General features: G+C 59.3%; 114 protein-coding genes, 2 tRNA genes and 1 pseudogene (1 of these 117 running past the window's edge). 59 read left to right on the plus strand and 58 right to left on the minus strand.

Annotated elements, in window-relative coordinates; genetic code table 11:
- Window positions 1-501 precede the first annotated feature (501 nt).
- From FPL22_RS00005 to FPL22_RS00040, 8 genes are all read left to right on the plus strand, one after another.
- Window positions 502-1020 (plus strand): hypothetical protein, encoded by a 519-nt coding sequence (locus tag FPL22_RS00005; protein WP_144228070.1) that lies wholly within the window; start codon window positions 502-504, stop codon window positions 1018-1020.
- Between the two features lie 112 nt (window positions 1021-1132).
- Window positions 1133-1417 carry a hypothetical protein gene (locus FPL22_RS00010; protein WP_144228071.1) on the plus strand — a complete coding sequence of 95 codons (285 nt, stop codon included), beginning with the start codon at window positions 1133-1135 and terminating at the stop codon, window positions 1415-1417.
- Window positions 1418-1800: 383 nt separating this feature from the next.
- Entirely contained in the window at window positions 1801-2226 is a 426-nt protein-coding gene (locus tag FPL22_RS00015; RefSeq protein ID WP_144228072.1) for a hypothetical protein, read from the plus strand.
- A gap of 194 nt (window positions 2227-2420) precedes the next feature.
- Window positions 2421-2645, plus strand: coding sequence for a hypothetical protein (locus tag FPL22_RS00020; RefSeq protein WP_144228073.1), 225 nt, complete (start codon window positions 2421-2423; stop codon window positions 2643-2645).
- Between the two features lie 399 nt (window positions 2646-3044).
- Window positions 3045-3446: a hypothetical protein gene (locus tag FPL22_RS00025; RefSeq protein WP_144228074.1), complete on the plus strand. Its 402-nt coding sequence runs from the start codon at window positions 3045-3047 to the stop codon at window positions 3444-3446.
- Between the two features lie 551 nt (window positions 3447-3997).
- Window positions 3998-4732 (plus strand): hypothetical protein, encoded by a 735-nt coding sequence (locus tag FPL22_RS00030; protein WP_144228075.1) that lies wholly within the window; start codon window positions 3998-4000, stop codon window positions 4730-4732.
- An 83-nt stretch (window positions 4733-4815) separates the two neighbouring features.
- Window positions 4816-5277 (plus strand): hypothetical protein, encoded by a 462-nt coding sequence (locus FPL22_RS00035; RefSeq protein ID WP_144228076.1) that lies wholly within the window; start codon window positions 4816-4818, stop codon window positions 5275-5277.
- Between the two features lie 361 nt (window positions 5278-5638).
- Window positions 5639-6097, plus strand: coding sequence for a hypothetical protein (locus tag FPL22_RS00040; protein ID WP_144228077.1), 459 nt, complete (start codon window positions 5639-5641; stop codon window positions 6095-6097).
- Window positions 6098-6646: 549 nt separating this feature from the next.
- Here FPL22_RS00040 and FPL22_RS00045 read toward each other — a convergent pair.
- The 6 genes from FPL22_RS00045 to FPL22_RS00070 form a co-directional block, all read right to left on the minus strand.
- The gene (locus FPL22_RS00045; protein WP_144228078.1) at window positions 6647-6895 is read right to left on the minus strand and encodes a hypothetical protein; all 249 of its coding nucleotides are present in this window, start codon (window positions 6893-6895) and stop codon (window positions 6647-6649) included.
- A 314-nt stretch (window positions 6896-7209) separates the two neighbouring features.
- A complete protein-coding gene (locus FPL22_RS00050) occupies window positions 7210-7632 on the minus strand; it encodes a PAS domain-containing protein (protein ID WP_144228079.1) in 423 nt (140 codons plus the stop codon).
- Between the two features lie 158 nt (window positions 7633-7790).
- Window positions 7791-8339, minus strand: a complete 549-nt coding sequence (locus FPL22_RS00055) for a mechanosensitive ion channel family protein (protein WP_144228080.1) — start codon at window positions 8337-8339, stop codon at window positions 7791-7793.
- A gap of 84 nt (window positions 8340-8423) precedes the next feature.
- Complete coding sequence (gene rnk / locus FPL22_RS00060) at window positions 8424-8855, minus strand: nucleoside diphosphate kinase regulator (RefSeq protein WP_144228081.1); 432 nt, start codon at window positions 8853-8855, stop codon at window positions 8424-8426.
- 80 nt (window positions 8856-8935) lie between these two features.
- Window positions 8936-9682 carry a metallophosphoesterase family protein gene (locus FPL22_RS00065; RefSeq protein ID WP_144228082.1) on the minus strand — a complete coding sequence of 249 codons (747 nt, stop codon included), beginning with the start codon at window positions 9680-9682 and terminating at the stop codon, window positions 8936-8938.
- A gap of 402 nt (window positions 9683-10084) precedes the next feature.
- Complete coding sequence (locus FPL22_RS00070) at window positions 10085-11074, minus strand: magnesium transporter CorA family protein (RefSeq protein WP_144228083.1); 990 nt, start codon at window positions 11072-11074, stop codon at window positions 10085-10087.
- A 224-nt stretch (window positions 11075-11298) separates the two neighbouring features.
- On the opposite strand from FPL22_RS00070, the gene FPL22_RS00075 reads away from it, so the two are divergent.
- The gene (locus FPL22_RS00075) at window positions 11299-11760 is read left to right on the plus strand and encodes a hypothetical protein (RefSeq protein WP_144228084.1); all 462 of its coding nucleotides are present in this window, start codon (window positions 11299-11301) and stop codon (window positions 11758-11760) included.
- A gap of 22 nt (window positions 11761-11782) precedes the next feature.
- Window positions 11783-12193 (plus strand): DUF5069 domain-containing protein, encoded by a 411-nt coding sequence (locus FPL22_RS00080; protein ID WP_144228085.1) that lies wholly within the window; start codon window positions 11783-11785, stop codon window positions 12191-12193.
- A gap of 40 nt (window positions 12194-12233) precedes the next feature.
- Here the strand turns inward: FPL22_RS00080 and FPL22_RS00085 are convergent, their stop codons facing one another.
- The 9 genes from FPL22_RS00085 to FPL22_RS00125 all read right to left on the minus strand — a co-directional run bounded on the left by FPL22_RS00085 (window position 12234) and on the right by FPL22_RS00125 (window position 21997).
- On the minus strand, window positions 12234-14030 hold the full coding sequence (locus tag FPL22_RS00085) for an SLC13 family permease (protein WP_144228086.1): 1797 nt from the start codon (window positions 14028-14030) through the stop codon (window positions 12234-12236).
- Window positions 14027-14821, minus strand: a complete 795-nt coding sequence (locus tag FPL22_RS00090; protein ID WP_144228087.1) for a cytochrome c oxidase assembly protein — start codon at window positions 14819-14821, stop codon at window positions 14027-14029. The genes FPL22_RS00085 and FPL22_RS00090 overlap by 4 nt, the downstream gene beginning before the upstream one ends.
- A 78-nt stretch (window positions 14822-14899) precedes the next feature.
- Window positions 14900-15271, minus strand: coding sequence for a cytochrome C oxidase subunit IV family protein (locus FPL22_RS00095; RefSeq protein ID WP_144228088.1), 372 nt, complete (start codon window positions 15269-15271; stop codon window positions 14900-14902).
- A 10-nt stretch (window positions 15272-15281) separates the two neighbouring features.
- The gene (locus tag FPL22_RS00100) at window positions 15282-16130 is read right to left on the minus strand and encodes a cytochrome c oxidase subunit 3 (protein WP_144228089.1); all 849 of its coding nucleotides are present in this window, start codon (window positions 16128-16130) and stop codon (window positions 15282-15284) included.
- A gap of 72 nt (window positions 16131-16202) precedes the next feature.
- A complete protein-coding gene (gene ctaD / locus FPL22_RS00105) occupies window positions 16203-18119 on the minus strand; it encodes a cytochrome c oxidase subunit I (protein WP_144228090.1) in 1917 nt (638 codons plus the stop codon).
- Between the two features lie 36 nt (window positions 18120-18155).
- The gene (coxB, locus tag FPL22_RS00110; RefSeq protein WP_238991260.1) at window positions 18156-19385 is read right to left on the minus strand and encodes a cytochrome c oxidase subunit II; all 1230 of its coding nucleotides are present in this window, start codon (window positions 19383-19385) and stop codon (window positions 18156-18158) included.
- A gap of 227 nt (window positions 19386-19612) precedes the next feature.
- Window positions 19613-20068, minus strand: coding sequence for a DUF420 domain-containing protein (locus FPL22_RS00115; protein WP_144228092.1), 456 nt, complete (start codon window positions 20066-20068; stop codon window positions 19613-19615).
- A 28-nt stretch (window positions 20069-20096) separates the two neighbouring features.
- Complete coding sequence (gene cyoE / locus FPL22_RS00120; RefSeq protein WP_144228093.1) at window positions 20097-21002, minus strand: heme o synthase; 906 nt, start codon at window positions 21000-21002, stop codon at window positions 20097-20099.
- A complete protein-coding gene (locus FPL22_RS00125; protein ID WP_238991261.1) occupies window positions 20999-21997 on the minus strand; it encodes a COX15/CtaA family protein in 999 nt (332 codons plus the stop codon). Before FPL22_RS00125 ends, cyoE begins: the two co-directional genes overlap by 4 nt.
- A 98-nt stretch (window positions 21998-22095) precedes the next feature.
- Here FPL22_RS00125 and FPL22_RS00130 point away from each other — a divergent pair, with 98 nt between their 5' ends.
- Both FPL22_RS00130 and FPL22_RS00135 read left to right on the plus strand, forming a co-directional pair.
- Complete coding sequence (locus tag FPL22_RS00130; RefSeq protein WP_238991262.1) at window positions 22096-23013, plus strand: SCO family protein; 918 nt, start codon at window positions 22096-22098, stop codon at window positions 23011-23013.
- The gene (locus FPL22_RS00135; RefSeq protein ID WP_238991263.1) at window positions 23010-23900 is read left to right on the plus strand and encodes a hypothetical protein; all 891 of its coding nucleotides are present in this window, start codon (window positions 23010-23012) and stop codon (window positions 23898-23900) included. The genes FPL22_RS00130 and FPL22_RS00135 overlap by 4 nt, the downstream gene beginning before the upstream one ends.
- Before the next feature lie 76 nt (window positions 23901-23976).
- Here FPL22_RS00135 and FPL22_RS00140 read toward each other — a convergent pair whose 3' ends face one another.
- From FPL22_RS00140 to FPL22_RS00160, 5 genes are all read right to left on the minus strand, one after another.
- On the minus strand, window positions 23977-24438 hold the full coding sequence (locus FPL22_RS00140) for a cytochrome c oxidase assembly factor Coa1 family protein (RefSeq protein ID WP_144228096.1): 462 nt from the start codon (window positions 24436-24438) through the stop codon (window positions 23977-23979).
- 32 nt (window positions 24439-24470) lie between these two features.
- Entirely contained in the window at window positions 24471-25241 is a 771-nt protein-coding gene (locus FPL22_RS00145) for an AMP nucleosidase (RefSeq protein WP_144228097.1), read from the minus strand.
- Between the two features lie 81 nt (window positions 25242-25322).
- The gene (gene lipA / locus FPL22_RS00150) at window positions 25323-26219 is read right to left on the minus strand and encodes a lipoyl synthase (protein WP_144228098.1); all 897 of its coding nucleotides are present in this window, start codon (window positions 26217-26219) and stop codon (window positions 25323-25325) included.
- Window positions 26203-26892 carry a lipoyl(octanoyl) transferase LipB gene (gene lipB / locus FPL22_RS00155; RefSeq protein ID WP_144228099.1) on the minus strand — a complete coding sequence of 230 codons (690 nt, stop codon included), beginning with the start codon at window positions 26890-26892 and terminating at the stop codon, window positions 26203-26205. The genes lipA and lipB overlap by 17 nt, the downstream gene beginning before the upstream one ends.
- Window positions 26893-26941: 49 nt before the next feature.
- Entirely contained in the window at window positions 26942-28201 is a 1260-nt protein-coding gene (locus FPL22_RS00160; RefSeq protein ID WP_238991378.1) for an MgtC/SapB family protein, read from the minus strand.
- Between the two features lie 158 nt (window positions 28202-28359).
- Here FPL22_RS00160 and lysS point away from each other — a divergent pair, with 158 nt between their 5' ends.
- A complete protein-coding gene (gene lysS, locus FPL22_RS00165; protein ID WP_144228100.1) occupies window positions 28360-29841 on the plus strand; it encodes a lysine--tRNA ligase in 1482 nt (493 codons plus the stop codon).
- A 138-nt stretch (window positions 29842-29979) separates the two neighbouring features.
- On the opposite strand, the gene FPL22_RS00170 is transcribed toward lysS, so the two are convergent.
- On the minus strand, window positions 29980-30489 hold the full coding sequence (locus FPL22_RS00170; protein WP_144228101.1) for a hypothetical protein: 510 nt from the start codon (window positions 30487-30489) through the stop codon (window positions 29980-29982).
- Between the two features lie 155 nt (window positions 30490-30644).
- Between FPL22_RS00170 and FPL22_RS00175 the strand changes: the two genes are divergently transcribed.
- The 4 genes from FPL22_RS00175 to lpxB are packed head-to-tail and all read left to right on the plus strand — an operon-like array spanning window position 30645 to window position 34709.
- On the plus strand, window positions 30645-31880 hold the full coding sequence (locus tag FPL22_RS00175; RefSeq protein WP_144228102.1) for an ABC transporter permease: 1236 nt from the start codon (window positions 30645-30647) through the stop codon (window positions 31878-31880).
- Window positions 31873-32529 (plus strand): ABC transporter ATP-binding protein, encoded by a 657-nt coding sequence (locus FPL22_RS00180; RefSeq protein WP_144228103.1) that lies wholly within the window; start codon window positions 31873-31875, stop codon window positions 32527-32529. The genes FPL22_RS00175 and FPL22_RS00180 overlap by 8 nt, the downstream gene beginning before the upstream one ends.
- A gap of 24 nt (window positions 32530-32553) precedes the next feature.
- Entirely contained in the window at window positions 32554-33552 is a 999-nt protein-coding gene (locus FPL22_RS00185) for a Gfo/Idh/MocA family protein (protein ID WP_144228104.1), read from the plus strand.
- Window positions 33553-33566: 14 nt separating this feature from the next.
- Complete coding sequence (lpxB, locus tag FPL22_RS00190; RefSeq protein ID WP_144228105.1) at window positions 33567-34709, plus strand: lipid-A-disaccharide synthase; 1143 nt, start codon at window positions 33567-33569, stop codon at window positions 34707-34709.
- Between the two features lie 164 nt (window positions 34710-34873).
- Here lpxB and FPL22_RS00195 read toward each other — a convergent pair whose 3' ends face one another.
- The 5 genes from FPL22_RS00195 to FPL22_RS00215 all read right to left on the minus strand — a co-directional run bounded on the left by FPL22_RS00195 (window position 34874) and on the right by FPL22_RS00215 (window position 46794).
- Complete coding sequence (locus FPL22_RS00195; RefSeq protein WP_144228106.1) at window positions 34874-42484, minus strand: hypothetical protein; 7611 nt, start codon at window positions 42482-42484, stop codon at window positions 34874-34876.
- 421 nt (window positions 42485-42905) lie between these two features.
- Window positions 42906-43949, minus strand: coding sequence for a glutamyl-tRNA reductase (gene hemA, locus FPL22_RS00200; protein ID WP_144228107.1), 1044 nt, complete (start codon window positions 43947-43949; stop codon window positions 42906-42908).
- Window positions 43946-44761 (minus strand): cytochrome C assembly family protein, encoded by an 816-nt coding sequence (locus tag FPL22_RS00205; RefSeq protein ID WP_144228108.1) that lies wholly within the window; start codon window positions 44759-44761, stop codon window positions 43946-43948. The genes hemA and FPL22_RS00205 overlap by 4 nt, the downstream gene beginning before the upstream one ends.
- Before the next feature lie 67 nt (window positions 44762-44828).
- The gene (locus FPL22_RS00210) at window positions 44829-45599 is read right to left on the minus strand and encodes a class I SAM-dependent methyltransferase (protein WP_238991264.1); all 771 of its coding nucleotides are present in this window, start codon (window positions 45597-45599) and stop codon (window positions 44829-44831) included.
- A 64-nt stretch (window positions 45600-45663) separates the two neighbouring features.
- A complete protein-coding gene (locus FPL22_RS00215) occupies window positions 45664-46794 on the minus strand; it encodes an RsmB/NOP family class I SAM-dependent RNA methyltransferase (protein ID WP_144228110.1) in 1131 nt (376 codons plus the stop codon).
- A gap of 269 nt (window positions 46795-47063) precedes the next feature.
- On the opposite strand from FPL22_RS00215, the gene FPL22_RS00220 reads away from it, so the two are divergent.
- Complete coding sequence (locus tag FPL22_RS00220) at window positions 47064-47690, plus strand: hypothetical protein (RefSeq protein ID WP_144228111.1); 627 nt, start codon at window positions 47064-47066, stop codon at window positions 47688-47690.
- A gap of 7 nt (window positions 47691-47697) precedes the next feature.
- On the opposite strand, the gene dnaE is transcribed toward FPL22_RS00220, so the two are convergent.
- A complete protein-coding gene (gene dnaE / locus FPL22_RS00225) occupies window positions 47698-51369 on the minus strand; it encodes a DNA polymerase III subunit alpha (RefSeq protein ID WP_144228112.1) in 3672 nt (1223 codons plus the stop codon).
- A gap of 151 nt (window positions 51370-51520) precedes the next feature.
- Between dnaE and rpsU the strand changes: the two genes are divergently transcribed.
- Together rpsU and FPL22_RS00235 are read left to right on the plus strand one after the other, a co-directional pair.
- Window positions 51521-51718 carry a 30S ribosomal protein S21 gene (rpsU, locus tag FPL22_RS00230; RefSeq protein WP_144228113.1) on the plus strand — a complete coding sequence of 66 codons (198 nt, stop codon included), beginning with the start codon at window positions 51521-51523 and terminating at the stop codon, window positions 51716-51718.
- Window positions 51719-51845: 127 nt separating this feature from the next.
- Complete coding sequence (locus FPL22_RS00235) at window positions 51846-52802, plus strand: sugar phosphate isomerase/epimerase family protein (RefSeq protein ID WP_238991265.1); 957 nt, start codon at window positions 51846-51848, stop codon at window positions 52800-52802.
- A 57-nt stretch (window positions 52803-52859) separates the two neighbouring features.
- Here FPL22_RS00235 and FPL22_RS00240 read toward each other — a convergent pair whose 3' ends face one another.
- On the minus strand, window positions 52860-53906 hold the full coding sequence (locus tag FPL22_RS00240; protein WP_144228114.1) for an A/G-specific adenine glycosylase: 1047 nt from the start codon (window positions 53904-53906) through the stop codon (window positions 52860-52862).
- Window positions 53907-53991: 85 nt separating this feature from the next.
- Here FPL22_RS00240 and rnhC point away from each other — a divergent pair, with 85 nt between their 5' ends.
- Genes rnhC through FPL22_RS00255 form a run of 3 tightly spaced genes read left to right on the plus strand, consistent with a single transcriptional unit; the run spans window position 53992 to window position 56998 of the window.
- Window positions 53992-55008, plus strand: coding sequence for a ribonuclease HIII (rnhC, locus tag FPL22_RS00245; RefSeq protein ID WP_144228115.1), 1017 nt, complete (start codon window positions 53992-53994; stop codon window positions 55006-55008).
- A 17-nt stretch (window positions 55009-55025) separates the two neighbouring features.
- Window positions 55026-55805: a ribonuclease HII gene (locus FPL22_RS00250; protein ID WP_144228116.1), complete on the plus strand. Its 780-nt coding sequence runs from the start codon at window positions 55026-55028 to the stop codon at window positions 55803-55805.
- Between the two features lie 11 nt (window positions 55806-55816).
- Window positions 55817-56998 (plus strand): two-component system sensor histidine kinase NtrB, encoded by a 1182-nt coding sequence (locus FPL22_RS00255; RefSeq protein WP_144228117.1) that lies wholly within the window; start codon window positions 55817-55819, stop codon window positions 56996-56998.
- 23 nt (window positions 56999-57021) lie between these two features.
- Here FPL22_RS00255 and FPL22_RS00260 read toward each other — a convergent pair whose 3' ends face one another.
- Window positions 57022-57669, minus strand: a complete 648-nt coding sequence (locus FPL22_RS00260; protein ID WP_162525139.1) for a hypothetical protein — start codon at window positions 57667-57669, stop codon at window positions 57022-57024.
- Between the two features lie 92 nt (window positions 57670-57761).
- The gene (locus tag FPL22_RS00265; protein WP_144228119.1) at window positions 57762-58463 is read right to left on the minus strand and encodes a TVP38/TMEM64 family protein; all 702 of its coding nucleotides are present in this window, start codon (window positions 58461-58463) and stop codon (window positions 57762-57764) included.
- A gap of 15 nt (window positions 58464-58478) precedes the next feature.
- Between FPL22_RS00265 and FPL22_RS17635 the strand changes: the two genes are divergently transcribed.
- The 7 genes from FPL22_RS17635 to trpS all read left to right on the plus strand — a co-directional run bounded on the left by FPL22_RS17635 (window position 58479) and on the right by trpS (window position 64335).
- Window positions 58479-58799, plus strand: coding sequence for a hypothetical protein (locus tag FPL22_RS17635; protein WP_162525140.1), 321 nt, complete (start codon window positions 58479-58481; stop codon window positions 58797-58799).
- Entirely contained in the window at window positions 58780-59970 is a 1191-nt protein-coding gene (locus FPL22_RS00270; RefSeq protein WP_162525141.1) for a phospholipase D-like domain-containing protein, read from the plus strand. Before FPL22_RS17635 ends, FPL22_RS00270 begins: the two co-directional genes overlap by 20 nt.
- Before the next feature lie 73 nt (window positions 59971-60043).
- Entirely contained in the window at window positions 60044-61471 is a 1428-nt protein-coding gene (locus tag FPL22_RS00275) for a sigma-54-dependent transcriptional regulator (protein ID WP_144228121.1), read from the plus strand.
- 110 nt (window positions 61472-61581) lie between these two features.
- Window positions 61582-62448 (plus strand): PstS family phosphate ABC transporter substrate-binding protein, encoded by an 867-nt coding sequence (locus FPL22_RS00280; protein ID WP_144228122.1) that lies wholly within the window; start codon window positions 61582-61584, stop codon window positions 62446-62448.
- 70 nt (window positions 62449-62518) lie between these two features.
- Window positions 62519-62594: transfer RNA gene (locus tag FPL22_RS00285), tRNA-Gly, on the plus strand.
- A gap of 57 nt (window positions 62595-62651) precedes the next feature.
- Entirely contained in the window at window positions 62652-63329 is a 678-nt protein-coding gene (locus FPL22_RS00290; RefSeq protein WP_144228123.1) for an acyltransferase, read from the plus strand.
- 40 nt (window positions 63330-63369) lie between these two features.
- A complete protein-coding gene (gene trpS, locus FPL22_RS00295; RefSeq protein ID WP_144228124.1) occupies window positions 63370-64335 on the plus strand; it encodes a tryptophan--tRNA ligase in 966 nt (321 codons plus the stop codon).
- Window positions 64336-64510: 175 nt separating this feature from the next.
- Here the strand turns inward: trpS and FPL22_RS00300 are convergent, their stop codons facing one another.
- From FPL22_RS00300 to FPL22_RS00315, 4 genes are read right to left on the minus strand one after another with little or no spacing between them, the layout of a single operon-like run.
- The gene (locus tag FPL22_RS00300) at window positions 64511-65170 is read right to left on the minus strand and encodes a lysophospholipid acyltransferase family protein (RefSeq protein ID WP_238991266.1); all 660 of its coding nucleotides are present in this window, start codon (window positions 65168-65170) and stop codon (window positions 64511-64513) included.
- 13 nt (window positions 65171-65183) lie between these two features.
- Window positions 65184-65846, minus strand: a complete 663-nt coding sequence (gene cmk, locus FPL22_RS00305) for a (d)CMP kinase (protein WP_144228125.1) — start codon at window positions 65844-65846, stop codon at window positions 65184-65186.
- Entirely contained in the window at window positions 65846-67195 is a 1350-nt protein-coding gene (gene aroA, locus FPL22_RS00310; protein ID WP_144228126.1) for a 3-phosphoshikimate 1-carboxyvinyltransferase, read from the minus strand. The genes cmk and aroA overlap by 1 nt, the downstream gene beginning before the upstream one ends.
- A gap of 45 nt (window positions 67196-67240) precedes the next feature.
- The gene (locus FPL22_RS00315; protein ID WP_203235088.1) at window positions 67241-68089 is read right to left on the minus strand and encodes a prephenate dehydrogenase; all 849 of its coding nucleotides are present in this window, start codon (window positions 68087-68089) and stop codon (window positions 67241-67243) included.
- A gap of 112 nt (window positions 68090-68201) precedes the next feature.
- On the opposite strand from FPL22_RS00315, the gene FPL22_RS00320 reads away from it, so the two are divergent.
- Window positions 68202-69920 carry an SUMF1/EgtB/PvdO family nonheme iron enzyme gene (locus FPL22_RS00320; protein ID WP_144228128.1) on the plus strand — a complete coding sequence of 573 codons (1719 nt, stop codon included), beginning with the start codon at window positions 68202-68204 and terminating at the stop codon, window positions 69918-69920.
- A gap of 27 nt (window positions 69921-69947) precedes the next feature.
- Here the strand turns inward: FPL22_RS00320 and FPL22_RS00325 are convergent, their stop codons facing one another.
- A complete protein-coding gene (locus FPL22_RS00325) occupies window positions 69948-70361 on the minus strand; it encodes an EVE domain-containing protein (RefSeq protein WP_144228129.1) in 414 nt (137 codons plus the stop codon).
- Between the two features lie 161 nt (window positions 70362-70522).
- On the opposite strand from FPL22_RS00325, the gene FPL22_RS00330 reads away from it, so the two are divergent.
- Window positions 70523-71524: a PIN/TRAM domain-containing protein gene (locus tag FPL22_RS00330; RefSeq protein WP_144228130.1), complete on the plus strand. Its 1002-nt coding sequence runs from the start codon at window positions 70523-70525 to the stop codon at window positions 71522-71524.
- Between the two features lie 491 nt (window positions 71525-72015).
- Here the strand turns inward: FPL22_RS00330 and FPL22_RS00335 are convergent, their stop codons facing one another.
- From FPL22_RS00335 to FPL22_RS00355, 5 genes are all read right to left on the minus strand, one after another.
- Window positions 72016-72393: a hypothetical protein gene (locus FPL22_RS00335; RefSeq protein ID WP_144228131.1), complete on the minus strand. Its 378-nt coding sequence runs from the start codon at window positions 72391-72393 to the stop codon at window positions 72016-72018.
- Window positions 72394-72765, minus strand: coding sequence for a PLD nuclease N-terminal domain-containing protein (locus FPL22_RS00340; RefSeq protein ID WP_144228132.1), 372 nt, complete (start codon window positions 72763-72765; stop codon window positions 72394-72396).
- A complete protein-coding gene (locus FPL22_RS00345; protein ID WP_144228133.1) occupies window positions 72765-72923 on the minus strand; it encodes a ClpX C4-type zinc finger protein in 159 nt (52 codons plus the stop codon). The genes FPL22_RS00340 and FPL22_RS00345 overlap by 1 nt, the downstream gene beginning before the upstream one ends.
- A 38-nt stretch (window positions 72924-72961) precedes the next feature.
- Window positions 72962-73690, minus strand: a complete 729-nt coding sequence (locus FPL22_RS00350) for an abortive infection system antitoxin AbiGi family protein (protein WP_144228134.1) — start codon at window positions 73688-73690, stop codon at window positions 72962-72964.
- A gap of 354 nt (window positions 73691-74044) precedes the next feature.
- Window positions 74045-74263 carry a hypothetical protein gene (locus tag FPL22_RS00355; RefSeq protein ID WP_144228135.1) on the minus strand — a complete coding sequence of 73 codons (219 nt, stop codon included), beginning with the start codon at window positions 74261-74263 and terminating at the stop codon, window positions 74045-74047.
- Window positions 74264-74932: 669 nt separating this feature from the next.
- On the opposite strand from FPL22_RS00355, the pseudogene FPL22_RS18195 reads away from it, so the two are divergent.
- Window positions 74933-75382, plus strand: a pseudogene (locus tag FPL22_RS18195) (tyrosine-type recombinase/integrase); the annotation flags it as partial.
- Window positions 75383-75628: 246 nt separating this feature from the next.
- Here FPL22_RS18195 and FPL22_RS00365 read toward each other — a convergent pair.
- A tRNA-His gene (locus FPL22_RS00365) sits at window positions 75629-75705 on the minus strand.
- 104 nt (window positions 75706-75809) lie between these two features.
- Here FPL22_RS00365 and FPL22_RS00370 point away from each other — a divergent pair.
- The 16 genes from FPL22_RS00370 to FPL22_RS00445 all read left to right on the plus strand — a co-directional run bounded on the left by FPL22_RS00370 (window position 75810) and on the right by FPL22_RS00445 (window position 89578).
- Window positions 75810-76583 (plus strand): endonuclease/exonuclease/phosphatase family protein, encoded by a 774-nt coding sequence (locus FPL22_RS00370; RefSeq protein ID WP_144228136.1) that lies wholly within the window; start codon window positions 75810-75812, stop codon window positions 76581-76583.
- Window positions 76584-76633: 50 nt separating this feature from the next.
- Complete coding sequence (gene trpA / locus FPL22_RS00375) at window positions 76634-77449, plus strand: tryptophan synthase subunit alpha (protein ID WP_238991268.1); 816 nt, start codon at window positions 76634-76636, stop codon at window positions 77447-77449.
- A 318-nt stretch (window positions 77450-77767) separates the two neighbouring features.
- Window positions 77768-78613, plus strand: coding sequence for a DUF2470 domain-containing protein (locus FPL22_RS00380; protein WP_144228137.1), 846 nt, complete (start codon window positions 77768-77770; stop codon window positions 78611-78613).
- Between the two features lie 5 nt (window positions 78614-78618).
- A complete protein-coding gene (locus tag FPL22_RS00385) occupies window positions 78619-79452 on the plus strand; it encodes a heme/hemin ABC transporter substrate-binding protein (protein ID WP_144228138.1) in 834 nt (277 codons plus the stop codon).
- Window positions 79453-79473: 21 nt separating this feature from the next.
- On the plus strand, window positions 79474-80514 hold the full coding sequence (locus FPL22_RS00390) for a FecCD family ABC transporter permease (protein WP_144228139.1): 1041 nt from the start codon (window positions 79474-79476) through the stop codon (window positions 80512-80514).
- A gap of 3 nt (window positions 80515-80517) precedes the next feature.
- Window positions 80518-81360, plus strand: a complete 843-nt coding sequence (locus FPL22_RS00395) for a heme ABC transporter ATP-binding protein (protein WP_144228140.1) — start codon at window positions 80518-80520, stop codon at window positions 81358-81360.
- 235 nt (window positions 81361-81595) lie between these two features.
- Entirely contained in the window at window positions 81596-82453 is an 858-nt protein-coding gene (locus FPL22_RS00400; RefSeq protein WP_144228141.1) for a helix-turn-helix domain-containing protein, read from the plus strand.
- Window positions 82454-82626: 173 nt separating this feature from the next.
- A complete protein-coding gene (locus FPL22_RS00405) occupies window positions 82627-83490 on the plus strand; it encodes a type II secretion system protein (protein ID WP_144228142.1) in 864 nt (287 codons plus the stop codon).
- 68 nt (window positions 83491-83558) lie between these two features.
- Entirely contained in the window at window positions 83559-84293 is a 735-nt protein-coding gene (locus FPL22_RS00410) for a hypothetical protein (protein WP_144228143.1), read from the plus strand.
- A gap of 35 nt (window positions 84294-84328) precedes the next feature.
- Window positions 84329-85045: a PEP-CTERM sorting domain-containing protein gene (locus tag FPL22_RS00415; RefSeq protein ID WP_144228144.1), complete on the plus strand. Its 717-nt coding sequence runs from the start codon at window positions 84329-84331 to the stop codon at window positions 85043-85045.
- Window positions 85046-85175: 130 nt separating this feature from the next.
- Complete coding sequence (locus FPL22_RS00420) at window positions 85176-85508, plus strand: hypothetical protein (RefSeq protein ID WP_144228145.1); 333 nt, start codon at window positions 85176-85178, stop codon at window positions 85506-85508.
- 24 nt (window positions 85509-85532) lie between these two features.
- The gene (locus tag FPL22_RS00425; RefSeq protein ID WP_144228146.1) at window positions 85533-86414 is read left to right on the plus strand and encodes a hypothetical protein; all 882 of its coding nucleotides are present in this window, start codon (window positions 85533-85535) and stop codon (window positions 86412-86414) included.
- Between the two features lie 81 nt (window positions 86415-86495).
- Window positions 86496-87800 (plus strand): NAD(P)/FAD-dependent oxidoreductase, encoded by a 1305-nt coding sequence (locus FPL22_RS00430; RefSeq protein ID WP_144228147.1) that lies wholly within the window; start codon window positions 86496-86498, stop codon window positions 87798-87800.
- Between the two features lie 46 nt (window positions 87801-87846).
- The gene (locus FPL22_RS00435) at window positions 87847-88752 is read left to right on the plus strand and encodes a GGDEF domain-containing response regulator (protein WP_144228148.1); all 906 of its coding nucleotides are present in this window, start codon (window positions 87847-87849) and stop codon (window positions 88750-88752) included.
- A gap of 24 nt (window positions 88753-88776) precedes the next feature.
- A complete protein-coding gene (locus tag FPL22_RS00440; RefSeq protein ID WP_144228149.1) occupies window positions 88777-89148 on the plus strand; it encodes a nucleotide pyrophosphohydrolase in 372 nt (123 codons plus the stop codon).
- Between the two features lie 70 nt (window positions 89149-89218).
- Window positions 89219-89578 (plus strand): hypothetical protein, encoded by a 360-nt coding sequence (locus FPL22_RS00445; RefSeq protein WP_144228150.1) that lies wholly within the window; start codon window positions 89219-89221, stop codon window positions 89576-89578.
- 35 nt (window positions 89579-89613) lie between these two features.
- On the opposite strand, the gene gluQRS is transcribed toward FPL22_RS00445, so the two are convergent.
- Window positions 89614-90471 carry a tRNA glutamyl-Q(34) synthetase GluQRS gene (gene gluQRS / locus FPL22_RS00450; protein WP_144228151.1) on the minus strand — a complete coding sequence of 286 codons (858 nt, stop codon included), beginning with the start codon at window positions 90469-90471 and terminating at the stop codon, window positions 89614-89616.
- Between the two features lie 83 nt (window positions 90472-90554).
- On the opposite strand from gluQRS, the gene FPL22_RS00455 reads away from it, so the two are divergent.
- Window positions 90555-91127 carry an LOG family protein gene (locus tag FPL22_RS00455; RefSeq protein WP_144228152.1) on the plus strand — a complete coding sequence of 191 codons (573 nt, stop codon included), beginning with the start codon at window positions 90555-90557 and terminating at the stop codon, window positions 91125-91127.
- Here the strand turns inward: FPL22_RS00455 and FPL22_RS00460 are convergent.
- Window positions 91124-92644, minus strand: coding sequence for a creatininase family protein (locus FPL22_RS00460; protein WP_144228153.1), 1521 nt, complete (start codon window positions 92642-92644; stop codon window positions 91124-91126). The genes FPL22_RS00455 and FPL22_RS00460 overlap by 4 nt on opposite strands.
- Window positions 92645-92695: 51 nt before the next feature.
- Window positions 92696-93130 carry a hypothetical protein gene (locus FPL22_RS00465; RefSeq protein ID WP_144228154.1) on the minus strand — a complete coding sequence of 145 codons (435 nt, stop codon included), beginning with the start codon at window positions 93128-93130 and terminating at the stop codon, window positions 92696-92698.
- Window positions 93131-93215: 85 nt separating this feature from the next.
- Here FPL22_RS00465 and FPL22_RS00470 point away from each other — a divergent pair, with 85 nt between their 5' ends.
- The 5 genes from FPL22_RS00470 to FPL22_RS00490 are packed head-to-tail and all read left to right on the plus strand — an operon-like array spanning window position 93216 to window position 96242.
- Window positions 93216-94079: a CvfB family protein gene (locus FPL22_RS00470; protein ID WP_144228155.1), complete on the plus strand. Its 864-nt coding sequence runs from the start codon at window positions 93216-93218 to the stop codon at window positions 94077-94079.
- Between the two features lie 3 nt (window positions 94080-94082).
- On the plus strand, window positions 94083-94316 hold the full coding sequence (locus tag FPL22_RS00475) for an RNA-binding S4 domain-containing protein (protein ID WP_144228156.1): 234 nt from the start codon (window positions 94083-94085) through the stop codon (window positions 94314-94316).
- A 39-nt stretch (window positions 94317-94355) separates the two neighbouring features.
- On the plus strand, window positions 94356-94688 hold the full coding sequence (locus FPL22_RS00480) for an FKBP-type peptidyl-prolyl cis-trans isomerase (RefSeq protein WP_144228157.1): 333 nt from the start codon (window positions 94356-94358) through the stop codon (window positions 94686-94688).
- A 35-nt stretch (window positions 94689-94723) separates the two neighbouring features.
- Window positions 94724-95410, plus strand: coding sequence for an SDR family oxidoreductase (locus FPL22_RS00485; RefSeq protein WP_144228158.1), 687 nt, complete (start codon window positions 94724-94726; stop codon window positions 95408-95410).
- A 34-nt stretch (window positions 95411-95444) separates the two neighbouring features.
- Window positions 95445-96242: a DUF4337 family protein gene (locus tag FPL22_RS00490; RefSeq protein WP_162525142.1), complete on the plus strand. Its 798-nt coding sequence runs from the start codon at window positions 95445-95447 to the stop codon at window positions 96240-96242.
- Between the two features lie 69 nt (window positions 96243-96311).
- Here FPL22_RS00490 and FPL22_RS17770 read toward each other — a convergent pair whose 3' ends face one another.
- Both FPL22_RS17770 and FPL22_RS00495 read right to left on the minus strand, forming a co-directional pair.
- The gene (locus FPL22_RS17770; RefSeq protein ID WP_203235089.1) at window positions 96312-96467 is read right to left on the minus strand and encodes a hypothetical protein; all 156 of its coding nucleotides are present in this window, start codon (window positions 96465-96467) and stop codon (window positions 96312-96314) included.
- Between the two features lie 110 nt (window positions 96468-96577).
- Window positions 96578-96790, minus strand: a complete 213-nt coding sequence (locus FPL22_RS00495) for a VF530 family protein (protein WP_144228160.1) — start codon at window positions 96788-96790, stop codon at window positions 96578-96580.
- A 131-nt stretch (window positions 96791-96921) separates the two neighbouring features.
- Here FPL22_RS00495 and FPL22_RS00500 point away from each other — a divergent pair, with 131 nt between their 5' ends.
- The gene (locus FPL22_RS00500; RefSeq protein WP_144228161.1) at window positions 96922-97779 is read left to right on the plus strand and encodes a transglutaminase family protein; all 858 of its coding nucleotides are present in this window, start codon (window positions 96922-96924) and stop codon (window positions 97777-97779) included.
- 31 nt (window positions 97780-97810) lie between these two features.
- Here FPL22_RS00500 and FPL22_RS00505 read toward each other — a convergent pair whose 3' ends face one another.
- The 11 genes from FPL22_RS00505 to FPL22_RS00555 all read right to left on the minus strand — a co-directional run bounded on the left by FPL22_RS00505 (window position 97811) and on the right by FPL22_RS00555 (window position 107352).
- Window positions 97811-100093 carry a mechanosensitive ion channel domain-containing protein gene (locus FPL22_RS00505; protein WP_144228162.1) on the minus strand — a complete coding sequence of 761 codons (2283 nt, stop codon included), beginning with the start codon at window positions 100091-100093 and terminating at the stop codon, window positions 97811-97813.
- A 113-nt stretch (window positions 100094-100206) separates the two neighbouring features.
- Entirely contained in the window at window positions 100207-100464 is a 258-nt protein-coding gene (locus tag FPL22_RS00510; RefSeq protein ID WP_144228163.1) for a cysteine-rich CWC family protein, read from the minus strand.
- Between the two features lie 54 nt (window positions 100465-100518).
- On the minus strand, window positions 100519-101439 hold the full coding sequence (locus FPL22_RS00515; RefSeq protein ID WP_144228164.1) for a histone deacetylase family protein: 921 nt from the start codon (window positions 101437-101439) through the stop codon (window positions 100519-100521).
- A gap of 14 nt (window positions 101440-101453) precedes the next feature.
- Window positions 101454-101726, minus strand: coding sequence for a hypothetical protein (locus FPL22_RS00520; protein WP_144228165.1), 273 nt, complete (start codon window positions 101724-101726; stop codon window positions 101454-101456).
- Between the two features lies 1 nt (window position 101727).
- Window positions 101728-102039 carry a hypothetical protein gene (locus FPL22_RS00525; RefSeq protein WP_144228166.1) on the minus strand — a complete coding sequence of 104 codons (312 nt, stop codon included), beginning with the start codon at window positions 102037-102039 and terminating at the stop codon, window positions 101728-101730.
- 37 nt (window positions 102040-102076) lie between these two features.
- Window positions 102077-102607 (minus strand): hypothetical protein, encoded by a 531-nt coding sequence (locus FPL22_RS00530; RefSeq protein ID WP_144228167.1) that lies wholly within the window; start codon window positions 102605-102607, stop codon window positions 102077-102079.
- Window positions 102604-103191: a hypothetical protein gene (locus FPL22_RS00535; protein WP_144228168.1), complete on the minus strand. Its 588-nt coding sequence runs from the start codon at window positions 103189-103191 to the stop codon at window positions 102604-102606. The genes FPL22_RS00530 and FPL22_RS00535 overlap by 4 nt, the downstream gene beginning before the upstream one ends.
- A gap of 27 nt (window positions 103192-103218) precedes the next feature.
- Window positions 103219-103746: a type II and III secretion system protein gene (locus FPL22_RS00540; RefSeq protein ID WP_144228169.1), complete on the minus strand. Its 528-nt coding sequence runs from the start codon at window positions 103744-103746 to the stop codon at window positions 103219-103221.
- Between the two features lie 211 nt (window positions 103747-103957).
- Window positions 103958-105061: a sugar kinase gene (locus FPL22_RS00545; protein ID WP_144228170.1), complete on the minus strand. Its 1104-nt coding sequence runs from the start codon at window positions 105059-105061 to the stop codon at window positions 103958-103960.
- Between the two features lie 197 nt (window positions 105062-105258).
- On the minus strand, window positions 105259-106359 hold the full coding sequence (locus tag FPL22_RS00550) for an Ldh family oxidoreductase (protein WP_144228171.1): 1101 nt from the start codon (window positions 106357-106359) through the stop codon (window positions 105259-105261).
- Window positions 106360-106401: 42 nt separating this feature from the next.
- Window positions 106402-107352 carry a phosphoglycerate dehydrogenase gene (locus FPL22_RS00555; protein WP_144228172.1) on the minus strand — a complete coding sequence of 317 codons (951 nt, stop codon included), beginning with the start codon at window positions 107350-107352 and terminating at the stop codon, window positions 106402-106404.
- A 71-nt stretch (window positions 107353-107423) separates the two neighbouring features.
- On the opposite strand from FPL22_RS00555, the gene FPL22_RS00560 reads away from it, so the two are divergent.
- Window positions 107424-108857 carry an FAD-binding oxidoreductase gene (locus FPL22_RS00560; protein ID WP_144228173.1) on the plus strand — a complete coding sequence of 478 codons (1434 nt, stop codon included), beginning with the start codon at window positions 107424-107426 and terminating at the stop codon, window positions 108855-108857.
- 27 nt (window positions 108858-108884) lie between these two features.
- Complete coding sequence (locus tag FPL22_RS00565; protein ID WP_144228174.1) at window positions 108885-109883, plus strand: hypothetical protein; 999 nt, start codon at window positions 108885-108887, stop codon at window positions 109881-109883.
- A 19-nt stretch (window positions 109884-109902) separates the two neighbouring features.
- On the opposite strand, the gene FPL22_RS00570 is transcribed toward FPL22_RS00565, so the two are convergent.
- Window positions 109903-111378 carry a DHA2 family efflux MFS transporter permease subunit gene (locus FPL22_RS00570; protein ID WP_144228175.1) on the minus strand — a complete coding sequence of 492 codons (1476 nt, stop codon included), beginning with the start codon at window positions 111376-111378 and terminating at the stop codon, window positions 109903-109905.
- A 192-nt stretch (window positions 111379-111570) separates the two neighbouring features.
- Here FPL22_RS00570 and smc point away from each other — a divergent pair, with 192 nt between their 5' ends.
- On the plus strand, window positions 111571-113159 hold the 5' portion of the coding sequence (gene smc / locus FPL22_RS00575) for a chromosome segregation protein SMC (protein ID WP_144228176.1). Its footprint extends 2272 nt past the window's final position; the window shows 1589 of its 3861 coding nt (coding positions 1-1589); it begins with the start codon at window positions 111571-111573; its stop codon lies beyond the right edge, outside the window.

The raw sequence follows: 113159 nt of genomic DNA on the forward strand, positions 1-113159 counted from the left end.
ATATCTCTGGAGCCAGAAACAAAAACCACGGAGCCGAACCAGTCGTTACAGACAATTTCGTGCAGTGTCACAGTCGCGGCGGAGCCGCTTTGTGTGCCACCGCACGAAATGTCTGATCTAAAGCGTTCGGCAAAATCATTATGAACTTCTATGACTTACCCAAATCGGAAAAACGGATGCTCAAGCAACAGGCATTCAAAAGGAATCCCCGAATAAAGTGGCATTTAGCGTTCATCATAGCTTTTGCCATTTTTACCTCAACCGCGATTACTAGCGCACTATATCCCAGATACGAAGACCGGAACTCAGTTGGGAATATCGCCACGAAAGCGGTTCTTGGATTCGGATTTATGTATTGGGGCTATCTTTCGATTCTTCAGCCTCGAATCATGCAAGAAATCGAAAAAATACGAAAATCAAAATGAGCCGAACCAGTCGTTACAGACAGTTTCGTGCAGTGTCACAGTCGCGGCGAAGCCGCTTTGTGTGCCACCGCACAAAATGTCTGATCTAAAGCGTTCGGCAAAAAACAAAGATTACTACACCATGCACTTAGCGTTTACCAAATCTAAACCCTCACGGCTTTTCAGCCTATGGAATCTTACCATATTTACGGCATGCTTCACGGCTAGCACCCTGATTGCGGAAGAAAAACCAATCGAAACCATCACAGCAGATGGATCAAGGCACATCATAATTAAAAGGCCCGAGAAAAAAGAAGCGGAAGAGCAGTTTATTACAGCCAAAGGAGTCCTCAAAACCAGAATCATTCGACACCTGAATGATGCCGGAAATTTCATACAGAGCGACTACTACAATGAAGCTGGACGCCTATATGCGTATGAACTTCCAGAATTCAGCAAGGAGGGCCCCGCACGATCCATAAAATGGATGGATAAAAATAAGGCCTTGATTTACACAGTATATCTTTTCCCCAATTTTAAGATTATCGCACCCGACGGAGCGAGTCTTACGCAAGAGCAGGTCGACGCAATTAACACGAAACTTAGATCTGAGTAAAAAACGAATGAGCCGAACCATGCGCTACAGACAATGCGATTCGCTGTCACGTCGGCTGCTTCGCACCCGCCGCGCCATCGAAGCGCATGTCTGACCTAAGACGTTCGGCAAAATGAAAGACCCCGGATTACATTGCCCGGTTTGCGGAAGCGAAAAGCGCGAAAACAAGCGATACCCGCTCTATGTTTGCGCGACGTGTTCAGCGAATATCGAAGACGAGTCCGGCCGGCAATTGGCTATCACAAATACACATGAAGGAGATGGAATTGTTATTACCTATGCGGACACCGGAGAAGAAAGAAAATCGCGCGAATGTATAGTTCAGGGAATTCGTTGCTTCGCACGCCAAGCGCATTTTGGCGGAGTTGTCATTCAAGCCTTCGATGAAAAGAAATAAAACCATACCGCCGAACCAAGCGTTACAGACAACGACCCGCGCTGTCACGCCGGCTGCTTCGCACCCGTCGGGCCAGCGCGTGTCGCGCCTGATCTGAATCGTTCGGCAATATAAGACCGAGGTTGCGCGGTGAACCATCGGCCCGAAAAAATTAAAACCATGTCGCTGATATACGGAAGCGACGGGGCGAAGCTGTAGATACGAAAAAAAACATCAGCTTAAAGAAAATCGAACCCACGCGCATGAATATCTCTGGAGCCAGAAACAAAAACCACGGAGCCGAACCAGGCGTTACAGACAATTTCGTGCAGTGTCACAGTCGCGGCGGAGCCGCTTTGTGTGCCACCGCACGAAATGTCTGATCTAAAGCGTTCGGCAAAAATATGAAACCCTACATCGTCATTATCGCCCTTACGCTGGCGTGCCTGAAATCTTTTGGCGCAGACGCGCCAGCCCAGCAGCCGGACCAAGATCGCTCGATCAATGCCCCTATTGGTATATTAGGTTATTATATTGGTAGCCCGCTCACTATCGAAGGAATAAGTCAGAAACCCGGCAGAGGAGATCATGACCGCAAGGGCTTGTGGGTCGATACGATTGGTGAGCACAAGCTTGATAAGCCAGTGGGCATATTACTTGATAATTGCGTATTACCAAGTAACGAGCGATGCATCCTGAAAGGATATGAATCTGTAAGATGGGTTGGGCGTCCTGACGTGGACGGCAAAGTCTCCCAGATGCCATTTCAGCCTCAATTTTACTTTATAGTTACTTCGGTCATTCAGCCGCAGACCCTAAAAATCAAATGAAGCCGAACCAGTCGTTACAGACAATGACCACAGCTGTCACGTGTCGTGCTGCGCACGCCCCGCGCCAGCTGCGGTCATGTCTGATCTAAAGCGTTAGGCAAAACGAAATGTCGCCAGCAGAACAAAAGATTATCGCCTCCGCACGGCGGAAAATTAAACGGCCCCACCTAGGCGTAGTATTTATAATTCTATGGATGATTGCTTTGCTCGTATTACTACGATTAGGAAATGATGAAAAAAAGAAAATCGACAGACAGCCCCTGGTAGAACAAGGCCCATGCAAACAGCGAGTTGCATATTACATGATGGCAGCAAGTGGAGTTTTTCTGATAGGCGTCGTTTTTGGTCCGCACCTTTTCGCATCTCCTGCCGAGAGACTTTTGATTAAGCTATTAGATGAAAAAGAAAACGGAGCCTAACAAGTCGTTACAGACAATGCAGTTTGCTGTCACGCCGGCTGCTTCGCACCCCGTCGCGCCAGCAAACCGCATGTCTGATCTAAAACGTTCGGCAATAAAATTATGAGCTCTAACCCTTTCTTAATCGGATGGCTCGTTTGTGGTCTTCTTGGGCTTATCCTAGGAATCGCCAGATTCCCCGATGATATGAAAAAGAAGGATTCGTTTATGGTTCTATTCATGATTATTGCGTCTATCCTCATGGGGCTGCTATCACTTTACGCAGCATATACACACAAGCGCGAAGAATGAAAACGGAGCCGAACCAGTCACTACAGGCAATGACCTTCGCTGTCACGCCGGCTGCTTCGCACCCGTCGCGCCAGCGAAGGTCATGTCTGACTTAAAGCGTTCGGCAAAATGAAAAACCTCTTTCTCATATGTCTTTTAGTCGTAGCGGTCGCTTTATCAGGCTGTGGCGACCTAAGTCCGAAAGTCATCATTTCGCCTACGCCGCAAGACGTGAAAACCGCCCTTCGTGATACCACGCTAGACTTTCCTGCAAGTGTAAGAATATCACGGCTTGAGACTTTCCCGAGCCTAACAGGGAACGAAGTGAAGATAGAAATTTTGGGAGGCGAAAAAGAAAGAGCAGAAATAGCAGCCATTTTTTCCGAATCAAAAGAGGCTGTATTTCCGATCCAAAAAATTGTGTCATCGAAGCTTAATAAGGATTATCCCTGGCATTTTAAGATTGATTCAGCGGCACAGCCAGACGGCCACTATCTCATATCAATTTATGGCGCCCAGTATTATAATTAAAGCGGAGTCGAACCAAGCGCCACAGGCAACGATCTGCACTGTGACGGATCGTGCTCCGAGCCAGCGCAGATCGCGTCTGATCTAAAGCGTTGGGCAAATGCATGACGACAAAAGCTAAAATCGGACTTACGGCCATATTCGCATGCATCGCGTGTGCGATATGCATCGCTCTAGATGCTGCATTTAGGCAGTCGGGAGATTGGTTATTCTCAGTATTTTTATTCCCTGCCTGCTACTTTTTCTTGCTGTGGATCGTTTTGCTTATCGGCGACATAAAGGATCTATTTTATTTCGCATGGATTTTTCACGCCATCCAGTTCGCCGCTTATGGAGTAATCTACGCACGCTTTTGGATACGAAGCGCGCCGAAGAAAGGCGCGTTATTAGTGACCGTCATCCATTTATTGATGATTATTATATACATGGGATCAGCGCTACTTTGGGAGCGCTCACGAACATGAAAATCACGGAGCCCAACCAGTCACTACAGATAACGGACTGCACTGTCACGGAATGTGCTCCGAGCTGCACATTCCACGCCGGCGCGATTCGTGTCTGACCTCAAATATTCGTCAAAAATGAAGACTCGTAATTTGTTGATTATATCAACTGCGTTGATTTTCTGTAGCTATAGCCTTCTACGAAAATCTCCCGTCGAAGTTGCTGATACCGCTGTAATGTTAAACTACACAGTATACGGAATTAATTCCTATCGTGTGTGCGGAGTTCTTAAAAATACCTCTGATAAGACCCTAGTTTTTCCGGTTTTGAAAGTCTCTCTTCCTAGTGTAGCCAATAGCCTTATGCATACCGTTACTGGTTGCATAGTGCCTGCCGGGGAGAGCCGATATTTTTTAACAGGCGGCGAGGGCATAGATTCTTTTGTTCCGCCTATTGAAATCAGTTACCTCTACTCAGACAATCGTATCGAGAAGGCCTATGTTGCTCGCCAGCTTAAATATCTTCCAAAACTTAGTTGCACCGACGTTTACTTCGACTCTTCGGACACCGGGCGGGGGGGAAGTCTAAGGTATCGATTCGTAAATAATTCAGATTTAAGGATCGGAAGTATTCAAGCTACGGCAGTTTTCTTTGATGAGGAGGGGACTCTTATTGCGGCCTGGGCATTTCACTCGACCAAGCTGGATAATCCGGAGGGAAAGCATTATGTCATGGATATCGAAAATGGGCAGCGCGTGGTGCGAGCCGAAATACAAATAGACACTTTTATAGAAGAGGGCGACATGCCGAATCAAAGGGTTGCAGTGCCTCCCTCAGTGGAATAAGAAAACAACAGAGCCGAACTGGGCGCTAAGGGCAACGACCATAGCTGGCGCGGCTCACGTTTATCATTCGGAAAAAATAAATCATGCGCTATCTAGCAGTCTTTTTGTTCAGTTACGTCAGTTTGATGGCCGATAATTCAAAGTTCATTACCGGCCCATCGATACCAGACGTTAAGAGTCCGGTCCTATTTATTAAGGCACTGACGGACAAAATTTCGGAAGAACCGGAAAAGCCGGAAAGCTTAATGTATATTAATTATCTGGCGACATACTTGATCTTGCTCGCGGAAAAGAAGGATTTTAATCCAGAGGTGTTTATCACGCTGAATAGAGCTGCGCCCGCCATCGCTAAATTGCGTGTTAGCGCCCCAATTATTCCGAGCGGAAATGAAGCTTGGAAGGCTAGACTTATTGACGATCCATATGATGCGATGGCACACCGGCCATTTCTGTCTTTTTACTTCTATTATTATTTCGAGGAAGCCAAGAAATCAGAAGGAAAGAAGATACCGGATTACACCGGCCCTATTTTCGGAACATTATGAAAAGGGAGCCCAACCAGTCTTTACAGACAATGACCGCAGCTGTCACGTGTCGTGCTGCGCACGCCCCGCGCCAGCTGCGGTCATGTCTGATCTAAAGCGTTCGGCAAAATGAAAGCATGGCTCTCGAGTGTTTGGATCAAAGCGGGAGTTCTCACTATTTTGCTCCCGTCAGTGGGCGTTTGGATCTTTGGGTTGTGGTATCACACTCTTCATTGGGAGAAAGACTATGTTCAGCCTCTTTATTGGTCCTTTCCCATGCCGTTCGCATTGGGCCTAATCGGTAGCACACCAATACCCATTCTCTGGACCGCCATCAGACAAATACGGAAACAAAATAAATGCCGAATCGAAACCTCGGCAGATGAATCCCTCTAGTGTAAAAACCACTGAGTCGACCAGTCGTTACAAGCAACCACAGCTGCCATCACTGACTAAGGCGTTCAGTAAAAAAATGAAAAATCGTGTTTCTGTCGCCCTTTCTATCGCAGTAATCCTCTTCTGCGTGACCGGCTGTAATAGCCACACTTGGGTTGATGTGTGGCAGCCTATCTCGGTTCCGAAAGGATTGGCATGGCACAACGCCGCATATCAGCAGACTGCTTTCGATATCGATTCGGATGGGCGTATTGATCGCCTTCGCTTCTGGATTGGAAGTGGCCTCGCGGAAGAGTTGATGGATACCGATCTAGATGGATGGTTCGACAGTCATGTCGTTAGTGCTTATGGCAAGGATCGCGAACAGAAGCAGATTCACACCCAAGCCCCAGCAGTCCCTGTAGCAAATGCTGCTGGTGCTTTTGAGCGGCCCAGAGATCAATAAAATCCAGACCATAAGGCAGAACCATGTGCTGCAAATGGTTGTAGCTTTTGCGTCTGATCTAAAACATTTGGGGAATGAAACAGAAGTAAACAGGCGCTGGTCGGATTGGTTGTTCTTCTCCTTTTCTATTTATTTAGCTACCATTGCTTCACTCGATGCGAAATATAATCCGGATGTTTAATGAGGTTGAAGCGGGTGTATGGCTCTTGATAGCCATCGTCTTCTTGGTTTTTAGTTTCAAAGCCGTCGGCGAAAAACGGAAACTTGGAGTTGTTTGTTTCGTGGCATTTCTGATCTTTGGGATTTCAGATATCATCGAAAGCCGGACCGGAGCTTGGTGGAGGCCGTTATGGCTTTTGGCTGTGAAGATCCCGTGTGTGCTTACATTTATTTACTGTTATCTAAAATATAGGCGGATACAAAAAACGGAGCAGTCAAATTATTGATAATTAGCAACGATCATGCCGGTTGGGGCGCGTTTTTATCAGTATGGACGCATCGAACGAGTAAAGGGCCTGTCCGGATGGCGGACAGGCCCGGTTGGCCTGTTTAGTTGCTGGATCGCTCGGTTGGTTTCCAGCCGGCGAAGGCTTCGGGCCATTCTTTTTCGGTAATCGCAAAGACATCGGGCCAGTTCTTTTTGATCAGAAGGGCGAAGGTATCTTCATCTTGCTGCGACAGGTATTCGGCGACGACTGCGCAGCGGTCTTGCCAGTCATCGGGGTAAATGGCGCGAGCCCACCCATGCATGCGCCGGAGGTTATTGTTACTGAGGACGGATTTGGATTCTTGATTCATATTTATGGATTACGCGGTTTGGGGAGCTTGTTGGGTTGTAGAGGGAATTGGCGCTTGAACGGGTTGGGTTCGGATGAGCGCGCAGCAGCGCCACCGCACGGGAATTGCCGTGCGGGCGGTAAATACGCTTCCGGTCATCGCGCCTCTCGGGGGCTGGCCGTTCGGTGCTAGCCGAGTTGGCCCAAGAGGTAGGCGAGACCGGTCGCGCCAAGGAAGATGCGTGGGAGCTCGCTCATGGTTTTAATGAATACGGGCTGAAAATCGGGAATAGCTCGGCGAGCGGGAGTGGGGTGCGTGGCTCGGGTCCAAGGCGTTTAGATCTGCGCGTGGTCGATGACGCCTTCGATGGCGATGATGGCGCCGGAAGCGTCGTATACGCCAACGAGGCGATCTTCCACCGTCACGGCGGCGTGATGAGCAGCCATTATTCGATAGGTAACGGTGGTGCGTCGTCGCGCCATCAACGCGCTTTGGATTTGTGCCGCGACACCGGGAAGGTCTTCGGGGTGGATCAGGTGGGCGAACGAGAGGCTTTGGTTTTTAATGACGCGGTGTGCTTCGTATCCGGTGACACGATGGAACGCGTCGCTCACCCATTCCATCGTCCAGGTCCGATCATAACGACGGCGATAGGCGAAGCCGCGCAGGTTTGTGACCAGCCTTCGTAATAAGGCGGCCGCTTCGGACTGATTGATCGTTGCAATGAAGGGAGTTGGCTGAAGAGAGAGGGTGTTCATGGGGCTTGAAGTTGTTTGAGGGGCGGGAGGCTAAGCCATTGGGTTGCCCGCGCTGATTCGTTTGAGGGAAACCCTCGGTTCCTTTGGGCAATGGGGGCGTGCTGATGCTACGCTCCATGCCCATGTGCGGCGTTTAGTTTCATCGCCTTGTTGAGGAGTTACGCCGGCAAAAGGTTCTCCTTGGCCGGAGTTGAGGGCGCGTGACGCTTGAGCACCCGTTGGAAGAAAAGGTTGTTCGGAATCCGCAGTAGGCCTCCGTCGGAAGTGCGTAAGGTTGTGTAGATGAGGCTCAGTTCGACGACTTTTCCGAGGATGGGGTCGTCGCCGACAATCTCGATCTGGTCGTTCATCTCAAATGGCCGAAACGCCACGATCAACACCGAGGCGAGCATGTGGCTGAGGATGCTCCACATCGCCACAAAGCCGATGGCCAGGAGGCTGAGGACGGCACCGAGCAGGGATAACAACCCCTTTAGATCGATGCCCATCGCGAGAAGCACTCCGAGTGCCGCAATTCCGATGACCACCCAGCGTATGACACGAACCGTAACCCATGATTTGGCGGAAGCGGCTGTAAGACGAGATTCGGTGGGCGCGCGCGGGCCACGCGCGAATAAATACGTGGTCAGGATCGCGACGACCAGAATGGCCGCCGGGCCAAAATTCGAACCCTGAAAAAATGAAGTGAAATGACTGAGGGATTGCATGAGGAGGTCACGCAGACGATGCCGCGTTGTTGAGAATAGGCGCACAGGGCCGCAGCCCCTGTGCGCACGTGGACGACGCTGCGATTAGCGCCATGAAATAGCCGACAGGAGGGCGGGAGTCGCACTGGCTGGGGCCGGTGCCAGGACGCGGCGAATTTTCAACTCACGGGCTCCGCCCGGGGTATTCCAAGTGAGGATATCGCCTTCGCGGCAGCCGATGAGCGCGGTGCCGATCGGGGTGAGAATGGAGAGACGTTTCTCGTCGACGTTGGACCGTTCGGGAAAGGTGATCGTGTATTCTTCCACTTCGCCCGTCGAGAGGTCTTCGAATTCGACTAGAGATTCCATGGTGACGATGTCTGCCGGGATGGCGGCGGGATCGATGATCACCGCGCGGTCGAGCTCATCCCTGAGCTTTACCAGTGCGGCGCTGGCATTGGAATAGAGCGCGGCGGAAAGCAGCAGGCGTAGCTTGGCATTATCGTCGTGGGAAATGTAGATGGGGGTGTTGTTCATGGTGTTTTTTTGGGGGAAATAGGCGGCCGCTTTCCTGCGCCGAAGGGCGCAGGTCGTTGGGTGCAGGGGTGGGTGTTAAGCTAGGCGGCGACTGTCGACATGGAGTCGTTTTCGACGACTGCAGGCCTAGGTAAGAATTCCTGCTTTTTGGCGCTGATGAGCTGGCAGCTCATGTCTTCGGTCTGCAGGAGAATGTGATTTGGGAAGCGCGCATCGGTATCGCGGCCTGGATTGAGATAAAGCGTCGAATCCTTTTGTTCGTGCCAGTGAACGGGATTGTGCACGTGGCCAGAAAGGACGACCTGCGGGCTATAACGGCGGATAGGATCAACCAAATCGGGGTCGCCGGCATCACGGCTGTTCGTGCGGGTGGCGACCAACGTTTTGGTCGGTGGAGCGTGGACGACCCAAATGTCTGCGTTGCCTCCCTTCGGGCGGGTGGTGCAGCTGATGTTGAGTAGTGAAAGCCCGTCGAGGGTGACGCGCTGTCCGTCGACCCACACGTTGGCGCTCGCCAGGTTGCGAACCCAATATGCGGGGGTCCAGAGCTCGAGTTCTGAATCCCACTCGAGATCGTGATTGCCACTGCACACGCTGATCGGGCGAGGGTAATCGTTGATCCAGTCGGAGACCCAATCGATCTGTTTCTGATGCGGTGCGGCATCGGAAAGATTGAGCATGTCGCCCGACATCACGAGGAGATCGTGGGCCGGGGCGTTGTCAGGGAGCCAGTCGAACCAGCGCTTATTAAAATGGAAATCGGTAACGTGAAGAATGGTCATGATGTGAAGGTAGGCTGAGCCCACGACGTGGTCGTTTCTGGACACACCTCCGGGCGGGAGTTTGATCAGGAAGATCTGCGCAACGGCGCAGATCCGATTGCTCGCGAACGCGCCAAGATCTGACCGCGTCGAAGCTCGTTAATTTATCGTTTCGCCCGGTCCCCGCGCTTTCGGTCTGTTGACGCGATTTGCTCGCGCCGACCGGTTAGCCCGTGGTCCCGGGCTGAGCCGGGAAGATATAAAACGCCAAACCCGCCGCTTTTTGCAGGGGGGCACAGAAAGTATTATTCTGAGGCGTGTTCGGGTTCAAGATGAGGGCAGGGATGTTTCAATCGCCGGCTTTGTCAAGCGGTGTCGGGCCTTTTCCTGCAATGCGGTGATGATCGGTCCGCTTTTGGGGAAATTGAGATGCCCGGGCTTTGAATCCGCCGGGGTAACGAAAGGAAATCAAAGCCAGCGTTTGTATTTGAATACCAGATACGGAACCACGGCGGAGACCAGCATCAGCGCGAGCGACAGGGGGTATCCCCAGGTCCATTGCAGTTCCGGCATGTGTTTGAAATTCATGCCGTAAATGCTGGCGACCAAGGTCGGGGGCAACAGCACCACCGCGAGCACGGAGAATAATTTGATGATCTTGTTCTGCTGACTGTTGATCGTGTTCTGGTCGCTGTTTACCCGGCCCAAAGTCGCGTCCAGGATGAACGTCACTTTGCTCGATACGAAGTTGGCGTGATCGGCGAGCGCGATGACGTCCTTGCCGGTGATACGCCAGTGTTCGTCCACTTGTTCACCGCTAAGATTTCCGCATGTTTCGGTGAAGAATCCGTGCACGCGTTGAAGGCTGACCAAGCTCTCGCGTGCGTTGGCCGTTCGGGCGCCATTTTGACCGATACGCTTCAGTATTTCGGTGTAGTTGATGGCGCCCGGGTCGCGGCTCTCGCCCATGAATATCAAGGTGGACAGGTCGTTGAGGTCGGTGGCGACAAATTCAAGAATGTCTGCGATGCGATCAACCACTTCATCAAACAATCCGAGGAAAACTTTCTGGGGAGTTTGGAATAATTCGGGGCTACGCTCGTAGCGGACCGCAAAGCCTTTGAAGGGCATGGGATCGTCAAAGCGCAGGGTCACGAGCCGGTTGGGACGATATACGAACGTCACGGGAGTGGTCGTGGAATCTGGACTCGCTGCTCTGACCATGACCGTCGCCGTCATGAATAAGGTGCTGTTTTCGATGTATAGGCGGCTGGAGACTTCGATCTCTTGAGCTTCGTTTCGCGTGGGCAGCTCGATCTTCTCCATTTTTTCCACGGCCTTGATTTCGTCGGCCGTCGGATCCAGCAGATCGATCCAAAGGACGTGCTCCAGATCTTCGTTGGGCAGGTTGGAAACGGACAGAGTGCGAACCGTCTTTTTGGTGTAGATCTTGATCACGTATCAGGACCTCTATGTTCCTAGGAAGGTTGGCAAGTCAGACCTAGGCGCTGCGTCGGGTAGAAGCTCTTTGATACTGGTGCGGGGTGACTAATGGCGGTGGCGGGCGGGTGGCGTTGAGGAAGGAGCGTTTTGTGGGTTAAGTGAAAACATCCTAGACGCCATCTGCTTGAGAGTCAGGGTGGTGAACGCCTCAGTGCGTGTGTCGGCAATGAAACCCCTTTATGAAATCGTTACTTCTTTCCTTGGTTTTTTCTCTGTCTGCGGTCGCCGTTTCGGCGGCGGATATCGCGTCGGTTAATTTCGGCGCCATCAAGGAGGAGTTGCGCGGATACTATTTTGCGAAGCCGGAGAATGCGGAGGTGAAGGAGCGTTTTGATGCCGCGGTGAAAACGGAGAAGGCGTATCAGGACGAGCTGCAGAAGAAGCTGATGGATGGTAACAAGCCCATCGATCTGCGGGCGGCGATGCCGAAGGCGGGCGGTATGGATCGCTACCACTTGGAGCGTAAAATCGATGCTGCGTTGAAGGCCGAATTGTATCTGATCATCGGCGGGTTGGGCCTCAAGTATGAGCTGATTTACGACAGCTCCAGTGCGGATTCGATCATCTATGCCAAGAGTCAGGTGGATGATGTGACGACGCTGGTGAAGCAGGCGATCATCGATCTATCGAAGAAGAAATAAGGGCGGCCGGGCCCCTGACCTGATGAAGCTACCGGCGCCGCGCGAGCAATTGGCGGGTTGTGTGTGGTTGCCGCGTATTCTGGCGAAGGCACGACTTTTGAATGCGGGTGAACTGGCGCCGGATTATGCGGCGCGGTTTGGGCACGCATCGGGGGTGGATGGGCAGTTTCTGGCGTTTTTCGAGCTGACCGCGGACGAGGTGCGCGCGGTGGCGGCCGCGGGCGGGGATGATGAGACGGTGGCGGCGTGGTTTGCCGTGAGAACTCAGGCGGCACGCACGTCTGAATGGAACCGCGTGGCCGTAAATTTGGGGCGGGCTGGGTTTCCTATGGCGGAACGTCTGCCGGTGGCGTTGGCGACGACGTATGCGCACTTGAACGGGCGCGGGTTGGAGACGGTGTTCGCGGTGCTTGAAGCGGACGAGGCGCTGTGAGCGTGAAGGGTTGCGGGCGGGCGGTCCCGCGCCGGACACCTTAGAACGGCCAGATACGCGGGACCACGATCAGTGACGTGACGAAGCAAAGGCAGTTGAGCGGGACGCCGATCTTGACGAAGTCGGAGAAGCGGTAACCGCCGACGCCGTAAACGTAGGTGTTGGTCTGGTAGCCGATGGGAGTGGCGAAGGCGGCGGAGGCGGAGAACATGACGACCATCACGAAGGGCTGCATGTTGACGCCGAGCTGCGTGGCGATGCCGATGGCGATGGGCACCATGAGGGCGGCCACGGCGTTGTTAGACAGGAGCTCGGTGAGGATCGTCGTGACGAGGTAGAGCGCGCCGAGGACGAAGATGGCCTTGTGGTCGGGGGGCACGATGGCTTGCACGCCGTCGACGACGTGGCCGGCCAGCCAGAGCGCGGCACCGGTCTGCTCGAGGGCGAGGCCGGCGGCGAGCATGCCGTAGATGAGGAAAAGGATGTTCCACTCGATGGAGGCGTAGGCCTCGTTGGCCTTGAGGCAGCCGGTGAGGCAGACGATGACGCAACCGGCGAGGGCGCCGACCTCGATAGGCACCCAGTTGAACGACGCGGTGGTGACCACGGCGGCGATGACGCCGAGGACGATGGGCATCTTTTTGTTCTGCGACGTGGCGGGAACGCGCGCGCGATCGAAGAGCATGAGGTCGTCGCTCTGGCGGAGGGCGTCGATGGCCTGGTCGGTGCCCATCATGAGGACGATGTCGCCGGCTTCGAGCGGGAGGGTGTCGAGGCGCTCGCGGACGTTGCGGCCCTTGCGGTGCACGGCGAGGACGATCATGCGGAAACGCTGGCGGAAATTCACCTCACGCACGGAGTGGCCGACGATGCCGGAGTGGGGGTTGACCACGGCTTCGACCAACGAACCCTCGTGGGCGGCGATCTGTTCGATGCCGAGTTTGAGCTCGGAGATGAGGTCGATGCCGGCAAAACCGCGGGTGGCGGCGATGCCCTGCGGTCGGCACGCGAGGATGATGCGGTCGCCGGCTTTGAGGAGGACCTTTTCCGGCTCGATGTAGAGCGCGACGCCATTGCGGACGATTTCGATGATGCGGATGCCCTTGGCGCGGGTGAGGCCGGCGTCGATGAGGGTTTTGTCGATGGCGGGCGAGCCGGACTGCACGAAGGCCTCGGTGATATATTCGCGGCGCTCTTCGTCGGTGAGGATGGAGGTGAGCATCTCGCGGGTCGGGAGCAGGCGTTTGCCGCAGAAGGCGAGGTAAACGGCACCGATGAGGGTCGCGGGCACGCCGAGCCAGGCCAGCTCGAACATGCTGAAGGCGGGGAGGTTTTTGGAGATGAGGATGCCGTTGACGACGAGGTTGGTGCTCGTGCCGATGAGGGTGCAGGTGCCGCCCAGAACCGCCGCGTAGGAAAGCGGGATGAGCAGCTTGGACGGCGCGAGGTTCATCTTGCGCGCGAGTCCGAGGACAACCGGCAGGAAGACGACGACCACGGGCGTGTTGTTGATAAACGCCGAGGCGATCGCGACGATCATCACGAGGATGAACATCACCACGGGATAGGACCAGCGGGCGGATTTCTCCACGAAGCCCGAGAGCAGCTCGATGGCCCCGCAGCGGACGAGGGCGGCGCTGAGGACAAACATCGCGCCGACGGTGAAGGGGGCGGGGTTGGCGAAGACGGAGAAGGCCTTTACGGGGGAGAGTAGGCCGGTCGCGATGATCGCGACGAAGAGCATGAGAGCGGTGATATCAGGCGCGATTTTTTCGCGCATGAAGCTCACCATCGTGGCGGCGAGCAGGACGAAGATGATGGCAATTTCCCGAGTCATGCGTTGCCGGCGCGGCGCTCGGAGGCCTGATACCACTTATAGAAAGCGATGATGAAAACGATGAAGGTCACGCCCATGCCGCCGGCTTTCATGATGACGGAGCCGAGCAACTGATCCTCGGCCGGACCGAAACCGGCGAAGAGGCGCGGCGCGTATTCGTAAGTCGGATAAAGGATGTCGTTGGAGAAGGCGATGAAGGCGAAGACGGGGGTCATGCCGATGACCACGCCGATGAGGTAGAGCATCTGCGAAGCGTAGGGGCGGGCGGGGAATTCACGTGAAGGGCTGATGATCGGCCACCAGTAAAAGAGCGCGGCGCCAAAGAACATGACGTGCTCGGCGATGTGCACCCAGCGGTTTTGCAGGGCCCAGTCGTAGAGCGCTGGAGCGTGCCAGATCGAATAGACGAGCATGTAGAGGAGTCCGCAGATGAGCGGATGCGTGAGCAGGCCGATCACCGGTTTCAGGCGGGGGCGGCCGGTGACCGTGGAGACGAGCCACGAAGGCAGACCGAGCAGGAACAATACGGCGGCCACATACATGATGAGCTGGTGTTGCACCATGTGTCCGCTCAAGAGGAAGCGTTCGCCGATCTGGTCGAGGGGGGAACCGACCGCCAGGTAGAAGACGATAAGGGAAAGGTAGAACTGGATCGCTTTGCCGCGCGGGTAGGCGACGCCGGGGGCGATACGTTCGCGGAGGGGGCCGGTGAAAAGCGCGTAGAGCCAGCCCAGCAGGATGAGCCCGCCGATGAGGTGCGGTTCGTTATGCCAGTGGGTCCAGTCGATCATGGGACGGAGTCGGGGAACTATGCGGGCGCAAAAAAAGGCGGCTCGGGGAAACGAGCCGCCTTCGGATGGAGCGCGCGGTTATTGGGCGGCGGCGCGTTCGGCGTAGATTTCCTGGGCTTTGAGCGGGATGCTGTCCTTGGCGGAGAAGATCGCGATCAGGGCGCCGACGGTGCCGCCGGCGAGCACGAGGCCGATGAAAAACAGAATCGTGCAGAACAATTTGTCCCACTTCAGGTGCATGAAGATGAAGATCACCAGCATGAACTTCACGAGGGAGAGGACGACGAGGCTCGTGACGATGAGCCACTTGGCGAGCGGGATGTAGATCAGCACGATCTCAACGCCAGTGATGACGGCGAGAATCATGGCGAGCTGCACGAAGATGTGGAATTTGCTTTCCTCGTGGTGGCCGTGATCGGCCGGGGCGACGGTATGGGTGGAGGCGCTCATGGAATGTAGATCAGAGATATTCGAGCAGGTAGACGGCCGTGAAGATCACGATCCAGACGATGTCAACGAAGTGCCAGTAAAGGCCCATGCCCTCGACATCGATGGCGTTGGCTTCGCCGAACTCGACCGGTTTGGAGGAGCGGGCGAAGAAGTAGAGGGCGACAAAACTGGCGGCGGCGGCGAGCAGGGCGATGAGCTCGTGGTGAACAAAGGCGGAGACGGCCGTGGCGGTGGCGCCGTATTCGTGGATGGCGTGGACGCCACCGAGGACGGCTTTGATCGAGGCAACGGTGATGATACCGAAGACCGCCAGGTGGGCTATGGATTTGAGGATCCACGGGCTGCCGTCGGCGGGCTTGAAGGTGCGGATATACATGAGCACGAGCCAGAGAACACCGATGGCAACGTGACAGCCGTGGGTGCCGGTGAGCGTGTAGAACGTCGAGCCGAACATGCTGCTGGAGAGCGTGAGGCCCTTCTCATGGACGAAGTGGCTGAACTCATACACCTGGCACAGCAGGAAGATCAGACCGAAGACGATCGTGCCGAGGAGCATCTTGCGCGTGGCGGGGACGTGACCCTTTTGGCAGGCGTTGACCGCGAGCGCCATAAGGAGCGACGACATGAGCAGGATGAACGTCGAGAACGACGTGAGCTCGAGGGAGAACAGGCCGAGGATGTCGGGCTGGTTCGGCGTCTCGTGGAGACGGTAGATCAGGTGCGTCGAAATGAGCGCGCCGAAGAACATGCAGTCCGACGCGAGGAACGCCCACATGAAGAGTTTCTTGTTAGGAATACCCGTCGTCGTGGTGTGATCGTGGTGGTGGTCGATGGCCCCGGAGGCCGCGTGATTGCTCATTGCTGAGGGAAAAGTTGAGAGCTGAGAGTTGAGGGCTGAGAGATCGGATGCGGTGAAGCGGGTCCGGGTGGCTCAGTGTTTCTTGTGATCGTTTTTGTGATCGAGGTGGATGTGGTAGCCACCGGGGCCTTCGGCGGCCCAGAGGTAAACACCGAGGAACATGATCACGCCGCCGGCGATGGCGCCGATCATGATGTGGTTCACGAAGAAGAGGGCGCCGATGAACAGACCGACGGCGGCCACGAGCGGGAACCACGACTGGCTGGGCATGTGGATGCCGCCATGAGCTTCGTCTTCCTTGGCGTGCGCAGCTTTCTCCGCAGCGATCTCGGCCTGGTGGTTTTTCTCATACCAGTAGGCGTCACGGGCGTGCACGGTGGGCGTGACGTCGAAGTTGTGCTCGGGCGGGGGCGTGGAAGGAACGGCCCATTCCAGCGTGCGGGCATCCCACGTATCGGGGTTGGTCTTCTCACCTTTGAAGTAGGTGTAGATCATCACGCCGAAATAAATCGCGACGCCGATACCGAGGATGAAGGCGCCGACGGTGGCGATGAGGTTGGCGTCGTTCCAGCCCATGTTGCCATCATATACGGCGGTGCGGCGGGGCATGCCGTTCAGACCGAGGAAGTGCATCGGGAAGAACGTGGTGTTGAAGCCGACGAAAATGACCCAGAAGGACGTTTTGCCCCAGAACTCGGAGACCTTGCGGCCGAAGATGAGCGGGAACCAGTAGTGGATACCGGCGAGGAGCGCGAAGATCGAACCGCCGATGAGCACGTAGTGGAAGTGGGCGACGACGAAGTAGCTGTCCTGCTGCTGGGCGTCGGCCGGAGCGGCGGAGTGCATCACGCCGGAGAAACCGCCCATCATGAACATCCACATGAAGCCGAGTGCGAACAGCATCGGGGTGCGCATCTGGATGTGACCGCCCCAGATGGTGCCGATCCAGTTGAACATCTTGACGCCCGTGGGGACGGCGATGGCCATGGTCATGAGGGAGAACGCGGCGGTGGCGACGGTGCCCATGCCGGTGGTGAACATATGGTGGGACCACACGCCGAAACCGAGGAAGCCGATGGTCGCGCCGGAGAACACGATGATCGGGTAACCGAACAGGGGCTTCTTAGAGAAGGTCGGGAGGATTTCCGAGACGATGCCCATCGCCGGGAGGATCAAAATGTAAACCTCGGGGTGACCGAAGATCCAGAAAAGGTGCTGCCAGAGAATGGGCAGACCGCCGTTGGAAACATCGAAGAAGGAAGTGCCGAAGGAGCGGTCCATCATGAGCTCGACCAAGGCGATGGTGATCGCGGGGAAGGAGAGGATGATGAGGAAGGCGGTGACGAGCGTCATCCAGGTGAACACCGGCAGGCGCATCATGGTCATGCCGGGCGCGCGCATATTGATGATCGTGACGATGAAGTTCAGCGAGCCGACGACCGAGGAGACACCGAGGATCTGCAGGCCCATGACCCAGAGGTCGGTGGACATGTCGGTGGCGAATTGGTTGGAGTAGGCCTTCGAAGTGAGCGGGGCGTAGCCGAACCAGCCGGAGTCGGGCGCGCCGGATTTCACGAACCAGCCGATGTTGAGGATGATCGCGCCGGCGAGGAAGACCCAGAAGGCGAAGCCATTGAGTCGCGGGAAGGCGACGTCACGCGCGCCGATCTGGAGCGGCATCATGTAATTAAAGAACGCCGCCGAGAGGGGCATGACCGCGAGGAAGATCATCGTGGTCGCGTGCATCGTGAACAGCTCGTTGTAGAGCTGGTGCGAGATGAACGTGTTGTTCGGGATCGCGAGCTGCACGCGGATGAGCAGCGCCTCGAAACCTCCGACGAGGAAGAAGAACAAGGCGGACATGCCGTAAAGCAGGCCGATCTTCTTGTGGTCGACGGTGGTGAGCCAGCTGACGATGCCGGTCTTGGCAGTCGGGCGGGTGAGGAGCCAGGAGCGTTTCTCCGTGGCGGTGGTATCGTGGGCGGACATGGTGGCGGTCAGATAGGTCGGAAAGTGGCGGGAAAATTACTTGAGGCTGTGCAGGTAGGCGACGAGGGCGCGGGCCTCGGCGTCGTTCACCGTGATGTGTTCCTTGACGGTGGCACCGGTAGCTTTGTCGATCTCCAGGTAGCCGGTCATGATGGAAGGACCGGTGGGGACGCCGACATACATCTTGTTGCCGGGTTTGACCTCGTTCGGGTGGGCGATCCAGCGGTGAAGATTGGCCTTGGTGTTTTCCAAGAGACCGGCGGCAACGGTGGTGCGGGCGCCGAGGTGAGTGAGGTCGGGAGCGGTGGTGCCCACGCCTTCATGACCGCGGACAGTGTGGCAGCCGGCGCAGGACTTTTCCTGGAAGAGCTTGCGACCTTGGGCGATGAGAACGGGGTCTTCGCCGGCCTCGATCTTCTGCTGGTTCTGCCAGGCGACAAACGGGGCGCTGTCAAATTCCTTGGAGTAACCGGGGGCGTTGCGGCCGGGGTTCGAGAATTCGTAGGGGGCTGCGACGGGACCGTCGAGTTTGGCGTCGGCGGCGACGGTGCGGGCGGCGGACTTCTGGTGGGCAAGCCAGGCGGCGAAATCGGTTTCGTTGAGGGCGATCACGCGGAAACGCATGACAGCATGGGATTCGCCGCAATACTCGGCGCACTGGCCCCAGAAGTAGCCGGGCTGGTCGGCCTGCAACCAAAGGTGGTTGCCGCGGTTCGGCATCATATCGACCTTGCCGGCGAGTTTCGGAACCCAGAAGGCGTGGATGACGTCGGCGGTGCGGAGGTTGACGCGCACGGGACGGCCGGCGGGGATGATGAGTTCGTTGGCGGTGACGAGGTTGCCCGCGCCGTCGATCTGCTCCTTCGGGTATTCAAACTTGAACCACCACTGGAGACCGGTCGCGGTGACCTCGTAGGCGGTTTCCTTTTGGTCGGCGGGGACATCGTAGGTATACCAGATGGCCTTGAGCGTGGGGACGGCGATGAAGACGAGGGCGAGAACGGAGAGACCGATCAAGCTGAGTTCGATGAGAGGGTTGCCATGGCCCTGGTGAGGGATGGCGGCCTTGGGATCATCGGTCTTGCGGGCGCGGAACTTCAACATGGCGTAGGCCATGATGGCGGCGACGATGACGAAGGTGATGCCGGTGACCCAGAGCGTGACGTAGAAAACGTCGAGCTGCGACTTGGCCACGGGACCGTGGGTATCGAAGGTCGATTGGGGGCCGGTGAGCCAGTTGAACCAACCGCCCAGGAATAAAGGCATGGCAGCTACGGCCGCGCAGGAAAGGGCGCGGGGTTTAATCAGGTGGGAAAGAGACGGTAAGGTCATTTGTCCGAAAAGGCGGATAAGCCCGCTGGTCAAGCGGGTGGATAGGAGGAGAATAAGCGGTGAGAGCGTCGGGAAGCGGAGAGTCATTTCAAGCCATAAACGTCGGTGGGCGACGGCATAAGCACGGCGTGTGGCTTTAGTAGCGCAGGTGAAGGTCGTTTTCAGCGGGCGGAGGGCCACCACTGATAGAGGAAAAAATAAACCAGCACGCCGGTGATGCTCACGTAATACCAGATGGGAAACACCACGCGCGCCCAGGCTTTGTGGCGGATAAAATCGCCTTTGATAGCGAGCGAGAAGGTCTTGGGCACGAGGTAGGCGATGCTGATCGCGAGGATGACGTGGGTGATCAGCATCACATAATAAACGAGAGCGATGCCGCCGGTGCCGCCGAATTTGGTGTGAACCGCTTCGCCGGCGCCGGCGGCCATGCCCTTGAGGATCTTATGCGCGACATAGCCCACGAGGAACACGGCCGAGACGCCGCCGGCCGAGAGCATGCAGGCTCGATGGGCGGTTTTATTGCCCGATTTGATAAAAATGAACCCCGCCGTCATTAAGACGGTGGCGAGCGCGTTGAGCGCGGCGTTGAGGGGCGGGATGTCGTTAAGGGTCACGGGCGGTGGTCAGGTCGGATAGGTCGGGTCAATTGAAGATAAAGCGGTCCGCCACCAAGGCTCCGAGTTGGAGGGGCAGCCAGCCGATGGTCATAAAAAAGAGGGAGCGCGCGGTCTTGTCGCGGTTCGCAGGACGCAGGAACGCCGCTGCCTTGGCCAGAAACCAGAGCCCCAGTAATACGGTCACGATCGTATAATAGATGCTCGCGAGCTCGAGCCACTGCGGCAGCAGACACACGATGACGAGGGCGACGGCGTTGACGAAGGACCAGCGGGCGACCTTGCCGCCTTCGCCATCGCGCACGGGCAACATCGGGAAGTTCACCGAGCCGTAGTCTTTGCGGTAGGTCCAGGCGATGGCCATGAAGTGCGGAATCTGCCAGAGGAAGAGAATGGCGAACAAGATCCAGCCGAGCGCGGTCACGCCGCCGGTCGCCGCCGACCAGCCGATGAGCGGAGGAAATGCGCCGGCGATCGCGCCTATTTCCGTGGACCAGCGCGACCAGCGCTTCGACGGCGTGTAGATGGCCAGATAGGAAACAATGGTCAGCAACGCGAAGAACGCCGCCGAGCCATGCATATAAGTGAACAACGTGCCGAGTCCGCCCGCGCACAGGCCGATGCCGATGATGAACGCGGAGCCCGTGGCGACTTTGCCCGAGGGAATGGGCCGGTCGGCGGTGCGCGGCATGACGGCGTCGGTGTCGCTTTCCATCCACTGGTTGAGCGCGGCGACGCCACCGGCGCACGCGCACGTGCCGATGACCAGCGCCCAGAATTCCACCGGATGCCAGCCCGGCCGCGCCGCCGCGTAGCCGACCAGCGTGGTGAGGACCGAGAGAATGCTCAGCCGCGGTTTGGTGAGTTCGAGGTAATCACCGAAACGGGCCTTCGGCGTGACGGTGGCGGATTCCAGCGTGGCGTCGGTGGTCATGCGGCGAGGGGCGTTGAGGCGGTGCGTTCGATCACGTTGCGATGCGCCCACCACGTGACGGTGAAAACCGTCGCGAGGATCAACGCGCCGCCGATCACATGCGCCGTCGTGTAATACGGATTGCGGTAGGTGAGCACCGTGACGGCGCCGAGCACGATCTGCCCCGTGAGCAACGCCACGATCAGGCCGGCGGCATATTTAAAACCGCGACCGGCGGCGGGTGATTTCCAGAGCAAAATCGCCAGCCAGCAGAGCACGACGGTGAGCACGACCGCCATGCCGCGATGGGCGAAGTGAATCGCCACGCGGAAATCCCACATCGACGGAATAAGTCCGCCGTCGGGCGTGAGCGGAAAGGTCGGGATCGCGAGGCCGGCGTTGTTGTGACGCATCACCGCGGCGACGATCAACTGCACGAAGACCAGCAGGGTCGCGACCGATGAGAGAAAACGAATTTTGCAACCGATGTCGGGGCGCGTTGCGGCGGGGGCCGTGGTGGCTTCGATCCAGCCGCGCGAAAGGCCCGCGGCGATCGCGAAGAGCACGCACACATAAACCTGCGCGAGGATGCCGTGCGGAATGCGCAGCATCTGGCCGAGCGACATTTCGAAACCGGGCACCGCGATGGAATCCAGCAGCACGCGTTTGCCGCCGAGGATGCCTTGCACGATCACGATCGCGAGGGCGGTCCAGCCGAGTTTGCGCAACCAGCTGCGGTCTTCGCGCAGTTGCAACCACACGACGAGGCCGATGGCGAACAGGCCCATGACCATGCCAAAGAGACGGTGCGAATGCTCGGCGAATTTATCGATCTCGGTGAGCCAGCCCTCGGGATTGATCGAGCCGTTGGACAACGGCCAGTCGGGGAAGGCCATGCCGGCGTGAATACTGGTGGTGAACGCGCCGAGGGTGACGACGCCGAACACCCACGCGGCGCCCAGCGCGGCGAACCACGCGAGCGCAGGCTTGTAGGATGAGGTGCGGGAAGTGGTCATGGTCGAAGTCATCAGCACGCGTTGTGGCGCACGGAAGCTGATTCACTACTCTCCTCAAAGCCTTTGACAATTTTTTCCTCGGGGGAATCCGTAGGTATATGGTTTCTTCCCTGTCGCGCCCGCTCGTCCTAATGACGGTTCTCTCGCTTTGCGTTTTACTCCCTGCCTGCAAGCCCGGTGCTTCCGCTTCGAAATCCGACGCCACCGATGTCGCCAACTCGAAACGCCATCCGCTTACGGGTGAGATTATCAAGGCCGACGTCGAGCGTCTCACCTTGCTGGTCAAGCACGACGAGATCCCCGGATTCATGGCGCCGATGACCATGGAGTTTTCCGTGACAGCCGGCGACGTCGCCAACGCCCGCGAAGGCCAGCGCATCCGCGCGGAACTTGTTGTGCGCGAGGATGGGGAGTTTGCCCTCGAAAAAATCTGGACGATCAACCCCGTCGCCGACGCCCAAGTCGGCGCGGCCGGCGGTGCGCTGCGCCAGGACACCTCGATTCGCGGACGCCGCGCTTATCGCGAAGTGGGGGAGAACCTGCCTGATTTCGCGCTCTATGACCAGACGGGCAAGGTCGTTTCGGCCGCCAGGTTTCGCGGGAAGCAGGTCATGTTGAATTTCATTTTCACGCGCTGCCAAGTCGCGCAGATGTGCCCGCTCGCCACCGCCAACATGATGGTCGCGCAACGCAAAGCGAAAGAAGCCGGCGTGGCGGACATCGAGTTTGTATCGATCACGCTCGACCCCGAATACGACACGCCGGGTGTGTTGCTCACCTACGCGAAACAGCGCGGCATCGATACGACCAACTTCTCGTTCCTCACCGGGCCCGAAGGCGCCATTAAAGATTTGCTCACGCAGTTTGGTGTGCTGGCCGATTTCGATGGCAGCATCCTCAAGCACACTGTTTCGACGCTGCTCATTGATGCGCAGGGCAAAATCATCTGGCGCACCGATGGCAGCCAGTGGTCGCCCGAAGAGTTCGTGAAGAAAATGAAAAAATCCACCCCGTGAGCAGACAACGTTTACAGATCGTGTTACTGACCGTGGGAGCGATTGCGGTCTATGTGGGGTTTCGGGCGCTGCCGACCGGCACGAATCTCCACCAGGTGGATTTCGATACGCGCGGCAAGGGCATGGTTGAACTGTGCGATCCGTCGAATCCGCAATTTGTCGCCGTCACCACCGCGCGTTCACCGGTGACGATGACGTTGCAGGGCGAACTTCCCGCCGTGCCCGGACGTGAATCGAAGCTCACGCTTACGCTCGTCACGATGACGGGAAAAGCGGTGGGGCCGGCCGACGTGCTCGTGCAGCATACGCGCAAACTGCATCTGCTCGTGGTCGATCCGACGTTGCGCGATTACCAGCACATTCATCCCGAGCCGGCCGCGAAAGATGGCGACTGGTCGTTCTCGTTCACGCCGCGTCTCGCGGGAACCTACCGGGTGTTTGCCGACTTCGTGCCGGTGCCGACTGCGCGCAGTCTGTATGCCGGCGCGGATCTGCCGGTGACGGGTGAGGTTGCCGTCAACATGAACATCCTTTCGTGGGATGCCGAGGTGGAAGGCTATCAGTTCAAGCTCACGCCGGCCGCGCCGATTCATGCCGGAAAAGTGGCTGATCTCACATTCACGGTGACCCGTCCGGATGGTGGCGTTGTGCCGATGGAACCGGTGATGGATGCTTACGCGCACTTGGTGGCGTTTGATCAAGGGCACAGTGGTTTCGCGCATTTGCATCCGAACGAGATTTCGCTGACGCCGCCTCCGGATGAGAAGCATCCGAAGCTCACGTTCAAAATCACAATTCCGAATCCCGGCGTGTATGTGATCTGGGCGCAGGTGAAACTGGCCGGTCGCGAGGTGTTCGCGCCCTTCTGGTTCGAAGTGGCGCCGTGATTAATAACTGCGGTTGAATGCGCGGTGAAATTGTCCGTAACAAAACACCGGAGCGGCTCTTGAAGCTCCGACCAACCTACCTTTCCAACGGTTGGTCTAGTTTGGGTTTTTCCGGATCGGAAAGATCGATGCGCTGATCGGAGTCGTGAAGGACGACAATGATCTGGGTGAAATGCCACTGGCCGCGCGAGCGGTCGGCGATCACGTAGGCGGTGCCTTTGCTCCGGTTGCCTTTTACGCCGATCTGGAGATCAGCGTGTCCGGCTGAGTTGTTGAGGTGGATGCTGCCCGTGAAAAGCAGGTTGTCGGTGATGGGCGAACCGAGCGCTTCGATGGCGGTAGGCGAAGTTTGAATACGGGTGAGCGCGCCCTGGTAGGCATCCGAGCTTTTGAAAAGCCCCAGCAGCATGAACCCGAAACCACAGAGCGCGAGGATGCCGAACAGGATGATTGCCGGAATGAGCCAGAGCAGATTGCGATCAAACCAATCCTTCTGTCGGGGCGGCCGGGGAGGCAGCGGAAGTGGCGGGGTTTGCACGATAAAAATCCGTCCGGTCGTCCACGCCTCGGTTAGAACCGCAGGTGCTTCACGGTGAGGCCCTGATTGATCAGCTGTTTCAGCGAATCGATGCCGATCTTGAGGTGGTCATCGACGTAAACTTTGTCCACGGCGAGGTCGCTCTCGGCTGTTTTGACTCCGTCGGGAACCATCGGCTGGTCGCTCACGAGCAAGAGCGCGCCGGTGGGGGTTTCGTTGAAAAAGCCCGTCATGAAAATCGTGGCGGTCTCCATGTCGATGGCCATGGCGTGGATTTTCTTCAGGTATTTTTTGAACTCGGCGTCGTGTTCCCACACGCGGCGATTCGTGGTGTAAACGGTGCCCGTCCAGTAATCGCGGGCGTAGTCGCGGATGGTCGTCGAGATGGCTTTCTGCAGCGCGAACGACGGGAGCGCGGGAACCTCGGGAGGGAAATAATCGTTACTCGTGCCCTCGCCGCGAATGGCCGCGATCGGGAGGATCAAATCGCCGACCTCGGCGCGGTGTTTGATGCCACCGCATTTGCCGAGGAAAAGCACGGCCTTGGGTTTGATGGCACTGAGCAGGTCCATCACGGTGGCGGCGGTGGCGCTGCCCATGCCGAAGTTGATGATGGTGATGCGGCCGGCGGTCGCGCTGCTCATGGGCTTGTCGAGGCCCTGAACTTTCACGCGATTCCATTTCGCGAACTGCTTCACGTAATGCTGGAAATTCGTGAGGAGGATGTAGTCGCCAAACTTGTCGATGGGCACGCCGGTGTAGCGGGGCAACCAGTTCTCGACGATTTCGCGACGGGTCTTCATGGCCCGAAGTTAAGCACGTTGAATACCGAAGGGCACGGAGAAAACCGGAACCGTGCGGTTAATCCATCTGAGGCCGGGGTATCAGACCTCGGCGAGCGCGTTCACCGTGTTGAGGTGCTCGACTCCGGTGTATTTCTGGGACTGTTCGTCGGCGTGGTAGCTGGAGCGGATCATGGCACCGCTCTCGATGACGCCGATGCCGAGACCGAGACCGAATTCTTTCCAGCGGATGAATTCGTCTGGGTGCACCCAGCGGGCGACGGGCCAGTGCTGCGGGGTGGGCTGGAGGTATTGGCCGATGGTGACGATGTCGGTCTTGTCGGCCGCGATGTCGCGGAGGGTTTGCTCGATCTCCTCTTCGCGCTCGCCGAGACCGAGCATGATGCCGGTCTTGGTAGTGAAACCACGGGACTTGGCGTGCTGGAGAATGGAGCGCGAGCGGTCGTAGCGGGCCTGGACGCGGACGGGTTTTTGGAGGCGTTCGACGGTCTCGAGGTTGTGATTAAAAATGTCGGGCTTGGCGTCGAGGACGAGGTCGAGGAGGGCGGTGTTGCCCTTCCAGTCGGGGGTGAGGACCTCGATGGCGGTCGTGGGGTTGGCATGGCGGACGGCGCGGATGGTGGCGGCCCAGACGGAGGCGCCTCCGTCTTTCAACTCGTCGCGGGCGACGGAGGTGATGACGCAGTGCTTGAGATTCATCTTGGCCACGGCGTCGGCGACGCGGGCGGGCTCGCCGAGGTCGAGTTCGGTGGGGCGGCCGGTCTGGATCGCGCAAAAGTTGCAGGAGCGCGTGCAGATGTTGCCGAGGATCATCACGGTGGCGGTGCCGCGGGACCAGCATTCGCCGAGGTTGGGGCACTGCGCGCTCTGGCAGACGGTGTGGAGCTTGTGGTCGTCCACGAGCTTGCGCACGGCCTGGTAGCCGGGGCCGCTGGGCAGTTTGGCACGGAGCCAGGAAGGTTTACGCGTGGTGTCCATCGGAGGGAGCAAGGAACTTGGGTAACAGCTCGCGGAACTCAATCGCGAGCACGTTTTTCACGGCGGCCATATCCAGTTCGCGGCCTAATTCGGCCTGTAATGAAGTAACGGTGCCCTCGGTCGCGCTGATGCCGCAGGGGACGATGCCTTGGAAATGAGCGAGGTTGGCGTTCACGTTGAGGGCGAAGCCGTGGTAGGCGACCCAGCGGCGGATGGCGACGCCGATGGCGGCGACTTTGCGAGTGCCGACCCAGATGCCGGTCTTGCCCTCGCGGCGCGTGGCGGTGAGGCCGAAGGTGCCGACGGTGTTGATCATGACCTGTTCGAGGAGGCGCAGGTATTCGTGAAGGTCTTTATGTGGGGAGAGGTCGATGATCGGGTAGCCGACGATCTGGCCGGGGCCGTGGTAGGTGATGTCGCCGCCGCGGTTGGTTTTGACGACCTCGATGCCTTCGCGGGCGAGGTGTTCGGGATCCCACACGAGGTTATCCGCAGCGCCGCTGCGGAGGCCGACCGAGTAAACGGGTTCGTGTTCAGTGAAAACGAGGGTGTCGCCGATCTCGCGGGCGATGCGTTGCGCGACGAGAGCGTCTTGGGCTTTCCATGCGGCCTCGTAACGCGTGCGGCCCCAGTCGAGGACGGAGACGGGCGGTGTGGTCGTGAGAGAGGGCATGGGCGGAAGCCCCAAAGGAAGACACGGATGCAGCCGGCGCGCAATCGCCTTAGACGAAAAGCAGCGTGGCTGCGCCGGTTGCGGCGGTGAGGCCGAGAATGAGGGCGACCTGTGTTTTGAGGGCGGGCGAACCAAGACCGACCGCGAGCGCGGCTTTCAGAAGAGAGTTTGCGGCGGTTGCGATGATGACGGCCTTGGCGGCGAGCGACATGTCCAGCTCGCCGGCGTGTTGTCCGTCGGCCATCGAAAGCGAAATCGCTATCGTGTCGGTGAGGCCTGAGATGAAACTCAGCGGCAAGACGCCAGCCTGCCAGTCGAGCGCGGTCGCGGCTTTCACGAGGAAGGCCACCGCTGCGTAAAGCGCCGCGAACTTGATCGCGGTGAAAAGGCTCAGAGGGTTTTTCAGCGCGGGCGGTTCGCTGAGTTTATGCTTCGTGCGTTTCTGGAAACAATAATACCAGATCGCGTAGAGTCCGGCAGGCAATGCGGTCACCAGAAACGCGGGCACCAGTTTCCAGGCGAGTTGCGGATTCACGAGTCCGACCAAAATCACCACGCGCGGCAACATCACGGTGGAGGCGATGATCACCGCCAGCGCATATTCTGAGGACAACCGCGGCTGCGACTTGCTGCATTTGCTGAATGAAAGCGTGAGCGCGGTGCTGGAGGCCAGGCCGCCCAGCAAACTCGTTACCAAAATTCCCGCGCGCGAACCCAGCAGCCGCATCGCGACGTAGCCGCCGAAACCGAGTCCGGAAATCAATACGACCATCATCCAGGTCGAAAAGGGATTAAATCCGCCAAACGGTCCGTAGTCCTTGTCCGGCACCAAGGGCAGAATCACGCCGGTGATCGCGACGAATTGAAGCGTTCCGCGAATGTCCGCGGGGGTGAAGGCTTTGGTCCATTCGTGGATCGGTTGCTTGAGTCCGATCAACACCATCGTCAGCGCGCCGACAACGATCGCGACCTGCAGTTGATCCCATGCGACCAGCGCGCCGATGAACAAAGTGAGCAACGACGCGGCAAACGACGTGCTGCCCGGGCCGTTGGCTTGAGCCGTGTTCCAACCGGCTGCGATGAGGTGCGCGGCCACCGCCACGATCACCAAGGGAAACGCCAGCGGCAAAAAGTCACGGGACACTTCCGCCGAGATGCACCCGAGGATCGCCCAGAGCGTGTGCGTGCGCACGCCGCCGAAATCAGGCTTATTCTCTTTTTCAACCTGTTCGCTCCATTGGCGGATTAAACCGATTAACGCGCCAAGGCCGGCGCTGGCAAAAATGGGGCCGATAAGATCAGGCAGCACGGAATTCAAGATGAACCGGCTCTCGCTCGCGGCAAGTTCTTCCCCTGAGAAGACATCCGGTTTGCCTTATCAAGGAAATCCCCGATGAGCCGGCTTGGGGTGATCAGGGTTTTTGCATTTGCGCAGGTCTGCGGGGCGGGCCACGGTTTCCGATTCCCATGAGCGAGACTCCTTCGACTGATATTTCCCACGACCAACATGCGGTGCGCCGCGGCAAGTTGGCTGATATGCGTGCCGCCGGTTTCGATCCATTTCGCGCCAATGTCGCGACCACGCATTTCTCGCAGGACGCCAAGGCTCTCTATGTCGAGGGACAGGACAACGTCACGACCGTGACCGTCGCGGGACGCTTGGTGACATTCCGCGTGCAGGGCGGCAGCTCGTTTGTGAAGATTCAGGATCAACAGGGCATCATCCAACTTTACTTCCGCAAGGACGTGCTCGGCGAAGAGCGTTATCTGTTTTTCAAGAAGGGCCTCGATCTCGGCGACATTCTTGGTGTGACCGGCACGCTCTTCCTCACAAAGACCGGCGAAATCACCGTGCGCGTGGATGCTTTCACGCTCGTGTCGAAGGCACTGCGCCCGCTGCCGGATAACTGGAACGGTCTGACCGATTCCGAGCAGATTTACCGTCAGCGTTACCTCGATCTCATCGTCAACACCGAGTCGCGCAACCGCCTGATGACTCGCTCGAAGATCGTGTCGCACATCCGTCGTTTCCTCGAAGACCGCCAGTTCCTCGAAGTCGAGACGCCGGTGTTGCAGGCGGTCGCCGGCGGCGCGGCGGCGCGTCCGTTCCAGACGCATCACAACACGCTCAACACGGACTTCGTGCTGCGCATCTCGCTCGAACTTTATCTGAAGCGCATGCTCGTCGGCGGTTATGACCGCGTGTTCGAAATCGGTCGCAACTTCCGCAACGAAGGTGTTTCGCGCCGCCACAATCCCGAGTTCACCATGCTCGAGGTTTACCAGGCTTACAGTGACTATCGCGGCATGATGACGCTGGTGCAGGACTTGTTGCGCTCGCTGTGCGACAACGTGCTCAAGACCTCACAGATCACGCACGCGGCCAGCGGCGAGGTGATCGACTTCGGCGGCCAGTGGCGCGAGGTGAAGTATAAGGATCTCATCATTGAGAAGACCGGCGACGCCGATTGGTTCAGCCGCAGCAAGGAAGAGAAGGTTGCCGGCGTGCAAAAGCTCGGCCTCTACGCAGATCCGAAGTGGGAAGAGTTCGAACTCACCAACGAAATTTTCGGCAAGCTGATCGAACCGAAGCTGATTCAGCCGACGTTCGTCACGCATCTGCCCAAGGAGCTGTGCCCGCTCGCGAAGATCACCGAGAACGATTCGTCCACGATCGATGTGTTCGAGTTGATCATCGGCGGCATGGAAGTGGCGCCTGCTTATTCCGAGCAGAACGATCCTGATGTGCAGCGCGCGATGTTTGAGGCGCAGGCCGGTGGCGAGCAGCAGAACATCGACCAGGATTTCCTGCTCGCGCTCGAGCACGGCATGCCGCCCGCAGGTGGCATGGGCATCGGCATCGACCGCCTGTGTATTTTGCTCACGGGCGCGGAGAGCATCCGTGACGTGATTCTTTATCCGCAGCTGCGTCCGTCGGAAGCGAAGTAATGTAACCGCGGAAGACCCGACGTCTGTCAGGGCGAGCGGGTCTGTAAGGCCGGTCTTGAACTGAATCGCAACACAGCCAGACAGACATAAAAAAAGCGCACCGGTGAAGGTGCGCTTTTTATAAAGGAGGGATTAAAATTACGGTTGGCTGCTGGGGCTTTGCCGAACCGTATTATCGGGCATGTCTTGAGCAGGAGTGCTGGTTTGGGACGCTTGTTCGCCTTCCTCTTCAGTAATATCTTTCTCGAGAGGGCCATCGATATCTGCGTTATAGGTTTTTTTCTGAAATTCAGTATTATCGGAGACGATCGATTGATTGATCTTTGAGATTTCAGCTGCAATGAGACCGCTCTTCTTGACAATTTTAGTAACCCTTAACGCGAGTTGATTTGCGGCGATTTTGCTGGGAGGGGTGGCCGCTAGTTTACTGATTCCCGTTTTGTAATATGTCGCGGATTCTTTAGGCTCAAGTTTAGCGAGCTTGGTAACGATGCTACTTATTTTGTTGGGGCCCGAGTTTTTTGGCAGCTCACTCAGCTCATCTCTAAGTCTTTCAAAGTTCTTCACCTTAGTAGGCAAGGAAGCAAAACTGGCCGTGGTGAAGAAAGCGCTGACTGCGATCAAAATCAGGAAGGATAGTTTTTTCATCGATATCGGTAGATTTATTCAGGCTATCTTATCGTCAAGCCTTGACTGGCCATCCAAGGGCAGCGGTCACGGCCCGTTATCAAGGTTGTCGTTAAGCATGGTTTCTTGTCTTGCGCGATGACCGGCCGGGAAACTTGATCCCTGCGACTAACGACATGCCTTGGTATCTCTATCTCGCCTTGAAGCAGCTCTTCCCGACCGGGAAACGATTGTCGTTTTTCACGGCGATCTCGATCCTCGGTGTGGCGCTGGGCGTGGCGACCTTGGTTGTGACGAACAGCGTGATGGGCGGTTTCGGCTACGAAATCCGCCGCATGATCATTGATACCCAGGGCGATGTGCAGATTCGAGCCCGTGAGCTCATCGGTCAATCGGGGCCTGTCCTCGCCACGGTTTCCAAAGTCCCCGGCGTCGTTGGAGTGACGCCGTTTGCCGAGGGCGTGGGCATGCTCGAATACGGGCGCAAGCAGGCGTTCCCCGCGATCATGGGCGTCGATGTAAACCGCGTGAACGACGTGATTCCGCTCAACCGGTTCATCCGCGTCGGCTCGCTGGACGAACTGGATGACGACACCGTGATTCTCAGTTCGCAGCTCGCTTACACGCTTGGTGTGCAAATCGGCGGCAAGGTCACGATCTCGTCGCCCTTGCTCCTTGAGCGCCTGAAAAAGGACGAAGTGTTTCTGCCCCGCGAACTCGTGATCGTGGGCATCTTCGAGATCGGCCACCAGCAGCTCGACAGCAACACCGTCCTCGTGACGCTCCGCCGCATGCAGGATCTCTACGGCCTCGGCGAAGCGGTTCATGGTATTAACATCAAGATCGCCGACGGCCTCGATGCCGACCTGATGGCTAAACGCATCAACGCCGCGTTGCCCAAGCAGCCCGAGATGGTCGCCCGCTCATGGATGGATGCCAATGCGGAGTTCCTCTTCGTGCTCCAAATGGAGAAGCACCTCGTCTCGATTCTGCTGCTCTTCATCATCCTCGTGGCCTCGTTCTCGATCACGAGCTCGCTGCTCACGACGGTCGTCCGCAAGACTCGCGAGATCGGCTTGCTCGGGGCGTTGGGCGCGCGTCCACGTGAGATCGCCGCGTGTTTTTGCGTGCAAGGTTTCTTTATCGGCGTGCTCGGCACCGCGTGCGGACTCGTCGCGGGTTTCGTTTTCCTGAATCAACGTAACAACATTCTGGAGTTGTTCACGAAACTCACCGGCAGCCAGGAAACGCTGGAGCGCTTTTATCAGTTCAGCAAAGTTCCCGCTCACATCGAATCATCCGATCTCGTGGTGATCATTGTGGGAACGGTCGTGATTGCGACGCTGGCCGGTATTTTCCCCGCCTGGCGCGCGTCGCGTCTCAAACCTGTGGAGGCCTTGCGCAATGAGTGACATTATTCTTTCGGCCTCCGGCCTGCATAAAACCTACCTCAGCGGCGAACGCCGTCTGGAGGTGCTGCGCGACGTCACGCTCTCGGTGAATGACGGCGAGAGCGTATCGATCCGCGGTGAATCCGGCTCCGGCAAATCGACACTGCTTCATCTCCTCGCGGGCTTGGACGCGCCCGATCAGGGCGAGGTGCGCTGGGCCGGTTCGACAGACACCGGTGCCAGCCGTCGCGTCGCGTTTCTCGGCATGGTGTTCCAGTCGTTCTATCTCATTCCCGAGCTCGATGCGCAGGGCAACGTGCTCATGGCGGCCCGTATGCTCGGCAAAGTCGGCGCTGCCGAAAAGAAGCGCGCGCAAGACCTGCTCGCCCGCGTTGGCCTGGCGGATCGCGCGCATCATCTGCCGTCGCAGCTCTCCGGCGGCGAGCGCCAGCGCGTAGCCGTGGCGCGCGCCTTGATGAACTCTCCGCGACTGATCCTCGCCGATGAACCCACGGGTAATCTCGACGAGAAGACCGGTGACTCGATCATCGACCTGTTGCTCGGCTTGTGCGCCGAACAACGCATCGCGCTCGTTCTGGTGACCCACAATGCAGTCCACGCCGCCCGCGCCTCGCGCACGGTTTTTATGCGCGACGGCGTGCTGCAATAATCCTGTTTTTAACCCCGTTTACTCGTGAGCTTTTTTTCCTCTCCCAAACCCAAGGTGAAGTGCGGCGTGATCGGTGTCGGCTCGCTTGGCCAGCATCACGCGCGCATCTACGCGGCGCTGCCCAACGTCGAGTTCATGGGCATCTTCGAGGCGAACGACGAACGGGCGAAGGAGATTTGCGCGCGGCACAACTGTCATCGTTTCGCCACGATTGAAGAGCTCGGTGCGGCGTGTGATGCCGTCTCGGTCGTCGTTCCCACGGATAAACATGAACAGGTCGCGCTGCCGCTGCTCGCACAAAAGTGCCATCTGCTGATCGAAAAACCCATCACCGCCACGTTGGAGGAAGCCGAGCGCGTGCTCGCCGCCGCGCAGGCGAACAACTGCATCGTGCAGGTGGGGCACATCGAACACTTTAACCCGGTGATGAGTTTCATGGAGAAACACATCGACCGTCCCGGCTACATCACGGCGGAGCGTCTCGCGCCTTACACGCCACGTGGCACCGAGGTCGGCGTGGTCTTGGATTTGATGATCCATGACATCGGCATCGTGCTCGCCTTGGCAAAGTCCCCGATCCGTAAAATCGACAGCGTGGGCATTAGCGTGCTTTCGAAGACCGAGGACATCGCCAATGCGCGCATCGAATTTGAAAGCGGCTGCGTGGCGAATCTCAGCGCGAGCCGCATGAGCATTAAGAAGAATCGCGAGATCCGCATCTTCCAGGACAACGCCTACCTGTCGCTCGATTTCATGAACCAGAAGGGACATCTGGTGAAGAAGAACGATCTCATCGCCTACGGAGTGAAACTCAAAGTGGGTCTGGCGAAAGCCGGTGACTCCAGCTCGATTCCGGTGCAAGAAATTCCGATCGAGAAGGACGAGCCGCTAAAACTGGAGTTGCAGCATTTCACTGAAAGCGTCGCCGAATTGAAGCAGCCGAAGGTCGGCGCGGCGCTGGGCAAAACCGCGCTGGAAGTGGCCATTCAGATCACCGAACAGATCAAGGCCGCGCGTAAGTGAGCGACGTTTGAGCGATGAGCACTGCTGAACCATTCCATCTGCCGCCGCCTGCGAAGGGTCGTGTGGATTTGCTGGTGATCGCGGGTGAGCACTCGGGTGACCAACATGCCGCCACCATGGTGCGCGAGTTGCATGCGCAGAAGCCGGGACTTTCGGTCGTCGCGCTCGGCGGTCCCGAATTGGCCAAGGCCGGCGCGCAGGTGCTGCACGACATGACGGCCTCGTCCGTCGTTGGGTTTGTCGAGGTGTTGAAAAACTATCCGTTCTTCAAAGCACTCTTCGAAGAGATGCTGCGCTGGATCGCGGAGCACAAACCACGGGCGATCTGCTTCGTGGATTATCCCGGTTTGAACCTGCGTCTGGCGAAGGCCCTGCGTGAACGCGGTCTTTCGGTGAAGGGCGGCGGAACCATCAAGATTCTCTACTACATCTCGCCGCAAATCTGGGCATGGAAAGCGAAGCGTCGTTTCACGATGGCGCGCGATCTGGATGCGCTCGCGGTGATTTTCCCCTTCGAGGTCGAGTGTTATGGGGATACTTCGCTGCCGGTGGAATTCGTCGGACATCCGTTTCTCGATGACGATCACGAGGCTCCGGTTTGCTACGATCCGTCGGCTCCGATCCTTTTGCTGCCGGGCAGTCGCAAACAGGCGGTCGGGCGGATTTTTCCTCTGCTGCTCGCGGGCCATGCGGCCTACGGAAAACGCGACGCGGTCGTGCTGTATCCGAGTGAGCTCATCAAAGACGTGCTGCTCGCGGCGAATCCTCCGGCCAATGTGAAGCTGTTGCCCACGGGTTCGCCGGTGGCGGCCTCGGCCGTGCTCACTTCGAGCGGCACGATGTCGATGCATTGTTCGCTCGCGGCGATTCCGGGCGCGGTCGTGTATCGGGCCAATCCGCTCACTTACATCATGGGCCGCATGCTCGTAAAGGTGCCGTATCTGGGCATCGCGAACCTGCTGCTTAAAGAGCCGATGTATCCCGAGTATATTCAAGGCGCGGCCACACCGAAGGCACTCGCGGCGGAGTTGGACGCGTGCCTGCGCAACATTGACCGTCTCATCACCACGCAGGCTCAGGCGGAGAAACTCCGTGCACTCTTACGACGTCCGGCCGGCGGCACGGTGGCGGACTGGGTGTTGCGCAAAATGACCTGAGTAGCGCGGAGCGCGGTTCCGGCAAAGTTGAGCGAAACGGGAGAGAGAACCATCGCCGCAAGCAGACTCCTGCCTTTTGGATCTTCCAGTTGATGTCCTGATTATTGCACGAAAAGCCCCGCGTCTTTTCGGACCGCGGGGCTTTGGGTTTGATGGCGAAGGCTTTATTCGGTCAGCACAACACGGACTCGGGCGAAGCGGCGGGCGTTGGTTTCGGTAGCAGTCTGAGTGTCTTGGAAGCGAACGCGTTCCCAGATCGAATCGACCGCGGTCTGATCGAGAAGGGTGCCGCCGGCCTGCCAGTTCACGAGGTCGCTGGAGTATTCGACTTGGTAGGTGACGCTCGGGTTGGTGCTGGCTTTGCGGCGGAGGAATTCAACCTGGAGGCGACCATTTTCGGAATCCATCCAGATGGTCGGAACGCCGCCGTTGTCGGTGCCGATTTCGTGAGCCGGAGCTGCGGCAGCGATAGGCACGTTGAAGGCGAATTTCTCGAGGTTGGTGATGTGGCCTTCCTCTTTGTAAAGGCTGGCGGCGCGGCCTTCCTTGCTGATGGAGCCGAAGTTATTAAGGCGCCAGTATTCCATCTGCGCGTAAGTGCGCACCCACGCGAGCGAAGTCGGGGCGGAAGTGCCGGCTGCGTTCACGGATTTGACGCGATAGGCATACCAAGTCGAAGCGGAGAGGCCGGTGTCGGTGAAGTAAGCCGAACTTGCGAGCTGAGTGCCGGCGGTCGTCCAGTTCGTGCCATCGGAGGATCGTTCGATGAGGTAACTTGTCGCGCGTTGGGCCCCGAACCAGATGATTGCAACACGGGTGTCGGCGATCGTGGATGCAGAGATGAAGTCAGGCGCGACGGGCGGAGACATGGCGCTCTGAATGCGGACGTTGTCGAGGGCCCAGGCGTCAGTGCCGGCACCGCTGTTGATCGATTGACGCCAGCGGAAGGCCGTGGCCGGGGTGCGCGCGCCGACGGGTATGGCGATGCGGTAGATGGTCCAGTTGGATGCGAACGGATAGTAGGAGGGCGATGTCTGAAGCGGTGTCCAGGTCACTTCGTTTACCGAGTATTCGAGCACAACGTTTTCGCCGGGCTCGGAATTTTCCCAGTAAGTCGTTCCGTCGACGGAGGAGTTGCCTGCGCGGAATTTGAATTCGATCCAGCCGCCATCGCGCACGTCAACCGGTTTGGTGGCCGCGATGCGTGTGGTGGTGGGGCCGAACCAAAGCACCGAGGAGCCGTCGAAGCCTTGGCCACCATTGAGAACTAATCCACCGGTGATCGAGCGCCAGAGCGTGGGGCTGTAGCCGACGGTGAAGTCGTCGAAGAAGACGTCGGTGAACGAAGTTGCCACAGCGGAGACTTCCACGGATGGAGTCGCGGTGGCGAATTCGTTGTAGGCGGTGAGGCGGTAGTAATAGCGAACGCCGAGCGTGAGGTTGCTGTCGGTGAGGGAGGAGGTGGCAACCGGCAGGTTCGCGATTTGCGTCCAAGTGCTGCTGCCTTCAACGCGTCGCTCGACGATGTGGCCGGTGACACCGGTCAAGGAACTCCACGCCACCCGGACTTCGCCGGAGGCAGGGGTCACGACGGAGATGGACGTCGGTGAAACGGGTGCGGTGTAAGCAGTGGTCGTGACCGTGCGCGTGGCCGAAACCGTGGAGCGGCGGTCGCTCGTGGCGGTGACGATGCGATAGTAGTAGGTTGTCGACGGTTGCAGGCTGGTGTCGGTGTAGGAGCGGGCGCTGGCGGACAATTCCGTGAGCGTGGTCCAGCCGTCGACACCGTTGGCGGAGCGTTCAACGAGGATCTTGTCGTAACCGGTGCCGGAGATTGACCAGGCGAGGGTCGCGCTGGCTGCCGTGACGGACGAAGCAGTCGGCGTGGTGGGCACGGGCAACGGGATCTGCGGGATGGCGACGGTGACAACGTTACTCCATGGCGAGCTGACGTTGGTGGCCTGTGCTTTGAGGCGGAACTCATAGGTCGTCGCAGCGGTGAGGCCGGTCGCGGTGTAGGCGACGGCATTTTGCGCGATGGCGGAGGTGACGTCGGTCCAGTCGGTTTGCGTCGTCAGACGGCGTTGCAACGTGAAGCCGGTTTCGAGGGAGTTCTCGATCCAGGTAAAAGCAGCCGAGCTGGTGGTAATTGTGCCGGCGGAGAGCACCGGGGCGGGGAGGGTGGTGCCGTTGTTCAGCGGGTAAAAGCCGACCGCGCCAGTGAGCGGGACAACGAGTTTATCGCTCACCGTGTTGAACGCACTGACCTTGGTCGTGACCGGCATACCGAGGATAAGCTGCTTGGCGGTCGTGTCGTAGATTTTGGTCTCACCGAAGCCGAAGCGGCCCGTTTGGTTGGTGGCAAAAATCTCCGCCGTGATGGTCCAGAGCTCGGTCAGAGCGGGATCGAACACCGAACCGTTCCAGAAAACGCGTGAGCCATCTTCGGCCATGACGACGGTGCGCGAACCGTAGTAATTAACGCTGCTGACGCGGATCGACGTCATGGCGGTGAAAATGTCGCCGATAGTATCGAAGCGGCGGACCATGGAACCCGAGCTGTTGTCATCGCCATGGTAGTAATAACGGCCGGTGGAATCATGCGCGCCTCCGCCCTGACGTTGATAGGTCGTGCCTAGGGTTTTGCCTGTCTGAGTGTTGAAGATAGAAACCGTGACCCACTGGTTCATCGGCTCGACCACGAGGCGACCGGGGCCGCCGGCGGAGAGGCGATAAATGTCGCCCGTGCCGTAGCTGTCGTAGGCTGGAACGTCGTAAGTGCGGTCGACGGTGAAGCTGTTGAAGCCGACCGCGTAGAGTTTACCGATCGACCAGTTGGGGACGTAAACACGTTGGTCGCCCGGGTGGACTGCGAAGTCCAGCACGCCGGTGCCGACGCGAATGACGCGCGTGATCGTTTCCGTGTTGGAGTTGATCTCGAGCAAGTAGGCGCGTGATGCGCCGGTGGTGACGGCGGCCTCGCTGATCGCGTAGACCAACGGCGAGCCGGCGCGCGATTTCATTACCGTGATCGCCAGGGCATCGAGCTGCATCGTAACGGGAATTGTATACGAAGTGCTGCCGCTGGTGATGGTGATATCCGCGGTGTTCGCACCGGGCGTGAGCAGTGAGACATCGATCACGGCCTGCAACGTCGCGGGCGTGACGCCGGTGTTGGCCACAAATGTGAGCCATGGCTGGGAGGCGGTGGCATTCCATGGCTCGCCGTTAACGGCGGAAGTCAGGCCAATCGAAAGCGGATAGGTGGGGTTGCCCTGAACCGTGCCAAGGCTGAACGAACTCTGGCTCGGGGCCACGAGTTGAACGGCGAACGATTGGACGTCGCCAGCGCTGACGTCACTGCCGACAACGTAATCGATACGCCAGTAATACGTCACGCCGGGCGGCAGGATGTTGTTCAACGGGAACAGGGGCGAGGTCACCTGACCGAGGTATTCAGGGGAAGCGGTGGTGGCGTTGGTCACAGCGGCTTGGGAGGTGCCGAGGTAAACGCGGTAGCCGGTGGCGGCGGGCATCGCAGGCCATGCGAGCACCTCGGGGGAATGCACCAGGCTGTTGCGTTCGGGCGTGAGTCCGGAGCCGGTCAAGCCGGCGTTCGCGAGGCTGTAGAACTGGAGCGCATCGCCGTTCTGGATAATAAGGCGACCGGTCGCTGCATTGTAGGCGCTGACTGTCGTGGTGACGGGCATCAGCGCGACTTGCTGCTGCGTGGTGACGTCAAAAATCGCCGAGGCACCGAACGCAAAACGACCGTCGTCGCTGGAGCTGTAAATCGTCTTACCGATGGCCCACTCGACCTTAAGTGTCGGGTCGTAAACCGCGCCGTTATAAAAGATGCGCTGGCCGTTTTCGGAGAGGAAAAGATCACGCGCGCCATAACCGCTGACGGATTTGAAACCGTTGGACGCGAGTTCGGTGAAGACGTCGCCGATGGTGTCATATTTAATCAGCTCGGCGCCGGTGCTGTTGTTGTCGCCGTGGTAATAATAACGGCCGGTGGGATCGTAGGAACCGCCGCCTTCACGGGCGTGGATGGTGGATTTAACGACGCCGTTTTGGGTGTCGTAAATGCCGAGGTAAACCGACTGGTCTTCCGGCTCGTAAATGATGCGGCCCTGACCGCCGGGGGAAACGCGATAGATGTCGTTGTTGCTGTAGCCAACCCCGCCAAACGGAGGGAATGCGTAGGTGCGCTGGACCGTGAAATCGCTGATGCGAACCGCGAGGAGCGAACCAATTTTCCAGTTGTTTACGTAGATGCGCCCGTCGGCTTCGTGGATCGCAAAGTCCGTGACATCCGCGCCCACCGCGACCACGCGCGTGATGGTTTTGAAGAGCGTGTCGAGTTCGAGCAGGTAGGCGCGAGGAGTAGCGCCAGTAGCGGTAACTTCGCTGATGGCGTAGGCCTTGGTCGTGCCCGGGCGTGAGCGGAGACGCGTCACGGTGAGCGGATCAATTTCAAGTTCAACCGGGATGGAAGTGGTGCCTCCGGCGGAGCTGATCGAGATGCTCGAGCGATAAAGTCCGGCCTCGAGATTTGACGCATCGAAGCGAACTTGGAGCGTGGCCGGAGTCGTGCCGCTGTTGGCTACAAATGAGACCCACGGATCAGGCGACGAAGCGGTCCAGGATTGGCCTGTGGTGTTTGCCGCGAGGGAGATGGGCCTGATCAGATTGGCGTGACCGCGGACGGTGGCTGCCTGGAGTTTCGAGATGTTGGTGGAGATCGTCGAAACAGTGAAACTCATCACCTCACCCGGGCTGACCTCGGTTCCGATGACCGGATCGACGCGCCAGTAATAAGTGGTGCCTGGAGTGAATGCGAAATTCAGCGCCAAGGAAGTTCCAGTGACCTCGACCTGGTATGAAGGGGACGCCTGCGTGGCTGCGGCCAACATCGAGGCGGAGGACTTGTCGAGGTAAACGCGGTAACGATCTACGCCGGGAATCGGGGACCAAGTCAGCGATTGCGGAGCGAGAACGATGTCGCCGTCGCGAGGCGTGGTTTCGCGTCCGAGAATGGTTGCCCCGACCGTTTGTAGAAGATTGACGGAGCCGAGGCTCTTCAACGTTGGGTTGAAATAAATCAGGCGCGCGTAGTCCGAGGTGATTGCCTGCACGGTGGTCGTGACGGGCAACGTGTAGACTGAGTTGCCGGTCGCGTATTCGAAGATGCCGGTGGACGACGTGAAAATTTCCGCCTGCGGGCTGATCGCGTATACGTCCTTGGAGAATAATTTTAATGCGGTGGTCACCGTTGTCGGGGAAACGGCCAGCGTCTTGACGAAGAGCTTGGAGCCATCGGCGGGCATCAAGCATGGCGAGTCGTAAGGCTCGCGTTGGAAGGCGGGGTAAGCGGCCTCGTTTTTGCCCGCGTAAGTGAGCAGGCCGTTGGCGCCGATCGTGTGTTTGACGATGGCAGAGCCCGCCCAGCCGGCGTCCCAGCCGTATTGGACCCAGCCGTAGAGCGCAGTCTTGTCGGGGGAGACAACGATGTCGCCGAAGCCGTAGGTCGCGGAAACGCCCTCGGCCCGCATCGTTTGGATAACGGTGCCAGTGGTGCGATCAATCACGCGAAGTGACGGCGCCCAATCGCCATCGACGCAGTAAATCGCGTTACCCGGACCGTAGGCGATGTGGCCGTTTGAAATCGTTGATCTCGATTCGATATAGGCGGGGACGGTGATGCGCTGGGTGATGGCCAGCGTCGCGAGGTCGATCGCGTAAATGTCCTTGGTGTTGGCGCAGATCACGAGGAGCTCGGCCCCATCGGCGCGAACCACGAGGTCGGACGGTTTATTGCCGACCGTGATCGAGCCGATCGGGTTAAGCGTGAGCGGATCGATCACGACGATCGCACCCGGGTTGTTACCGTTTTGGTGAATCGCATACATGCGGGAACGCACGGGGTCGTCCTGCAGCGACACGATGTTGAGCGCCGCGAGCGTGCCGGTGACCGTGAGCGTCTCCGACTTACCGGCGTTGGAGATCGTGATGGTCGCGGTGTAGGACGAGTTGAGCAGCGCGGCGTTGGCGAAAGTGAGAACGAGTTCGCCGGTGGCTTGATCGATCGTCGGGGTGACCCACGACGCATCCGTGGACATTTGAAGCGAGGCGTAACTAAAGCCGGCCAGCGCGGGGTTCAGTTTAATGCGGAGGACATTCTGGTTGAAACCGGGGACCAGAGCGATGGCGGTCTGGTTGGTCGCGAGGGTGAAATCCAAGACCGTTGGATCGACGCGATCTTCAACCGTGATCGTGAACGTGCGTTCGAAACTGCCGCCGCCGGAATCCGTGGTGCGGACGCGGATCGTGTGGTTCGTGGCGGTCTCATAATCGAGCGACTGGGATGTCAACAGGTTCGCGCCGGAAATCGTGAAGCGGGCGTTGTCCGTGTCGCCGGTGCCAGCAACCAGGGAGTAGGTGAACGTGCCGCCCTCGGCATCGACGGTGGAAAGCACGCCGACTTGTGTGGAGGCAGCAAGATTCTCGGCAACGCTCGCAGCCGACAAATTAAGGGCGCTGGGCGGCGAGTTGATGAACGCAAAAGCACCCGCATCGATCGTGCTACCGGCAAAGCGTGCGACGCGGCGAAGGTCGTAGGGGACCAACTCGACGACGTTGCCGTTACCGTTGAGGTCGGTCGTGTCAGCGTCGGCTGCGTTGATATTTCCCGCTCCGATCACTGCGCTGGCGATTCCGGGCAAAGCGAGCAACACGTCGTCGTTGGTGCCCCAAAAGCCATCGACGCCGGCGGAGGGAAGCGTGCTGAGACCGTGGGCCGAAACGATTTTGTTACCGGTTGAAGCCGTTCCGATCACGAATTCTGAAACGTTGCCTAGCGCAGTGTAGTTGGTGCCGGGTCCGGAATAGCCGTTACCTGTTTCAACCGACTGCCAACCAGAAGAGGTCGCGGGGTTGGAATGGATCAGATTGTTCGCGTAGTAGCAGGTCATGCCGATGTTGGTGCCGATGGCGCTGCCGCGGGAGCTCGTGTTGCCAATAAACGTGGACCCGCTGACGCGGAAATTGCCCGCATTCGAATGGTTTTCCATGGCGCCACCTACGTAGAGCGCACTGTTGGAATAGAACGCGCAGTTGATGATGGAGAGCGACTGGGCCGCCGTGCCGACGTAGTAAAGTGCACCGCCGTAAACCGCGTAATTTCCAGCGAACACGCAGTGGCGAATAGTGACGGAACCGTTCCTGAAATGGATAGCGCCGCCGCTGCCGCCGACGATTCCTCCACCCAATTCAGCGGGGTCGTCCGAACGACCGCCGGCAAACACCAAACCCTCGATGACAACCCCGTTGGCAAACGCAGTGCCGTTGGTCGTCATGATTGTGCGGGTATTATCGGTAGCCACGCCGGCAACGCCGATGTCGCCGCTGAGAATAGTGCGATTTGCCACCCAATCACGCTGGGAACGCACGGTCTCGGTGCCGGCAAAGCCACCATAAATCCCCAATCCGGACTTCAACGTGTAACGCAGCGAACGATTGCCGGTGTGGGTGCCGGTCGACGTATCGTAGTCGGGTTTGTAGATCCCCTTGGCGATCCAGATCTCGTCGTTAACAGTGGCCGCGTTGAGCGCGACGGTCAGCTCGGGATAAGCGTTCGCCCATGAAGTCCCGTTAGCTGATCCCGTGGCGGCACCGTTGACGTAAATCACGGCCGCAGATGCGGCGGTAACCAACGACGAAAACAGGACCAACGCGGGCAACAGGGCGCGAAGAGGATTTTTAAAGATCACGGGGAAGCGGAAGCGGGAGAGGGCGGGGGGAAGGTGAAGGGGTATAGCAAAAAACGCAGACTGGAGGCCGAGCCTTTTACTGACTGGGAAAACGCAAGAAGCTTGTTTGAAGCGGGAAACCGCTGAGAACAAGCTATTAGCAATTCGTGGCAATAGTGTGGTTTGCGCTGCGAAGGCGAACTGATCTCAACCGCGTTACGCGGCGGCCTTTGTGGAGACCAATTGGAGCAGGGAATCTGGCTGAACGGACAGAACGGAAAAGGCGCTAAGATGCTGAAAACCGGAGGCGACTGCCGGAAATCTGACGTAAATTGCGGAAATGGCCCTCGCACTCGCGCCAATCTCGGGAATTCGGATTTCGTCTGGGTTAGCCTTTGCCGAACTTTGCCGCTTTGCATCTTAGCGACTCAAAATCGAAACCTCACTCCAAGCTGCCGCCGGCTTGGGACTCGATTTGCTTCCAGAGTGCCGCGGATTTTTCGGAGACAATCTTGCGGGCTTGCACGACTTCGCCGGTGCGGGCGGCGAGGTTGGCCTCGGCGATCTTGGCGAGGTCGTCGAGGTTGTAGAGGAAGACGTTGTCCAGTTTGGCGACGGCTGCATCGATGTCGCGCGGGAGGGCGAGATCGATGAAGAACAACGGGTCAGCCGGGCGTTTTTTAATGGCGGCCGCGGCATCGGCGAGCGTGACTACGACATCGGGCGCGGCGGTCGAACCTACGACAATCGAGTATTCGCCGAGGTGCGTCGTCATGTGTTCCCACGGCAGCGCGGTGGCGTTGAGTGTCGTGGCGAGTTCCATCGCGCGGCCGAGGGTGCGACTGGCAACTGTGAGCGAACCGGCGCAACTGCTCTGAAAGGCCTTGGCGGTTTTTTCACCAATGTCGCCCGCGCCGAGCAGCAGGATGCGGGTTGAAGCGAGGTCACCGAAGATCTTGAGCGCGAGATCGACCGCGACGTTGGCCACGCTGATGTGCCCGGCGTTGATTGCGGTGTGCGTGCGGACGTATTTGGCGTGCTGAAACGCCTTCTGGAAAACGCGGTTCAACACCGGACCGGTCGTGCCGCGCGTCTGGGCGTCGGCGTAGGCGTCCTTCACCTGACCGAGGATTTCGGTTTCGCCGAGCATCTGGGAATCGAGGCCCGAGGCCACGGTGAGCAGGTGTTCGATCGCGGGAAGTCCGCCGGCTTGATGACTGATGGTGGCGAAGGCGTCGGCCGGAAAATCCTGGAACGCGCAAAACGTCTCGCGCAGCCGGTGAACGGTGTCACCCGACTCGGCGGTGCCGTAAAACTCGACGCGATTGCAGGTGTTGAGCACGGCGATTTCACGCATGCCGGGGAGTGCCGCGGCGGCTTGGTGAAACGCGGGCAGGCGTTCCGGTGAGAGCGCGAGTTTTTCGCGCAATTCAAGCGGCGTCTTGTGATGACTCGCGCCAAGCAAAAAAAGCACGGGCGAACTCATGGGGCGACATGGCTGCCGCTGACGAGAGGCAGGGTGGCAAGCAGGGCGGCAAAAAGAATCAGCAACGTCCAGGAGAGGCGTTTTCCGATTAGACGGTTTCTGAGTCGCAGGATGAGCGTGATGGCGTAAGCGGCCCAGATCGCGACGGTCACGGCGAGCTTGGTGGTATTGACCGTGGACGTGTCGCCGAGCCAATAAACCGCGCCGACGCCGAGTGATGCGGTTAACAGCACGACACCCGCGGTGAGCAGGCGCAGGCAGATGTGATCGAGCTCGCGGATGGACGGAAGAAAGGAAAACAGACCGTGCAGGTGATGACGTTTCAGGCTGAACACCTGCAGCACATACATGAGCGCGGTAAGCGTGAGCAGGCAAAACACACCGTAGCTAAAAAGGGCGAGAGCGGCGTGGAATTCGATCCAGGCATTGCCGCCAAAAATGTTGACGCGGCGGGTCGCATCCCAAGCGGGAAAGGCGAGAGAGACCAACGTAAGCGCGGCGGCAAGGACGGACGTGAAATAACCGAGCAGGCTCAGCCGGAACGTGGCACCGATGACCAGATAGAGCGCGATGGCCGACCAGGCGATGAACTGAAAAAGTTCAAACGTGTTGCCCAGCGGGCAGCCTTTGACCTCAAGGCCGCGCTGATAGAGGCCGAAGGTTTGCAGCGTGAAACCGGCGGAGATGATGAAATACATCAACGCACGGGAGAGCTTGCGTTCACGGATGACCGCTACGGTGCCCAGCACAAACCCCGTGAGGTAACACGCGGCGGCAAACCAGAGCCAGGTGCGATCGGTGAAGTGAAGCATGGCGAAAGAGAGTCGGAGACTGTGCGTGATACGATCCCGTGGCGCAAGCCACCGGTGGTGTTGAAAACTAGGAACGCTGGGCGGCCCAAAAACGACACTCGTCGGAGAAGTCCACGACGGCGCGGGATTCGCGGACGAGGTCGCGGCGCATCGAATCGTAGTCGTGTGTCCACCCGGCCGCGGCTAGGTCTTCGAGAATTTCAGTGCGGTCGGGCAGATGCATGAAGGTGCGGCCAACATCGTCCTCGAAGTAGCGGTCGCCGAACTCGACGAGGCGCGGGTCCTGTTTCCCCTGTTCCCAGCGAAGGGTTTCTAGTTTCCACGAAGCGCGTTCGACGCGCGAGTGGTCGCGGTCGTGAGTGGTGAAGAGCAGCGGCGCGCCTGGAAGGCATACGGCGGCGATATTTTTCAACGCGAGCCGACGATTTGCACGGCCGGGAATCTGCATCAGGCCGTTGAACATGAAGAGGGCGCCTTCAAACGGTTTGTCACTTATTAAGTTACAGAGGGGGTGGGTGGCGTCGGCGTGGTGGATGGGGATCGCGGCGGAGCGTTCTTCGGCGAGGGCGCGGGCTTGGTCCACGAGTTCCTCGGCGAAGTCGAAAGCGACCAGGTTGTGATAGCCGAGTTCCCAGAGTCCGACCGTCACGCGACCGGCGCCGCAGCCGGCTTCGATGAGGCGCGCGGACTTATCGGTGAAGAAACGCTCGATGAGCAGCTTCTCGGATTTCCAGAGTCCGAGGCTGTGCGCGGCGCGGGCGTAGTGGACGACCGCGATGGGATCGTTGAAGTCCTCGCGGACGGTCGCGGCGGAGATTTTTTTTAACACAGAGGGCACGGAGCGCGCGGAGAACGAGGTGGCTTGGGTTCTCTGTGAACTCTGCGACCTCTGCGTTGAAAAATCAGGCCTTACGTTTCCACGCGGCGATGAACATGCCATTGGCGTTGAGCTCGTGCGGCCAGAGGTGGAGTTGCGGGCCTTGGCCGAGGACGGGATCGGGAATGAAGTCGGGGTGAGCGGCGCTGAAGGCGTTGGCGACTTTGGTCGTCTCGCTCTTGGTGAGCGTGCAGACGGCGTAAACCAAGCGGCCGCCGGGCTTCAAGGCGGGCGCGGCGTGGTTGAGAAGCTGAAGCTGAATCTCGGCGAGTTCCTTCACGTCGTTGGGCGTGGTCGTCCAGCGGGCGTGCGGGTTGCGCTGCCAGGTGCCGACTCCGCTGCACGGGGCGTCGATGAGGATGCCGTCGAACTTGGTTTTAGTCGGAAGGAACGGGCCGCCGTTCCAAGTGACGGCGCGGTAGTTGAAGGCTTGGGCGCGGCCGGCGCGCTTGCGGAGCGTGGCGAGGCGGCCGGTGTTGCGGTCGCTCGCCCAGATGAGGCCTTTGTTTTCCATCAGCTCGGAGAGGTGGAGCGTTTTGCCGCCTTCGCCGGCGCAGGTGTCCCACCAAGTCTCGGTGGACTTGGGGTTCGCGGCGTATCCAACAAGCTGTGACGCGAGGTCTTGGATTTCGAAAACACCTTGGTGGAATTCGGAGGTTTTGAAGAGATCGGTCTGGCCGGTGTAACGCAGCGTGGTGTCGCGACGGGCTTCCGGGACGAGCGGCGAGGGCGAAGGCGCGAGGTTGCCCAAGGAGCGGGGGAGGGCGGCGGCGAATTCTTTTTGGACGCGGATCCAGAGGGCGGAGTCCGACTGAAGGTGGCGGAGGTAGTCGGAGGTGAGATCGATCTCGGAGTGGACCCACTCGGGGACGGCACGGGCGGCGAGGGTCTCGGTTTTGAAGTAGGACGGGTCGGTGTCGAACTTGCGCTGGAGATCGAGGGCGGAGGCGACGCGGCTCTGGGTGGAGGCGGATTTATCGAGCCAGTTCAGCCAGCGGTAGTAGATGAAGACAGCGCGGGAGATGTCGCGTTTTTCGGAGGGGTGGAGGTCTTTGTCCGCGCCGAGCACGCCGCGCAGCACGTAGTCGGCGGGTTTTTCGGCCGAGACTTGGTCGATGATGAGGGTGGCGCGGCTGAGGAGGGCGGAGTCGGACATGGAAGGAATCAGGTGTTAACCACGAAACGGGCGAAATACACGAAAGAATCTGAGTAGGCGGAAAATCAGAAGGTCGGCACCAGAGGACTGTAGTAATCCATTTAAGGCTGAATGCCAGAAGTCATGAATTTAGCTTCCGCACGGCTTGGCTGTTGATCGCGACTGCGCGACATAATTTTTATCACAGGCATAATATCTGCATTTGGGCTTGGATGCTTACGGTGGGCACACGCACATATGAACTGGTTCGCGCGCACAGCGGTTTTTTCTTGGAACTCGATCCGCAGTTGTTCCTAGAGCCTACGCAACAATGGAGGTTGGAGACGCATTGGGTGACGAGTCCGGACAATGCTCCCGAGCAGGCTGACACCAGCCCGGAATACCTGCGGCTCACGGTAACGGCTGACGAATACCGGATCAGTGACTGGCGCGAGCTTACCGGCCTGGGGCTTGATGAGATAGAGGACGAGGGCGAGGGCGGTAAATTTTACGGACGGGGCACCTTGGAACATATGCTTGGGCCGGAACGGGAGCTGCATTGTGAGCCCGCATCGTTTGGGCTGATCTTGGGCGCCATGAAGGTGTGTCGAAAAGAGGGTTATCTGTTTTCGTGCGAGTTCGATGCGACGGTTAAACTCGACGATGGAAAGACTGAGGAGCTGGCCTTGAAAGCGGAACTGCCGTTTGCGGGCGTGTCGATGAATGTGCCGATAAACGGGAACGCAGTCGCTATCGGGCTAGCGCGGGCGCGGGAGGAGATCGGATCGCTGGAGATTGCGGCCGGTCAGATCACCCCGCACGACTGGCTACGTAAAGAGAGGTCTGATCCACAGGCACCGCTAGATGATACGCGGCGGGTGTTGTTGCACACACCGTGGCGGCAGCGACTGGCCTGACGGCCTGTTAGAACTTCTTCGACCACTTGCGGTCGTCGGCGATTTCGAGGTGTTTGGTTTCGAGTTGGACGCCGGCGACGCAGGGGTGCGTGCGGAGTTCTTGGAATTTGGCGGGCGTGAGTTTCCAGCCCAATGCGCCGCTGACGTCGGAGAAGGCGGTGATGCGGTCTTCGAAGAGAAAGCCGAGACTCGTGAGCGTGGAGCCGACGGATTTGTCGAGGGTTTGGCGGAGCGTGCGGAGGAAGTCGTTGAGCTCGGGGTGCGCGGGGTGGAGGAGCCAGGTCACGCGTTTGATGTGGCCCATTACGTAGGCTTCGAGGGGGCGGCATTCCTTCACGTTGATGCGCGGACCTTCTTGCCCGACGATGATGTTGCCGAGGATGACGACGGGGACGTTTTCAGCGAGGTTCATCGCCCACTTCGCGGTGGCGTCCGCAAACATGTTGAGAGGAAGCGACGCTTTGCGAGTCGCGAGCGTGAACATGAACCACGGACGGTTGTCCTTCTTCGCGAGTTTTTTAACGAGGTTGCTGGAGAGTCCGCAGAGGCGGAATTCGACGCGGTCGCCTTGATTGAGGAGTTCGTCGGGTGCGAAGGTATCGAGGGCGTCGGCGAGTCCGATGTAGGCGTTCATCGGGTGGCCGGTGACGTAGAAGCCGAGGAGTTCCTTTTCGAACTGGAGGCGCTCGGCCTGGGTGAAATCGTCGTCGGAGTCAGTCTCGCGGTTGCGGACGACGGGCTTCTTGGCGACGGGAGTTTCCTCGGCGAGCATGTCGAAGAAACCGCTCTGGCCGGCGGCGCGGTCGCGGGCGTTGGCGGCGGCGGTCGAAAGGGCGGAGTCGATTCCGTCGAAGAGTTTTTTGCGGGAGGCGCCGCTGAAATCAAAGGCTCCGGTTTTCACAAGGTGCTCCAGCACGCGTTTGTTAAGGGCCTTGGCGTCCACGCGGGAGACGAAGTCTTCGAAGTCGGCGAAGGGGCCGTTTTTTTCGCGTTCCTCGATGACCTTGACGGCGGCGCCTTCGCCGACGCCCTTGATGCCGGCCATGCCGAAGCGGATTCCGGCGGAGGCGGGAGTCGACGTTGTTCCCTCGGCTTTCCGGAAAACCGGGGCAAACATGTCGCGCGATTCGTTGACGTCGGGTCCGAGGACCTGGAGGCCCATCGCTTCGCACTCGGCGACGAAGTGGGAAACCTTTTCGGAGTTGCCCAGTTCGGAGCTGAGCATGGCGGCCATGAACTCAGCGGGGTAGTTGGCTTTCAAATACCCGGTTTGATAGCTGAGAATCGCGTAGGCGGCGGAGTGGGATTTGTTGAAACCGTAGCCGGCGAATTTGTTGAGAATGTCGAAGATGGCGTCGGCGGTTTTGGCGGGGATGTTGTTCACGCGGAGGGCACCATCGACGAACTTGGTGCGCTCTTTCGCCATGGCGTCGGCGTCTTTTTTACCCATGGCGCGGCGAAGCATGTCGGCGCCGCCGAGGGTGTAGCCGGCGATCACCTTGGCGGCTTCCATGACCTGCTCCTGGTAAACCATGATGCCGTAGGTTTCCTGACAGACGGCTTCGAGGAGCGGGTGCGGATAGGTGACGGTGGACGGGTCTTTTTTGCCTTTAACGTAGTCGGGTATCCACTCCATCGGGCCGGGACGGTAGAGGGCGATCAACGCGACGATCTCGTCCACGGAGGAGAGGCTGATCTGGCGGCAGAGATTTTGCATGCCGCCGGACTCCAGCTGGAACACGCCGGTGGTGCGGCCGGAGTTGAGGAGGGCGAAGGTTTTGGCGTCTTCGAGGGAGATTTTCTCGATGTCGAAATCGGGGTTGGCGGAGCGGCGGATGTTGGCGACGGCGTCGGCGATGACGGTGAGCGTCTTGAGGCCGAGGAAGTCCATCTTCAGCAGACCGAGCTTGCCGACGGCGTTCATGTCGAACTGCACGGTGACGTCGCCTTCCTGCAAGGTGAGCGGGACAAATTCGTCGAGCGGGCGGTCGGTGATGATGATGCCGGCGGCGTGTTTGCCGGTGTTGCGGACCATGCCCTCGAGCACGCGGGCGGACTCGAAGATTTTTTTGGCGACAGGGTTGCGGTCGAGTTCGGTGCGGAGTTCGGCGGATTTCTCGACGGCTTTTTCGAGGGTCATCTCGAGCTCGTCGGGGATCATCTTGGCGAGGCGGTCGGCGTCGGCGTAGGGGAGGTTGTTGACGCGGGAGACGTCGCGGATGACCGCCTTCGCGCCGAGCGTGCCGTAGGTGATGATGTTGGCGACGCAGTCGTTGCCGTATTTCTGGCGGACGTAGTCGATGACCTCGACGCGGCGGCGCATGCAGAAATCGATGTCGAAGTCGGGCGGGGAAACGCGCTCGGGATTCAGGAAACGCTCGAAGAGGAGTTTGAAACGGAGCGGGTCGAGGTTGGTGATGCCGAGCACGTAGGCGACGAGACAGCCGGCACCGGAACCGCGGCCGGGGCCGACCGGAATATCCTTGGTGCGCGCCCAGTTGATGAAATCCCAGACGACGAGGAAGTAGTCCACGAAGCCGGTGAGGCCGATGATGGAAAGTTCGTAGTGGAGGCGAAGAACGAGTTCTTCGTGCGCAGTGAGCTGCGTGTAATCGGGCGGAGTGGGTTTCTGGCCGGGGGCGAGCGCGAGCAGCGGGGCGAGGCGGGCGGCGACGACGGGATGCGTGGCGACTTCGGCGGGGTCAAAGCCGTAGCGCTGAGTGAGACCGGCGGCGCAGAGTTCGGCGAGGTAGGCGAGGGGAGCGACTTTGCGCGAGGTAACCTCGACGGGGAGCGGATAACGCGGGTAACGCTCGGAGCCCTTCGGGAAGGGAATAGTGAGGTCGCACATGTCGGCGACGAGGTTGGTGTTGTCGAGCGAGTCGGGGCGCTCGCCAAAGAGCTTCAGCATCTCATCGCGCGATTTGAGGTAGAACTGGGAACCGGTAAATTTCATGCGGTTCTCCTCCTCGATCTTCGCGCCGGTCTGGATGCACAACATGGCGTCGTGCGGGGCGGCGTCGGAGTGGTTCACGTAGTGAACGTCGTTTGTGCAGATGACCTTGAGGTTAAATTCCTCAGCGAGCTTGAGGAGGTCGGGAATGATTTTCAGCTGCTCGGGGATGCCGTGGTCCTGGATCTCGACGAAGAAGTTTTCGCGTCCGAAAATGGCGACGAAACGGCCGCAAGCCTGGCGGGCCTCTTCGTAACGGTCGTGGAGCAAGTGTTGCGGGACGACGGCGGCGAGGCAGCCGGTGAAGCCGATCAGGCCGTCGGCGTATTTGGCGAGGGTTTCGAGGTCGGCGCGGGGTTTGTAGTAAAAACCTTTGAGGTGGGCGTCGGAGACGAGCTTGAGAAGGTTTTGGTAGCCGGTGAGGTTTTTGGCCAGCAGCCCCATGTGGTAGTAGCTTTTGCCGTCCTCGGATTTACCGGCTTTTTCGAGGCGGGAACTTTCGACGATGTAGATCTCGCAACCGACTAGGGGCTTGATGCCTTTGGACTTGGCGGCGTTGTAGAACTCAATCGCACCAAACATGTTGCCGTGGTCGGTGAGGGCCAGGGCCTTCATGCCCATGTCGCACGCTTTCTGCATCAACCGGTCAATGCGGCAGGCTCCGTCGAGGAGGCTGTAGTCGGTGTGGACGTGGAGGTGGACGAAGTCTGAGGCGGCGGACGACACAGGGCTAGGCAACGGGGCTCAGCGGGCATCGCAAGCAAGAGTTGGAACAAACCTGTGCAAAGGGTGGGGAGGGGCAAAAAAGCCATTGACGACGGGGGAGGCGTTTGGCTCATTCCTTAGCTTTTCCGCCAAAACTCACATCACTTTCACCATGCCCATCGAAATCAAAATCCGCAAAAACGAGCCGGTTGACCGCGCCCTGCGCCGTCTGAAGAAGAAGCTCGAGCGCGAGAACATCATCAAGGACGTGCGCGCCAAGCGTTACAACGAGAAGCCCACCGAGCGCCGTCGTCGCAAGGTGAAGGTCATGGCCTTCACCCAGATGCTGCGCGATCGCCACTCCCAATAACCCGCTCCTCGCGGAGTTCGCTTCGTTTTTTACGACCGCGTCGGCCGAAGTTATTCGGAGGCGCGGTTTTTTTGCGAGTAGGTGAATAAACGAGGCACAACCGTCCGTCGTAGTTGATCGTAGTGTCATGGTGAAACCGTCACTGGCCCTGTCCACCTGTTGGAATTCGTTCCGTCACACCGACGGCTACGCGATGTTGCGCGAGATCGCCGATCTGGGATTCACGCATGCCGAGCTGAGTCACGGCATCCGCATCGTGCTTTTGCCGGGCGTGATTCGTGCGGTGGAGGAGGGTGTGATCAAGATCAGCTCAACGCATAATTTCTGCCCGTTGCCCACGGGGATCACGCAGTCGGCGCCGAACTTGTTCGAGCCATCCGTGAAAGATCATCGCGAGCATGAACAGTGGTTGCGGCACACGAAACGCTCGCTGGATTTTGCCGCGCAGATGAAGTCACGCGTGCTGGTGATGCACTTGGGTAGCGTGAAATTTTTGTGGTTCAACCCGGCGGGCAAGCTCAAGGCGTTTGTCCGTAATAATCCCACGGTGACCGTGCCCGACGACAAGGCCTACCGCGCCGTGTTGAAGAAAGGCTGTGAGAAACTCCGTTTGAAGATGGGCCCTTACTGGCAGCAGGTGCAGGCCAGCATCGAGGAAGTTCGCGGCTACGCGGTGGAGCGCGGCGTGAAGCTCGGTTTTGAAAACCGCGAAAAATTCGAGGAGCTGCCGCTCGACGACGACTTCGATTCTTTGATCGGAGGCCTCGCGCAGCCGCACACCGCGGGCTACTGGCACGACACCGGCCACGCTGATATCAAGCAGAGCATGGGCATGCTGGAGCATCGCCTGCACTTGGAGAAAAACGCGCCGCGTCTGCTGGGCTTCCATTTGCACGACGTGACCGCGGACGGCAAAGACCACCAGCCGATCGGAGCCGGTCGTATTGATTTTAATATGATCAGCAGCTTCTGGCGCCCGGAGCATTTGCTCACGCTGGAGCTCAGTCCGCGTGTCAAAACCGAGGATATTGTTGAATCGAAACAGCGCATCGAGGCGCTCATCGAAGCACGGTTTGGTGCGTGAGTTTATCTTCACCGCGCACCGCAACCCGTCGCTGCGCGCGGATTAATTTTCGGAGTGTTAGGAGCGCAAGAGTTCGCTCACCCAGCGTTTATGCGGTCCGGACAGCGTGAGCGTATCGATTTCGGCAACGGCGACCCAGACCAGTCCGGTGCGGCTCAATGAGTCTTTGGACAAACGTGATGCCGGTAGTTCGTAGATCGATTCCGTGATGGCGAAACGAGTGATGCCGCGTTTTTTCTTCGCGATGAGTTTTGCGTCCGGACCGGCGAATGCGGACTCGTCGAGCCCGAGATGTTCGGCGGCAGGCAGCTCGTGCATGTTGGCGAGACGTCGCGCATCACCGGCGGTGCGGTGAAGGAGAAGTTTGCCCTTTTGCACGCACCACACACGGGAGACGGAGCGTTGTTCAATGACTTTGGCGGCGAGCTTCGGGTATGACTCGGGGTCACCGTTGCGGCCGGCGGAGCAGAGCGTGAGCACGGGGCAGATCGTGCAAAGCGGATTGTTGCGATGGCAGACGGTCGCACCGAGTTCCATCATCGCCTGATTGTGATCGCCGGGTTCGTCGTGGTTGAGGAGCGCGTCGGCGAGCGGCGCGAGTGCCTTCGATGCGGAAGCGCTATCGCGGAACGGCGTGGCATCGGCGGTGAGGCGCGTGAGGATGCGCACGACATTGCCGTCCACCACGGCGGCACGAGTGCCGAAGGAGATGCTGGTAATTGCGGCCGACGTGTAAGGCCCGATACCGGGCAGCTCCATCCAGGCTTCGCGGGTTTCCGGAATCGCCGGGAGCGCGATGAGCGCCTTGGCGAGTTTGTGCAGGTTGCGGGCACGCGTGTAGTAGCCGAGGCCTTCCCAGTTTTTCACGACCTGTTCTTCGGAGGCGGCGGCAAGGGCTTTGAAGTTAGGGAAAACCTCCACCCAGCGCGCCAGATAAGGGAGCACGGTTTTCACCTGCGTCTGCTGCAGCATGAGTTCGCTCACCACGGTTTTGTAGAGGGATGGTGCGGTGCGCCACGGGAGTTTGCGCTGATGCACGCGATACCAGGCGAGCAGGGCGCGCTGGAACTCGGTCTTTTGGGCGATGAGCGGAGATTGGGCCACGAAGCGCTGAGCAGGCGCAAAAATTCACGGGCACGCCAGCGCAGATTCCTTTTGTGCTTTCACTGCTTTTTGTGGCCAATGGTTTATGCCCAAAAAGCCGGACGACGACTCCGACCAACCCAAGAAACTCAGCAGCTATACCATCAAGCTGGATGACACCCAGATGGAAACGCTGCGGGCCATCTGCACGAAGCGCGAATGGATGCCTGCCGAGGTCGCTTACACGCGTTTCGCGTTCAAGGCCGATCATCTGAAGCTGAACGTCACCGCCTACACCAGCGGCAAGGTCGTTATCGCGGGCAAGGGCACCGAGGACTTCGTGCGTGATGTGATCGAGCCCGAGGTCACCAAAGCTCCCAAACTGGGCTACGACGAAATTCTCAACCCTGATTGGTTCGAGGCGCACGCCGGTCTCGATGAGAGCGGAAAGGGCGATTTTTTTGGTCCGCTCATCGCCGCGACCGTGATCGGTCAGAAGTCGATGATCGAAGCCTGGCGCAAGGCCGGTGCCCAAGACTCGAAGAAAATGGCTGAGACTAAGATTCTCGAACTCGACCATATCATCCGCAACACGCCGGGTGTCGTGGTGAAGGTTTGTTTCTGCGGTATGCCGAAATACAACGAGCTTATGGCTCGCCCACGCGCGAACCTGAATCTGCTCCTTGCCTGGCAGCACGCCACGGCGCTTTCGCAGGCGCTCGCGATCAGTCCGGTGAAGTGGGGGCTCCTCGACCAGTTCACCGAGCAACCGCTGGTGCAGCGCGAACTCGCGAAGAAGAAAGTGGAAAACTTTGAACTGCGCATGCGCACCAAGGCCGAGTCCGATCCGGTCGTCGCCGCGGCGTCGATCGTGGCGCGTGCCGAGTTTGTGCGGCAGATGAACCAGCTCTCAAAACAGTTCGGCCAAAAACTCCAGAAGGGCGCGGGTCCGCTGGTGAGGGCGCAGGCGCACGATATCATCAAGAACCTCGGTGTTCACGCTCTGAAGGATTATGCGAAGCTGCATTTCCGCACGGCTTACGAGGTGGTGAAAGAGGCGGGCAAGCTCGACGAACTTCCTCTACCTGAACCGAAGGAACGCTTCGGTTTCGGTCGCGATTGATTTCACGCTGACCACGCATGGCCGGAAAACGACGCCAACTTCGCGGGTTTGACCTCAAGCACATCGACGGCTTTGCCGAACTGATCGGCGTGGATGAGGCGGGTCGCGGCGCGTTGGCGGGGCCGGTCGTAGCGGGCGCAGTGCTGGTGACGCCGGCGTTTCTCGACAGCCGTTGGGCCGATGAAAATGCGCGCCGCATAAACGATTCGAAACAACTCAACGCCACCGAGCGCGATGCCTTGTGGTTTGAATTCGAGACACTGATGGCCGAAGGGAAAATCCACGCCAATTTCGGCGTGGCCGACGTTACGGAGATTGAACAGTTCAACATTCTCGGCGCGACGAAACTGGCGATGCGACGCGCGTTGGAAGGCATTCATGGCCCCGATGCGTTTGCACCGCCCGTCAAGGAGCCGGATTTATTTTCTCCGCCTGAAGAGATCGCCGCTTACAAGCCGCGAGCATCCGCGCACATCATCGTGGATGGGCTTCCGTTGAAGCATTTTCCTTATCCGCACACGGGCATCGTTGGAGGCGACGGGCGGTCTTTGTGCATCGCGATGGCGTCGATCATTGCGAAGGTCACGAGGGACCGTCTGCTCAACGATCTCGACATCACGTTTCCCGGCTACGGTTTTGCACAGCATAAAGGCTACGGAACCGAGGAGCATCGCGACGCGGTGCTGCGCCTGGGCAAGTGTTCGCAACACCGTGAGATGTTTTTGCGCAAGCTGCTCGCTAAACGCACCGATCCCGACCAAATCGATTTTCTCGCGGAGCCGCCTGAAAGCATCTAATCGTTCAACTCATGGCCGGCAAAAAAAACACGTCTTTGGACCGCGTTCTCGGGCGTCTTGATTCGCTCGATCCGGCGAACCTGGCGAATCTCGTGCAGCGGCTCGCTCGTGAACGCAGTCTGTTTGAAAACGTCTTCAACATCCTGCAGGAAGGCGTGCTCGTTATCGATGCCGAAGGGGAGATCGACTACGCCAATTCCGCCGCTCACCGGCTCATCGGTTTGGCGGGCGATGATCTGGCGGGGAAAATACTCTGGCGATTGGTGCCCGGTTTACGTCCATCACTGGAGACGGCGCTTGATGACGCGGCGGCCTCGCTTCCGGTGATGGCGCGTGAGATCGAGCTCACTTATCCCGAGCGTCGCACGGTGCGACTTTATATGGTGCCGTTTGCGGATGAAGGCAGCGGTGCGCAGCGACGATTCGCGGTGATCCTGAGTGATATCACCCGCGACAAACAGAGCACCGAAGCACGTATCGAAGATGAGCGCACCTCGTCGATTCTACTGCTTGCCGCGGGGGTGGCCCACGAACTGGGGAATCCGCTCAACTCGCTCACGATTCATCTGCAGCTGATCGAACGAAAACTTAAAAAACTGAAGTCTGCGGCGCGCGACAAGGAGACGGCGGCGCTGTCGGAGTCCATCCGGATTTGTCAGGAAGAAGTGCTGCGTCTCGACGGCATCGTGACTAATTTCTTGGAAGCGATTCGTCCGCGTCCGCCGGATCTGGCCGAGGTGAACATTGCCGATGTTATCGAGGAAGTGCTGCGTTTTCAGGAACGCGAGCTGGCGGACCGTGGCATCAAGGTCGATGCGATCATTTCGCATGATCTGCCGGCGGTCATGGCGGACCGTAACCAAATCAAACAGGTGTTTTTCAACATCATCAAAAACGCCATGGAGGCGATGAGTCCCGGAGGCTCGTTGCGCATCAAGACGCGGAGCGATGACGAGAATGTGTATTTGCTTTTTGGTGATACCGGCAGCGGCATCAAGCAGGAGGATCTCGTCAAATTGTTCCAGCCCTATCATACGACGAAGCAAGGCGGTCACGGACTCGGACTCATGATCGTGCAACGCATCATGCGTGAGCACGGTGGCCAAGTAGGCGTGGAAAGTAATCCCGGGCTGGGGACGGTGGTGACGCTGCAGTTTCCGAAGAAAAACCGGCGCGTCAGGATGCTGCAGTGACGAACTCTGCCGCAGTGGATTGATTAAAATCCGGCGGTGCTGCCGGGAGCCGAGAGCAACTGATTGCGGGTGCGTTCATCCATGTTGCGGGCGCGATTTTCCTCGATCAGCCGGATCTGCTCTTTGACGTAAGAATCGAGTTTGGCGGAGTAAACCATCAGCCAGTTTCCGACCAGACGCGCGCGCAGGGATCCGTCGGCCAGTTGATAATCACAACCGATGGCGGAGGCCTTGGCTTCCAATGTGTCGGGTTCGATTTTGCGCCATTCGGAGGTGCCTTGGCTGGCGCGAAGGATATTCCGTATTTCGAATTCGTTGATGGTGTCACCGACGCGTAGATAGGCCTCGAGCACGGAGCAGTTGTCTTGGAAAAACACATGTAGCCGCCAGCCGTTCTCGCTGCTGAGCATGTTGGGCACGGCGGATTTCCAGTATTTGCGTTCTTTTGTGCCGACGGGGAAGTGAGCACGCACGTCGTTGAAAGGCTGCTGGCGGAGTAATTCCTCTTCCTTCGCCGGGTCGGGATTTTTTTCGCGAGGCACGAATTTTCCGACGGACGGCTGCAGGAGGCGTCGTTCGAATTCCTCTTGGGTTTCACCTACGCGGGCGAAGACCGAGGAGCAAAGAATCAGGCCAAGGGTAACGAAGAAGACCGGCGCGGGGTGACGCATGGACATGCCGACAGTTTCAGCAAACCTGTGCGCATTCCGCCATTCAAAAAATTTATTCCTGTATCGGCGCGGGTGCTGCAGGCGCACAGATATTAGCCTGGAGCGTCCTGCGTGACGGCAGTTCGCGTGAGCGCGAGCCGTTTATGTCGCAGCCTGAGGCGCCATGCGACCCATGAGAAGATTGCGATTTTGGTGCCGTAGATTGCCCCGAGCAAAATCAGTCCGCGGGTGGACGGAGCGCCGCCGAAATCTCCTAGGAAAAGCGCGACATACGAACGCAGCACGTGAATGGGAAGCGCGATCCAGAAGTAGATGCGCAACGGTATGCCGGAAAGACCGAGCACATAGTTGCGGATAAAGTAGGGGATGCCTGGTGCGAGCATCACCATCAAGGCGACGGCGGCGTTTTCACCCGGTGGGACTTCGGGCATGTGTTGGTAGCGGCGCTTGATAAACCGCTCGAGCGGTCCACGCAAAAAACTCCGTGCGATCCAATGCGTTCCGATCAGGTGGAATGCGGTTATTGCCGAGACGATGCCCAGCCCGATCAAGGGGCCGAAGCGTGCTCCGATGAGCAAATAAACCATGCTGATGGGGAAGCCCACCAGAGGCAGAATCGAGGTGAGCGTGAGAATTACCCCAGTGTTGAGCTTTTCCATGGCGCGGGGGATCGCCAGCCAGTCGAAATCGATCAGGAACAGCCACAGCGCGGCGCCAACCAATGCAAGCAGCACGGTTCCACCAATCAGCCATTGGCGTTTCGATAAGTTAAACTTGAAGGCGCGCATCTTCATCGGGCCGACCACGAATTGCCGGATTCTGCAAAGACCTCAAAAGACGGGGTTGGTAACGTGCGGGCGGTAGAGCTTAAACTGCGGGAACCGACTTCAAGTGAATGGGTCCAGCAAGCGATACCTCTTGTCTGCAACGTGGTGCTGACCACGCGGGCAAACCCCAATGAGCCAATCATCCAGTTTGCTGAAACGGTTTCAGGCATGGCGCCGGCGGCCTGCTCCGAGCGCGAAAGCTTCGCGTCACCGAGTGTGGTGGATATCGATATTGGCAGTCGTCGCCTTGGTGTCATTTTTCTTTTGGTTTACGTCGGCGCGGATGTTGACGGACCGCTTTAATATCGCCGAGCCGGTGAACAGTGCGGCGTTTGCCGAATCGATAGGACCGTTGCTGGGTGCGGACTTCTCCACCGGCAATCGCGTCGAGTTGCTGGTCAATGGCGATGTGTTTTTCCCCGCAATGTTGAAGGCCATCGGAGAGGCCCGCAAAACCATCACGCTGGAGACCTATATCTGGGCGTCGGGAGAAATCAGTGATCGTTTCATCGAAGCGCTTTCGGAGCGGGCGAGGGCCGGTGTTCGCGTCAAGGTGCTCTGCGATGGAATGGGCACGCTCAAGCTGAAGGATGAAGACCAGCAGCGATTGCTGGATGCCGGTGTGGACCTGCTCATCTACGGGCGCGAGCACTGGTATGAAATCAAGCCCAACATCAATCATCACACCCATCGCAAACTGCTCGTGATCGACGGGCGCGTGGGATTCACCGGCGGCATGTGCATTGATGACAAATGGGGCGGCAATGCCGATTCGCCGGAAGTGTGGCGGGAGACGCAGGTGCGCATCGAGGGGCCGGTCGTCCGGCAGATGCAGGCGGTGTTCGCGACCAACTGGCTCCAGACGACGTCACATCTTTTATTCGGCTCGGATTATTTTCCAGAGGTTGATTCATCATCGACGGGCGGAACCCGTGTGCAGTGTTACAAGAGCGGTCCCAACGAGGCGCCCGAGCACGCACGCATTTCCTATCTGGCGGCGATTGCGGCGGCGCGGCATTCCATCCAGATCGCCAACGCCTACTTCGTGCCGGATGATCTCATGGTGGACATGTTGCTGGCGGCGCGGGAGCGCGGCGTGCGTGTTCAAGTAATTGTCCCGGGCATCAACGATTCACGATTCGGTCGGGCGGCTTCGCGTTCACGTTGGGGAAAACTACTCGCGGCGGGCGCCGAGATTCACGCCTATCAGCCGGCGATGTTTCATTCGAAAATGATGATGGTGGATGATTTTTTCACGACGATTGGATCGACGAATTTCGACAACCGTTCTTTTGGCATCAACGATGAGGTCAACGTGAACATCCTCGACGGCGCCGTGGCGCTGCGCAGCCGCGAGATTTTCGAGGAGGACCTGAAGCGTTCGCTGCCTGTCACGCGTGAAGAATTCGAGTCGCGCCCGTTTTATATCAAGGTGCTGGATCATATCTGCGGGCTTTTTCGTTCGCAGATTTAAGTGAAGACGGGATCTGAAACGAGAAGCATGCGGCGCCTTGACCCGGCGGCTTTTCGGAGCGTTTTATAAACCCATGCTTTCGAGTGTCCTTATCGTTGATGACGAGAAACACACCCGCGACGGGCTTCGCCAGGCCCTCGAGGAGGAGTATGACGTTTCCGTAGCCGCGAATGCCGAGGAGGCGTTCAACCAACTCGATGCCCAGGAGTTTGACGTGGTCCTCACCGACCTGCGCATGCCCGGAAAATCCGGCCTCAAGGTCATCGACAAGGCACTGGCGCTTCCGAACAAGCCCGCGGTTATCATGATGACCGCCTACGGCAGTATCGATTCGGCGGTTGAAGCAATGAAGCGGGGCGCGGTCGATTTCCTGACCAAGCCCGTGAATATTGAGCGCCTTGAAGTGCTCATCCAACGGGCGCTTAAAACCCGCACGCTCGAAGTGGAAGTGAAGCATCTCAACGAGCGTCTGGACGAAAAATTCAACGTGGGTGGCATCGTCGGCCACTCGGGTAAACTCAAGGAAGTGATCGACCGCGTGCGCCTGGTCGCGCCCTCGAAGGCCACCATTTTGATCGATGGTGAATCCGGCACCGGCAAGGAGCTGATCGCGCAGGCGATTCATCAGGCGAGTCCGCGGGCGCGCGCACCTTTCATTGCGGTTCATTGCGCGGCGCTTTCGGAAAACTTGCTCGAGAGTGAAATCTTCGGCCATGAGCGCGGCGCGTTTACCGGGGCTATGGAAAAACGCGTGGGGCGCTTTGAAGCTGCGGATACCGGCACGCTTTTTCTTGATGAAATCGGTGAAATCTCCGCTTCGACGCAGGTGAAGCTGCTGCGCTTCCTCGAAACGAAAGCGATCGAGCGCGTCGGCGGGTCGAAGCCGATCCAACTCGATGTGCGCCTGGTCGCGGCAACCAATCGCGATCTCGAAAAAATGGTGCGCGAAGGGAAGTTTCGCGAGGATCTTTATTTCCGCCTCAATGTCGTGCGCATCACGCTACCGCCGCTCCGCGACCGCCCGGATGATATTCCGCTGCTGCTGGCGCATTACATCCGTTTCTTCGCACAGGAAAATAATCTGCAGCCGCTGACCATCGAGCCGGGGGCATTGCGTTATCTGCAGGCCTATCCGTGGCCGGGAAATATCCGTGAGCTGCGTAATTTTACCGAAAATGTGGTCGTGATGCATCGCGGTGCCAAGTTGACCGAATACGATCTGGAACCGCGTTTCCGCAGTGAGCGACTGGCCTTGCCCTCCTCGGGCGGGACGTCCGGCGATACGTCTTCGGCATCGTCCTCGGGCAATGGAATGCAGGTTGCGTCGGCATCGGCAGGTCCGTCGCTTTCGATTGAGGAAAACGAAAAGCGCTTGTTGCGCGAAGCCTTGATCAAAGCGCGGGGCAATCGGACCAAGGCTGCGCAATTGATGGGCATCAGCCGTCGCACGCTGCACCGCAAGCTGACCCAGTGGCCCGAACTCGATGTGATCGATGGCTAGAAGACGCTAGTCCGCCGCGGTGGATGCGGTAGACATCGCGAGGGCAGGGAAACGGGCGTTAGGGGTTGCCTCAGCGGATGGGTGACGTTTGCTGAATCAGCTTTTTCATCATGCGTCTTACCTCATTGTTGTTAGCTGCTTTTCTCTCTCTGACGGTGGCTCGCGCCGAGGTGCGATTGGTCGGCTCCGACCTCCTCGGCAAAGATTTCACGACTGCACTGGCGGCCTATTCGAAGCGCAATGATCTCGGGATCAAGCTAGCGCTCGAAGGCAGTCGTGCCGGCATGGAGCAGTTGCAATCCGGCCGTGCTGATTTGGGCCTCATGGTTTTCTCGCCCGGCGAAAAACCACCCGAGGCTCCGTATGTGGTGCTGCCGGTGGCGTATCACACACTCGCGGTCGTGGTGCCGGCGACCCTGCCGCTCAGTCAGATTACGTTCGGACAACTCAACACGATTTATGGCGATGATGCGCAGTCCGGCCTGAAGCGTTGGAGCGATCTCGGTGTGACCGGAGAATGGGCCAACCGAAACATCCTGCCCAACATCACCGGCCCTGGCGGTGGCATCACTTATGATCTGTTTCGTTACACGGTGCTCGCCGCGCCTTCGCTCAAGCCGACGGTGGGCGTGCAGACCACCCTGTCGAATACGCTGACACGCATCCGTGGTGATGAGGGCGGTATTGCAGTTCTGCCCTTGATGCCGGCGACCCAGACACGCTTGAAGACGTTGCTGGTGGCGCGTGGTGCGCAGGACGTGGCTTTCGGCCCCACGCCGGAGAATCTGCATTCGGGTGATTACCCCGTGCGGCTCCCTGTGTATCTGGTATTCCGCAAAGACGCGGCCAAGCAACTTCAGACCACATTGCGTTACCTCTTGAGCGAGGAAGCGGTGCCGCTGTGGGAGGGGGCGCAGCTGGTGCCGTTGCCCATTCAGGCGCGCAACCAGATGATTTTCGATTTAGAGGTTCTTTAAGCATCCGTTAAAATCCTCAAAAAAGCAGTTGACGAAGAGAGGTGCGGGTCTTGTTCTCCACCTCTCTCACGCAGGCGTAGCTCAGTTGGTAGAGCACCACCTTGCCAAGGTGGACGTCGAGAGTTCGAGTCTCTTCGCCTGCTCCATTTTAAGAAAGCGTCCGGTAATGACACCGGGCGCTTTTTTGTGTCCACTCACCGGACATGCTTGCTGCTGAATTCTTTGCCCTGCCGCCTTCGCTCGCACCTTTTGCTGCTCATTTTCGTGCGGATGTGGCTCCTTGGGAGTGGCTCAAGATCACCGCGCGGGCGTTTGACGGACTGCCGGCGGCATCCCCGCGAGCTATTCCGCCCGGCGTGCATATTGAGGGTGCCGTCTGGATCGATCCTTCGGTGAAACTGCCCGCCTATGCCACGATCATCGGACCGGCGTGGATCGGCGCAAAAACCGAGATTCGCCCTGGGGCGTTTATTCGCGGCAACGTGATCGTCGGGGAGGGCTGTGTGCTGGGCAATGCCTGCGAATTTAAAAACTGCGTGCTGCTCGATGGAGTGCAGGTGCCGCATTTCAACTACGTGGGCGATTCCGTCCTGGGGAATGGGGCGCACTTGGGCGCGGGCGTGATTCTTTCCAACCTGCGTCTCGACCAGCAGCCGATCACGGTGAGATTTCCCTCGGGGCTGTTTGAAACGGGGCTACGGAAGCTGGGCGCAATCCTTGGCGACAAAGCCGAGGTCGGTTGTAACGCGGTGCTCAATCCTGGCACGGTGCTGGGCAAGCGTGCGCTCGTCATGCCGACCACGGCATTCAGTGGCTACCTGCCGGCGAATACCATCGCGCGCATCCGCGGCACGGTGACGCAGATCCCCCGCAGAGATTGACGACGGCCGTCCGCAACCGGCACCTTTTACCTTTTTCGAAATGCGCATCCTCACCGGCATCCAGCCCTCCGGGCAGCTTCACATCGGCAACTATTTTGGCGCGATCAAACCCGCGGTCGACCTGCAGGCGCGCGGAGACTGCACCTACTTCATCGCTGATTATCATTCGATGACGTCGCTGACGGATGCCGCCCAGCGTCGCCAGAATTCGTTGGATGTCGCGCTGGACTGGCTGGCCTGCGGACTCGATCCGCAGAAGAGCGTGCTGTTCCGTCAGAGCGATGTGCCCGAAGTGTGCGAACTGATGTGGATGATTGGCACGCTCACGCCGATGGGCCTGCTGGAGCGTGCGCACAGTTATAAGGATAAAACCGCCAAGGGCATCTCGCCAAACTTTGGTCTCTTTGCTTATCCGGTGCTGATGGCGGCGGATATATTGCTCTACGATTCCAATCTCGTGCCGGTCGGTCGCGATCAAAAGCAGCACGTCGAGATGACGCGCGATATCGCCATCAAGTTCAATCACACCTATGGCGAAACCTTTGTGGTGCCGGAGTCGGAGATCCGTGACGAGACGGCGGTGGTGCCCGGACTCGACGGTCAGAAAATGAGCAAGAGCTACGACAACACACTGCCCATTTTTGGAGAGGAGAAAGCCATGCGGAAAAAAATCATGGGCATCCTCATGGACAGCCGCACACCGGCTGAACCGAAGCCCGACGCTGAAAAGAACATCGCGATCCAGCTCTTGAAGCTCGTGGCTACTCCCGAAGTGGCGGCCGATTACGAGAACCGCCTCCGTGCCGGCGGGCTGGGTTACGGTGATCTCAAGAAAGCCTTGTTTGAGAACTACTGGAATTTCTTCGCGCCTTATCGCGCGCGTCGCGCCGAACTCGCGGCGAACCTCGATCACGTTCACGCGATCCTGCAGGACGGCGCCGGGCGAGCGCGGGCAACGGCCAGTCAGGTGCTCGGCCGTGCGCGCAAAGCGAGCGGATTGTGCTGAGGAAAACGCTGGCCTGTCGTGCCAGGCGAGGGCGAATCGGCCAATCCAGTTTGTAACTTAATAAGTTACAAACTGGATTGGCTGGCAGGAGCGTCGCAGGGATGGATCGAGTGGGGCGGGCGTGCAGGCGGTGATATTCGCCGACGGCACCAGCCGGTCGTGGATCGACCCATTTTTAAATGATCACCGGCTGCGGTTCGCGCAGCGTGGCGATCGCGGCCATGATTTTTTCGGAGGCGAGCTGGTAACGATCTTTACCTGCTTTGGGATCATCGTAATCCGCGGGTTGGAGCGGGCGGCCGTAAACAATCGACAGTCGGGTGCCGGGACGGAGTTTGCCGTCGCGGCCAAAGGCGATGTGGGAATTGAAAATGCGCGCGGGGATGACCGGCACGCGCGAACGGCAGGCGATCATGCCGACGCCGGTTTTAGGGGCTTGGAGCGTGCCGTCGGGCGAGCGCGTGCCTTCAGGGAAAAGCGTGATGACCTTGCCCGCCTGCAAGGCGCGCAGGACGTTTTTCATCGCACTGACATCGGACGTGCCGTCGCGGTCAACGGGAATGGCACCGACTCCGTTCAGCCACCATGTGGCGAAGCCGCCTTTCCACAGGGTCTTGCGGGCGAAGAAGGCCAGCTGACGGGGGATGTGGCAACCGACCGCGGGAGGATCGAGGTGGCTGGCGTGATTGGAGGCTACGATAAACGCACCGGTTTTGGGGAGATTTTCGACGCCGGCGACTTCACCGCGGAAAAAGGCATCGTAGACGAAAGTGATGATGTAGTGACAGATTCCATACAGGAAATCCATCTCACCGTGATTGTGGCGACGTTGCATGAACGCTTGGGGATTAACCGATTTTTTCGGTGATCAGGCCGGCGATTTTTTCCACGACCTGTTCGAGGTTGAGATAGGTGCTGTCGATATCGATGGCCCCGGAGGCGAGGACGAGCGGGGCGGTCTTACGACTGGCATCCATGCGATCACGTTCGGCGACGGCATCGGCACGGCCCTCGAGCTCACGGCGTTTGGCGCGCGCCTCGACATCGGCATGGAGGAAGAGGCGCAGATCGGCATTGGGAAAAATGATGGAGCCGATGTCGCGGCCTTCCATGATGAGACCGCGAAAACCATGAGACCGGGCGACGTCGGCTTGTCCGCGCTGATACGTGAGCAGGGCGGTGCGAACTTCGGGGATGGCGGCAAAATGCGAGACTGCAGCGGTGACTTCGGGGCCGCGGATCTCGGCCTCGGGCGCGAGACGTCCGCCGATTTCCATGCGGGCGGCGCGACCTTCTACGCGGGTGCCGAGCGTGATGGAGGGCAGGGCGGCTTTGACTTCATCGACCTGGTCGACGCGCAGACCGCGGCGAAGCAACTCGGCGGTGATGGCACGGTAGTAAGAGCCGGTGTCAACGTGGAGAAAGTTGAACCGTTCGCTAAGGGCTCGTGAGGTGGAGGATTTGCCGGAGGCGGCGCCGCCGTCGATGGCGACCAGGAGAAAAGAGGACATCAGGAGGGTGAAAGGGATTTTAGACGCAGCGATTCGAGCAGTTCGAAGAAGTGCGGGAAGGTCTTGGCGCAGCAGGCCGGGTCTTTGATTGAGATCCAAGGGCGGCCGTCGCCGTGGAGATCGTGGCAGCCGAGGATGCCAAAGCTCATGGCGAAACGATGGTCGCCGTAGGTCTCGATTTCGACACCGGACTTGAGCGGTTGAGGCGTGATGGTGAGGCCGTCGCCGTCGGTGTGCTCATCGACCTCCTGACCGAGCTTACGCAATTCACGCACCATGCCGGCGACGCGGTCGGTTTCTTGTTTGCGCGAGTGGGCGATACCGGTGATGCGGGTCGGGCCGGTGAGCAGCGGAGCAATCGCGGCGAGGGTGAGGAAGGTGTCGGAGAACTCGTTGAAGTTTTCGGAGACGCCGGAGAGAGGCGAGCCGGAGGTGAAGGAGACTTCGAGTCCGCGAGGAGATGACGTGGCGGAGAGGCCGACGCGTTTCATGACCTCGACGAATTGCGTATCGCCCTGAAGGCCTTCGTGAAGGTTGAGGAGGTTGAGCGAGCCGCCGGTGACGAGAGGGAGGACGACGTAGTAGCTGGCGGCTGTAGCGTCGGGCTCGATGGAGTAGGTGCCGGCGAGCGTGTAAGGTTTTTTGGCGACTTCCCAGGATGCGGAGGCTGGGTTGAAATCAGCGGCGCCGCCGAATTGGTTGACCATGTTCTTCGTCATCTGGACGAAGGGCTCGCGGACTTTGGTGGAAAGTTTGATGCGGATGGGTGCATCGGCGAGCGGGGCGACCATGAGGAGGCCGGACAACATCTGGCTGCTTTCGCTGGCGTCGATGAAGACCTCTCCGCGGCGGAGGCCCTTGGCGTGGATTTCGAGCGGGAAAAAACCGTCGACGCCGGTGCAACGGACGTCGGCACCGAGGGCGCGGAGGGCGTCGATGAGGCCCTTCATCGGGCGTTTGCGCATCTGGGGAATTCCGTCGATGCGGTAGATGCCGCGAGGGGCGGCGGCACAGAGCGCCGTGAGAAAGCGGGCGGCGGTGCCGGCGAGTCCGACGTGGAGATCGACGGGCGCGGGTTTCGTGAAGCCGTTGGATTGGTCAGAGACCTCGATGGTGCCGGCGTCGGCATTGGCTTGAACGGTGAAACCGAGGGCTTTGAGCGCCTCGACCATCAGGTGAGTGTCTTCGCTGAAGAGTGCGCCGGTGAGCACGACCTTTTCCTTGCACAGGGCGGCGAGCAGGAGTGCGCGGTTGGTGAGGCTTTTGGAGCCGGGCAGGGTGACTTCGCCGCGCACGGGGCGGGTGAAGGGCTGGATGGGAAGAATGTCCGGGAGCTTCGTCGGCGACATGAAGCGGTGACGTTCAATCAAACGGGCGCAGTCGCCAAGGTGATTTTACGGACGAAAGCCGTCGCGCCAAGCCTTGCCGCGTTCAAGGCGGGCGCGGACTTCGGGCCAATCGCGATTGGAAAGAGCGGTTTTGAAGCCGTGCAACTCGTCTTCAAGCTTCGTGAGCGCGCGGAGGACTTCGTCGCGGTTTTGCTGAAAAATCTCGATCCACATCGTGGCGTCGCTCGCGGCAATGCGTGTCGTATCGCGCAAGCCGTTGCCGGACAGATTGCGCCAGCCGGGGTTTTTTGCGGCGAGGAAGGTGGCGAGTGACGTGGCGACAGCCTGCGGGAGATGGCTGATGTGCGCGGTGATCTCGTCGTGTTGATCGGGCGTGACGGTCGTCACCTCGGCACCGAGATCGTGCCAGAAACGGGCAATGGTCGCCGTGGCGGATTCGCTGGCGCCTTCGAGCGGCGTGACAAAACACACCCGTTTTTCAAAGAGGGTGTCGGTGGCGTTTTCCCAGCCGGTTTTTTCGCTGCCGGCCATCGGATGCGAGCCGATGAAATGCGCCTGACCGGCGATCGCGGTGTGGCAGGCGCGGCACAGTTCGCCTTTGACGCTGCCAACATCGGTGACGAGCGCACCGGCGGGAAGGTGGGGTGCAATCAGCCGGGCCAGCTCGATGATTTTATCGACGGGTGCGGCCAGCACGACGAGGGATGCTTCGCGCACGGCGTCTTCGGGCGTATCGGCGACGTGTTGGACCCAAGGCTGTTCGCGCAGTTTCAGGCGGGCTTCAGGACGGCGCGCCCACACAGTGATGCGTCGAGCGAGGCCGCGGGCATGAGCGGCGCGGGCGACGGATCCGCCGAGCAAGCCGGGGGCGAGGATGACGAGATTTTCCAGCACGCTTCTGTGAAAACGCCAATGGGTGGTAGATGTCGAGTTTATCGCGGTTTAGGAGGGGAACACGTTGCATTTTTCATTCACGGGACTTTGCTCGATCTTCTACCCTTACCCTATGGTGGTTTCCCGGACAAAATATTACCTCAAAGCCTTCTTGAAGGCCGCGCGTCTCTGGCTGCTGGTGGCGCTCGGTCTCGTTGCATTGGGACTGCTTTACTACTTTCTGGCTACTGTCGGACCGAAGCGCGTGGGTGGTTCAGCCACCGTGGTCACCGCACCGGATGATCCGGCGATCGCGCGGTTGTCGGATGAAATCACCGCGCTGGAAAAACAATACCAGCAAGCCGCCGATGCCAATGTGGTCACGACGGAATCCACCGAGGCCTTGGCGCAGGCGGTGGATAAACAGAAGGAGCTTTTGCGCACCTTCAGCAAAGCCGACTTGGACCAGTCCACGCGACTCGTGCGGTTGGAGACGGAACTGGATAGCGTGCGTGCGCGCGGGAAAGTGCTTTTGGTGGATCGCCTGGAGAAGGACGGCGAAGAGCTTTTGACCGCAGGAAAAGTGGATGAAGCCGGAGAAAAACTGCGCGAAGCGCTGCGTTTGCAGAAAGAAGTCAACCTGAGCGCGGCCAGTTCCCGTTATAAGAACTATGTGCGTGAGACGTCGTTGACGCAGGCAGTGGCGGCGGTGGAAGCCGCGCCGTTAAAAAAAGAAATGCAGGCCGCGCTGGTGTCTGCACGTCAAGCGGCGACGGATCAACGCTGGGCCGACGCACTGACGGCTTACACGGCGGCGCGCGACATGCAGGCGCGCATCAATCGCGAGTATGGCCGCACCCGCTATGCCGATCTGGCCGGCGCGGACCGGCTCAGTGCCGAGATCGAATCCCTTAATGCCGCGGGTATCGCGACCGAGATCGATGTGAAGGAAAAAGCGGGCGACGATGCGGTGATCAACGGGCGTTCGGCCGAGGCTGCGGTGTTGTTCAACGACGCGGAGAACCTTCAGTTGCAGGTGAACCAAAACTACCCACGCAGCCGTTTTGTCTCCTCGCAACGAATCGAGAACCTGGAGATCAAGCGACAGACGGCGTTGTCGAGCGACGTGGCCAATTCTCTTGAGGAGCTGGACCGCGCGATCGGCGTGCATTTGCGCAAACGGCAGATCGTCGCCGCCGAGCAACAACTCGGAGAGGCCGGTCAGTTGGTTGAAAAACTGTTTAAAGATTACCCCAAAAGCCGCCGCCTTGATGGCGCGTTGCGCATCAAGTTCGCTTATCTCGCGCTGAGGCGGTCAGATTTGCGGGCGCTGCAGGATGAGGTTTACGATCGTCTGCTGCCGTTGCCCGGCGTGAGCAACTGGCTGCTCTTGAAAACCGAAGTGCCACAGTCGCTCTACGTGCTGGTGATGAATACCAATCCGAGCCGTAATCCCGGGCGTTCGCTACCGGTGGACTCCGTGAGCTGGAATGATGCGCAGGAGTTTTGCACGCGTCTCTCGTGGTTGCTGGGCACGACGGTGCGCCTGCCTTCCGCCGATGAATTTCGTGTCGCGCTCGGGGGCGAAAGCGCCTTCGAAACCTGGAACAGCCGCAACAGCGGCGGGCATAGCCATGAAGTTGGTCGTCAGAAAACGAATGCCTCGGGCTTCGCCGATTTGCTGGGGAATTTGGGCGAGTGGTCCGCGGCCGATGCAACTGACAGCCGGGCTCCAGTTGTGGGTGGAAGTTATCTGGATGAGCCCGAAGCGCTGCTCAAAGTCCCGTCCGAGCCGCGCTTGAAAAGCGATCGTGCTCGCCATGTGGGGCTGCGCATTCTGGTCGAGTTGTGAGCCGGAGAAAATCCGGCATTGCGTGAATCAGAGCCCGCCGAGCTTGGAGATTTTTTTAAACTCGGCGGCGGTGAGTGGCATCACCGAGAGACGGCTTTGACGAAGCAGCGCGGTATCCTTGAGAGATGGCTCGGCCTTGATCTGCTCAAGCGTGACGGGGAGGCGCAGGGGCTTCAGAGGTTTGATTTCCACGGCAACCCAACCCTCTTCGTTGGCTGTCTTGTCGGGGAAAAAACTACGGCTAACCTCGGCGAGTCCGAGCACGGCCTTGGTGGTTACGCTCGCATAGAAAAACACGCGGTCGCCCGGTTGCATGGACTTGAGGTGATTACGCGCCTGGTAATTGCGAACGCCGGTCCAATCAGTGCGGCCGTCGCGGACGAGATCGGTCCATGCGTAAGCCTCGGGTTCGGATTTCACCAGCCAGTATTGGGTTGTCATGCGTGCGGCTAAAATATGCAGTGCACCTAGATGGAGACCGATGATCTTGAAAAGGTAAAAGCCCTCCGCTGGCGGTGGTTTTTTGCAAAATCGAGATCGTGTTAATGTCGCCCTGTCGGTCGTGATGGCACCCGATTTGGAGCGCTTCCATATTTTACGTTATGAACAAAACCCTCTTACCAATCCGTGCGCTGTTCGTCGCGCTTTGCGCGGCTGCGGGCTGGTTGGTTTGCTACACGGTGCGCGATTGGGATGCCCATCAGACGCTCGCGATTTTCATCGGTCTGGCGATCGGGTGCCTCGTGGTGCTGGTCGACATCATGCTGAAGGGATTTTCCCTGCGAGGCTTGTCGGCCATCACGTTTGGTTTGGCGGTGGGAACGGTGATTTCCTACATGATCAGCAACTCGCCGCTGCTGGAACAGGGCGATCCGCAGATTATCTTTTTGGTGCGACTGACGCTGTTCATCGTCTGCACTTATCTGGCGACCGTGATCGCGTTGCGCGGGAAGGATGAGTTTAACTTGGTGATTCCTTATGTGCGTTTCGTTCCGCACGAGGTCGAGGCGCCTTTGATTATTGTGGATACAAGCGCGCTGATCGATGGACGCATTTCGCGAGTCAGTGAAACGGGATTTATCGGTGCAGCGCTGGTCATCCCTCAATTCGTGCTCAACGAACTTCAGCGCATCGCGGATTCGACGGATCCGCACATGCAGGCGCGCGGACGCCGCGGTTTGGAAACGTTGGGCGAGTTGCGGCGCATCAAAAACATGGATTTGCGCATTCATGAGAGCGAAGTTGGCAAGCCTGCGGATATCGATGCCAAGCTGGTTTTCCTCGCGCAGTCGATGCGCGCGAAGCTGCTGACGACCAGCTACAATCTGGCCAAGCTTGCTGAGTTTCACAGTGTCGCCGCGCTCAACCTGAATACGCTTGGAAAGGCGATTCGCCCGGAGTTGGTCACGGGTGAAATTTTAGAGGTCGAGCTGACCAAGGCAGGCAAAGAAGACGGGCAGGCGATCGGTTACCTCGACGACAATTCGCTGATTGTGGTTAACAACGCTCGGAACCACATCGGACGCGTCGTCACGGTGGAGATTGTCAGCGTGTTACCGTCTTCGGCCGGCAAGATGGTGTTTGCCCGACTGGTGGAAGCTTAAGGTTAGCTTAACCTCTCTCCGGACGAAGGACTGGGAAAGTCCTGAAAATGAGGCGGCATACCGTTGCGACGGTGCCACGTTTGAGCACACCGCATACGCCGATCCCGCCCGGACACGCCGGTCACCGATGGCGGCGAAGCTAGCAACTAGCGCACTGAGCCCGTTTCAAGCGTCGTTAAAATAATGAAAGAGATAGTGCCGACGCCCATAAATAAGACACCCCCAACGATCCAGAAGAGGTAAGTAACATTTCTCTTCAGGACGGGAAATCTAGCATAGTAGCCGCATCCATAAAACAGCGGGATGAATATCCAAAAAACCCGTGCTTGTTTGAATCCAATGCCTAGAAACAGGACAATAGGTAGGATCGTGATAGGAACCAAGTGCTTCCAATAAAGGGAGAGCCCTTCGCTAAGAGGTATACGTGAGCTGGCCTTCATTCGCGTTGAAACTTCAAGTAGGCCCGCGTGGATCCACGCGGGCTTTTTCGTTTACGCCCCAAATTCCTCAAAGGGAAGCGGGGTGGGCGAGAGAAGCCAGGACAGGCCGTCCTCGTGCTGTTTGACGTGCCAAACGATGACACCAAGAGGGCCAATTTTTGCGGCCATGGGAAAGACGAAAGGCGGAATCCACAGCATGGATAACTTTCCCGTTCCTTCCCAGCCAGCTTCCGTGAAACGATTTCCCACCGCATGAACCAATCTTTTTCTCAGGGTTTCATCGGGGATGATCTCTTCAGGTGTCCGGAGGAAGTTCAGATTGTCGATATACTCAAAACCGTAGAGGCGAAAGGAACCTATCTCTGCCGGAGTATAAGTAATGAGCTCTCCTACGGTGACTGAGTAAGCGTCAAATAATGGATGGTTCATTTACGGGCGTTTTCGTTTCGCCAGGTCGGCGGTGATTTCGTCGGCGATGCTGCGTGACGTGCGGGGTGGTGGAGCCGGGGGAAAGACTCCGGATTGGGGTGCGGTCGGAAACAGGTCGTCTTCGCTGGGCTTGAAAATCCAATAGGCGAGGGGGCCAAGGACGGGGATTAAAATAACGAGCATCATCCATGATGCATTGTTCTTGGTCGGTCCTTTCGATGCGCAGTGAACGCCGGTGGCCGTTGCGAAGATGAAATACACAATGACGGCGATAGCGTAGGCTATCATGAACTGCTCTGCCTGCTCCATCTCCCGCTGCATCGATTGCGTGATCGCGTCTAGCTGCTTCGTGAATTGCTGGGACGGGTCCATTATTTATCGGGTTTTTGAGCAAGGATGCGGTTACAGATGACGACGCACTCGTTGCAGATGGAAACGACCGGTATCTGTTCTGTGGCTACAATGAGCTTTTCGATTTGGGTCTGGTCCTTTCCGCAGAAGGAGCATTTCGCGAGGGTTTTCTTGGGCATGGTAACAATTAGCGGACTAAGCCCGTGGACTCATCATTTTAAACGTCACTCAAGATGCGCTCAACGGATATTATTTTGGTCATTAAGACCTTTAGTGAATCTGCTGAGTGGTGCCCTAGCCATCGAGTGAAGTAGTCGCACATTTCTGGAATCTCGGATTCCTTCGAAAGCAGGATGTATCGGATATCTTCCGGTTTAACCTCTAATGCGTAGTTGGCCTTCAGTGATTCGTTGATCTGGCCGCGTATTTTTTTGTTCCGGTAAGTTTTTTCATCTATCGGAGCGGACCCTGATCGGATGTCGATCGGTGGCACATAGCGCCATTCACATTCCTCGTAAAAATTGCGATGAACGTGGTTTCTTCCGTTTCTTTTATCTTTGCCCTTAAGTGGCTTTGTGTGGCCCAGAGTGAAGGCCATGGCTGCAAAGTCATTTCGGCTTTTCTTTTTTTTCTGATTTGCGAGTGCGTGAAGGGCTCCTGCGAATGGCGAGTTCGAATTGATGTAAACTACGGGGCTTAGGCCTTGTTCAATTGCCCATTCCTGAGACATCCCAATTCCATAGTTTCCGTAATAGTTTAAATGGCTTGTCAGTCTGCTAATGGGAATGTCGCAGAAGCAAACAACGGGGAACGCCCAATGGCTTTGGTTTAACCATGTTTGATCTTCGAGTGATAACGTCGGCCAGAATCCATTTTTCAGAATACTCTGAATCGTCCCTACGTTTTTTGTGAAGTGAAAGAGGGAAGACGTTTTCGCGGTGCTCATTATGAAGGCCAGTATTACTGCTGGGTCTCGCCTCTGCCACAGGCGAGGCCGATGATAAGCCCGATTGCGCCTTCGCGGCCGATGGCATTTCGAAGCGCCTGTGCGTTAGATGTGGTTGTTCCGAGTGCGGAAGCGATGCTCGGGGATGCTCGACCACCAATGAACGTGGTTATACTGCTGCTGGTAGTGCCTAGGCGGCTAGCAAGGCCGGGGGAACCTTGGCCATGAGAGATTAGTTTTTCTATGCTGGAACTGATGGTGCCGGCTTTGTGTGCGATTCCGATGTAGCTCATGGGGGTATTATTTTTTTATTGTATCCCTTTTAAGGATACTGAAATTGAATGATCTTGGCGGTTAACTTGCCTTCTTCGCCACCTTCGTTGGTGCTGCGGCAACAATCTTAACCGGCACTTCAACTTTGCCGCTTTCCGCTACGTGGTCACAGAAAGCTTCGAGCAGATAGGTCAGAATTGTGCTGTCGTTTGTCAGATGCTTTCCGTGAATGAAATTAAGCCGTTCTCTTAGCGCAGGTGTGATGCGGCCGTTTATAGAGGCGCTTTTTTTCTCGTCCATGGATTGGCATTCGGGGCGAAAGTCGGCTGTATTCAACTTTGTGCTTGTGCTAGAAGTATCACCGTGATGCTTGTATCACACCGAGCCGCTGAGTGCTCTTGGTCCGGAAGGCCAAGACCTCGGTGGTGTCGGTGCCTTCCAATGACCGAACACGTTTTCAAGCCGGTGCGCGTTTCCAAGGGTAAGCGGATCCAATCCCGCTTGTTCTACGGGCGCTATTCGCTCGCCCGTGGTGAGCGTCCCGTGACGGTCGCGCTGGAAACCGTCGATATTCGGGTTGCCCGTGCAAAGCTCCGGAAACTTATCGTGGAAAAGCAAAGCGAGCGTCTGGGCCTGATTGCTCCGAAAGTCATGCGGGATGCGGCGGCAATGCCCTTTGCGGCGGTTCTGGGGCAGTATCGCGCAACGCTCCTCTCGTTGGTCACGCGGCTCCATGCGCAAGGTTCCGTGCGTCGTATCGAGCGGGCAGGGAAGGGCGCGGGCTGGCGTGTCCTGGGAGACGTGACCCCGCTGTCGTGGGCCAAGTGGGTTTCCACGCTCACGTGCTCGGCCAAGACGCGCAAAGAATATCAGACTTCCGTGATGGCGTTCCTCAATTGGCTGGTTCGCACAAAGCAAATCGCGGTCAACCCATTGGCCGGTGTCGATAAGGTCGAAACACGCGGCAAGATGGTCCGCCCCGTGCGTGCTTTCACGGATGACGAATTGCGCCGCCTGTTGGCCGTCGCGGGCCGTCGTCGCTCGCTTTACCTGCTCCTGCTTTACACCGGTCTGCGTCGTAACGAGGCGCGGTCGCTGGTCTGGGACGACGTCAAGCTGGATGCGGTTCGGCCCTACTTGCTGGCTCGTGACACGACGACAAAGAGCGGGGTTAAGCGGGCGGTGCCGCTGCATCCTGCCTTGGTGGTCGTTTTGACTGCGCTTCGGCCGTTGCCTCCGGTCGATGCATCGATGCGTCCGCTGTGGCCGATCTTCCCAAAGCATCGCACGCTCATGGCCGATCTGGTTCGCGCAAAGATCGAGCACGTGGACAAGCTGGGCCGCGTTGTCCACTTCCACGCCTTCCGGAAAACCTTTCAAACGCTCGGCGTTCGGTCGGGTGTAAATCAACGGGCCGCGCAGGAAATGCTCGGGCACTCTGACCCGTCATTAACGGCCAACGTTTACACCGATGTAGCGGCGCTGAACCTACACGGCGAAGTGGCAAAGCTGCCGTGGTTGGGTGATGCAGCGGAGCGTGCAGTCGTTTCGGCTCCATCGGCTGCACTCTCCCTAGGTAAGCCCGAAAAAGTCGCGGGGCTTGTTTTGGAGCTTCTGAGTGAGCTTAACCTCTCTCCGGACAAAGGACTTATGGAGTCCTTAAAATGGGGCGGCCTACGGGATTCGAACCCGCGACCCCTAGAATCACAATCTAGTGCTCTAACCAACTGAGCTAAGGCCGCCGTGAGAGTCGGGCAAAATCAAGACGCCGCCCGCCGCTGTCAACTCCTTCTTCCGAACCTTTCCCGTTGCCGGTTTCACGGTTTGAGGCGATAGTCCGGTTGTAATGCCCCGCGTCCGGATCGTCACTTTCAACATCGCCCATGGCCGCGGGCTTTCGCCCATCCAAGGTATGACGACTCGCCGCCGCATTCGTGCGACGTTGCTCAAGATCGCCAAACTCCTGGCCGAACTGAAGCCCGACATCGTCGCCCTTCAGGAAATCGACGAAAACTCCCGTTGGGCGGGCAATTTCGATCACTTGGAATTCCTGCGTGAGTTCGGTGGTTTCGAGCACGCGGTCTTCGGCATCAACAACCGTCGCGAGGGCCTGCTCAATCTGAGTTACGGCAACGCGATTCTTTCGAGGCATCCGATTGCCGTATGGGAAAACATCGCTTTCGGGCAAAGCAAAGTGGGCGAGAAGGGGTTTCTGTTTGCCGAGATTGATTTTCACGGACGCCACCTGCCGATCGCCAACATGCATCTGCATTACCGGTCAAAGGTGCACCGGTTTGCCCAGGTGGACCGGTTTCTGGCCTACTTGCACGACAAGCAGCGCGACCGGCACACTCATTGGGCGGTGCCACCGATCGTATGCGGTGATTTGAACAACACGCATCACGCGTCCGATGCCACGGCGACGTTGCTGAGCCATTTGCATGATTACGGGGACTATTCATTGCACCCGAGCAAGGGCTGCACGTTCCCGTCACCCCTGCCGGGGCGCACGCTGGATTTTATTTTTCTGCCGCCCGGTGCACGAAATGCCGAAAGCCACGTCGTGCGCAGCTTTCTCTCCGATCATCGTCCGGTGGTGGTGGATTTCGAGGTGGCGTGAGCGGGGATGGTTGAAAAAACCCTTTGCTCCCGGTCGTGTTTTTTGCGGCGATGATCGTTCACATGGATCGCATCGCCCAAGCCTTCGCCCGCGCCCGTGCCGCCAATCGAGCCGCCTTCGTCGCCTATCTGTGCGCCGGTGATCCGGATTTTGATACCTCGCTCGCCGCCTGCCGTGCGCTGATCGAGAACGGCGTCGATGTGCTTGAGTTGGGCGTGCCGTTCAGCGATCCGCTCGCCGATGGTTTGACCAACCAGCTCGCCGCGCAGCGTTCGCTCGCCGGTGGCATGACCGCCGCCCGCGTGTTCGAACTGGTGCGTCGCATCCGCGAGTTCGCGCCGGATACGCCCATCGTTTTCTACACTTACTACAATCTCGTGTTCTCGAATGGTGTGGACGCCTACGTGCAAGCCGCCAAGGAGGCCGGTGTCGACGGCATGCTCACGCTTGACCTGCCGCCCGAGGAGGCCGCCGATGTGCAAGCCGCGTGCGCATCCAATGGCATCAAAACAGTGTTTATCGTGGCTCCGACCACGCCCGAGGCGCGCCTCGCCATCATCGGCAAGGCCGCGACGGGTTTTATTTATTACGTGTCTCGCGAGGGCGTGACCGGCGTCCGGGATTCGGTGGCGGCCAATGTCCCCGAGGCGATTGCCGCCATCAAACGTCACACTGCGCTTCCCGTGGTGGTGGGTTTTGGCATCGGCAAACGCGAGCACGTGGCCGAAGTCGCCGCCCATGCCGACGGCGTGGTGGTGGGCAGTGCGTTGGTGAACGTGATCCGCGATCATCTCTCCGAACGCGCGAAAATCGCTCCGGCGCTGGCGGCCAAGGCGGCGGATCTCGTCGCGGGGACGCAGCGTTAAGATTTTCTGACGGTTGAAGGAGGCGGCCGGATGGTTTCCGGCGCCTTTAGAACCTGTTGATGAACGCTAAACCTTTGAAGGTTTAGCCCATTGAGACTTGGTCTCATGTTTTGATTGACTGTTGGCGTGCCGACTGCATTCATTTTTTAATGATAAGGAGTCTCAATATCGATTAATTTCAGCTGATCGGCGCCTGCTCACGAATTTGGCGCAAGATTCAGTAAGAAATACGCAACAACAGGGACGCAGCTATGCAGCGGTTGCCCTTATCATTACCCGTTTCGATTTCCGCTCGTTCCTTCTTTAACCACCGCACTTATGTCTTCGACCGACGCACTCGCCAACTCCTCCACTGATTCGTTTTTTCCGGCCGAGAAAGCCGCCCACATCCTCGATCACATGAACGAGGACCACGCGGATTCGATCCTGAATTATGCCCACCATTTCGCGCGTCGTTCGGCGGCGACGGCGGCCCGCCTCAGCGGTATCGACCAGACGGGGATGGACCTCGTGGTCACCGAGCCGGCCGGCGAAACCTCGGTGCGCATCGCCTTCGAGAAGCCGCTGACCTCGCCTGAGGACGCCCACATGGTCCTTGTCGGGATGGCGCGCGCGGCCAGGCAGCCCGCTGCGGCCAATCCCGATGCCGCCACCGCGAAGGCCCGCGCGGCCATTGATCAACTCAAGTCCGGTTTGCGCACGGCCATGCTCGGCACCGCCTCCGCGGCCGGCGAGCCGGATGCATCGGTCGTCCCCGTGGTGCTCTCTGCGGATGGCACGTTGCATACTTACGTCAGCGAAATGTCCGCCCACACCAAAAACCTTCGCGAGTCCGGCCGCGCCAGCGTGATGGTGATCGAGGACGAAAACACCGCCGCGCAACTGCTCGCCCGCAAGCGCCTCACGTTGCGCTGCGCCGCCGCGTTCATCGAGCGGGATACGCCGGTGTTCGCGACAGTGATGTCCGCGATGAAGGAGAAATTCGGACCGGTCATGCAGCATCTCGAAGGCATGACTGATTTCCACGTGGTGCAGCTCACGCCGGCCCGCGGCCGCCTGGTCTGCGGTTTCGGCCAGGCGTTCGACGTTGATCCCATCGACTGGACCAAAGTTTCCCATGTGGGCGGCGACGGCCAGGGCCACGGACACACCGCTCGTAAATAATCTCCATGTATTCCCTTCGCTCCTTTTTTATCGCGCTACTGGCGCCCGCATCCGTGGTTTTCTCGGCCGAGCGTATCGTCACGCTGGGCGCTCCCGTCACCGAGACGGTGTTTGCGCTTGGCGCCGGTGATGCGTTGGTGGCGCGTGATGCCTCCAGCCTGTATCCGGCGGCGGCGGCTGCGCTGCCCGACGTGGGCTACTTCCGCACGATCAGCGCCGAGGGTGTGCTCGCGCAGAATCCCACGGTGATCATCGCTGATTTTGGCACGGGTCCGGAATCCCAGGTTCAGTTGCTGAAAAACTCAGGAGCCAAATTCGTGCACCTGACGGCGCGTCCTTCGGCGGAAAACACCGCCGTCATGATCGAGCAAGTCGGCGCCGCCGTGGGCCGTTCCGAGCAGGCTGCGGTTTTGGTTGAAAAACTACGCGCACAATTCGCCGAGGCCGCCGCGCTGGCCAAGGCCTCGGGCCGCACGCCGCGGGTCATCTTTGTCATGGGCATCAGTGGCGGCGCCTTGCAAGCCGCGGGTGACAACACCGCGGCGACCGGTCTGATCGGGCTCGCGGGCGGCAAGAACCCGCTGTCAGGATTTAATGGATACAAGTCGGTCACGGCCGAGGCAGTGCTGGAGCTCGATCCCGACTTCATCCTCTATGCGAAGACGCTGCACGGTGGCGGCACCGCGCTGACCATGGAAAACGCACCGGCCTGGCTGGCGTCTTCCCGTGCGATGCGTGAAGGCAACGTGAAGCCTATCGACATGACCTATCATCTCGTCTTCGGCCCGCGCATGGGCGAGGCGGTGCTGGATGTCACGCGCATGCTTCACACGAAGTAAGCAAAGACTGTTTCCGAAAAGATGATCACGAGCGCGAGCGGACGGCGGTGGTTTTTTATTCTGCTCGTGCTCGCGCTCGGTGGCACATTTTTGTGCACGGTGCGCCTCGGTGCGGCGTCGATTACATGGCAAGATCTCTTTTTCGCCCTTACCGGGCGGAGTGAGGACCTCTCGCGCGTCGAGCGCACGGTGATCTTCGACATCCGCCTGGTGCGGGCACTCGCGGCGCTCGTGATCGGCGCGGTGCTGGCGGTATGCGGTGCGGCGATGCAGGGATTGTTTCGCAATCCGCTCGCCGATCCCGGTCTCGTCGGTGTCACCAGCGGTGCATCGGTCGGCGGCGTGCTCTACATGAAACTCGGCGCTACTGCGCTGGCGGGAGTGTCGGCGGTGTTCGGAAGCTTGATGCTTCCGGTGTGTGCCTTCGCGAGCGGCCTGCTGATGACCGTCGTGATGCACCGTTGTTCGCAAGTGGGCGGACGCACGGTGGTATCGCTCATGCTGCTCGCGGGCGTGGCGATCAATGCGCTCGGTGGCGCCTTGATCGGTCTGGTTTTGTTTTTTGCCGACGACGATCAGTTGCGCCAGTTTACATTTTGGACGCTGGGCAATGTCGGTCATGCGTCGTGGATGAAGCTGGCGGTGGCCGCGCCGTTTCTACTCGTGGCTCTGGTGCTCTCGTTGCGATATGCGAGGCCGTTGAACGCACTGTTGCTCGGTGAAGCCGAGGCGGGGCATCTCGGTGTTGATCTACAACGGGTGAAGAACACGTTGATTTTTGCCACGGCGGCTGGAGTCGGTGCGGCGGTCTCGGTGGCGGGCGGCATTGGATTTGTGGGACTGATCGTGCCGCATTTGATGCGTTTGGTTATCGGGCCCGATCATCGCTGGTTGTTGCCGGCATCGGCGCTGGGCGGAGCGATCTTGCTCGCGTGGGCGGATATTTTTGCGCGCACCGTGGCGGCGCCGGCGGAGCTTCCCATCGGCGTGATCACCGCAGTCGTGGGTGCGCCCGTGTTTTTCGCACTGCTGCAATCGCAGCGTAAAACCCATTTTGCCTGAGCCATGTTGCGTGCCGAAAACATCCGTGTGATTCGCAACGGTCGCCCGATTCTGGATGGCGTGTCGTGCGAGGTTCCGGCGGGCAAGGTGACGGTGATCCTCGGTCCGAATGGTGCGGGTAAGAGCACATTGTTGCGCTTGTTTGCGGGTGAGTATTCGTCGGATGCCGGACAAGTATCGCTGGGTGGACGCCCGTTGTCGGAATGGCGTCCCAAGGATGTTGCGAAGTGCCGTGCCGTGTTGCCTCAAGAGTCCTCGCTGACGTTCCCATTCCGCGTGGATGAAGTTGTCTTGATGGGGCGGGCTCCGCATGTGCGTGGAATGGAATCGGCGCACGACCACGCGATCTCGATGCAGGCACTGCAACGCGTGGATATGGCGGGGAAGCGTGAGCGGATTTTCCCGTCGTTGTCGGGCGGAGAAAAACAACGGGTGAATCTGGCGCGAGCACTGGCGCAAATCTGGGAGCCGGTGGGGGCGAACGAGCTGCGGCTGACTGGCGACGCGGCGACGACGGGCAAAGCTACGCGCGTGTTGCTGCTGGACGAGCCGACTTCAAATCTCGATCTCGCGCACCAGCATTCCACGTTGCGGGAGGCACAGCGTTTTGCGCGCGACGGTGCGACTGTGCTGGCGATCCTGCATGATCTCAATCTGGCGCTCGCGTATGCGGATCAAGTGATCCTGCTGTGCGACGGACGAATCGCTGCCGCAGGTGAAATCGCCACGGCGCTTACGCCGGCTCGGATCCGCGAGGTGTTTGGCGTCGAGTGCCGGTTTATGGAGATAGCAGGACAGGGCAGACCCTTTATTCATGTGCTACCTATGAGCGCTGAGACGCGTTAAAGGCTGATCAAGGCAGAGTGATGTTAAATTGTTAACTCACTGATTATTATTTTATTATGTTAATAGCTTGTTGAATTGCTGCAATCGAATGGTCTTTTGTTTCGGTTAATTGATCTGTTAATCACTGATTTATAGGTTGATACGTAATTAGCAATTACGGGCAAAACTACGCAAGAAACAGGAAGTATTTAGGAGCGTCCGGGGTGTATAGTGAGACTGAGTCTTGATTTCACAAATGACCGACAATGCCGCTCAGCACCACGTCCTCCTTCGAACTGACGAAGCGTCCCTTCGGCTGGAGGAGTATCTGCTTTATCAAGAGACATTTGAAGCAGTGGATGAAACGACCCAGCCAGGCATGTTCCTGATCGCGATCGGTCTCGAGGGACAAAGCGTATGGAAGCTAGGCGATACCGAATGCAAAGTGGGTCCTCAAGAGCTGGTCGCATTTTCCTCTTCGGCCGACTTAAAGGTGCGCCGCGATGGTGCGCGTCCTTTCCGGTTTTTGCTTTGGCATTTTAACATCGAAAATATGCGCATCGTTCGCGGCGCGTTGGGGCAGTCGGATTCGGTGGATGCCGCGACCTGTCGCACCAAGGGATGGCCGATGGCCGGACCGTTTAAGATGACGGCCGATCAGCAGTCGCTGGTGCTTTCGTTGCGCTGTGCGCCCGCCACTCCGCTGCGCGCGCTTTGGTATGGGGCGAAGCTTCTTGAGCTGTTTGCCATTCTTCAGCCGCCCGCCGTGCTCGAGAAACATCAGAAGTCAGGCTACCTGCATCCCGCGGTGCAGAGCGCATTGGCGGCGTTACACGCCAATTTTGCGTCTCCGCCGACGCTGGTTGCAATTGCTTCGAATGCCGGGATCAGCGCACCGCATTTAAGCCGTCTTTTTGCGCAGGAAACCGGCACGACAACGAGCCGTTACCTGCGTCAGTTGAGAATGCAGCGCGCGTCGCAATTACTGCGGACGGGCGAGTGCAATGTCACCGAAGCCGCCTTGGCGGTGGGTTATTCGAGCTTGGGCCAGTTCAGCCGGGCTTTCCGGGAAACGCTGGGCCATTCGCCGGGCCAGCACAGGCGGATGCACTGAGCTGCACAGCAATTTCCGGCAAAAAAACCGCATCCAATCAGCCGCAAAACGAACCGCTGTTCTGATATATTGAGAGTGAGTCTTATTATCTCCCAAGCCTTCAAGAAAACCAAATCACCACAATTTCAGTGAAGAACCCCGGGTAGCCCCGCCCGCCTTCCGACATCCGGGTTATGAATAAAACCGCCAACCAATCCTACTCTTCCGCCTTTGCGCCCGCCCGTCGTCTGGCGCGCCACGCCGTGGGTGGATTCACGTTGGTCGAGCTGCTTGCGGTCATTGCGATCATCGGTGTTCTGACCGCGCTGACGATGTCGGCCATCGGGCATGCGCGTAGTTCCGCCACGAAGGTGCGCGAGGTCGTTGCAGCGCGTTCGTTGATGCAGGCCTACCTGCTTACGCCCGCGGACAACAAAGGCGTATTGTTGCCCCAGTCGGGGGCCTATTCCCAGGCGTCGACGAATGAGGCCGGCCAGGTCATCACGCTGGCGATCACCGCGGCGGCCTGGCCGCATCGTTTGCGTGCTTATCTCGGTGATCGATTCAAGGGCACGCTCTATCTGGACGAACAGGGTGAGTATTACGATGAGCTGATGACGCAGTCTCCTGGCACGATGCGGGACTACGCGCTGATTCGCAGCCCCTCGTTTGGCATGAACGGACAATTCGTGGGTGGCAGTGGTGCGATGATGGTGGACCCACCGATCCGGCGTTTGGCGCAGGCGGCATCGCCGGCCAAGCTGATTGCGTTCGTCTCGGCGCATGACCGCACACTCAACGAAAAGTCAGGATTCTGGCGCGTGGCGGCTCCGGTGTATGGCTGGCCCGCGGCCGAGCTGACCTCGATCCCAGATCAAAAATCGCAGGACGCCGCCTATGGTTACGTGGCGTTCCGGCACAAGGGACAAGCGGTGGTGGCTTATCTGGACGGACACGTGGAGACGAACACCTCCGGAGAATTGCGTGATATGCGCCGGTGGTCCGATGAGGCCTTCCGTGCGGACAATCCGAACTATGTGCCGGCGGCGATGCCTTGAGCACGCAGGCATCGCGCAATGGATCTCCAATTTTTCAGCAAATTTTTTCGTCAACCATCAGCCAAACCATGAAGACACTTACTCATTCTTTGCGACGCGCCGCTTGCGTGTTGCTCATCTCGTTCGTCGCTTGCGCGGCGCACGCCAGCTCCACGCTTTTGCAGGACATCGATCTTCCGGGGACCGAGGGACTCGTCGAATGGACGAACGTGTCCAGCACCAACAGTGCGCTCACGCCTTCAACCGGCGCGGGCACGCTCGCTCCGGTTTCGCCCGGCTACAAAGCGTCAATGGGTTTTTATTCTTACATGGGGCACTACAGCTTCACGGCGGGAACGACGGCCGGTTTCGATATAGCCAATGTGGTTCTTCAATACACTGGTGGTTACAATCCGGACTATTCGTTTGATCAATATCTGGCCTTCAACAACACGACGCCCGCCGCCCTCACGGCCGGCCCCGTGCTCACTTACACCTACTCGGGCGGCACGGGCACGCTGACGCCGACGTTTTCATCGGTGATCGGTGGCCCGACGACGCTCTTCATCGAAGCGATGGGCAGCGATGTGACTTTTTACACGTTTGGCTGGCAGTGGGATTTATCGGCGGTCACCGAGACGATCACCGGCATCAGCATCACGACCAATGTGCCGGTGCATACATCTATCACGGGAGTGCAGATCGCGTTGAGCGACACGTTTGCCGGCAGCGCGATTCCGGAGCCGGCCACTTACACCGCGATCGCCGGGGCGATCATTTTGGCTGCGGCCTGTTTGCGTCGCGGCAAGCGCACGGCGGCCTGAGCGGTGTCCTTTCAGTCCATTTTTCCAACATCACTATGAAATCATCACTCCTCTCACGCGCGGCGATCGCCGCTCTCATTCTCGCGGGCTTCGCCACGGCGGCCCGCGCTACGACGAATGGAGTCAATCAGGCTCCGCTTGGAACCACGACGACCCCGGGCGTCGGCTATGCATTCTTCGAGGACTTCACCCGGAGTGCAGCTCCGGCTCCGTATAACTTTTTCTCCACCGCCGAGACGGATGCCGATGTGATCACGGCTACCTTTGCGTCAACAATGGCCGGTGGCTCGGCTGCGGGCGGCGGTTTACGAATCTACTCCGGCAGCGGACCTACTCCCAATGCCTTTAACATCACGCTCAGTGTCACGGCGGTTCAGGATTTTAGCGTGTTCTCCCTGCAAATAAAGCATACGGCGCCGAGCAGTGGCAACTGGGCCGATTTTTTCACCATCAGCACGATCGACGGCCAGGCCGGGGTTCAGTCTTTGGTGAGCAATTCGAACGAGGGCTCCCAGCTTGATTTTAATATCTATCAGTGGACTTGGACTGGTCTCGATATTGATGCTTCGGAATCGTTCAACATCACGATCACCAGCAATGCGGATCATGTTTCCGTCGACAACATCCGTCTTGATGCCGGATTTGCAGTTTCGGCCGTTCCCGAGCCTTCCGCTTACGCCGCTATTTTTGGCGGACTGGTGCTTGCCGGTGCCGTCTTGCGTCGTCGTCGCACGGCCAAAGTCGCCGTCTAAGCCAGTTGGTTTGAGTTTATTTTTCCGGCGTCCGCTGAGCGGAGCCGGGATTGGTGAATCGTCGTAAAGGTCAACGGGCCGCAGTGCTTGGTCGCGCTGCGGCTCCTCTTTTTAGCAGCACAGATTTTTTATGTCCTCCTTGCCCGCCATCATCTGTGAAATCACCGCGCCGCGTTCGGCGCAGGCGGCCGCACTGGCCGAGATCGCCGGACTCTGCGCCCGCGATGCGGGGCAGCGGCTGGTGGTGAAGACGCTCGTCATCGGCCGGTCCAAGACGGGAGTTAACGAGCCCGTGCTCACGTTGCATCTGCCGGTGGAGCTCGCTTCCAGTCAGAATCAGATCTGGTGCCTGGCTTGCCGTCTGGCGTGTTTTTGTCCGGATGCTCGCGTGAGCGTGCTGGTTCAGGGAGCGTTTGCGGGCGCTGAAAAGGCCGCCCGGACCCGTCGCCGCCGAAGTGCCTGAGTGGATACGTAAATTTCAGACATCATGTTTGTCCCTGATGATTTTCACGCGAGGCCGGGCGTGCCGCGTTCTCTGGATCTGCCCGGACGCCTGCGGATCAGCCGGTGTTTTCGCACTACGCCGGAAGGGCGCATCGCGGTAACGGACGACTGGGTGAAGTTGCTGAACGCGATGACGCGGCTCGGTCCGGTCGCGTTGCAGACGCGCCATGCCTACGCGCGGATGGTGGCGGTCACGCTGGTGCCACAGCTCTCGTGGTGCGCCCAGCGCCGGTGTGCGGCCGATGCGGTCCGTTCGCTTCAGTTTCATTTCGATCACTGGCAGTGTGCGTGGGCGCGACTGGCGCATTGTGATTGTTGCGGTTCTCCGGGACGCATCGAGGTGTGCAACGAACACGGGCTGGATTTTCTACAAGTCTGCGCACTGCCTGAATGTCAGGTTGCGGACTGGGCTGATTTCCTGGCGGATGTGACGCTGGAGGATTCCGGCAAAGATGATGTGGTTGGAATACCGTTTGAAAGCGGCGGCTTTGCGCGCGCGCCTGCGCAAGCCGCGCTGGTTTCCAATGATGTCGATCAACTCGTGAGACTGCTCACGCGACTGTCGGAAGACGAGGGATCGGTCAGCTGCACATTGGTGACGGAAGCGGTGTGCCATCGTCGGGAATTTTCGCTGAACCGGGTTGTTGCTGAAGACGGCGTGCTGACGGCAGGCGAGGGTCTTTCGCGATTCCAACTTGGGCTGGTGGCATCACGACGACTGGCGGTTACCCTGCGTGAAGATGGTTTTCATTTACATGTTGTCGGAGCGGATGATGCCCTGCTGCTGACGCTTTCCGGAGCCGCCGGCGCCTCCGATAATTTTTTATGGAAAGAGGCGTTGCGCGCCGTGTTTCCGGCCATTTGAGTTTGTATCAGTCATGTCCTTACACATCGCAACAAACCGCGGCTTCGCATGCATCACGAAGGCAGCCGGCCTCAACATCGTATGAGCACGGAAACGATCACGGATTCCCGCACTCATGTCATTGTGCTCGGCGGCGGATTCGCCGGTCTCGCGGCCTGCCGGCAGCTGAATGATCCGCGCGTGCGGGTGACGCTGGTGGATCGCCAGAATCATCATCTTTTTCAACCGCTACTTTACCAGGTTGCGACCGCGGGACTGGCAGGTCCCGATATCGCCCAGCCCCTACGACACATTCTGTCAGACCAGGACAATGTGACCACGCTCATGGACGAAGTCCTGCGCGTTGATCTCGATGCGAAGCGAGTCGAACTCGGCCATGGTGCGCTCGCCTACGATTATCTCATCGTGGCGCTCGGAGCGCGCACCGGCTACTTCGGCCGCAACGAGTGGGCGCGCCACGCGCCGGGTCTGAAGACGCTGGCGGAAGCGACGAACCTGCGTCGTGACTTGCTGCTCGCCTTTGAGCGCGCAGAGACGACTTCGGATCAGGCCGAACGCGACCGGTTGCTCAGTTTTGTAGTGGTGGGCGGAGGCCCGACGGGTGTGGAAACGGCTGGCGCGCTTGCCGAGCTAGCGCGGCGTGTGCTGGTGGATGATTTCCGCCGCATCGACCCGAGCCGTGCGCATGTGCATCTGGTGGAAGCCGCGCCGAAGCTGCTCACGATGTTCACGCCGGAGCAGTCTGAATACACGCGCAAGCGCCTCGAAAAAATGGGCGTGACGGTGCATCTCGGTTCGCCGGTTAGCGAAGTCGGCGAAGGCTACGTCGTGGTCTCGGGCCAACGCCTTGAGTCAGCCGTGACCATCTGGGCGGCGGGCGTTGAAGGCAGTCCGGTTACACGCACGTTGACCGGTGCCACGCTGGATCGCGGCGGTCGCGTGCAACCATCGCCTGACCTGAGTCTGCCGGATCGTCGCGAAGTCTTTGCGGCGGGCGACTTGGTTGCGCTGACGGATGTGAAAGGCGTGCGCGTGCCCGGAGTCGCTCCGGCGGCCACGCAGATGGGCGGCCATGCGGCGCGCCAGATCCTCGCCGATCTCAATCGCAAAGAACGCGCGGCGTTTGTTTACACGGACAAAGGCAGCATGGCCACGATCGGCCGCAGCGCAGCGGTGGCGTATGTGTTCGGCATTCGCTGGAAGGGGTTTCCGGCGTGGTTCCTCTGGATGTCGGTGCACCTGATGTTCCTGCTCGGCATGCGTAATCGCATCGGCGTGTTCCTCAGCTGGATGTGGTCTTACTGCCGCTGGCAGCGCGGCGCGCGCATCATCGTGGATCTGCGTGCACCGGCGACCGGGACGGCTCCCGACGCGAAGAGTGCGTGAGGATTTGGCTTGAGCGGGTGGGCATGGAATCGCGTTTATAGCGCCCATGCCCACTTCGCCCCAACGCGTTCTCCTCATTGAGGACGACCGCCTGCAGGTTCGCGTGACGGAGCAGTTGCTGGCCAATGCGCGCATGGAACGCTTCGAGGTTGATTGGGCGCCGACCTTTGAAGATGGGCTGCAAAAATTACTCACGGGCGGCTATGCGGCCTGCCTGCTGGATTTTCAGCTCGGCGAACGGGATGGACTGGAGTTGTTGCGCGAAGCCCGTGCCAAGGGGAATGACACGCCGGTTATTTTTCTTACCGCGGACTCCTCCGAGAAAGTCGATGCGGCGGCGATGGAGGCGGGCGCCTCGGATTATCTGGTGAAAGGCGAGATCACGCCACGCGTCCTCGAACGCTCGATCCGTTACAGTTTGAAGCTGGGCGAGGCCATGCGTGAACTGCGCCGTCTGGCGACGCGCGACGCGCTCACCGGCCTGCTGAACCGCCGGGCCTTCGATGCGTTGCTCGCCGAGGAAGTGGACAGGGCGCGCCGGTTCGGACATCCGCTGGCGTTGATCATCCTGGATCTCGATCACTTTAAAATAGTCAACGACACCTATGGCCATCCGTCGGGTGATGCGGTGCTCGCGACGGCAGCCCGTGTGCTGGAATCTGAAGTGCGCACGATTGATCGAGTAGCCCGTATTGGCGGCGAAGAGTTTGCGGTGCTCCTCATGGAGACGGAGGCGAAGGATGCATTTTTCGTGGCACGACGCCTGGTCGACGTGATGCGCGGCAAGCCGATGACTATTGGAAAAAACACCACCATCACGGTCACGATCAGTGCGGGCGTGGCGGCGCTGCCGCGGTATGGCGAAAGTGAAGCGGCCTTCCTCGCAGAAGCCGACAAGGCGCTCTACACGGCCAAGAACGGCGGACGTGACCGCGCGGTGCTTGCCTCTTAACGGCGGTGCGGCGAGCCTGCCGCCATGGCGTTCACCGATTCATCGACGACTCTGGCGGAGATTAAAACCCGCGTGCTGGATTTCGCGCGCGAGCGTGACTGGGAGCAATTTCACGCGCCGAAGAATCTGAGCATGGCGCTGGCCGCCGAGGCGGGAGAGCTGATGGAGCATTTTCTGTGGGCCACGCCCGAGGCCTCCCGCACCATCGCGCAGGACGCGGTGAAGATTCAAAAAATCGAAGAAGAACTCGCCGACGTGGTGATCTACGCGCTCGAGTTCGCCAACATGACGGGCATCGACGTCGCTGCAGCCATTGAGAAAAAGATGGCGGCCAACGCGGCGAAATATCCGGTCGAGAAATCCAAGGGCCGTTCGGATAAATACACGGAGTTGTGAACTCAACCGTGTGCCGGTCATTTGACATGAGACCGGCATCTCGCGAGTCAGGTAGCGCCGCATTTTCACGATGAACAAGACGACTGCCGTCCTTAAAAATTACTACGTGCTCCCGTGCTGTCTGTTGTTGCTCAACTTGGTGAACAGCCTCGTGGGCTACAAAGCCGAGATGATTGCGGAGCCATTTTTGCGCACGCTCACGGTGATTTTTCTGATCATCTGCGGTGCGTCCCTGGTGGCTTTTGTGGTGGCGCCGACAATCGCCATGGCGGTCAACACCCTGCAACGCGGCAGCCGTCAGGGCGGCGGTAAAGTCGGCGAAACGATCTTCCTGCTGATTCTCGGAGTCGGCGTGTTCTGGTGCTACTACCAACTCTGCAACCACGGTCCCGCCGCCCTGCTGCCGGCCCAGTGGCGCAACCCGAAGTGAAACGGGCGACGCAATCCGGTTTGTAATTTAATACGTTACAAACCGGATTGGCCGGACTCGAACGAGGCGAGGAGGGCGGCGGAGGTGAGGCCTTGGGCGCGCAGGATGCGGAGGGAGAGTGAGTCGTGGCGTTTGGCGAGGCGCTCGCCTTGGTCGTCGAGCATCAGCGGGCAGTGATAATAGGACGGCACGGCGTGGCCCAGCGCGCGGATCAAGAGGAGCTGGCGGAAGGTGGATTTGATGAGGTCGGCCCCGCGCACCACCTCGGTGATTCCGAGCGAGGCGTCGTCCACGGCGCAGGCGAGTTGGTAGCTGGGCACGCCGTCTTTGCGCCACACGAGGAAGTCGCCGAAATCTTTGCCGGCGATCGCGGACTGATGTCCGCAACGGCCGTCGGCGAAGGTGAGCGTCTCGCCATCGGGCACACGAAATCTCCAGTTGGTCGCAAGGCCCGCGGCATCCAGCGGCGGCAACGTTGTGCCGGCGGGCGGGCGAAATGACGGCGGATAAAGGGGCTCATCGTGATCGCCGCCTTCATGCGGAGCGGAGACGGAAGCTTCGGCCAGTTCGCGACGGGAATGATGGCACGGAAAAATCAGACCGGCGGCGTGGAGTTGGCGGAGTGCGGCGCGGTAGTGATCGAGGCGCTGGCTTTGCACAATGACCGGTTCTTCCCAGGTGAGGCCGAGCCAGCGCAGGTCCTCGATCATGGCATCGACAAAGTCCGCGCGGATGCGGGTGGAATCGAGATCATCGTTGCGCAGTAGCAGGCGACCCCCGGCGGCGAGCGCGCGTTGCCGGGCGATCCAAAACGTGCGCGCATGGCCCAGGTGAAGATAGCCCGTGGGCGAGGGGGCGAGACGGCCGAGATAACTAGAGAGATGATTAACCACTAATGACCCCTAATGGGCACTAATCCGCGAAAATTTCAGTCTTAATTAGTGTTCTTTAGTGCTCATTAGTGGTTTCAAAAAACATGCCCAAGCTTCTTTGCGTCTATTGCTCTTCCAGCACCAAGATCGACCCGAAGTATTACGCCGAGGGTGAACGGCTCGGCCGCGCGATGGTGGCCCATGGTTGGGGACTGGTTTATGGCGGCGGCAACGTAGGGCTCATGGGTGTGGTGGCGCGCAGCGTCAAAGAGGCGGGTGGCACGGTGGTCGGAGTGATTCCGGATTTTATGCAGGTGCGCGAACTGGCTTACGTTGAGGCGACGGAGCTCGTGGTCGTGCCGACGATGCGTGAACGCAAACGCCTCATGGCGGAACGCGCGGATGCGTTTCTGACCTTGCCCGGTGGTATCGGCACACTGGAAGAGATGACCGAGATCATGAGTGAGCGGTATTTGAACCTCACCCAGAAGCCACTGATTTTGCTCAACCAAGACGGCTTCTACGATGACCTGTTGCGGTTCTTCGAGCGTATGGTCGCCGAGAAATTCAAGTCGGCCGGGCTGGCGGAATTGCTGGCGGTGGCGCCTACCGTGGATGATGTGTGGCCGCTGCTGGATCAACCGAAGGCGTTTGAGTCAGACCCGATCTGGCGTTAGCTCGAACTTATCAAAGATTCGATTTTTCGGGCGAGGGCGGTCGAGGCTTCTTCGAGCCAACGGGTGCCTTTTTCGGCGGTGGCGAGCGTTGCGTCGCCCATCACGCCGCTTTGCGACAGGTCGGAGGTTTTCCATGCAAACACCGCGGCGGCGCCTTCAGGTCGGAGGGTGCCCGGGGCATCGGTGCGGGCGGGGTATTCGCACACGGCGCGGTCCATGTGGACGAGCTCGGGCGCGGTCGCGAGTAGAAGAGAGGTTTCCCATTCACCGGCGTGAAAACCGAAAGACGCTTCCTGTGGCGACTGTGACGGACGATAATAACCGCTTAACATACCGGCACGGAGCCCGAGTATGCTTTGCAACTCGCGGAGCACCGGCACGATCACGGCGCTGTTGCCGCCGTGGGTGTTGAGCACGGCGATTTGGCGGAAGCCCTGTGCTTTCAGATGCGTGGCGAGTGAGAGCAACTGGCGGCGCAGCGTGCGGGCCGTGAGCGTGATGGTGCCGGCGAAACCGGTGTGCTCGTTGCTCTTGCCGTAGGTGAGTGACGGGGCGACGAAGACCGGGGCGTCGGCGGCGAGCTTGGGCAAGGCGTGTTGCAACCATACGCGGCCGAGCAAGGCATCGGTGCCGAGCGGAAGATGGTGGCCGTGCTGTTCAATCGCTCCGGTGGGAATGATGACGAGGGCGTGCGCTTTGTCGGGAATCGCGGCCAGCTCGAAGGCGGTGAGCGAGGCCAGTTCGCGGGACTGCGGCGATGCGAGCGCCGCAGCGGGGGCAACCGGCTTGGGCACCGGCAGCACGAGGTCGGTGTCGTGCACGACGACTTCGCCGAGCAGGTCAACGAGGCGGGTGGTCGCTTCAATGAACAGGCGTTCGCCGTTCAGCGTGGCATCGGGCGTGAGTGGTGCGGGCTGACCAAAATATCCAGGACGGAAATCCGTGTCGCGCACATCGGCGGAGAGGGGAAATGTTGCGGGCGTGCCACCGAGCAGATGAGCGGCGACCGCCTGGGTGTGCGGACGGTTGGCATCGGTGGGATGAAAGCCGAGTCCGAGGCTGGCGGCGCCGATCACGTAGGTGCGCAGGTTGAGGGAGACACGGGAGTCGAGCGCGGCGGTGGCGGCCAGTTCGCCATTCCACGGACTGGTGTTAAAGAGGAGCACGCGAGTGAAACCCGAGGCCTTCACGCTGGCGAGGATTTCGTTGAGCGTTTCGAGGGCGGTTTCGGTATCCACACCGAAATGCGTGTGCGCGTAAGGCGCCGCGCCGAATCGCAAAGGCGGGAGCACCAGCACGTGCGGTTGCAAGCCGCCGGCAACGATCGCGGCACGCAGCAAAGCGGAGCCCACGGTTTCCTCGGTGTTGAGCGGCAGGCCGAAACCATGGTCGGCGAAACCGTGGATCGGTAACACGACGAGCGTGCGGGCCTTGTTGGGGCGGGCGGACAAGTCGCTCCATGTCTGGTGGGCCCAGGCGGTCGTGGGTTCGGCGTTGGCGAGCCAGAGGGAGGACATCGGTGGAAGATTAGCGAGAGAGCCGGCTAATGCGCAAGATTGGGCGCGGGGTTATCGTCCGGCGGAGAGCAACTCACCGACCACTTGGGCAATCACTTCATCGACCTCGGTCGTGAAGGCGACCTGCTTTAAATACGCTGACGTCACGTAGGGGAAAACCGCCTGCGGATCACGCGCGCCGAGCTTCAGGTAAACCATGTGGTTGGAGAAATCCCACGACCAGCGGTCTTCATAGACGATCACCGCTTGCGTTGAGTCGGGCAGCATCGTGATGGGACCGCTTTCGGCTTCGAGGCCGCGCGCTTGCAGGGCTCGCACGATGCGCACGTCGATCCCGTGGTTGTCCTTGAGATTGCGCAGCACGAAGAACCGGCGGACGTCCTTCAAATTACGGCCTTTCTCGACGACTTTGGTGTCGGTTGATGCGCAGCCGGTGGCGAACAGACAGACCAGCATCAGCAAAACGAACTGAACGGCGGATTTCATGTAAACACCCAGCCACGACGGAAATCGCCTTCGCTGCAATCCTCAGTTGCACGGCAGGGCGGGGCAGGCAATCTCCTCAGCACACATGGCCATCATCGGCAAACGCAACCAACTCACCGTCCTCAAGTCCGCGCCGCCCGGGTTCTACCTCGACGGTGGCCCGCACGGCGAATTGCTTCTGCCGGGTGCACTCATTCCCGAAGGCGCCAAGGTCGGCGACACCCTCGACGTGTTTCTTTACCGCGACTCCGAAGACCGGCTCGTCACCACGACGGAAATCCCGCACGCACAGGTCGGCGAGTTTGCGTATTTGCGCGTGGTCAGCGTCGCGCCCCGCATCGGCGTGTTCCTCGACTGGGGGCTTTCGAAAGATCTGCTCCTGCCCATCCGCGAGATCAAACAGGAGGGCGTTCAACAAGGCGACTGGCTCGTCGTCTACGTTTATCTCGACGCGAAGACCGACCGCATCGTGGCGAGCATGCGCGTGAAGCGTCACCTGAGCACCACGCTGCCGGCTTATGCCGAAGGCCAGCAGGTTAATCTGCTCGTCACCGGTGAAACGCCGCTTGGCTACAACGCCATCGTGGAAAACGCGCACTTCGGCCTGCTGTATCATAACGACATTTCGACTCCGCTGGGCATCGGTCTGCGCATTGATGGTTTCGTGCGCGCGGTGCGTGACGACGGCAAGATCGACCTGAGTCTGGATCGTGCGGGTCATCAGCGCATCGACGTGAACACAGAGGTGGTTTTCGACGCGTTGAAGAAAGCCGGCGGACGTCTGCCTTTCCATGACGATAGCACGCCGGAGGAGATCCGCGCCGCGTTCGGCCTGAGCAAAAAGGCGTTCAAGCAGGCCATCGGTTCACTCTTTAAAGAGCGCCGCATCATGATTACCAAACACGGTATCCGGATCGCCGATACCCAGCCCAAGTCTGTTTCCAAATAAACCATGTCCGCTTCCGAAACCACGCCCCGCACCGTCATCGTCAAGGCCGAGCCGATCGAGCTCTGCCAGCTCCTGAAATTTGCGGGACTCTCCGAAAGCGGTGGCGCCGCCAAGGCGGTCATCAGCGAAGGCGAAGTGCTGCTCAACGGCGCCGTCGAGACGCAGAAACGAAAAAAAGTCATGGGTGGCGATCGCGTGACCTTTGGCGGCGAGACGATTCTCGTGAAAGTAGGCTGAGCTGTTCAACGGCTAATCACGGACGGTAAAATTCCTTTTATGGCCAAACCCGAAATCAAGATCGAGCAACTCAAAGCCGGCACCGGACGCACCCCGAAAAAGGGCGAGCTGGTGACCGTTCACTACACCGGTTGGTTCACCGATGGCGGCAAGTTCGACAGCTCCGTGGATCGCAAGGAGCCGTTCGCCTTCGTGCTCGGCGCGGGGCAGGTGATCTCCGGTTGGGACCTCGGTGTCGCCACGATGAAGATCGGCGACAAAGTGAAACTCACGCTGCCGCCCGAGCTCGCTTATGGACGCGAAGGTTATCCCGGGGCGATTCCGCCCAACGCCACGCTGGTGTTCGATGTCGAGCTGCTGAAAATCGGCTGAACCGGTTTACGATCATCCCGGCGCGACGCCACTCCATGAAGATCATCATCACCGGCGTCACGCGCGGTCTGGGGCGTGCCTTGACCGAGGAATTTATTCGTCTCGGCCACACGGTGATGGGCTGCGGTCGCGGCTCGGAAGGCGTGTTTGATCTGCGCATGAAATACGGCGCGCCGCACAGCTTCGACGTGGTCGATGTGTCGAACGCCACCAAGGTCGGCATGTGGGGCGCACGCGTGCTCGGCTTCGGCGAGGTGCCGGACATCCTGATCAACAACGCCGGGCTTATGAACACGCCCGCGCCACTCTGGAACGTGCCGGCCGAAGAGTTCGCCACACTGGTCAACGTCAACATCACGGGCACGGCCAACGTCATTCGTGAGTTCGTTCCCGCGATGGTGGCGGCGAAGAAAGGGGTGATCGTGAATCTCAGTTCTGGCTGGGGACGCGGGGTGTCGCCCGACGTTGCTCCGTATTGTGCGAGCAAGTGGGCGATTGAAGGACTCACGAAAGCCCTGGCCGAAGAGTTGCCCTCCGGCATGGTCGCGGTGCCGCTTAACCCAGGAGTGATCGATACCGATATGCTCCGCCAGTGCTGGGGCGAGGGTGCGGGCAATTATCCCAAGGCCGAAGCGTGGGCGAAAGTGGCCTCGCCGTTTATCCTGAAACTGAGCGCTGCGGATAATGGCCGCAGTCTCACGGTCCCTGATTTCGAAGGTTAATTTTTTTAAACCCAGCCGCTATCCGGCAGCTTCCATGAAAACCAAGATTCCTGACGCCCTCAAATCCGACCTCCCCGACAACAAGTGGGGCAAGCTGCTCGGGGCCACGCCCGTCATCATGACCGTGGTGGCCACGTTGCTCGCGGGCCTCGCGTCCAGCGAGATGACCAAGGCCCAATATGAGCGTGCCTACGCGGCGCAGCTCCAGTCGCGGGCGGGCGATCAATGGGCGTTCTTCCAGGCCAAGCGCCTGCGCGGCGAGATGCAGCGCAACACGTTTGATTTGCTCTCCGCCCAGCTGGGAGCGGTGGCCGCGCAGTTGGAAGATGCACCGACTCCGCCACCCGCGCCCGCGGTCGTGCCGGAGCTTGCGGTGGTGATGAAGGCTGTGCGCGATGAAGTTCCCGAGGCGGAGCTTGCACCGCTGTTGTTTAAACTCACGCCTGCCATGCTCGCCGATGCACAACGCGCGGCCAAGGAACATGCCGCCGCGTATGATGCGTTGACCGGACCGATGCTCAAAAAAATCGAAGCCGGCGGTTCGGTCGCGGCGCGACTCCGTTTTAATGGCATGCGCTACGATCAAGAGGCGCAGTTGAATGCGGGCATCGCGCGGCTCTACGAGTTGCAGGTGCGCAAGAGCAACCTGGTCGCCGAGCGTCACCATGCGCGCAGCCAGAAGTTTTTCTTTGGCATGCTCGGCGCCCAGATGGGCGTCATCATCAGCACGCTGGCAATGGCCGCCAAGAAGCGGAACCTGCTCTGGTCGCTCGCGGCCGGCGCGGGCCTGATCGCGATCGTGTTCGCGGTCTATGTTTACCTGTATGTCTAAAAAACGTGCAGCCGTCTGATCCCGCCAACGGGCGCGGACATCAGACGGCTCACGGGACGGCGCGGTGGATTACTTGCGCTTGGCAGTGATGCCGAAGCGTTCGGCCAGAAGCAGAATACCGGCGACGAGAGCAAGGGAGCCGAGCACCCAGGACGGAAGATCGAGGCCGATCAGAATGTTGAGGCCGACCAGAATGAGATAAATCGCGAGGATGATGTGTGCCATGATAGGATGATGGTGAAGGGTTTCACCACGGCAGACCACGACAAGGGCGTTTGGTAACGCCCGATCAATCAACGCGAACGATTTTGCGTTGCACGCGCCCGGCGCACGCCTCAGCGCAGCCCGCGCAGGTAGAGATCCTCGACTTTTTTGCGCGCCCACGGAGTTTTACGCAGGAAGGTGAGGCTGGATTTGACGCTCGGGTCGTGCGTAAAACAGCGGACGTCGATCATGTGCCCGAGTTTCTCCCAACCGTGACGCGCGACGAGTTCGGTGACGATCGTTTCGAGAGTGACACCGTGAAGGGGATTGTTGGGCTGCGCCATGAAGGGGAGGCAAAGCGGTCGATTTAGCGCGGGCAAGGGTGTTTCTTGTGCGTGCGACGGCTCCGAATGTGATTATCATGGTCAATCGCCATTCCACTTTTTCAGTTCACGTCCCTGTCCACGCTTCGACCATGAAGAGAATCCGCATCAATCATAACACTCAATACACCTACAGCGAACCGGTGTCGCTGCTTCCGCATCGCCTGATGCTGCGTCCGAGGGCCGGGCATGATATCCGCATCGAAACGGCGGATGTCGTGATCTCCGTCCCGCATGATTTGATATGGCAGCGCGATATTTACGGAAACTCGGTGGGCGTGGTCACGTTTACGGAGCCCGTCATGGAACTGTCGATCACCAGCGAAGTGCTGCTCCAGCATTTCGAAGTGATGCCGCTCAATTTCCATGTGGACGAGCGCGCGGTGATGTTTCCCTTCCACTTCGACCTGTCGGAACGCGTGGAGATGATTCCCTACCAGATGCCCTGTTTCCCCAGTGACAGCGAGGCGGTGCGCAGCTGGGTGCAGGAGTTCTGGCGTCCAGGCCAGATGATCGAGACATATGTGCTTTTGGATACGATGAACAAGGCCATCGCGCAGGGCTTCACCTATGGTCAACGCGAAGAGCCGGGAGTGCAGCGGCCGGCCGAGACTTTGAAACTCCGCGGGGGTTCATGCCGCGATTTCGCGACGCTGTTCATCGAGGGCTGCCGGTTCTTCGGTCTGGCCGCGCGGTTTGTGAGCGGCTACCTGCACTCGCCGCTCACGGTGCAAAACGACGGTTCGACCCACGCCTGGGCGGAGGTTTATCTGCCGGGCGCAGGCTGGAAGGGCTTCGACACGACGAGCGGACTCGTGACCGGTCACGACCACATCGCGGTTGCCGTCACGAGGCATCCGGCGGATGCGCCGCCGATCGCGGGCAGCTTCATCGGCTCAGCCGAATGCCAGGCGACGATGAAGGTGAGGGTCGATGTTCGCGAGTGGTGAAGCGGCCAGGCCCCACCGGTAAGGCCTGCGTTCAAGCCTTGGGCGGGGCGGCCGGGGAGGCGGATGCGAGAATTTCGACCTGAAGCGGTTTGGTGGTTTCGAGGTGCACGTCGCGCTGAGGAAAGGCCATCACGATGCCGGCTTTGGTGAAGACTTCCGCGATGCGGTGGCGCATTTCGCTTTCGATATCTTTGCGTCCTTCGAGTGCGCTCCAGAACGACGCTTCAAAGGCGAGAGCGCTGTCGCCGAAATCGGTGAAGGTCGCAAAGGGTGCGGGTTCTTTCATCGCGCCTTCGAGGCCGGTCATGACCTCTTCCAAGAGTCGTTCGACCTCGCGGGTGGGTGAACCGTAGGCGACGCTGACGCGGATGCGGGTGCGGATAACGTCGTCGGAGAGCGTGAGGTTGACGACGTTTTCTTCGAGCAGGCGGCTGTTGGGGACGATGACGTGCGTGTTGTCGCGCGAGCGCACGAGCGTGCTGCGAGGACCGATAGTTTCGACAGTGACCTGCTGGCCGTTGATCTCGAGAACGTCGCCCTGATTGATCGGGCGTTCGACGAGGAGGATGATGCCGCTGATGAAATTACTGATGAGGTTTTGACTGCCGAAGCCGATGCCCACGGCAAGGGCGCCGCTCACCACCGAGAATTGTGTGAGGGAGAGGTGAAAGAGATTGGTGGCGGTGAGCAGGACGATGAGGAACAGCGCGTAGAATGAGAGGGTTTGCCAGGCGGCGCGACGGCCGGTGTTCATCCCGAATCGCTTAAAAACGGCGCTGCCGATCAAGGTGCTCGTGCGACGCGAGAACCAGTGGCCGGCGATGATGAGCACGATGACCGTGAGAATGGTGTTTACGCGGATGGGCTGGTCGGCGATGGAGAACACCTCGTAGTTCCACCCTGCGGCGATGCCGGACTGTGCGGAGGTAAACGTTTCACCCCACGAGAACGTGCTCACGCGCGCGCCGAGTTCTTCGTTGAGGCGATTGCGGGCGGTGGCGAGCTCTGTGAGGTCCGCGAGGTTTCGTTCGTTGATGGCGACGCCGGCGGTGAGATGTTTCACGCGGTCGGAGACCCAGTCTTGCTGGCGAGCTGGCAAGCTTGAGTCGGCCAGGCGGGCTTGGAGTGCCTGCAACTCCTGACGATTTTTGCGCAGTTCGGCGAAGAGCGGCCGGCGTTCTTTCGGGATTCGGGCAAGGGCTTCGTCGTTGGCCTTGGCGGTGGTTTTGAAATCGGCGGATGAGCCGGCATCGGTGAGCACGAGGATGCGTTTGCGGAGCACGTCGGTGAGGGTGGCCTGGCGTTCGCGCTGCGCGGTGAGGGCGCTGAGCATGAGATTAACGGTCTGGCGGTCGGCGCGGCGTGATTCGAGTTCGGCATCGGTTTCGGGGCTCTTGGTGGCGGCGGAATCACGACGCTCGGCGGTGACGACGAGCCGCGCGACCTGTTCGGAGAGTTCGCGGGTTTTGGCGATTTCGAGATCCAGCTCGGCGATGCGTTTATCTTGTTTGGCCTGGGCTGCGACGAGGTCGCTCTCACCGATCACGAGGTGGGCGTGTAGCCATTCCAGATCAGGCAGGAGCAGAGCGATTTTAGGAGCCAGCAGTGATTGCTGGAATTTGAGGGTGGCGAGGGATTTTTCGTGGAGAACGATGGTTTCGCGGGCGAGGCGCGACTCGAGCTCGGCGAGGCGGAGCGCGCCTTGCGTGGCGATGCGGTTGGCGGATTCCTGCGCGGATTCTTTGGCGGTGCGGCGGAGGCGGTCCTTGGCTTCGAGATCGTCGCGGGCGTCTTGAAGCGATGTGGCGACATTTTCGATGTCGGTTTTGAGCGCGGCTTTCGCGTGCAGGAGATAATCGCGCTGATCGTAGAGCTGATCGAGGAGCACAAGGCCTTGAGGTGGCTTGAGGCGCACCTCGGGCGGGCGGGGATTTTGCGCAAGGTCAGTGAGTTCGGCGGATTCTTTGGCGAGATCGGCGGCGTGTTGCAGCGTGTGCAGTTGTTCGGTGTAGGTGCTGTCAATACGGCCGAGCAGGACGATCTCCTGGGTTAACCAGAGGGTGGAATCTTCGGCCTGGTTGGCGGGGAGCTTTTCGAAGTCCACGCGGGTGCGGTCGATCTCTTTTTGCAATGAGGCCCGTCGCTCGGTGACGAGAGTGGGCGTCAATTCGGCTTCGGAGGCTTGGGCGGGCGCGGGGTTTTTCCCAGTAAGGGCATCGGTCGGGAGCGCGGCGAGGAGTGGCAGTTGCGCGAGGGAAATGCCGATGGCAGCGAAGAAATAAATCGAAGCGCGCAGAAACGAGTGTGTGGACATGGAGAAATCGCCGGACACGAGAGGTGCGGCGTCAGTCCAGACCCAAGTTTAGGCGGGTGGTGCGGGTAATTCCTCCGCCGCAGATGCTTTTGAGCCTTTTGGGTTGCCGGCGATCAGCCCCATGAATCCAGAATCAGCTGGATGGGGGAGCGCGTTGAGGACGAGTCGCGGGCGGCAGAATCCTGGTTATGGGCGAATGCAATGATGCATTCGCGGCAGATGCAGGCCGTGTTGCGTTGCTCTTCGGAGAGTTGATCGAGCAGCGTGGCGGGAATCTGAACCGAGAAGCACCAGCAGTGTCCGCCGGCACCGGTGGCATCACACTGGTTGGGGCGTTGGCAAAGCGGACAGAAGGATTGCGGCGCGTTCACTGGGTCGCGTCGGTCAGAGGGCAAACAACCAGTCGAGCAGGCGAGGCAGGATAGTCATGTAAGTTGTCTGGAATGAAGGCGCGTGGCGTAGGTGGCGGCGAGCAAAACGGTGTTGGCGTGGAGGCGCGCCGTGTGGATGCGGTCGCGGTTATAGCCGCCTCCGTAGAGAACGACCAAGGGAATGCAGCGGCGGGTGACGGCATCGAGCACATGGCGGTCGCGTGCGGCCATGTCGGCATCGGTGAGGCGCATTTGTCCGAACCGGTCGTGCTCGTGCGGATCGGCGCCGGCGATCCAGAAAATAAGATCGGGCGCGAAGTCGTCGAGTGCGGGCGTAAGCGTGGATTCCAACTGCTCCAGATAATCAGTGCCGTGAACGTAGCGGGGGAGCTCTACGTCGAGACGGCCGGGAGTTTTGTGCGCGGGATAGTTTTTCCCGACGTGAATCGAGTAAGTGAATACGCGGTCATCGTCGACGAAGATGCCGTGGGTGCCGTTGCCTTGGTGGGCATCGGTATCGATCACCGCGATCCGTGCGGAAGGGTGGCGCGTGTGGTGCGTGCGAATGGCGATGGCGACGTCGTTGAGCACGCAGTAGCCGAGTCCGCGATCGGCGAAAGCGTGATGCGTGCCGCCGGCGAGGTTGCATGCGAGACCGTCGGTCAATGCGGCATCGAGTGCGGCGAGCGTGCCGGCGACCTCGAGACGCGAACGGATGAGCAGCGCTTCGCCGGCGGGCAGACCGAGTTTGATTGCTTCGGCGGAATCGAGGGCACCCGTGCGGATTTTTTCGAGATAGGCCGGCGTGTGAACACGGAGCAAGGCGGACTCGGGCGCGGGTTCGATGGTGTGGATCGTGACGTGCGAAGGAGCGGCTTCCCGAATCATGGCTGCCGACCGCCAGAACTTGTCCATGGGGAATGGATGCTCCTCAGGCAGCGGAAATGTGTAGTCGGGATGATAGAAGCAACGCACGGGAAAGAGGTGAATTAATCACTGCTACCTCCGCCAGAGTCACCACCGCCTCCACTGTCGCCACCACCACCGTCGCCGCCCGAATAGTCGCCGCCCGAATCGGAGCTGCTGGAATCGTGAGCGCAGCCGGCGTGATGGGTATGGCCGTGATCACTGGAGTGGGGCGAGTGATCTGCTCCGCCGCCGCTATCATGTGATGATGAACGGTTGCGGCGTGATTTGGGGTCGGGTTTGACGAGCAGGATTATCAAGACCACGCCGATGATGACGAAGACGAAAAAAATCATATCAGTGGAGGGGGCTGTAGTCGTCCGTCCAATACCACACGGTGACGACACCGTCGTTGTCGTCTTCCGAATGGGAAATACTGATCAGGTTTTTCGGGCCGACGGTGGAGGCGAATTCGGCGGCCTCCGTGCAGAGCGAATTCCAAGTGGAAAACGTCCCGCGAAAAATCCTGAATTCGACTTTCGGCTTGGCGGCAACCGGTGCGGGTGCGGGTTCAGCAGGCACACCGGCGGATGGCAGTGGGCTCGAGCAACGCCAGCAGGTGTCGAATTGATCATCCGACGTTTCCCAGCAGCGGGGGCAGGTTTTCATGAGTGAAACAGAAGCAGATTTTTGGGGGCAGGGGAGTTTAACCTGAAGGAATGACGACGAGAACAATGCCCTGTTTTTCGCAAAGGGCTTTGAACTCCTTCCAGTGCGTATGCAGTGGCTCGCCACCTATCCGGTCACATCCTGGGTCCCACGTGATTTGAGTGCCTGCGGGTAGCTGGGTGATCGCCACTTTGAGTTCTTCAAACGAAGCGTAGGTCGAGTTGCCGAGTTTTAATGTGAACTCGAAAATTCGCTTGGAGAGGTTGAAGGTGGAGATCTGCTGGAGGACGAACTTGAGGGGAACGGGTATGAACGTTCCCGCCGGGGCTGTGACGGGCACGAAAGATTCGAATTCAATCGCGGGCGGTTGATCGATGGTGATGCGTTCGAATGTCTCGTCGCTGAGGGTTTCGGACAGCGAACGAATGCGGGCCGGGATACGATCAATGGAGCCGGCTGGGAACTGCTGGAGAGAGCTTTTAACCGCAGGATAATACGACTCTGCCTTCATGAGACCGGTGTTCAGCCCGATGAGAACTGCTGCAGTCGTGAGTAAGTGGCGGTTCATTTTTGTGCTGCCGGGACCGTGATGGCGGCGATGGCTCCGTTGGTCGCCATGTCTTTGCCGAACGACAGTTCGACTTGGGCGGTGGCTGTCTTGATGCCGGGGACCGACACAGTGGGCGGCGTGGTGTAGCCTGCGCCACCACGCGTGATCTCATAGGCAATCACGACACCGTTTTTCACCAGTGCATCGGCGGTGGCGGGTGTGTGCTTCCAGAGCTGGGTGCTGCCGGGCGGATAGCGGTAGTAGTTGGAGACGGCATTTAGCTGTTCGTCGGTGATGCCGTATTTCTTCAACGCATTCATGAGTGCCGATTTGTTTTTACGTGCTTCCTCGTCGGTCGGTCCGTGGCTGTCGGGTCCTGCGGGACGGACATGACTGAACGCTTCGCGGAAGATCTCGTCTTTCACACCCAGCGCGGCGGCGATGAGTTTGACGGGTCGGCCGCGATCCACGGGTTCTGTCTCATGGCCGCCTGAGAAAACAACGGGCACGCGAGTGACTCCGGTAGGGACTTCGGCCTGGGTGATAAGGGAAAGAACTGCGATGAGCAGAACGGTGAGAAAGAATTTGGGGTAACTGTGCATGGCTGTAAGCGGGGAGTTCTTTTTGGCTTAGCTTCTTTCGATGATGAAATAGCGCCTGATTTTACGGGAGGTTTTGTTGTGGTTTTCATCTACTGAAACTCCACTGAGCACGATGATCTCTCCCTTTTTCAGTCTAATCTGACTGCTGGATTCCTGGCTGGTGAATACAGGTTGAAGCAGTGGCTTTGGTGGCGAAATGGAAATCCATCTCTCCAATCGGGTGTCGCTAAACTCATAGGTAATTTCGTCACCTTTTTCCTGAACCTTGAATTTTGTGCCGACGTCTCTTGATCCGTTTGATTTTGGGATGCCTGCCTCATCCCATTCTTGAACGAAATCTAACTTATACGTCTGTAGCGTGCCTTTTGAGGATGAACTGTCGGTCTGAATAAAGATCTCCATCACCGCCTCACTGCTGTGGATTTTAGCGCGTAAGCTTTGGTTCGTGACTCCATCGAAAAGGTGAGCATCACCGCGCACGAAATAGAGGGTGTAGGTGTCGGCCATCGCAGAGCTGAAAGTGAATGCCAAGAATAGCGCTAATAAGGTTTTCATGCTTTGAGACTGTCAGCTTTTCGGGGTGTTAAATGAACCGAGTGAGGTGATCGTTATTGCGTCAGTTTCAGCTAATTTGCGCAAGCGGGAGTTTGCGTAGGTGGATGATGTCCCTTGTTGATAAATCGCGCACTGACGGGTGATTGAAAATAAAAAGCCCGAGCGTTTTAGGCCCGGGCTTCGAAGACGAACGAGTGAGTGTTCGGGATGTTTAACGCACGACGCGGGCGCCGCCGCCGCCGATGGTCTTTTCGACTTCCTTGCGGGTGGCCATCGAGGTGTCGCCGGGCGTGGTGCTGGCGAGCGCGCCGTGGGCCGCGCCGTATTCGACGGCTTTCTGCGGATCGTTGAACTCGAGGAAACCGAACTGGAGGCCGGAGGCAAAGCTGTCGCCACCGCCGACGCGGTCGAGGATCTCGAGCTTCGGATACTGGCGGCTCTCGTGGAACTTGCCGTCGTGCCAGAGGATGGCGGACCAGTCGTTGACCGTGGCGGTGTGGACGTGGCGCAGCGTGGTGGCGGCGACCTTGAAGTTGGGGAACTCCTTCACGGCGGTCTCGATCATGGCCTTGAAGGCGTCGAGCTCGATGGCGCCCTGGTTGTTGGCGTGATCGACGCCCTTGACCTCGAAGCCGAGGGAGGCGGTGAAATCCTCTTCGTTGCCGATCATGACATCGACGTATTTGGCGATCTCGCGGTTGACCTCCTGGGCCTTCTTGAGGCCGCCGATGGTCTTCCAGAGGGAGGGGCGGTAGTTGAGGTCGTAGGAGACGATGACGCCGTGTTTCTTGGCGGCTTTCACAGCCTCGATGGTGGCTTCGGCGGTCGAGGTGGAAAGGGCGGCGAAGATACCGCCGGTGTGGAACCAGCGGGAGCCGAACTTGCCGAAGATGTGATCCCAGTCGAAGTCGCCGGGCTTGATCTGCGAGGCGGCGGTGTTGCCACGGTCGGGGTTGCCGACGGCGCCGCGAATGCCGAAGCCGCGCTCGGTGAAGTTCAGACCGTTGCGCACGGTGCGGCCGATGCCGTCGTCTTCGCGCCATTTTATGAAATCGGTGGCGACGCCGCCCTGCATGATGAAGTCCTCGACGAGGTGGCCGACTTCGTTGTCCACGAAGGCGGTGGCGACGGCGGTCTTGTAGCCGAAGCATTTGCGGAGGCCGCGGGAGGTGTTGTATTCGCCGCCGCCTTCCCACGCTTTGAATTCGCGGGCGGTGCGGATGCGGCCTTCGCCCGGGTCGAGGCGGAGCATGACTTCGCCGAGGGAAACTTGGGCGAACTGACATTCGGAAGCGGGACGGATAGTAAGGGCCATGGTGGGGAGGGTGGTGAAAAGTTGAGGGATGAGAGTTGAGTGTTGAGAGATCGGAATGGCCAGAACGGAGCGGGCGGGGACTAGGACGGAGCCGACTCTGGTCTGGACGGAAGCGGAGTGAAGGAAAGTCTAGAGCTGAGAGCTAAGAGTCTAGAGCAAGCGAGTTCGGAGTGCTGGCTCTAGACTATCGTCTCTCTTCAGACCGTGTAGGACTTGAGGGAGGCGAGGTTCCACTCGGGTTGGGCGCATTCGCGGGCGATCTCGTTGAAGGCTTCGACTTCGGCTGGGGTGAAGAGCAGGCCGCCGGCGGTGGCGGTGTGTTTGGCGAAGTTGGCTTCGATCTGGCCGGGGATGATGGCGCCGTCGTTGCCGTGGCCCATGACGTCGGCGAGCACGGCTTTGATGTTGGCCTGCTGGTCGCGGCCTTTGGCGAAGAGTCCGGAGCCGAGGGCTTCGGGGTGGATGACTTGGAAGAAGAAGGCGCAGGTGCCTTTTTCGCCCTCGGGGACTTTGTCCCAGCGGTTGCGGATGGTGGGGAGCGAGCCGCCGATGAAGGCGCCGACGACCTCGTTCATGAGGGAGAGACCGTAGCCTTTGTGCGCGCCGAAGGGGAGCAGGGCGGCGACGTCGTCGGGGTTGGTGGTGGGCTGGCCGTTTTTGTCCACGGCGGCGAGCGGGGGGAGTTGTTTGCCTTCGCGCTTGAGTTGCTGGACGCGGCCCATGGCGATGACGGAGGTGGCCCAGTCGATCACCATCGGGAAGCCGATGGCCTCGGTGGTGGGGAAGCCCCAGGAGTGGGGGTTGGTGCCGAGGGTGGGGAACTTGCCGCCGAAGGGCACGACCTCGGCGAGCGCGGCGGTGCAGTTGGTGTAGGCGATGTAACCGCGGCGGGCGGCGTCCATGACGTAGCCGGCACCCCAGAGGTAGTGGAAGGCGTTGTCCACGGAAACGGTGCCGACGCCATAGATGTCGGCGAGGCGGATGGCTTCGTCGATGGCGCGGTAGGCGGTGGCCTGGCCGAGCTTTTTGTTGGCGTTCCAGATTTTGGCGGAGGGAAAACGCGAGGGGCGTTCTTCGATTTGAGCGCCGGGGACGCAGCCTTTCGAGCCGGAGCCGAAGAGGTGGTCGAGGTGGAGGGCCTTGAGGCCGTTGTGGGTGCGGATGCCGTGGCGGGAGGCTTCGGCGCAGAAGCGGGCGCCTTCGGCGGACTCGTCGGCGAGGTATCCGCGATGTTGATACGCGGCGGCGACGAGGGCGTTGTGGGAGGCTTCGGGGACGACGTGGTAGGTTTCGGGCATGGGGATGGCTGTAAAAGTAGCGGGTAGTGAGTAGTCGGAGTATCAGACGGCGCGGGCGATGGGGGTTTTGCCGGCGAGGAACAGAGTGAGGTTTTCGACGGCGCAGGAGGCCTGGCGTTGGACGCTTTCGTGGGTGCGGCTGCCGATGTGGGGCGTGATCACGGTGCCGGGCAGGCCGAGCAGCGGGTGGTCGGCGGGCGGGGGCTCCTGGTCGAGGACGTCGGCGCCGTAGCGGATGTGGCCGGACTTGATGGCGGCGACGAGGGCGTCGAGGTCGATGAGTTCGCCGCGGCCGGTGTTGACGATCACGGCACCCTTCGGGAGGAGGGCGAGACGGCGGGCGTCGAGGAGGCCCTTCGTCTCGGCGGTGAGCTTGGTGTGGAGGGAGACGAAGTCGGCTTGGCGGAGGGCGTCGTCGAGGTTGGAGACGCGTTCGATTCCCTGCCAGCGGGCAAAGTCTTCGTCCCAGTAGTTGGCGAACACGATGACGCGGAGGCCGAAGGCGCGGGCGCGGACGGCGACTTCTTTGGCGATGCGGCCGAGGCCGATGAGCAGGAGGGTTTTGCCGCAGACTTCGTTGCCGGTGATGCGCGTCCAGCGGCCGGCGGCGACGTGGTTGGCCTCGACGACGAGGTTGCGGACGACGGCGAGGAGGAGGGCGAAGGTGTGTTCGGCGACGGTGGTGTGGTTGACGCCGGGGGTGAAGAGGACGGGGAGGGCGAGGTCTTTGGCGGACTTGAGGTTGATCTTGTCGAGGCCGATACCGTATTTGGAGATGACCTTGAGGCGCGGGAGGGATTTTTCCATGACGGCGCGGGTCATGGCGTCGTCGCCACAGAGGTAGGCGTCGAACTGGCCGGCGAGTTCCAGCATGCGGGACTCGGGGAGCGGACCGCGTTCGCGGACGATCTCGAAGCCGGCGGCGGCGAGCATGTCGTGATGGATGCCGGGTGTGTCTTGGAAGGACGTGGTCGTGAGGAGGACGCGGGTCATGGAAATGGGGAAAGCGGCAGTTTTATCGGGTTGAAGCGCGGGGACTATCGCTGGAATGTGAAAACACTTCCATGCCATCCTTCGGACCAGCGACTCGGAAACTCAAAGGCAAACTCGGCCGTCGCGTGACGACCGACCACGACGCGGTGTTCGCGGCGTCGTTTGACGGGAGTAAATTATCGTTTCTTCCCGAGGCGGTGATCAAGCCGAAGACCAAGGCGGAGATCGCCGAGGTTCTGGCGCTGGCCAATAAGTATAAAGTGCCGGTGACGGCGCGCGGGGCGGGTTCTTCGCTGACGGGCTCAGGTTCGCCGATTGCGGGCGGCTGGGTGCTCGATTTGTCGGGATGGAATAAAATCACGGTGGATGCCGAGGCGGGGTTTGCACACGTGCAGGCCGGTGCGGTGATCGAGAACATTCACAAGGCCGTCGAAGCGTTGGGCTGGTTTTATCCGCCCGACCCGGCGTCGAAGAAATTCTGCACCATCGGCGGCAACATCGCGTGCAACGCGGGCGGCATGCACGGCGGAAAATACGGAGTGACGCGCGACTTCGTGCTGGCGCTGAAAGGCTTTTTGCCGACCGGTGAATATGTGGAATGGGGAACGGCGACGAAGAAGTTTTCGTCGGGTTTCAACCTGCGCGATTTGTGGATCGGGGCCGAGGGCATGCTGGGCGTGGTAACCGAGGCGACGTTGAAACTGATTCCGCTGCCGGCGGCGCGGTGGACGTTGCTGACATCGTTTGCGGACGAAGCGGCGGCGTTTCGGGCGATCCGGGTGTTGTTCGGCCAGCGTGTGCAGCCGGCGATCTGTGAATTTTTGGACCGTTATGCGGTGCAATGCGCCGAGGCGAAAACCGGCAAGACGGTGTTCGCGGGGCAAGCGGGTCGTCCGGTGATTTTATTGGAGCTTGCGGGCACGGCCAGCGAGGTCGCCGAGACTAAGGAAACCGTGCTGGCGTGGGCGAAGGCCCACACGACGGCGTATCGCGAGGCGCGCGACCGCGCCGAGGCCGAGGAATTGTGGGACGTGCGCCGCAAGTGTTCGGGCGCGATGTTTGCGCTGGGCGATTCGAAGTTAAATGAGGACATCGTGGTGCCCATGCGTAGCTACGAAAAGTTCGCCGCGTTCCTCGACAAACTTCGCAAATCCTCGCGTCTGCCGATTCCGACCTTCGGGCATCTGGCGGACGGCAATCTTCACGTGAACATCATGTATCACCGTGAAAACCATGCCGAGTATCTGCGTGCTGAGAAAGCCGTGGGACAACTCATGGCGGGCGTGGTGAAGCTCGGCGGAGCGATCTCGGGCGAGCACGGTATCGGTTTGGCGAAGACGCCGTTTATGCCGCTCCAGCATTCGCCGGCGCAGATCAAGGCGATGCGTGCGGTTAAAGATGCGCTCGATCCGAACGGTATCCTCAATCCCGGGAAAATGTTCACGCTCTTCAAAGTCTGGGAGCACCCGCGCCTGAAGATCGCGCTGCCGTGGGATCACAAGTGAGTTAACGCTAAAATTCATTCATCGAACATGCGTTTCCGATGCCTGTTGCTTGTGGCTGGAGTGTCGACCGTTTTGGCGGCGACGTTGCCGGGGGCTCGTGCCGACACCCTTGTATTCAAAAACAATGGCGACCGTCTCAAGGGCACGATGGTTGCCGAGGAGGGAGACGTGCTGGTTTTCGATACCGAGCGCTTCGGCGTGATGCGGATTCCGCGCGGTAATGTAACCCTTGAGCGGGAAGACACCGTGCAGGTTCAAGCAGCGGCCGAAGAGAATGCATCGGCGGGGAATGTGGTGAGGGCCGATGCCTCGGCTGACGTCGCGCAATTGGCGATGGCGTCCAAGCCGGATCCGGCGTCCAAGAAAATCCCCTGGCATGTCCGGCTGGCGTTTTCCACGGAGCTGATCGAAGACACGACGAACAAGGCGGAGTGGATCTTTGAGCTGCGCGCCGAGCGAAAATGGGCGCGGGATGAACTGCGTTTTGAGCCGCGTTATGAATACAAGTCTGAGAATGGCCGGGCGACATCCGATCTGTTAAAGCTTAAGAACTATTACCGGCACGACATCGGGCGGTGGTGGTTCGTCCAATATCTGCCGTATTATGAACTCAACCGTCAGTTCACCTACCAAGGACTGCCGCTGGATTATCAATATCTTCGCAACGAACTGGGCGCGGGTATTCGCGTGATTGATCGTCCGGGTTCGATTTTGCGAGTCGGTGCGGCCGAGTCGTTCTACAACATCGATCTGCTCAATTATGACGCCAGCCTGTCTCTGCGGAGCGAGTCGGTGTTCGTGGAGGCCGAGCTCGATTTTCCGTGGCGTGTATCCATTCGCGATCGCGGTCAGATCCTGTGGTATAGCAACGGGGACGAACAGGGTATCGGCAACGAACTGGAGATCACCAAACACCTGAACGACTTTTGGTGGATCGGCGTCCGCCATGAATACCGGGTGAACGCCCCCGAGTTGCAGGGTGGCGATCTGTCGAAACTGAAAGTGTTTCTCGGCGTGGACTTTTAGTCGGGTCACACGTCATTAATCACGCGCCTACGCGCACCGGCTGTTCTCGGTTGTTGTCCGCAAGGGCCTTGGCGCGGCTGGTGTGATTGCTGACGTTGTTGCCGTCGTTGCCGCGCAGGGCCGCGAAGCACAAGGTGGACAACATCGTGACGACGCCGAGCACGAGAAACGCGTGGTGCAGCGCACTGATGAGCTGCGGGTGGTCGGTCTGCGGCACGCCTTGCAAAAACCACGCCGCGACGACCGAGCCGAGGGCCACACCAAAGCTGAGCGAGAGCTGCTGGCCGGTGCTCGCGATGCTGCTGGCCTTGCTGGCATCGGCATCGCTGATGTCGGCGTAAACCAGTGAATTGATACTCGTGAACTGAAGCGCCGAGATGAAACCTTGGGTGAGGCTGATCAGCAGGATTGCCCAGATCGGCGTGGCCGGACCGACGAGCGTGAAGACGGTGATCAGACAGCCGAGCAGGAGCGTGTTGACGATGAGCACGCGGCGGTGGCCGTAGCGTGCGAGCAGGGGTTTGCTGAGGATTTTCATGCCGATCGCGGCGGCTGCCTGTGGCATGGTGAGCAGGCCGGCTTGCCACGGTTTGAATCCGAGGCCGATCTGATAAAGCAGCGGCAGCAAAAAGGGCATTCCGCCGATGCCGAGACGCGTGACCGTGCCACCGACGACGGACACCCGAAAGGTGCGCACGCGAAAAAGATTGAGCGTGAGCAGTGGGTTTTTGATGCGCATCGCATGCCAGACGTAGGCCCCGAGTAACGTGCAGGCCAATACGCCGAGCGGCAGGACGGAGGTTACGCCCAGTTGATGATCGCCGAGCACTTCGAGCACATAGGAAAGAAGCGCGATGCCGGTGCCGAACAGGATGAAGCCGAGACGGTCCAGCGGCGGCGTATTCTCCTGCCGGTAGTCGGGCATGTAGCGCCGCGCCAGCCAGAGTCCGGCCAGACCGAACGGGAGGTTGATAAAGAAAATCATCCTCCACGGGAGCCAGTGAACGATCAAGCCGCCGACGAACGGCCCGATGAGTGGACCGATGAGGGCAGGGATGATCACATAGTTCATCGCGGTGATCATTTCGGAGCGCGGAAACGTGCGCACGAGTGCGAGGCGGCCGACGGGCGTCATCATTGCGCCGCCGATGCCTTGCAGGATGCGTGAGGCCACGAGCATGGGGACATTGACCGCCAGCCCGCAGAGCAACGACCCCGCGGTGAAGAGCGCGATGGCCAGCACGAAGATGCGTTTTGTGCCGAACCGGTCCGCCATCCAGCCGCTGATTGGAATAAAGACCGCCAGTGCCAGCGTATAACTGGTGAGCACGCCTTTGAGGCTGAGAGGCTCGACCTCCAACGCGGCCGCCATGGTGGGTGCGGCGGTATTCACGATAGTGGCGTCGAGTTGCTCCATAAAGAGAGCGACGGCGACCAACCAGGGCATGATCCGTTTGATCGGAATATCCTGGGTGGGCGCGAAACGGGAAGCCATTGAGTCTCAAATAGGCGGGAAATGTCCGCTGGCAACTTCACGGGCGATTTCGTCGTCAGTTGCGCCTGATGGGCTTCGGAAGGAGCGGGCAGGCAGCGGACGGAAGTGGAAAGTCGTTACATATCCGTCAAAACGTCCCGAAATTTGCGTTTGCCGCGTGCGGGCACGGCGTCTCAATGCCCGTTTCTTTTCATGTATCTCAAGGCGCTCAAGCTTCACGGTTTTAAGTCCTTTGCCGACCCCAGCACCCTTCGTTTCGAACCGGGCGTCACGGCAATCGTCGGTCCCAACGGCTGCGGCAAGTCCAACGTGGCCGACGCCATCCGCTGGGTGCTGGGCGAACAAAGCGCCAAGGCCCTCCGCGGCGGCAAGATGCAGGACGTCATCTTCGAGGGTGCCGACACCCGCAAACCCGCCCAGCTCTGCGAAGTCTCGTTGCTGCTCACCGATTGCGAAAAACAACTCGGCAGCGAATTCCACGAGATCGAGATCATGCGTCGCGTTTACCGCGATGGCGGCGGCGAATATTTCTTCAACGGCCAGCCGTGCCGCCTGAAAGACATCCAAAAGCTGTTCATGGACACCGGCATCGGCCGCACGTCCTACTCGATCATGGCGCAGGGCCAGATCGACCAGATTCTCTCCTCGAAGCCCGAGGAACGCCGCGCCGTTTTCGAAGAAGCCGCCGGTATCACCAAGTATAAATCCCAGCGCAAAGAGGCCCTCGCCAAGCTTACGCTGACCGAGACGAATCTCGTGCGCGTTGCCGATGTGGTCGCTGAAATCGGCCGTCAAATCGGTTCGCTGCGTCGGCAGGCTTCCAAGGCGCTGCGTCACAAAAAACTCAGCTGGCGTCTCCGCCATCTCGCGCTCGCGCATCACGGTTATAATTTCACGCAGGTCAGCACCGCGCTCACGCAACTCGAGGAGCAGGTCATCCAGCTCCGCGCCGCCGCCGAGACCCGCCGCACGCACCTGCACCAGCAGCAGTCCACGCTCGAAGGTCAGAAAGCTCGTCGCAGCCAGCTCAACCAGCGCGTGCAAGAAGCCCAGCAGGCCGTCTTCGATCTTCGCTCCGAGAAAGAGCAGGCCGAGAACGCCTCCAACCTTTCGCACATCAAGCGTTCCGGTCTCACCGATCGCCTTGAGTCGTCCCGCGCGAATTTTGGCGAGCTCGAGATGCAGCTCCACGAGTTGTCCTCGCAGGTCGATACCGGCGCGCAGGACAAGCAGGAGCAGCTCACGCTTCTCGGCGGTTCCGACGCGGTTTTCCAGGATCGCAATCGCGAACTCGCCGTCGTCGAGGCCGAGTTGACGAAGCTCGAGCAGGAACTCCAGCAGACGAAGTTCCAGATGCTCCAGTTCGAGAGCAACGTCGCCCGTCTCCGCACCGATTGCTCCAGCTACGAGGTGGACCAAAAAACCTCTGCTCATCGCCATGCGTCCGTCGCGGAGGAACTCGAGCAGCTCCGCCAGCAGCAATCCTCCGCCGCCGCGCAACTCTCCGAGCTTTCCGCCCGCGTCGAAGAGGCCACGGTCGCCAAGGCCCGAGCCCATCAGGAAACCCAGGATGTGCAGATCCAGATCGGCGATCTTACCAAGGAATTCCGCGAGGCGCAGAAGAAGCTGCAGGACATTGACCGCCAGCTCGCCCAACGCACCGCGCGCCTGAACCTGCTCAAGCAGCTCGCTGAAAAATTCGAAGGCTTCGGAGAGGGCGCCAAGGCCATCTTGCAGGGCCGCCTCGCCGCCACGCTCGGCGAAACCGTTGCCACGCCTAT

This window comes from Rariglobus hedericola (assembly GCF_007559335.1).
Lineage (GTDB): Bacteria > Verrucomicrobiota > Verrucomicrobiia > Opitutales > Opitutaceae > Rariglobus > Rariglobus hedericola.

Bases quoted from the DNA above. Each gene is read 5' to 3' on its own strand.
- FPL22_RS00005 (WP_144228070.1), top strand. From the start codon at position 502: ATGTCTGATCTAAAGCGTTCGGCAAAAAACAAAGATTACTACACCATG.
- FPL22_RS00010 (WP_144228071.1), top strand. From the start codon at position 1,133: ATGAAAGACCCCGGATTACATTGCCCGGTTTGCGGAAGCGAAAAGCGC.
- FPL22_RS00015 (WP_144228072.1), top strand. From the start codon at position 1,801: ATGAAACCCTACATCGTCATTATCGCCCTTACGCTGGCGTGCCTGAAA.
- FPL22_RS00020 (WP_144228073.1), top strand. From the start codon at position 2,421: ATGATTGCTTTGCTCGTATTACTACGATTAGGAAATGATGAAAAAAAG.
- FPL22_RS00025 (WP_144228074.1), top strand. From the start codon at position 3,045: ATGAAAAACCTCTTTCTCATATGTCTTTTAGTCGTAGCGGTCGCTTTA.
- FPL22_RS00035 (WP_144228076.1), top strand. From the start codon at position 4,816: ATGCGCTATCTAGCAGTCTTTTTGTTCAGTTACGTCAGTTTGATGGCC.
- FPL22_RS00040 (WP_144228077.1), top strand. From the start codon at position 5,639: ATGAATCCCTCTAGTGTAAAAACCACTGAGTCGACCAGTCGTTACAAG.
- FPL22_RS00045 (WP_144228078.1), bottom strand. From the start codon at position 6,895: ATGAATCAAGAATCCAAATCCGTCCTCAGTAACAATAACCTCCGGCGC.
- FPL22_RS00050 (WP_144228079.1), bottom strand. From the start codon at position 7,632: ATGAACACCCTCTCTCTTCAGCCAACTCCCTTCATTGCAACGATCAAT.
- FPL22_RS00055 (WP_144228080.1), bottom strand. From the start codon at position 8,339: ATGCAATCCCTCAGTCATTTCACTTCATTTTTTCAGGGTTCGAATTTT.
- rnk (WP_144228081.1), bottom strand. From the start codon at position 8,855: ATGAACAACACCCCCATCTACATTTCCCACGACGATAATGCCAAGCTA.
- FPL22_RS00075 (WP_144228084.1), top strand. From the start codon at position 11,299: ATGAAATCGTTACTTCTTTCCTTGGTTTTTTCTCTGTCTGCGGTCGCC.
- FPL22_RS00080 (WP_144228085.1), top strand. From the start codon at position 11,783: ATGAAGCTACCGGCGCCGCGCGAGCAATTGGCGGGTTGTGTGTGGTTG.
- FPL22_RS00085 (WP_144228086.1), bottom strand. From the start codon at position 14,030: ATGACTCGGGAAATTGCCATCATCTTCGTCCTGCTCGCCGCCACGATG.
- FPL22_RS00090 (WP_144228087.1), bottom strand. From the start codon at position 14,821: ATGATCGACTGGACCCACTGGCATAACGAACCGCACCTCATCGGCGGG.
- FPL22_RS00095 (WP_144228088.1), bottom strand. From the start codon at position 15,271: ATGAGCGCCTCCACCCATACCGTCGCCCCGGCCGATCACGGCCACCAC.
- FPL22_RS00100 (WP_144228089.1), bottom strand. From the start codon at position 16,130: ATGAGCAATCACGCGGCCTCCGGGGCCATCGACCACCACCACGATCAC.
- ctaD (WP_144228090.1), bottom strand. From the start codon at position 18,119: ATGTCCGCCCACGATACCACCGCCACGGAGAAACGCTCCTGGCTCCTC.
- coxB (WP_238991260.1), bottom strand. From the start codon at position 19,385: ATGCCTTTATTCCTGGGCGGTTGGTTCAACTGGCTCACCGGCCCCCAA.
- cyoE (WP_144228093.1), bottom strand. From the start codon at position 21,002: ATGACCACCGACGCCACGCTGGAATCCGCCACCGTCACGCCGAAGGCC.
- FPL22_RS00125 (WP_238991261.1), bottom strand. From the start codon at position 21,997: ATGACCACTTCCCGCACCTCATCCTACAAGCCTGCGCTCGCGTGGTTC.
- FPL22_RS00130 (WP_238991262.1), top strand. From the start codon at position 22,096: ATGGTTTCTTCCCTGTCGCGCCCGCTCGTCCTAATGACGGTTCTCTCG.
- FPL22_RS00145 (WP_144228097.1), bottom strand. From the start codon at position 25,241: ATGAAGACCCGTCGCGAAATCGTCGAGAACTGGTTGCCCCGCTACACC.
- lipA (WP_144228098.1), bottom strand. From the start codon at position 26,219: ATGGACACCACGCGTAAACCTTCCTGGCTCCGTGCCAAACTGCCCAGC.
- lipB (WP_144228099.1), bottom strand. From the start codon at position 26,892: ATGCCCTCTCTCACGACCACACCGCCCGTCTCCGTCCTCGACTGGGGC.
- lysS (WP_144228100.1), top strand. From the start codon at position 28,360: ATGAGCGAGACTCCTTCGACTGATATTTCCCACGACCAACATGCGGTG.
- FPL22_RS00170 (WP_144228101.1), bottom strand. From the start codon at position 30,489: ATGAAAAAACTATCCTTCCTGATTTTGATCGCAGTCAGCGCTTTCTTC.
- FPL22_RS00175 (WP_144228102.1), top strand. From the start codon at position 30,645: ATGCCTTGGTATCTCTATCTCGCCTTGAAGCAGCTCTTCCCGACCGGG.
- FPL22_RS00180 (WP_144228103.1), top strand. From the start codon at position 31,873: ATGAGTGACATTATTCTTTCGGCCTCCGGCCTGCATAAAACCTACCTC.
- lpxB (WP_144228105.1), top strand. From the start codon at position 33,567: ATGAGCACTGCTGAACCATTCCATCTGCCGCCGCCTGCGAAGGGTCGT.
- hemA (WP_144228107.1), bottom strand. From the start codon at position 43,949: ATGAGTTCGCCCGTGCTTTTTTTGCTTGGCGCGAGTCATCACAAGACG.
- FPL22_RS00205 (WP_144228108.1), bottom strand. From the start codon at position 44,761: ATGCTTCACTTCACCGATCGCACCTGGCTCTGGTTTGCCGCCGCGTGT.
- FPL22_RS00215 (WP_144228110.1), bottom strand. From the start codon at position 46,794: ATGTCCGACTCCGCCCTCCTCAGCCGCGCCACCCTCATCATCGACCAA.
- rpsU (WP_144228113.1), top strand. From the start codon at position 51,521: ATGCCCATCGAAATCAAAATCCGCAAAAACGAGCCGGTTGACCGCGCC.
- FPL22_RS00235 (WP_238991265.1), top strand. From the start codon at position 51,846: ATGGTGAAACCGTCACTGGCCCTGTCCACCTGTTGGAATTCGTTCCGT.
- rnhC (WP_144228115.1), top strand. From the start codon at position 53,992: ATGCCCAAAAAGCCGGACGACGACTCCGACCAACCCAAGAAACTCAGC.
- FPL22_RS00250 (WP_144228116.1), top strand. From the start codon at position 55,026: ATGGCCGGAAAACGACGCCAACTTCGCGGGTTTGACCTCAAGCACATC.
- FPL22_RS00255 (WP_144228117.1), top strand. From the start codon at position 55,817: ATGGCCGGCAAAAAAAACACGTCTTTGGACCGCGTTCTCGGGCGTCTT.
- FPL22_RS00260 (WP_162525139.1), bottom strand. From the start codon at position 57,669: ATGCGTCACCCCGCGCCGGTCTTCTTCGTTACCCTTGGCCTGATTCTT.
- FPL22_RS00265 (WP_144228119.1), bottom strand. From the start codon at position 58,463: ATGAAGATGCGCGCCTTCAAGTTTAACTTATCGAAACGCCAATGGCTG.
- FPL22_RS00270 (WP_162525141.1), top strand. From the start codon at position 58,780: ATGTTGACGGACCGCTTTAATATCGCCGAGCCGGTGAACAGTGCGGCG.
- FPL22_RS00275 (WP_144228121.1), top strand. From the start codon at position 60,044: ATGCTTTCGAGTGTCCTTATCGTTGATGACGAGAAACACACCCGCGAC.
- FPL22_RS00280 (WP_144228122.1), top strand. From the start codon at position 61,582: ATGCGTCTTACCTCATTGTTGTTAGCTGCTTTTCTCTCTCTGACGGTG.
- FPL22_RS00290 (WP_144228123.1), top strand. From the start codon at position 62,652: ATGCTTGCTGCTGAATTCTTTGCCCTGCCGCCTTCGCTCGCACCTTTT.
- trpS (WP_144228124.1), top strand. From the start codon at position 63,370: ATGCGCATCCTCACCGGCATCCAGCCCTCCGGGCAGCTTCACATCGGC.
- FPL22_RS00300 (WP_238991266.1), bottom strand. From the start codon at position 65,170: ATGCAACGTCGCCACAATCACGGTGAGATGGATTTCCTGTATGGAATC.
- cmk (WP_144228125.1), bottom strand. From the start codon at position 65,846: ATGTCCTCTTTTCTCCTGGTCGCCATCGACGGCGGCGCCGCCTCCGGC.
- aroA (WP_144228126.1), bottom strand. From the start codon at position 67,195: ATGTCGCCGACGAAGCTCCCGGACATTCTTCCCATCCAGCCCTTCACC.
- FPL22_RS00320 (WP_144228128.1), top strand. From the start codon at position 68,202: ATGGTGGTTTCCCGGACAAAATATTACCTCAAAGCCTTCTTGAAGGCC.
- FPL22_RS00325 (WP_144228129.1), bottom strand. From the start codon at position 70,361: ATGACAACCCAATACTGGCTGGTGAAATCCGAACCCGAGGCTTACGCA.
- FPL22_RS00330 (WP_144228130.1), top strand. From the start codon at position 70,523: ATGAACAAAACCCTCTTACCAATCCGTGCGCTGTTCGTCGCGCTTTGC.
- FPL22_RS00335 (WP_144228131.1), bottom strand. From the start codon at position 72,393: ATGAACCATCCATTATTTGACGCTTACTCAGTCACCGTAGGAGAGCTC.
- FPL22_RS00340 (WP_144228132.1), bottom strand. From the start codon at position 72,765: ATGGACCCGTCCCAGCAATTCACGAAGCAGCTAGACGCGATCACGCAA.
- FPL22_RS00345 (WP_144228133.1), bottom strand. From the start codon at position 72,923: ATGCCCAAGAAAACCCTCGCGAAATGCTCCTTCTGCGGAAAGGACCAG.
- FPL22_RS00350 (WP_144228134.1), bottom strand. From the start codon at position 73,690: ATGAGCACCGCGAAAACGTCTTCCCTCTTTCACTTCACAAAAAACGTA.
- FPL22_RS00355 (WP_144228135.1), bottom strand. From the start codon at position 74,263: ATGGACGAGAAAAAAAGCGCCTCTATAAACGGCCGCATCACACCTGCG.
- FPL22_RS00370 (WP_144228136.1), top strand. From the start codon at position 75,810: ATGCCCCGCGTCCGGATCGTCACTTTCAACATCGCCCATGGCCGCGGG.
- trpA (WP_238991268.1), top strand. From the start codon at position 76,634: ATGATCGTTCACATGGATCGCATCGCCCAAGCCTTCGCCCGCGCCCGT.
- FPL22_RS00380 (WP_144228137.1), top strand. From the start codon at position 77,768: ATGTCTTCGACCGACGCACTCGCCAACTCCTCCACTGATTCGTTTTTT.
- FPL22_RS00385 (WP_144228138.1), top strand. From the start codon at position 78,619: ATGTATTCCCTTCGCTCCTTTTTTATCGCGCTACTGGCGCCCGCATCC.
- FPL22_RS00390 (WP_144228139.1), top strand. From the start codon at position 79,474: ATGATCACGAGCGCGAGCGGACGGCGGTGGTTTTTTATTCTGCTCGTG.
- FPL22_RS00395 (WP_144228140.1), top strand. From the start codon at position 80,518: ATGTTGCGTGCCGAAAACATCCGTGTGATTCGCAACGGTCGCCCGATT.
- FPL22_RS00400 (WP_144228141.1), top strand. From the start codon at position 81,596: ATGACCGACAATGCCGCTCAGCACCACGTCCTCCTTCGAACTGACGAA.
- FPL22_RS00405 (WP_144228142.1), top strand. From the start codon at position 82,627: ATGAATAAAACCGCCAACCAATCCTACTCTTCCGCCTTTGCGCCCGCC.
- FPL22_RS00410 (WP_144228143.1), top strand. From the start codon at position 83,559: ATGAAGACACTTACTCATTCTTTGCGACGCGCCGCTTGCGTGTTGCTC.
- FPL22_RS00415 (WP_144228144.1), top strand. From the start codon at position 84,329: ATGAAATCATCACTCCTCTCACGCGCGGCGATCGCCGCTCTCATTCTC.
- FPL22_RS00420 (WP_144228145.1), top strand. From the start codon at position 85,176: ATGTCCTCCTTGCCCGCCATCATCTGTGAAATCACCGCGCCGCGTTCG.
- FPL22_RS00425 (WP_144228146.1), top strand. From the start codon at position 85,533: ATGTTTGTCCCTGATGATTTTCACGCGAGGCCGGGCGTGCCGCGTTCT.
- FPL22_RS00430 (WP_144228147.1), top strand. From the start codon at position 86,496: ATGAGCACGGAAACGATCACGGATTCCCGCACTCATGTCATTGTGCTC.
- FPL22_RS00435 (WP_144228148.1), top strand. From the start codon at position 87,847: ATGCCCACTTCGCCCCAACGCGTTCTCCTCATTGAGGACGACCGCCTG.
- FPL22_RS00440 (WP_144228149.1), top strand. From the start codon at position 88,777: ATGGCGTTCACCGATTCATCGACGACTCTGGCGGAGATTAAAACCCGC.
- FPL22_RS00445 (WP_144228150.1), top strand. From the start codon at position 89,219: ATGAACAAGACGACTGCCGTCCTTAAAAATTACTACGTGCTCCCGTGC.
- FPL22_RS00455 (WP_144228152.1), top strand. From the start codon at position 90,555: ATGCCCAAGCTTCTTTGCGTCTATTGCTCTTCCAGCACCAAGATCGAC.
- FPL22_RS00460 (WP_144228153.1), bottom strand. From the start codon at position 92,644: ATGTCCTCCCTCTGGCTCGCCAACGCCGAACCCACGACCGCCTGGGCC.
- FPL22_RS00465 (WP_144228154.1), bottom strand. From the start codon at position 93,130: ATGAAATCCGCCGTTCAGTTCGTTTTGCTGATGCTGGTCTGTCTGTTC.
- FPL22_RS00470 (WP_144228155.1), top strand. From the start codon at position 93,216: ATGGCCATCATCGGCAAACGCAACCAACTCACCGTCCTCAAGTCCGCG.
- FPL22_RS00475 (WP_144228156.1), top strand. From the start codon at position 94,083: ATGTCCGCTTCCGAAACCACGCCCCGCACCGTCATCGTCAAGGCCGAG.
- FPL22_RS00480 (WP_144228157.1), top strand. From the start codon at position 94,356: ATGGCCAAACCCGAAATCAAGATCGAGCAACTCAAAGCCGGCACCGGA.
- FPL22_RS00485 (WP_144228158.1), top strand. From the start codon at position 94,724: ATGAAGATCATCATCACCGGCGTCACGCGCGGTCTGGGGCGTGCCTTG.
- FPL22_RS00490 (WP_162525142.1), top strand. From the start codon at position 95,445: ATGAAAACCAAGATTCCTGACGCCCTCAAATCCGACCTCCCCGACAAC.
- FPL22_RS17770 (WP_203235089.1), bottom strand. From the start codon at position 96,467: ATGGCACACATCATCCTCGCGATTTATCTCATTCTGGTCGGCCTCAAC.
- FPL22_RS00495 (WP_144228160.1), bottom strand. From the start codon at position 96,790: ATGGCGCAGCCCAACAATCCCCTTCACGGTGTCACTCTCGAAACGATC.
- FPL22_RS00500 (WP_144228161.1), top strand. From the start codon at position 96,922: ATGAAGAGAATCCGCATCAATCATAACACTCAATACACCTACAGCGAA.
- FPL22_RS00505 (WP_144228162.1), bottom strand. From the start codon at position 100,093: ATGTCCACACACTCGTTTCTGCGCGCTTCGATTTATTTCTTCGCTGCC.
- FPL22_RS00520 (WP_144228165.1), bottom strand. From the start codon at position 101,726: ATGATTTTTTTCGTCTTCGTCATCATCGGCGTGGTCTTGATAATCCTG.
- FPL22_RS00525 (WP_144228166.1), bottom strand. From the start codon at position 102,039: ATGAAAACCTGCCCCCGCTGCTGGGAAACGTCGGATGATCAATTCGAC.
- FPL22_RS00530 (WP_144228167.1), bottom strand. From the start codon at position 102,607: ATGAACCGCCACTTACTCACGACTGCAGCAGTTCTCATCGGGCTGAAC.
- FPL22_RS00535 (WP_144228168.1), bottom strand. From the start codon at position 103,191: ATGCACAGTTACCCCAAATTCTTTCTCACCGTTCTGCTCATCGCAGTT.
- FPL22_RS00540 (WP_144228169.1), bottom strand. From the start codon at position 103,746: ATGAAAACCTTATTAGCGCTATTCTTGGCATTCACTTTCAGCTCTGCG.
- FPL22_RS00545 (WP_144228170.1), bottom strand. From the start codon at position 105,061: ATGGCCCTTACTATCCGTCCCGCTTCCGAATGTCAGTTCGCCCAAGTT.
- FPL22_RS00550 (WP_144228171.1), bottom strand. From the start codon at position 106,359: ATGCCCGAAACCTACCACGTCGTCCCCGAAGCCTCCCACAACGCCCTC.
- FPL22_RS00555 (WP_144228172.1), bottom strand. From the start codon at position 107,352: ATGACCCGCGTCCTCCTCACGACCACGTCCTTCCAAGACACACCCGGC.
- FPL22_RS00560 (WP_144228173.1), top strand. From the start codon at position 107,424: ATGCCATCCTTCGGACCAGCGACTCGGAAACTCAAAGGCAAACTCGGC.
- FPL22_RS00565 (WP_144228174.1), top strand. From the start codon at position 108,885: ATGCGTTTCCGATGCCTGTTGCTTGTGGCTGGAGTGTCGACCGTTTTG.
- FPL22_RS00570 (WP_144228175.1), bottom strand. From the start codon at position 111,378: ATGGCTTCCCGTTTCGCGCCCACCCAGGATATTCCGATCAAACGGATC.